The organism is Methanoculleus caldifontis (genome assembly GCF_032842345.1).
GTDB classification, from domain to species: Archaea; Halobacteriota; Methanomicrobia; order Methanomicrobiales; family Methanoculleaceae; genus Methanoculleus; species Methanoculleus caldifontis.
In genome coordinates this window covers 775,322-887,534 of sequence record NZ_WBKO01000001.1, presented here as the reverse complement: position 1 = coordinate 887,534, position 112,213 = coordinate 775,322, and the positions used below count along the sequence as shown (strand labels likewise).

Sequence of the window (112,213 nt, the reverse complement as noted above, 5' to 3'; positions counted from 1 at the left end):
TTACGGAGCTGGGGGACCACCGTGTCGGGGGTGTAGTCAGGCGTCGCGAAGGTCATAGAGAAGAGGTGCGTCCCCCGTGCCGCGAGCAGGCGGGCAAAGACCTCCGCGGTGAGCGCCGGGGAGGCCGGCCGGCAGAAGAACGCTATCGACGGTTCGGCGAGGTAGCCGCGGGCGAGCTCCGAGAACTCGAACATTCGCGAGAGGGAGAGCGCCGCCGCCACGTTCCGCTCCGGGTCGACCGGGTCGATGACGACGAGCGGGTCCGTAAACTCCTTCCTCCCGTGCTGCTCAAGATCGATCGTCTCCCCCGGCCTCCACCGGGCGGCGGCCTCGAGGAGCGCGTGGAACCCTCCGTAATAGATCGTCAGGACCTCGCAGAGGTAGCCGGAGAACCCCTCGGTCATGTGGTCCGACCCGTAGACCCCGCCCGCCTTCGCGAACTGCTTGCAGAGGAGGACGTCGTCGGCGTAGTTGTCGATGTGGGAGAGGATGTAGCGGGTGTGGAACGGGGTCCGGTCCACGGCGCTCTTGATCTCGGTGGCGCTCGGGACAGCGTAGCAGGGGACGAGATCGATGTCGAGCGAGTCGATCGTCGCGTTGAGGTAGGGGTGCTCCGCGTACTTCTCGCGCCAGGTCGCGCCGAACTCCTCCGCGATCCGGCGGGCAAGGGAGAGGCCCTGTTCCTGGAGGTCCTCGCGGGAGAGCGCGGGGTCAAAGAGCATGAAGACGTCGAGGTCCCGGTCGCCCCGGACGAAGGTGTCGCGGGCGACCGACCCCACCATCATCGCCTTTGCCATCCCCGACCGCTCCACCGCCTCGATCAGGCGTTGCCCGATCGCCCGGATATAGGCCCGCTCCTCGGGCGTGGGGCGGATCCGTCCGAGCACGTCGTCCTCGCAGGGGCACCGGGTCAAAGCGGTACCTCCGCAAGGTCCTCGTAGATGGGGCCCCGGGGCGTGAGCGTACTCTTCTTGAGCCTGATAGTCTCCACCCGGCACCGGCCGAGCGGCTCGGGGGGCAGGCATTCGACCTCTCGGCACTGCGAGGGGTGGAACTCCTTGATGCGGGCAAGGGTCACGTGGGGGCGGAAGGGACGGGTCTCGCGGGTAAAGCCGAGCGGAGCAAGGAGATCGTCCACCTGCCGGGCGAGGGCGGCGCTCTCCCCGCCGTCGGCGACGTCGCACCAGACCACCCGCGCCCGCCGCGGCGGGTTGCAGACCGCACGGCCGACCGTCAGGTCGAAGGGTTCGAGTCTCACCGACCGGAGCGCCTCGACGATCGGCTCGATCAGCGCCTGGTCGACCTCCCCGAGAAACTTGAGCGTGATATGGAGGTTTGCGGGGTCGACGATGGCGAGCCTCCCGCCGGACCGTGCCAGGCAGGCCTGAAGATCATGGGCCTTCCCACGGATCTCTTCGGAGAGATCGATTGCAACGAACGTCCTGACCATATTACCGTACTATCGTGCCTCACCCTACAAAATGCTGATTGTCCGGCAGAGGCGCATCCGGCGGAACCGGCACCGCCGGAGCGAATTCGGCGGCCTTCATTTCCCCGATCCGGTGCAGCGTTCCGGGCCCGCGCTCTCCGGGGAACTCCGGTCCGCTCGTTAAAATGATACCTGTTATATCCGACCAGAGCGAAAACATAACGACCGACTCCGGGGGTAATTGTCATTTCCGATACAGCGCAATTCATCGTCTATACACTGGAATTCTGCCCGAACTGCGAGATCCTCAAAGAGTTCCTGGCCTCCAGGGGTGCTCCCTTCGTCGAGAGCGACATGGCGTCCGCCGAGGCGCTGACCGAGCTCCGCATCAACGGCGTCTTCGTCCAGGAAGCGCCGGTACTGCAGAAGGGTGATGCATTCTACACGTCCGGCGACCTCTTTGCCGGCGGTGCGCTCCGGGAAGACCTTGTCGCAGGCCTGATCGCGGAGGCATGAGGTTGACGCGCAAGTCGACGCAGACGACCATATTCGGGGAGTTCGTCCCCACTTTTCCCAAGGTCCGGACATCGCGGGGCTACCTTCTCAACTGGGACAGGAACCGGATCATCCGGCAGATCACCGAGGAGACCAGGCTCGTAGGGGTCTTTTACGGCTACGAGGGCGCCGACGAGGAGACGGCGCAGGATATCGCCCGCCGGGTCGAGAGGAAGATCCAGCTGCTTGGTCTCCAGTCGCTCTCCGGCCCCCTGATCCGCGAGATCGTCAACATGACGCTCCTTGAGCGCGGCCTGATCCCCTACCGCAACGTCTGCACCCGGGTGGGCACCCCGGTCTTCGACGCGCACCTCATCGACGTCGGGCGGGGATTCGAGGCTCACGACAACGCGAACCTCCAGGAGAACGCCGAGACGTCGCACAAGAAGAAGGCGGACAAGATCAGCAAGGAGCAGTACCTCCTGCAGCTCCCGCCCGACCTCGCGGACCACCACCTCCGCGGCGATCTCCATATCCACGACCTGGAATACTTCGGGACCCGCCCGTTCTGCATCGACGGGAGCACGGCCATACCTGTTCGGATGGATAGCCGCATCCGGAGCGTCCGTCCCGACGAACTCCCGATCGAGGGCGACGAGTGGCGCCCTGAAGACCTCTCCGCGCTGACGCCGAAGGGCTGGCGTCGGGTTACGAAGGTGACCCGCCGGCAGGTCGGCACGGGCGAGATGCTCCGGATCCGGACATCCGGGGGACGGTCGCTGATGGTCACCGGCGAGCACCGGATCCCGGTGCGGACCGATGCAGGGATGGCCGTCCGCCGTGCCGACGAGGTACGTGCCGGCGATGCCCTCTACCGGGTCTCGACAACCGACGCTCTCCGCGGGGAGACGATCGGGGCGATCGATCTCGTCAGGGAACTCCCGGCGTCGGTGCCGGCGCCCTTCCTCGAGAACGTCTACGTACGTGGTGCGGAAGGGATCTTTGCCGACGTCGTGCAGAGCGGCCGGGCCGCCTCCTACGCCGGGATCTCGCGGGCGCTCGGCGTCGAGCACAAGAAGCAGTGGTATACGCGCGGGATCATGCCGGTAGCCCTCTTCGCAGCCTTCTGCAGCCGCTACGGCATCGAGGATTATACCGGAGTGACGGTCGGAGTCACCGGAAGCGAACACGAACTTCCGGCCCTCCTCACCCTTACGCCGGAACTCGTCCGGCTCTTCGGGTTCTTCGTCGCCGAGGGCAACTACAACGCCGCACCGGCGGCCGGGCAATACAACCTCGCGATCACCGAGAACCGTCAGGCGCCCGTGATTGGGGCTGCGGCACGCGCCGCCCTGAACACCTATGCGACAGTCGCCGGCGGCACCCCCGATACCACGACCATCTACGGGGTCGAGGTGGAGCGCAACCGGGCCCTGCAGGTCTACTTCGGCGGCAAACTCTCGTACCTGCTCTTCCGCTACGTCTTTGCCATCCCGGAGGGAGCGGCCGGGAAACGCCTCCCCTGGATCGTCTACCACCTTGATGACGTGCTCCTCCACGAGTTCCTCTCCGCTCTCTTCACCGGGGACGGCTCGGCATACTACCGCCCGGAGAAGTCGGACTGCATCGTCAACTACACGACCGCGTCGCCGACTCTCCGGCAGGAACTCTCACTGCTCCTCACCGCGCTCGGCATGAACCCCCACATCGTCGAACTCTACGGGGACGACGAGGAGCGGCGGACGCTTTACCGGATCCAGCTCAACGGCAGGAAGAACATCGAGACGTTTGCCCGGTACGCCACCTTCCTTGACTCGCGGCAGGACCACATCGACAGCTTCCTCTCTGCGGTGAAGGGGGTCCGGACCACCGGGCGGGAGGAGGCCGTCGTCGAGGTCGCTCCGGCGGAACCGACCGGCGCGTACGTCTACGACCTCTTCATCGAGGGCGACGGGAGCGAGGAGAGCCACACGTTCTTCGCCTCCGACGGCCTGCTCGTCCACAACTGTCAGGACTGGGACCTGCGCTACTTCTTCTACTACGGCCTGATGCCCGACGGCAACGGAACGAAGGCCTCGGTCGCCGGCCCGGCGAAGAGAGCCGAGGTGGCGGCCCTCCACGCGGTCAAGGCGCTCGGCTCCGCCCAGACGAACTTCGCCGGCGGCCAGGGCTACTACAACTTCCTGACGTTCATGGCGCCCTTCTTCGAGGGGATGGACTACGAGGAGATCAAGCAGCTGATGCAGATGTTCGTCTACGAGATGACCCAGATGATGGTCGCCCGGGGCGGCCAGGTGGTCTTCTCGTCGGTCCAGCTCTCCCCCGGTGTCCCCGCCCTCTGGCGGGACAAGCCGTGTGTCTACCGCGGGAAGGTCTGGGACGGGGAACAGGCGCCGCTCCGGACCTACGGCGAGTTCGAGCGGGAGGTCCGGCTCCTCTTCAAGGCGCTGATGGAGGTGATGCTCGAGGGGGACTACTGGGGCAAACCCTTCTCCTTCCCGAAGCCCGAGATCAGCATCGAGCCCGACTTCCTCAGCGAGAACGAGGAGTTCAACCGCGAGCACCCGGGTCTCCCCACCTACCACGACCTCTACCTGATGACGTTCGAGCTCGCCTCCAAGTACGGCACCCCCTACTACGACAACCAGATCCCCGCCTACCGGGGCGCCGGCGAGGGAATCTCGTGCTACCAGTGCCTCTCAGGCGACGAACTCGTCCCGGTGGCCGACAACGACGGCTGGATCGCCGTAAGGCCGATCCAGGACCTTTTCAAGGCCGCGGCAAAGAACGGCCGGCGTATCGACCCCTTCGGCACGGAGTTCGCCTACTACGACGGGATGGCGCCGAGCGTCGACTTCGCCACCCTGGACTCGTCCCTCCGCCCCTTCCGCGGCGTGATGCGCCGGCGGTATACGGGGAACCTCCTCCGGATAACCCTGGAGTCGGGCAGGACGATCACCGTCACGCCCGATCACCCCGTCTACCACCTCAACGGTGACGGGTTCGCGCCGGAGACGGCAGGAGACCTCAAGGCAGGCGACTACCTGCCGGTGCTGAAGGCGGGCGGGTTCTGCGAGAGCCCGGTCACGGAGATCGATGTCGCGGAGGTCCTCGCAGGGGCGGGCCACGCGGGCGAGGCCCGCGCCACGGAAGAGACGGTGAAGGTCCCGGGCACGAAACACCCCGGCCTCCCCCGGATCCTCCCGGTCAGCCGCGACCTCGCTGCATTCCTCGGCTACTACCTTGCCGCAGGATCGAACGAGCGGTCCGGGCGGCGCTACACGGTCAGGCTCTCGTTCCCGAAGCGCGACCGGGATCTTGCGGCGGACGCCGCCGGATGCATCCGCGCCGCCCTGGGATTCGAACCGCAGGTCCGCGACTCGGCAGCCGGGACCGAGGTCGTCGTCAACAGCAAGCTCGTCTACCTCCTGGTCGACGCTCTCGGCTGCGGCTCCTTCGACGCAGAGAGGACGGTGCCGGACCTCCTCTTCAACCTCGATGCGACGCTCGTGGGCGACTACCTCGGCGCGGCCTTCAGCGTCGCGGGGAGGGGAGCATCCCTGCGCCGCCCGAGAAGCATCAGGCTGGCGGCGGCCTCCCGCGACGCGGCCCAGAAACTGGTCTGGCTGACGCAGCAGATCGGCGTCCAGATGAACTACGTCGAGCGGGAGACGGGGGTCCAGCGGCACGGCGACAGGACCTACACCTGCAGGATCACGAACCAGGACCAGATCGACCGGTTCGTGAACGAGACCGGGTGCTCTGCGGAGGCCCCGCGGGGCAGGCAGATCGCCTGCCCCTTCGCCCGTCTGCCGGAGAACTGTTTCACCGCCGTCGCCTGCGCGAGCAGGTGCAGTCTCGGCGGCATGGAGGGGATCCAGGTCTCACTGGTCCTCCCGCCCGTCGCCCGTGCGGCCGGGGCGAGCCGGCTCGCCGAAGGAGACGTCCACCCGCTCCGGATCCTCTCGATCGAACCGGTGGAGCACGACGGTTACGTCTACGACCTCGTCGACGTCGCCGGCACCCACACCTTCGCGAACGCGCTCGGCATCGTGACCGGGAACTGCTGCGCCTACCAGTTCTCCTCGCTTGCCGACGAGGACGCCGGATTCGAGGACAAACTCTACTTCCGCGAGGGGAAGCACTTCTCGATGGGCTCCTGGCAGGTGATGTCGATCAACTGCCCGCGGGCGGCATACAAGGCGGAGGGCGACCAGGAACGGCTCTTCGCCGAACTGAAGTCGCTCATGGACATCGCGGTCGACCTCTTCCGGATCAAGCGCCGGTGGATGTCGCTGATCCGGACGAACGGCCGGATGCCGTTTGCGATGCAGCGCCCGAAGGACCCGAATACCGGCGAACGCGGCGCGGTTGCCGTTGATCTCGAAGGCCTCGTCTACACCATCGGCGTCGTCGGCGTCAACGAGATGGTGCAGCACTTCACCGGCCACCAGCTCCACGAGTCGAAGGACGCGTTCCGTCTCGCCGTCCGGGCACTGACGGAACTGGAGATGTACTCCCGCGAACTCTCGAAGAAGCACAACATGACGATCGCCCTCGCCCGCACCCCGGCGGAGACGACCGGCCAGCGGTTCGCGGTCGCGGACCTCCTCGACGAGCGGTTCAGGGACCACACGCTCAAGGTCATCAAGGGCGACGTCGATAAGGCGCTCGATATGCTCGGCACGACGCTCGATCTGCCCATCTACTACACCAACGGAACCCACGTCACTCCGGCGGCCGCGGTCCCGCTCACAAAAAGGATCGAGATCGAGCACGTCTTCTTCCCCGTCGTGGACGGCGGGAACATCTTCCATATATGGCTCGGGGAAGCACGCCCCGACCCCCGCGGGCTGATGGAGATGGCGATGAACCTCTGCCGGACGACCCAGATCGGCTATTTCGCCTTCACCCGGGACCTGACGGTCTCCCTCAAAGAATACCAGGAGTTGAAGCCGGGCCGCCAGGACCGGGGAACCGGGGCCGGCGTCCCGGCCGATCGGGCGGATGCCTGACCGGGATCATACCTTTTTCAGACCCGGACAAAAACTCCCTCCAGAGGCCCCAGAGCCCCCCCTATTCTACCCCCTGCACCATCACCTCACGCGAAGGCGCGAAGAGCGCGAAGGCCCGTAGCCGGTATGCAACATCCCTTCGTATCTACGGTGCGCAAACGACGTTCCTGAGAGGAGCGTCACCGCTCGCACCCTTTGAGTGCTCAGGTTCCGTTTCATTGGAACATTGCACCTCGCACCTGGCGGTGCTCATGCTCCGATCCGTCGCACCTCGCACCTGACGGGGCTCATGCTCGCTTTGCTCGCACCTCGCACCTGGCGGTGCTCAAACTCGCTTATGCTCGCAAGTCGCACCTCCGGTGCTCCAACTCCGCTCCGTAGGAGCGTCGTTCTTCGCACCTGACGGTGCTCACGCTCACTTCGTTCACGCTTCGAAGCCTGAGGGCTTCTCATGCTCGCTTTGCTCGCACTTCGCGTTCTTCGCGGCTTCGCGTGAGAACATGTGAAGCGCCTCCATAGGACACCCTTTTTGACTTCGCCGCGAAACTCGATATGAAACCGCCCGGCCAGCGCCGCGGCGGCGCATGAGGCTTACCCATGATCGATCTCAAAACCCCGCTCCTTGCCATCGACGTCGGGAGGGGCACCCAGGACATCCTGGTCTACGAGCCCGGCCGGTCGATAGAGAACAGCATCAAACTGGTCCTCCCCTCCCCGACCGTGGTCGTGGCGGCGCAGATCCGGGAGGCGACCCGGGCCGGGCTCCCGGTCTATCTCGAGGGGTTCCTGATGGGCGGGGGCGCGAACACCGGCGCGATACGCGAGCATCTGGCGGCAGGGCTCCCGGTCTACGCCACCCCAACGGCCGCGGCGACCCTCCATGACGATCCGGAGCGGGTTCGGGCGATGGGGATCGAGATCCGCACCGCCCCTCCGGGAGAAGACGCGGCGAGGGTCCGCACCACCGACTACATGGAGCCGGAACTCAGGAAAGTCCTCTCCCTCTTTTGCGTTGCCTACCCGGAGAACGTCGCGATAGCGGTCCAGGACCACGGCTACTCCCCGCACCGGAGCAACCGCATCCACCGGTTCGAGCGGATGCGGGAACGGCTGGACGCCGGGGACTGGGACCTCCTCTCGCTCGCCGCCGACCCGGCCCTTCCCGACATGACCAGGATGCAGGCGGCCCTGGAGCAGGCGCCGGGCGCGCTCGTCGCCGATACGGGGCCGGCCGCCCTCATCGGGGCGCTCTGCGACCCACGGGTGCGGCGGATGGCCGGGTCCGGGGTGACCCTCGTCAACGCGGGGAACGGGCACACCCTCTGCTTCACCTTGAAGGGCAGGGAGATCTACGGGCTCTTCGAGCACCACACCGGCGCGCTCGACCCGGCAAAACTGCAATACTACATCCGGCGGCTCGCCGACGGCACCCTGACCTCGGAGGAGGTCTTCGATGACGGCGGTCACGGCGCGGCGGTCAGAAAGCCCCTCCCCGCCGGCGCCGTTGCCGTCACCGGACCGAACCGGCTCAGGCTGCTCCCCGAAGCCTATCAGGCGGCGCCTTTCGGGGACATGATGCTCTCGGGCTGTTTCGGACTCGCGCGCCTCTGGAAGGAGTTCAGAGAGAGTGAAAAGCCCGGGGACTGACAGGCCTGCACGAAAAGGGCGGTGAGGCAGGAGGGGCGGTGTTCGGCGGCCACCCTCGCCTCGTCCGGATCTCCGCCTTCAGAAACCGTTAGCCCGCCTGTCCGAGCAGTCCGCTGAAGAACCCGACGATCATGTCAAAGATCGACGGCTGCGGCCCGGAATGGCTCTCCGTCCCGGCACCCTCCTCACGGGCATGGATGGCCGTCAGCTCCTCAGGAGCAAGGCCCTCCAGGGCCTCAAGGTGCCCCGCCGCCTCCGCGACGATCGTCTCGTAGTCGACACCCCGGTGCCACGCCCCGGTCATCGTCTCCGAGGCGAGGAGTGTCGAGTTCTCGATACCCGCGATCGCGTAGATCTCCGGGAGGGGCCGGTCCTCCGCCGCACCGGCGCTCCCGCCGGACCGGATTGCAAGCACCGGGTCGGAGAGGCCCGTCGAGGGGATCTCCTGGCCGGGGGCAAAGGCATACGCCCGGAAGGCAAAGAGATCCGGGGTCGTCGAGAGGTTGGTGATCTGCCGCTCCTCGGGAAGGGTGAGGTCCGCGAGCGTCAGTCGCCCGGTGCGGGTAGTGGCCGAGAACTTCCAGACGCCGCGTTCGCCGTCCCTGAGGCTCTGCGGTCCGCTGATCCGCGTGATCTCGTAGACCCCGGTCTCGGTCGGCGGCGGCACCAGGACAACGTAGGCCGGGTGCTCCTCCGTGAGCGTCATATTCCTCGCCTCGACCGTCACCGTGACGGTGAACGTCTCTCCTTCAAAGGCCACCCGCGGGTGCCGGCCCCCCAGGATCATGGCCGTGTCGAGCAGCCAGTCGAGGCTCGCGATCTCCACCCCGCTCCGGGTCAGGGTGACGTCCTCCGGGGTCCTGTCGAGGAGCACCCCGACACCCCTGACGAGCAGGCCATCCCGGGCGACGGCGGCTACAGGCTGCGCTACGGACTCGTTCCTGTCGGGGACATATGTCGTTACGGGACTGACGAGCCGGTGGTCGCCCGCGGGCAGCGCACGATCGGAGTACTGGTGCGCCCGGGCCATCGTCGCGCCCGGCCGGGGGGGAGCATCCTTTTCCAGGGTCGGCACCGGGGCGGGCGTCTCCTTCTCCTCCTCCTCCTCCTCTTCTGACGTGGTCGCCGCCAGGGTCGGCTCCAGGGAGGACGTGGCCGTCACCGTCGTATTCTCTTCCACCTCCTCGCCGCCGGCACCGTCCAGGGCCGATGCCGGGGCGGCAACGGCAGGCAGGACCGGGTGGTCGGTCGTCGTGGGAGTCGGCTCCGCCGTCACCAGCCCCGTTACCGGCACCTTCGCGATAGCGGGCTTCTCACTGCTCTCGTTCTCCCCGGATGCCGGGGCGGCCGCCGCGAAAGGGACGGCCAGAGCGATGCAGAGCGCCGCGAGCAGGAAGACAGGAAGAAGACGCCCCGGCGGCACCCTTCTCCGGCATCCCGGGGCGCCGCACACCCTCTTCAACGGTTCTGCTGCGGATAGGGCAGGCCCCGCCGTCCGTCCAGATCCTCGATTCATGGTTGTCCCATGGAGACAACGCAAATATATATAACTTCCTGATCAAGGGCCGCTCGCAACCCCTCGCGCGGATCAACCCCACGGTAACGCTTCCGGGAATCGAAAGACAACGCCCGCAGGCGCAAGGATTCGAAACGATCGCGGATCGCCGTGACGGCTCAGAGCCCGGCACCTGCGCCTGCCGGGGCATCGCGGCCCCTGGCAGGACAACAGGCCCGAACGGGAGGTTATGGTAAAAAGGAGACGAAGTTCAGGCAACTTCGTTCTGCACCAGCTGGACATCGGCGATGTCGTGCTGCCGCTGCGCAAGAACCTTTGCCTTGAAGATGTTCTTTCCTGCCTTGCCTATGGCAAGGCCCCGGTCCTCGTCCCTCACCTCGATGAAGGCGACCTGGAGGTCCTCCTCATTCGTGTCGAAGTCGATACCGGTGACCTGGGCGGGAAGGAAACAGTTCCGGAGGAACTGGGCCGGGTCCGCAGAGTACTCCACGACCTCGATCCTCTTGCCCATGACCTCGGAAGCCTTCTTGATGCTCGACCCGCTCTTGCCGATGGCAAGACCCATGTCGCCGGAGTTGATCACGAAGATGATACGCTCGTTGCGATTGTCAATGATACAATCGCGGCTGCCTGCGCCGGTGAGGCTCTCGAACTGGGAGATGAGGCGCATGCACTCCTCAGTCAGCACGACCTGTGGCATCGTCTACACTCTCGCAGCCGTCAGGATGTCGGATTCACCGGGTTCGACCACAGCAAGCGCACTGACGACGTACGGCATACCGCAGGCTTTCCCGAGCTGGACGCTCGATCCCTCGTAGACATAGACGGGGACATTGATTTCTTTCACGAGATCTTTGACGGATTCGGGGCTGTTTGCGGCAACTACGACCAGTCTGGCCTTGCCTTCCTCGATGCATTCCCGGGTCTTGTTCTGACCGAGGAATACTGTACCAGTCTTCACGGCTTTGCGGAGTGAAGCATTAAAGTCCATAGATAATTCTCCTAGATTTTCAGGTTGATTGCTCTTGCAATGAGTTTTACATCACCGGTGCCGAGCTGGATAGGCTGGCCCACGATAACGTTCTCGGTGACGCCGTTCAATTCGTCCACCTCGTTTGCGATTGCCGCATCCAGCAGGTGGTTGACCGTCACTTCGAACGCAGCCCGGGAGAGGACGCTCTCCTTCTCACCGGCAATACCGTGCCGGCCGATCTGCTTGACCTCGCCTTCCATGCACATCATGTCGGCGACGAGCATGATATGGCGGACATCGACGCCGATACCCTGTTCGTTCAGGGTGCTCAGCGCCTCCTGGATGATCGCGTTCCGGCCTGCCTCGATACCGAGCACATCGGCGATCTCGCTGATGTTGTTGCTCCGGGTGCGGGAGGTATCGACTCCCTCGACTTCGAAGACATCTTTTAGGTTGGAGCCCTCAGTATAAAGGATATACTCTCCGCCCTCTTTTCTGACGACCACACGCTCGATATCGTCGATACCCTGAACGATGACCTCCCTCACGTGCTCCGCGAGCTGGAAGAGGTTCTGGTAGCTCTCCCGGTTCTTCGGCGTAAAGGTTATCGCTGCCCGCTTTGCGTCTCCCTCGACCTCAAAGTCGCGGAAATGACGCTTCTCGCGGATCTTCCTCGGGGCCGTCTCGAAGATCTCTTCCACGCCGATCTTGCGCCGGTCGCAGACCGCCTTATTCAGCAGGACGAGGACCTGCATGTTCTCCATATCGATGGTGATGTCCCCGAACTCGTGGAGCGGCGCGGCCTCGATCTGCCAGCTCACCTCACGGGCGCGGTCGCGGTTGAACGCCCACTCGTCCAGCAGGTGGATCGCCATCGTGGGGGTGCTCGGCTCGCGCCGGGCGTCCATGATCTCGATCAGCCGGGGAAGGCCGAGGGTAACGTTGATCTCGGCCACACCCGCGTAGTGGAACGTACGCATCGTCATCTGGGTGCCGGGCTCGCCGATCGACTGCGCCGCAACGACGCCGACCGCCTCGCAGGGCTCGATCCGGCTCTTCTTATACTCCGAGAAGACCATCGTGAGGATCCGGTCGAACTGCTCGTCGGTAAGGTCGCGCCCCGTAAGGCTCGCCTTCAGGTCTTCGCGGGTCCGGTACGGCAGATCGAGGGCCTCGATCCGCTGCTCCATGTCACTGTTCACTTGATCTCCTCCTTTAAGACGCTCTCTACGATACCTTTCACGTCCACCGGGGCGCCGTAGCTGCTCCTGCCGGGGTCGGTCCCGTCCTCGCCGTAGCGGAACTGGATGATCCGGCCTCCCGTAGTCCGGACGGTGCCGTCGTACGCCACCTTGAGGTCCTGCAGGGCGTTGATCATCCGCCGCTGCAGGTAACCGCTCTGCGACGTACGAACCGCAGTGTCCACGAGACCTTCACGACCACCGATGGCGTGGAAGAAGAACTCAGTGGGGGAGAGGCCGCTCTTGTAACTGTTGCTGATGAACCCGTGCGCCTCCGCACCGAGCTCGTTGCGCCGGAAGTGCGGCAGGGTCCGGTCCTCGTAGCCACGCATGATCCGCTCTCCACGAACGGACTGCTGGCCGAGGCACCCGGCCATCTGGGTCAGGTTCAGCATCGAACCACGGGCACCGGAGACCGCCATCACCACGGCGCTGTTATCCATACCGAGGTGTCGCCCTGCAATCTCACCGGTGCGGTCACGGGCCTTGCCGAGGACCTGCATGATCTGCATCTCGAGCGTCTCCTCAAGCGTCCGGCCCGGCATCGGTTCGAGCTGGCCTTCGTTGAAGATCCGGATCCGGCGGTCGACGTCGGTGACGGCGCCCGAAAGGACCTCGTCGATCTGGCCGTACTCGGTCCGGGTCAGGTCTTCGTCGTCGATGCCGAACGAGAAGCCCTTGAGCATGATCCCCCGGATCGAGAGTTTGGTCACGTCGTCGATGAACCGGGCCGCCCGCTTCATGCCGTGCTGCCGGATGATCCGGTGCAGAATCTGGCCGTCGAACGCGCCGATCGCCTTCTTATCGATGGTTCCGGTGACGAGCTGCCCGCCGGCGACCTGGATGAACGCGTCGTTCTCGCAGATCTCCCGCTTACAGGTCTCGCAGTTCTGGCACGACGAGGCGCGGAAGATCATGTGCAGGTCGTCGGGGAGGATGAGCGAGAAGACCTGCTTGTTGGTCCAGAGCGGGTTGCCGTTCTCATCCCGGCTCTCCGGCTCGGGCAGGTGGTCGATGGGGAGGTGCTGGGTGAGGTAGAGCGTCTCTTCCTTCCCGAAGCGGCGTACCCCGTGTGTCAGGAGGAAGATACCCGAGATGTGGTCGTGGATACCGCCGATGATCGGGCCGCCGGTCCTCGGCGAGAGGATGTTTGCCTGCACCGAGACCAGGATCTCGGCCTCGGCCCGCGCCTCCTCGGTCTGCGGGATGTGCAGGTTCATCTCGTCCCCGTCGAAGTCGGCGTTATAGGGCGGGCAGACGGCCGGGTTCAGCCGGAAGGTCTTCCCGTCCATCACCACGACCCGGTGGGCCATGATGCTCATCCGGTGCAGCGAGGGCTGACGGTTGAAGAGGACGATATCCCCGTTCTTCAGCTGCCGCTCGACGGTCCAGCCGGGCTCGATCATCTCGGTGACCGTCTCGAGGTTCGCGTCCGAGAGACGCATTCTCCGGTTGTCCGGGCGGATGGCGTAGTTTGCACCGCAGGCCGACCGGATGGTGGGGCGCTCGGGACCGTTTAAGACATACTGCTTCACCTCTTCAAGGTTGAACGGCGTCACCCGCACGGGAACGGTCATCTCGTTTGCGATGGCGAGCGGGATCCCGACCTCGCTGATCGAGAGGTTCGGGTCGGGCGAGATCACCGTACGGGCCGAGAAGTTCACACGCTTACCGGAGAGCGAGCCACGGAACCGGCCTTCCTTCCCCTTGAGCCTCTGAGAGAGCGTCTTTAAGGGCCGGCCGCTCCGGTGCCGGGCGGGCGGGCACCCTGCCACCTCGTTGTCGAGGTAGGTGGTGACGTGGTACTGCAGGAGTTCCCAGAGATCCTCGATGATGAGCTGGGGCGCGCCGGCGTCCTGGTTCTCCTTGAACCGCTGGTTGATCCGGATGATGTCCACGAGCTTGTGGGTCAGGTCGTCCTCGGACCGCTGCCCGTTCTCGAGGATGATCGAGGGGCGCATCGTGACCGGCGGGACCGGGAGGACGGTGAGGATCGTCCACTCCGGCCGCGCGACGTCGGGGTTGATCCCCATGACCCGGAGGTCTTCGTCCGGGATCCGCTCGAGGCGCGCCCGGATGTCGGCCGGGGTCAGTTTGTGCTCTACTTTACGCCCTTCCTCAACAAAGACCTCGGAGAAGGTCGTGGGCTTCTCGAAGTTGATCTTGAGCTGCTGCTCCCCGCAGTGGGGGCAGACCCGCTCCTTCTTGATGTCTTTCTCGGAGACGACATCTCCCGAGAGCTCGCTGTCCTCGGGGCCGACGACCTTCTCGACCTCTTCGGCCGTCATCAGCAGACGGGAACAGGACCGGCAGCTCACCCGGAGGAGTTTCCGGATCAGCCGGGTGTAACCGACGTGGATGACGGGCTTCGCGAGCTCGATGTGCCCGAAATGGCCCGGACAGTCGGCGGCCTTCTGGTCGCAGGTCTTGCACCGGAGACCCGGGTCGATGACGCCCAGGTTCAGGTCCATCAGGCCCTGCGGATAGGGAAAGCCGTCGTCGTCATACGTATCCGCCCAGATGATCTTCCGGACGCTCATCTTGCGGATCTCCTTCGGGGAGAAGAGCCCGAACTCGATCCTTCCAACACGTTTTGGACTGGTCATAGTTTGATTGAGCCCCCTCTCTTACACCATATCGTCAAGTCTTAAGCGGGGAGCGATGCCCATGCTCTTCATCTCGTCGAGGAGGAGTTTGAAGGCATAACTCATCTCGACGGGGTAGATATCGGTCTCGCCGCCGCAGGCAAGGCACCGCGTCACCTTCCGCTTCCGGTCCAGCATCGCGACCATGCCGCACTTCGCGCAGACCCACTGGGTCACCTTGTCGGACTCGTCGAGCAGCCGCTCTTTCAAGGCCATGGCGGCGCCGTGGCCGATCATGACATCCCGCTCCATCTCACCGAACCGGAGACCACCCTCACGGGCACGCCCTTCGGTCGGCTGGCGGGTGAGCACCTGCACGGGACCGCGCGACCGCGCGTGCATCTTGCTCGATACCATGTGGTAGAGCTTCTGGTAGTAGATGACCCCGACGTAGATATCGGCGGCAAACTGCCAGCCGGTGATCCCGTCATACATGACCTCGCGGCCGTTGTGCGCAAAGCCGAGCTCCCTGAGCGAGCCACGGAGATCCGTCTCGGGCTCGCCGCGGAACGCGGTCGCGTTGATCCGGCGGCCCTCGAGCGAGCCGACCTTGCCGCCCAGCATCTCGAGCATGTGCCCGATGGTCATACGGCTCGGGACGGCATGGGGGTTGATGATCAGATCGGGCGTCATGCCCGACTCGGTGAACGGCATGTCCGCCGAGGGCTGGATAAGCCCGATAATGCCCTTCTGCCCGTGCCGGGAAGCGAACTTGTCCCCGATCTCCGGGACACGGAGGTCACGGGTCCTGACCTTCACGAGGCGCGAGGAGTTCTCGCCCTCGGTGATGATGACGGTATCCACGATACCGTGCTCGTTGCTCCGCATCGTGACCGAGGTGTCGCGCCGCTTCTCGACGGCGATCAGCTCGCTCGTGGGCTCCTCGAGGAACCTCGGCGGGGAGGTCTTCCCGATCAGCACGTCTTTCTCGCGGACGACCGTCTCGGGGTTGATGACGCCGTCGATATCGAGGTTCGCGTAGTACTCGGCACCGTGCGCGCCGGAGACCTCTTCGTCGGGGATCTCGATCCGGTCGACCTGGCCGCCGGGGTAGCGCCGCTCCTCTCCGTCATAGGTGCGGAAGAAGTGCGAACGGCCGAGGCCGCGGTCGATCGAGGCCTTGTTGATGATGAGCGCGTCCTCAATGTTGAACCCTTCATACGAGATGATGGCGACGACGAAGTTCTGGCCGGCAGGCCGGTCGTCGGAGCCGATCACGTCGGAGGTCTGGGTGAAGGTGAGGGGTTTCTGGACGTAGTGGAGCATGTGCCCACGGGTGTCGGGCCGGAGCTTCATGTTCGCAGCCCCAAAGCCGAGCGCCTGCTTGACCATCCCTGCGCCCATCGTGACACGCGGACTCGCGTTGTGCTCGGGGAAGGGGACGTGCGCCGCACCGATACCGAGAATGAGCGAGGGATCGATCTCAAGATGCGTGTGCTCCGGGGTGAGGTCCGCCTCATCGATGGCGATGAAGAGGTCCTCCTCCTCCTCGGCATCGACGAACTCGAGCGCGCCCTTCCGCACCATGGCCTCAAAGTTGAGCTCGCCGTTCCGAATACGCTCGAGATCGCTCTCGGCGACCTGAGGCTTGCCGTCCTTGACCACGATCAGTGGCCGGCGCGCTCTCCCGCGGTCGGTGTGGATGATGACGTCGTTGTTGAACTCCTTGTAGGAGACGTTGATCTCGCTTGAGACCTCGCCGCGCCGGCGCATCTCGCGCATCCGGGCGACCAGGTCGCGGGGGTCGTCGACGAGCCCGATCAGGGCACCGTCGACGAAGACACGTGACTGTCTCATGCCGTCTCCCTCCGGAGGGCGATGACGCCCATATCGTACAGAATATTCTTCACTTCCTCTTCGTCGATGACGCCCTTGCTGATCTCGACCATCTGGGCGAAGTTCTTCACCAGACCGCAGTTCGGACCCTCAGGAGTCTCGCTCGGGCAGATCCGGCCCCACTGGGTCGGGTGCAGGTCACGGGCCTCGAAGTGCGGCTGCGAGCGGGAGAGCGGGGAGATCACGCGCCGGAGGTGCGAGAGCACCGCCATGTGGTCGACCCGGTCCAGGAGCTGCGAGACACCGGTACGCCCGCCCACCCAGTTGCCGGTGGCGAGCGGGTGGAGCAGCCGCTCGGTCAGGACGTCCGCGCGCACCGCGGTGCCGATCGAGAGGTCGCGGTGGCGCATGCTGGCCCGCTCGAGCTGGTACTTCACGTCGCGCGTCAGACGGTTCAGAGAGATCCGGAAGAGGTCTTCCATCAGGTCGCCGGCAAGTTTCAGGCGCTTGTTCGAGTAGTGGTCCTTGTCGTCGATCCGGCGCCGGTCCAGCACCAGGTCGAAGCAGGCCTCGGCCATGCGGCCGAGGAAATGCGCCTTCGCGAGGCGGACACCCTCGACCGCCGCGCGGTAACCGGGGTCCTCCTCTTTTAAGCCCACCGGCATCAGGTAATTCAGGTGCGGGAGGAGGTAGTTATCGAGGACGAACTCCGCCCGTTTCCGCTGGTAGTCGCGGGTCTGGTTGGGTGCGAGTTTCTTCCCGACGTACATCACGCCCTCGTCGACCGTGTCGCACTCGCCCTCTTCCAGGTTCTGCATCATGAACGTGAGGATCTCCTCGTCGGTCGAGACCGCCTCCACGATGTCGTGGTCGCCCTGGAGCCCCAGCGCGCGCATCAGGTCGACGAAGCGGAGGTGACCGGCGACCGAGGGGAACGAGACCTCGAGCAGGTTCTTCCTGTTCCGCTCCACGATCACGAGCGCGCGGTAGCCCCGGTACTGCGAGAAGACCTTCGCCACGTAGATCCGCTCGTTGTAGCGTTCGGTGAACTCGGTCATGATCTTGTTCGAGGCGAGGTCTTCGAGCGTCATCAGCACCCGCTCGGTGCCGTTGACGATGAAGTAGCCGCCGGGATCGAGGGGGTCCTCCCCGTGCGCGGTCCGCTCGGCATCGGTCATGTTGTAGAGGTTGCAGGCGGCCGAGCCCACCATCACCGGCAGCTGGCCGATGGTGGTGATGATCGGGTCCTGGCGGTCTTCGCCCTGGACAAGCGTCATCTCGAGTTGAATGGGTGCCGCGTAGGTGAGATTGCGGAGGCGCGCCTCGCTCGGGAAGAGCTCGGACTGCGACCCGTCCGCCTCACGGACGAGCGGCTTTTTGACCTCAATCTTGCCCAGTTCAACCCATACGGCCTCTTTGCCCTTACCGCGGGTCTCGATATCGGTCTCGATGACACGCTGTTCATCGACGACCTTCTGAAGGTTATGCAGGAGGAAGTAATTGTAGGAGTCTAACTGGTGACGTGCTACATGCTCCCGCGAAAAGTATGCTCTCGACAAAACACTTCTGTCTAACAGATGGATCAGCTCCCCGGCCATTTGAATTATTTCTTCGGTCTCTTCACGATGAGGCGGTAGGCTTCGGCTCTGCCCGCCGTGCGGCTGTCGCGAACGATCCGGACCACATTCGCGACTTCGCCTCCGATAGCCTTTACTGCAGGGTCGTCGTGGTAAACTTTTGGCAGTTGTTCAAGAGTTATGTTGTACGTCGCAAGAAGAGCCGCGACTTCTTCCTCGCTCATAATCTGATGGTCAGGGACCATCTCATGGTTGAGTACGTCAAGTGAAGTGCCCATCGCCTTACACCTCACCAACGAAAGAGTTGCGTATCAGAATGCATCACCTTGTTAAAATCCATAGACAGCGCCCATGGCAACGGGCCCAAGGGGATTTGAACCCCCGACCACCTGGTTAAAAGCCAGGCGCTCTACCTAACTGAGCTATAGGCCCCGCGCGTACTGCCATCCAGCATTATTACAATGCAAGAATAGTATAAATAACTTACTTGTGGGCGTATCATATTATTCGCAGTCTAACGATATAAACTTTTCAATTCTACACCGGATGCGGACCTACCGGAATGTTTAAGGCCCTCCGCGTGTCCAGTTCATACATATATCCCCGACACAGGATGCCCGCACGATGTCTCATGACCACCAGGCCGATACCGCCATAGCCGCCATATCCTGGGTAACCCGGGCCATTTACCTGCTCATCGCCGCCTCGCTCTCGATCCTCGCGATCTTCTCCTTTTACGACGTCATCCTGCAGGTGATCACGCTCGCCCAGGCAGGGGACATAACACAGGGCATACTCCGGGTGCTGCACGCGCTCCTCGTGACCCTCATCATCGTGGAGATCCTGGAGACGGTGACGGTCTACTTAAAGACGAGCAGGGTCCTGGTGACACCGATCCTGATCGCAGGCATCACCGCGATGGTCCGGCGGGTGCTGACCTTCGGGGTCGAGCATGTCGAGCCGGTCGACATAGTCCTGACGCTCGCCGCAATCGTCGTCCTGACAGCAGCAGTCGTCTATATCGGGCGTCAGGAACGTGAAAACAGTTATTGAGAACGGCCCGCGGAGAGCCCGGAAAGAACCTTCCGGGCAGGGGAGCGGGAGGGTCAGCGCGCCCCGAAGACGTCGGCGAACTGGGCCCGCACCTGGTTCAAGCGTTCTTCCTGGAGTTTGATGCTCGCCGCCATGCTCTTTATGGCACGGGTGATGTCCTCGCCCATCCCCGCCCGGGCATCCTTGATGCTGTAAGTGGTCTCCAGGATCTTCAGGAGGCGCCTGTTGATGTCGACGCTTTTAGAGAGGCGCTCGTACTCGTCGATGATCCGGGGGTCGACGCCGGCCTCGCGTGCCCGCTCGATATCCGCGGTGATGGAGTGCCGGCGCGCCAGCACGTGCTCAATGGCCTCGTAGAGCTGGTGGTGGGTGGTGGGCTTGAGAATATAGTCCTCGATATAGGCGCCGTACTCGTTCGCCTCCTCCGGGGTGAGGGGTTTTGCGGTCAGCATGAGAACAGGGATGCCCCGCGTTGCGGGGTCCGTCTTGATCTTGCCGAGCGTCTCCCACCCATCCATCGGCTCCATCATGATATCCAGAAGGACCAGATCCGGCGGGGTCGCCTTCAGGACTTCAAGACACTCCTCACCGCTGAAGGCGGTGATCGGACGATAACCGCCGCGCTCCAGCATGGTAACGAAGACGTCGACGATCATGGGACTATCGTCTACAACCAGTATCGTATACATCACATCTCCCCTCCGATTCTGACCGCCATAGATGATAACCGTCTCTGTACTGTTGAGAGATCCGCAGACTTATCTATTACCGCCGTGATCAGGGCAGCCTCCCCTACAGTCAGGATGAGGATCGTGGCGTCTGTTGCCGTGATGGCGACCATGGACGGCCGCGGGATACGGACGCTGCCGCAGGCGGCATCTGCCGATGCAAGGACCGTTGCGCACATCGCTGCGAAAAGAGGCGATGACTGGCTACCCTCCCGGAAGTACTTACCCAGAACCGCGCCCTCACAGGATACGAGAGCGCATGCGGCAACCCCGGGGATAGACCGGAGTTCATCGATGCAGCGCAGGGCATTCTCTTCCATGAAGGAATCATGACTCATGTAGTTAACCCCGGTATACTTCATGGACATATATGCGTCACATCATATATGAATATCGAATCGGCACCGACACGGACCGGCCCCCGACTCGTTTTTTTGCCGCGATTCCACGAGAATTGGGCCGTAAAGCGAGGGGAAGTCGCGCTGCACCCGGGGCTGCATCGCCGGGCCGATCCGCGGCAGGATGCCCGGCCTGCGGCGCGGAGCTTTCATGGTGCCCACAACCCCGTTCGCCCGCTCGAGAGGATTATGCCATATTAAACTGGATTTAAGTCCCACAGGAGAGAAAACCAAACGAATAGGGTTAAATATAACTACCACAATCTATCCTTGAGACGGTTTTAGATGATCAGGGCGTACACCATCGCCTCCGGCAAAGGAGGAACCGGGAAGACGACCGTCACTGCAAACCTGGGGACAGCGCTGGCCCAGCTCGGCAGGAAAACCTGCATCGTCGATATGGATCTGGGCATGGCCAACCTGGGACTGGTGCTGGGGCTCGATAAGACACCCGTCACGCTCCACGAGGTCCTGGCGGGGAATGCCCGGATCCAGGACGCGATGTACGAGGGGCCCTACGGCCTCAAGATCGTGCCGAGCGGCCTCTCGCTCCAGGGGTTCCAGAGCGCGGATCCGGAACGGCTCAAAGACGTGATGTGCGACCTCACCGACCGTTGCGACTTCCTGTTTCTCGACGCGCCTGCAGGCATCGGCACCGACGCGGTCATACCGCTCACCGTAGCCGACGAGGTGCTGCTGGTCGTGAACCCCGAGATCTCTTCGCTCATGGATGCCTTGAAGATCAGGATCCTGACGGAGATGATCGGCGGGGCCGTCGGCGGGGCCGTCCTCAACAGGGCAACCCTCGACAGCTCCGACCTGAGCAGGAAGAAGATCGAGAAGGCTCTGGGTGTGCGGATCATCGACACGATCCCTGAAGATGCGAACGTGCGAAGGGCAGCGGCGGCAAGGACGCCGATCGTCGTGAAGTACCCGGGATCCGAATCGTCAAAAGTATTCCGAAGAGTTGCGGCGGAGCTCGCGGGCATCCCCATCGAGGAAGAGCCCGATAAGGTTCAGGAAGGGTTTATCGAGCGGCTCGCCCGTACACTATTCAGGAGAGGACCATAATGGCTGATATCAATGCAATCATGATCGTTCTGCTCTCGGTGATCATCATCTGCCTGCTGTTCATCATGTACGTGATGTACGTGCGCATCCAGCAGCTCCTCACCGAGGTCAACGCACTGACGGGCAGGATGGAGATCACCGGCAGCGAGCTGGAACAGCTGACGCGGAGTGTCGAAGAGTACAAGAGAACGCGGGGATAGGCCTTCTGCCCCCGCCCCCCAAAGCGAAAGTATATGTGTAATTCAAGCATATACGATAGGGAGGGGCCATAGGGTAGCCTGGCCATCCTAGGAGACTGGGGGTCTTCTGACCTGCGTTCAAATCGCAGTGGCCCCATTACACTGTTTTTTCGCTCATCGCATCCAACATTCAGCAGCATGAAGTTCTATCCAGGCTGCACGGAATGCCTGATCTCGCGCGTCGAGTACGAGAGCAGGCTCTGCATCGACGATCCGGCGCGCATCAGCGAGATCGTCGATGCATGCCGCGATCTCCTCCGGCGCATCGCCGCCGATCCCGTGCCCGCCCCGGTCATCGCGAGCCGGGTGCACCGCCTCGCCTACGAGATGATCGGCGATCCCGACCCCTACCGGTCCCTGAAGATGAACAACAACGAGGACGCGGCGGCGGTCTGCCGGAGGGTGCGCGGCGATCTCTCGTCGTTCCGCGACCTGATACTTGCGTCGGTCATCGGCAACACGCTGGACTACGGCTCAAAGGCGCATACCGTCACCGACAACTTCGTCGAGTTCTTCCGCCGTGAGTTCTCCGCGGGGCTGACCGTCGACGACACCGGTGCGATGGAGGCCCTCGCGTCACGGGTGGTCTACCTCGCCGACAACTGCGGCGAGATCGTCTTTGACGCGCTTCTGGTCGACCACCTCCGACAGAACGGGTCGCATGTCACGCTCGCCGTCAGGGGCGCGCCCATCCTGAACGACGCGACGATCGCGGATGCGGTGGCCCTCGGCCTCGACCGCCGGGCGGACGTGCTCACCACCACCTCCGGCGGCATCGCCGAACTCGGCCTCAACCGGGACCTCGCCCCGCCGGTCCTCGCCGACGCTCTCGACCGGGCGACGCTCGTCATCGCCAAAGGGATGGCGAATTACGAGTCGCTCTCCGACGACCGCGACCTCCCGCCGGTAGCCTACCTGATGTCGGTCAAGTGCGGCCCCATCGGCGCGGACATCGGGATCCCCGTCGGCTCCCGCGTCGCCCTCCTCCGGCAGTGACCGGGGGGGGGCGCGGTGCCGGGCTCATCTCCCGCCGCCACCGCCCTGCACCCGGGCAGATATAAAGAATTGCGGTCGGATAACGGAGAGACCAGAGAAACTCCCTGGAAAAAATGGGCCGCTCTGAGCGCCGGATTTTTATTCTGAGAGAAATATTGCCACAAATATTTATGGGCAAATATTATATACTCGACGTTATAGATATTGGATCGGGGTACGACCACACTCAGCAACCATCAGTCGTTCAATTCCATCAGCAATCACCACAACAGCCACACCCACAAGACACCAACCAGGAATTACAGGGGTTCGATGCAGGGGCGGCCCGCGAACCAGACCGCTCCTGCATCAGCGTTCAGCGGCAACAAGCAAATTTACACCGGGCCATAACATGCTTTCCGGGTGTGGTCCCCCTCCTCGGATTTTTACCATCTCTAAAAAAGAGCACCGCAACCGTCTCCCTCCCGGGAGAGGCATCGGCCGACGTGCGGCACGTGCCGTCGCCAGCCCGAATATTCCAAGAAGAGATGATAGTGAGGGCGCAGGCGCCCTTCACCTGAAGATCGACTTAGACATCTCCAGCGCTTCGATGGCGGGCATCTTCTTCCCGGTCAGGAACTCGATCGCCGCGCCTCCGCCTGTCGAGATGTGCGTGAACCGATCCTCGATACCGAGCCGCTCGATGGCTGCGCCGGAGTGCCCGCCGCCCACCACCGAGAACTCGACGTCGGCGGCGGCCTTCATCAACTCGAAGGTGCCGACGGCGAACTGCTCCTCTTCAAAGAGCCCCGCGGGGCCGTTCACCACGACCGTTCCCGAATCCGATATCGCCTTCGTGAGACGATCGATCGACTCGGCCCCGAGGTCGAGCACCTGGGCGTTCTCCGGGACGGCGTCAACCGGGTACTCCACCCGCCCGCCGTCCTCGCGAACGGCGACCGAGTGCGGCAGGGCGATCCGGTCGCGGTAGGTCTCGAGCAGGGCTTTCGCCTTCTCGACCTCGGCGCGGTAGCCGAGCTGGTCGATCAGCTGGGCCGACGGCCGCCCGATATCGCGGCCCGCCGCAAGCAGGAAGACGTTCGCGACCACTCCGACCACGATCACCTTATCGGCCGTCCCCCGCGCCAGAACATTCTCTGCGACCGCGATCGAGTCGTCCACCTTCGTCCCGCCGAGCACGAAGGTGACAGGGCGGGGAGCGCCGGTAAAGACCCGGGAGAGGTTCGCGACCTCCTTCTCCATCAGGAGCCCGCCCACCGACGGGAGGACGAGCGGCAGCCCCACGATCGAGGGCTGCGACCGGTGTGCCGTACCGAAGGCGTCGTTGACGTAGATATCGGCCATCGCGGCAAGCTTCCGGACGAGGAGAGTCTTCTTCGCATCCTCCGGCTTCAGGGTCAGGTTCTCCTCGGCGGCAAACCGGAGGTTCTCGAGCATCAGGACATCCCCGCGCTTTGCGCTCCGGATGGCATCGCGGGCGCACCGCCCGAAGATATCCTCGACGTAGGTGACCGGACGGCCGAGCATCCGCTCCAATTTTGCCGCGTGCGCCTCAAGCGTCGTGTAGTCCTTCTTGCCGGGCCGGCTCTGGTGCGTGAGGATAACGAGCCGCGCATCCTCAAGCGCCTGCACCGTCGGCAGGTGCTCCCTGAACCTCTTGTCATCCAGAATCTGGTTTGACGAGGGATCGATGGGCGAGTTGAAATCAACCCGCAACATCACCGTTCCCGTCAGTTTACCCGCATCTGCAAGCGTACCGATCTCCACCGGGTATCACCCCTACCCTGATCAGGCGCTCCGGGCCTTAATCTTTTTCAGGCGGAAGAGCTCCTCACGTTCCATCTCATCAAGACGCATCTTGATGAAATCTCTGGCCTCGGAGAGCTCCGGGATCACCTTGAACTCGAGCGCGTTCACGCGCCGCTTGGTGCTCTCGATCTCGTCGAGCAGCCGCTTCATGGTCGTCTCGATCTCCGCCGCCTCGATGATCGCCTCAAGCAGGTCCTCGAACGCCTCCGCGGTCTCGTCGATGACGGCAGATGTGCCGAGCATCCCGTAACCGCGGTCAAGCACGCCCTTCCGGACCGAGGATGCCTCGATCTGCGGGACGACGACGCCCATGATGTTCTTGCTCTTTAAGGAGATCGAGGGGACGTCCGCCGTCGAGAAGGCGGCGGCCTTCACCCCGATCGCGCCTTCGACGGTCTCCGCGAGGGCGATCATCTCCATCGCATGCGTATACCGCTCCAGCATCGCGCCGCGGCTGTCTTTGGCCTGCTGCAGCACCTTGAAGAACTCCAGGATCAGCCCATCGCGCTTCATCTTTAAGATGTTGTAGCCGCGCTCCGAGAGCTTGATCCGCCGCTTGACGTTGATCAGCTCAGATCGGGTCGGCTTGATATCTCGCAGCGCCATGGACACTTACCCCTGTGCCTTCTTCCGGTACTTCGGGTGATACTTCTGGATCAGTTCGCGGTCGATACGGACGAGCTGCTCTTCGGGCAGCGTCGAGAGGAGGTCCCAGCCGAGATCGAGAGTTCCCTCGATCGACCGGTCCTCGTAGAGTCCCTGCCGGACGAACCGGTCCTCGAAGAGGTCGGCGAACTCAAGGAACATCCGGTCGCGCTCCGAGAGCGCGTCTTTGCCGACGATGGCGACCAGGCCCCGGAGATCGTTACCCTCGGCATACGCCGCGTAGAGCTGATCGGAGACCTTCTTGTGGTCCTCGCGGGTGTGCCCCTTCCCGATACCGAGGTTCATCAGACGGGAGAGCGAGGGCAGCACGTTGATCGGCGGGTAGATACCCTTCCGGTGCAGCTCACGGTTGACCACGATCTGGCCTTCGGTGATGTAACCGGTCAGGTCCGGGATCGGGTGGGTGATATCGTCGCCGGGCATCGTCAGGATCGGGATCTGGGTCACAGAGCCCTTGACGCCCTTGATGATACCGGCACGCTCGTAGATGTTTGCAAGGTCCGTGTACATGTAACCCGGATAGCCACGCCGGCCGGGCACTTCCTCACGGGCCGCACCGATCTGACGGAGCGCCTCGCAGTAGTTGGTCATGTCCGTCAGGACGACGAGCACGTGGTAGCCGAGTTCGAACGCCAGGTACTCGGCCGTGGTGAGCGCGAGACGCGGCGTGATGATCCGCTCGACGGCCGGGTCGTCGGCAAGGTTTAAGAAGACGACTGCCCGCTCGAGGGCGCCCGTCTTCTCAAAGTCGGCCATGAAGTGGTTGGCCTCTTCACGGGTGATACCCATGGCCGCAAAGACCACGGCGAACTCTTCGGTCGAGCCGGGCACCTTCGCCTGCCGCGCGATCTGCAGCGCCACATCGTTGTGGGGCAGACCGGAGGCGGAGAAGATCGGGAGCTTCTGCCCCCGGACCAGGGTGTTCGTCCCGTCGATCGTCGAGATACCCGTCTGGATGAAGTCCGCAGGGGACGCACGGGCGTAGGGGTTGATGGCCGCGCCGGTGATCTCGAGCCTCTTCTCGGGCACGATCTCCGGGCCGCCGTCGATCGGCTTGCCGCCGCCGGAGAGGATACGTCCGAGCATCTCTCTTCCGACCGGCATCTTGATCGTCTCGCCGGTGAAGCGGATCCCCGAGTCCCTGCCGATACCGGCAGTGGTCTCGAAGACCTGGACGACCACGATCTCGTCGCTCGTGTCCAGCACCTGGCCGCGCTTCTGCGTGCCGTCGGCGGTCACGATGTTGACGAGCTCGTTGTAGCCCACCGGCTCCGTCTTCTCGACGAAGACCAGGGGGCCGGCAATCTGTGCAACCGTTCTGTATTCCTTCATGGTCACGCCGTCCTCATCGCTTCGAATTCAGCATTCATGGCCTTCAGGATCTTCTCAAGCTCAGGCTCGTAGTCCTTGATGAACTTGATCTGCGGGAGCTCGTTCCTGCTCTTGATGCCGATGACCTGTGCCGGGGTCGCTCCGCCCGCCTGGGCGGTCCGGGCAAGGTCGGCGTAGTACTTGATCGCCTTCATCATGTCGTACTGCTTGGCCATCGAGCAGTAGGTGTCCACCGCGTCGTAGGCGTTCTGCTGCAGGAAGATCTCACGGATCATCCTGGCCACCTCGATGGTGACCTGCTCCTCGTCGGGGAGCGCGTCGGAACCGACCAGCTGGACGATCTCCTGGAGTTCGGCTTCCTTCTGGAGGACACCCATCGCCCAGGACCGCAGGGGGTTCCACTCGGGCGAGACCTCGCGGTCGTACCAGTCGCCGAGGGCGTCGAGGTACAGCGAGTAGGAGTTCAGCCAGTTGATCGCCGGGAAGTGCCGGCGCTGGGAGAGCTTCGCGTCCAGTGCCCAGAAGACCTTGACGATACGCAGGGTGTTCTGGGTGACGGGCTCGGAGAAGTCACCACCGGGCGGAGAGACCGCACCGATGACGGAGACCGAACCGCTCGTGCCGTTCCTGTTGATCACGCGGCCTGCACGCTCGTAGAACTCCGAGAGGCGCGCCGCAAGGTATGCGGGGTATCCTTCCTCACCGGGCATCTCTTCAAGACGGCTCGAGATCTCACGCATGGCCTCAGCCCACCGGGAGGTGGAGTCGGCCATCAGGGAGACGTCGTAGCCCATGTCTCTGAAGTACTCGGCGATCGTGATCCCCGTGTAGACGGATGCTTCACGGGCCGCGACCGGCATGTTCGAGGTGTTCGCGATCAGGACCGTCCGCTCCATCAGCGGCTTGCCGGTCTTCGGGTCCTCCAGTTCGGGGAACTCCGTCAGAACCTCGGTCATCTCGTTGCCGCGCTCGCCGCAGCCGATGTAGACGACGATCTCGGCATCGGACCACTTCGCAAGCTGCTGCTGGGTGACCGTCTTGCCGCTCCCGAACGGGCCGGGGATGGCCGCCGTGCCGCCCTTTGCGATGGGGAAGAGACCGTCCAGGATCCGCTGACCGGTGATCAGCGGGATGTCCGGGTTCAGCTTCTCCTTCACGGGGCGGGGCACACGGACCGGCCAGCGCTGGAGCATCGTGATCTCGGTGCCGTCCTCAAGGACACAGATAGTCTCGTCCACCGTGAAGTTGCCGGCCGAGATCTTCTTGATCTTGCCGCCCTTCATGCGGGGAGGAACCATGACCTTGTGAACGATGTTCGTCTCCTGAACCGTGCCGAGGATGTCCCCGGGGCCGACGACGTCGCCCGCCTTCACGGTGGGGACGAACTCCCACTTCGTCTCGTGGGAGAGGCCGGGAGCCGAGACGCCGCGCTCGATGAAGTTGCCCATCTTGTCCATGAGCACCTCGAGCGGCCGCTGGATCCCGTCGTAGATACTGGTCAGCAGGCCGGGCCCGAGTTCGACTGCGAGCGAGAGGCCGGTGTTCGATACCGGCTCACCGGGTCTGATACCGGCGGTGTCTTCATAGACCTGGATGATGATGTTCTCACCCTGGATCTTGATGACCTCCCCCATCAGTTCCTCAGTACCGACCTTCACCACGTCGTACATGTGTGCGTCGAGACCGACAGCAGTGACGACCGGCCCTGAAATCCTCTTCAGGACTCCCTGAGTCCTGTTTTCTTTTCCTTTCTCCATTACTTCCACAGATCAACACCCACCGATCTCTTGATTCTCTCTCTCATCGACAGGCCGCCCTCGTCTCCGCCAATCGCGATCACCGTTGGTTTGACGGAGTTCTCAAGGGTGGTGCGAAGCCGCATGGGGATCCGCTCCATGTCGCTGCCCTTCAGCACGAGGATGCCGACGTCTTTGTCTTCCAGCACCCGGTTGATGTGCTCGACCAGCCGCTCGTCGGTCTCGGCCGCGTAGGTCTTCCTGACCCCCGCAAGCCGGAACCCGAGGATGAATTCACCGGTACCGACAACTGCGATCTCCATTCTACATCACCAGGTAGCCCTGTAACCGCTCACCGGGGAGGCCGGCTTCCTTGCCCCGGGCGAGGGCGCGAAGGTTCGCGACTTCGTACTTCTTCTCTTCCAGGTAAACGATGACCGGAAGGATCGAGAACGGATACCGCTTCGACATCCGCTCCATCTGGTCAAGCTGCACCTTGGTCAGGGCGACCTCGACCTGGTGGAGGGCGGTCCTGCCCCGGATCTCCTCGAGTGCGTTCAGGAGCGGGACCATCCTCACCTGCCGCTTCAGAGCGTCGATGAACTCGTCCCGATCCTCAAGTCCCGAGAGCCGCTGCAGTTCCTCCACCTTGAACGAGCCGCCACTGATCATCAGTTCCCTGACGTCCTCGTGGACGTGGCTCGCCCGCAGGCGGAAGAGGTTCTGAATGTTCCGGATATCGATCTCAAGCTCGATGTACTTCAGGAACACGTCCCCGCCCTTGAGGCCTCCCGTGGCGTCGGCGATCAGCCGCGCGTAGTAGCCTTTGTAGAGCTCGTTCTCGAGATGAGCAAACGATCCGGTCTCCACCGCGCGCGGGAGTTCCCGCTCGAGAGTCGGATAGAACCGCTCGCCCCTGAGGGCTTCGACGACCCGCTCGGGCGAGTCTTCGGCCACCAGACGGTCGAGGACGACCCTGTCAAGCCTGCCGGCCGGGACCAGGACCTCCTTGATCTTGCCCGGCCGCATCCCCTGCATCTTGCCGCGCAAGAGGGTGACGATGTTCTGGATATCCCAGCGGCGCAGGTAACTCGCCGTGAAGTACTTCAGGTCTCCCGGCATGAGCTCCAGGATGCTCTGGTACTCTTTCGCGAGGTTCCAGCTCAGGGCCACCTCAACGAGGTCGATACCGGAGAAGGAGGTGCCGAGTTCATCGATCTCGGACCGGTAGTTGGTCTCGCCGATGAACCGGGTGATCTCAGGCAGGCTCATATTCAGCATGCGGAGATAGTCCTCGCGCGGTATCAGCTGCGATCTCCGCACCCGCATGCGGGTGCAGGCGTAGATATACAGGGCCGATCCGCTACTACTTATCCCTGCCATGTATGAACCCTCCTCATGTAAACAGGATCTCTGACGCGTCCTTCAGGCCGGATTCCCAGATCTCGTCCAGGAACGTGCGGTAACTGTAGTCGATCTGCAGAGCGCCGTCGATGCTCTCGACGATGATACCGCCGGGGATCGCGGCCGGCTTGCCCACGCTGTAGCCCGAGAGGGACTTGGTCTGGCCGAGGATCTTCTCGACGACCGCCGTATCCCGCTCGTTCACATGGACGACACCCTTCTTGATCTCCTTTGCCGCTCTCTTCAACAGCTCTGTGAGCGCCTTTTCGTGGAACTCAGCAGGCAGATCACCGACAGCGGCGAGCGAGGCCGAATAGACCTGATCGAGGAGCGTCTTCTGGGCGTTCAAGACCTGTCGCTTGACGACGAGGTTTGCTGCCGAGGCCTCCTGGTTGATGAGGTAGGCGGCCGTCCGCTCTGCCTCCTCGTTTGCCGAAGACTTGATCCCGGCGGCGCGGGCCTGTGCGTCCTTCAGGATCTCCTCGACGTCGGCCCGGCCCTCTGCCCGGATCGCCTCGACCTCCCTTCGCCCTTTCTCCCGGATCTCGTTGACAACTGCTTCGAGTCCCATGGTTCACTCCATCAGAACAGAAGCAGCAGTGCAACCACAAGACCGAAGATGACGATGGTTTCCGGAATGACCGTGAAGAGCAGTGCGAGACCAAACATGTCCCTGTTCTCTGCGGTTGCACCGACTGCGGCCGCACCGATACCCATCTCAGCAAGGCCGGTGCCGACACCGGTCAGACCTACTGCGAGGCCTGCGCCGACTGCTCTCATTCCCAACTGCGATGCCTGAATCATTTCAAGGGTCAGTTCTGCTGTGCCAAAATCTACCATTTTCTTATTCCTCCGTAAACTTCGATTTCATACCGAATGGATTGTACTTTTTGCCTCCACCTTTGTAGAACTTGGTGAAGAACTCAACATAGTGAAGACGAATCGAGTGCAGACCGCCACCGAGGAGGCCGAGTGCCGTGTTCAGCATGTGCCCCATCAGGAAGACGAGAATGCCGACGATGATGAGGATCACGCCGACCGGGGTGATCGCTTCAAGCTGGGGCTCGATCATCATGCCGATCGCGATGTAGTTGACCACCATCGCGATTGCGACCGAGGATAAGCCCACCGCCACAAGACGGGCGTAGGATAACACGTGGCTGATGATCGTCGGGATCTCGACGATCTCAAGCGCATTCTCCTGAGCGATTCCGATGACGCCTCCAACGAGGAGTACGACGCCCAGCGGAAGGGTAATAGCGGAACCTGTCAGGTCGGGCATCATCGGCAGGGCATAGAACGCCCAGATGATGAGGATGATACCCCACATGGCGCCGAGCCAGCCGGCGTTCGCGATGACCGCCTTTGTTGCGTGTCTCCCGTGATAGAGTCTCCGTGCATTGAGCATCCCGAGGATGCGCCCGAGCGTGATGTGCAGAATACCGATCCAGATCGCGAGGATCATGAGTTCGGCTACCTGCGGGCCGTGCCCTCCCGCGTGGCCTCCTATGTTGAGGTGTCGGGAGAAGATCAGCGGCGCCCACGGGAGCGAGAATCCCAGGAACTCACTGTAGAGTACGCCGAAGATGATACTTGAGATGCTTGCGACACCGAGCACGTTGAGGAGGTTTTTTGCGCCGTCGCCCTTCAGGAATTTCCGCAGCCCAAGGCTCAGTCCAAGCAGGATGGCTCCGTAGCCCACGTCGCCGAGGATCATGCCGAAGAAGATGGGGAACACGATGGCTACCATCAGCGTCGGATCGATCTCGGAGTAGCGGGGCCGCGCATAGACGTCCATGAGCATCTGCGTCGGCGAGGCGAACGACGGGTTCTGGTACTCCACCGGAACCGCGGTGTCGTCCTCGACTTCCATCTTCTCGATGTAGATCCGGCCGTTCGTCGCTCTCTCCAGTGCTTCCTGGATCCTGTCGGCCCGGTCTTCAGGCACCCAGCCTTCGGTGATGAAGGTCTCTTCCGTGGTAGCAAACCGCAACGGGGCTTCCGCCCGCTCTACGTCAGCCGTGAGTAGTTCATCGCATGCTACCAGGAAGTCGGCGTGCCTCTCGCGGATCCCTGCAATCTTTCCGTTGACCGCAGCAATCTCGTCACCGAGCCGCCGGGCCTCTTCTGCATGGGCTTTCCGGCGCTCGTCGGGAGAACCTGTCTCGTCCGGAACCGGGATCGCCTGGAACCCGGCGTCGAGAAGGGTCCGCTCGACCTGCTCGCGGTGCTCGTTTTGCACCATGACGACGATCATGTTGCCGTCCACCTTGTCGGAAAAATATTTCTCGTGGGGGACGTCGATGACGACATCGTGCGTGATATGACCGGTAAAGACGGTAAACCGCAGGTATCCGCGGTAGAGCTCCAGATCCAGGGGAACCGCGGCAAACGGTTCAAGCTCCTTTACGCGCTGCTCGTGCTCCTTCTGCCGCGCCTCCAGTCTCGAGCGCGAAGCGATAAGATCCTCGGCCTCCTTCTGGATGGCGGGAAGATCCGTCCGGATCATCGCCCTGACTTTCGACGCAGGGAGCTTTGTTCTGGTTTCTACGTTCTCCGGGTCTATCCCGCACGCATTCTCGATTACTCTGACCTTAATGAGCGCCGAAGCCGCATCGCTTGCCTCCGGTAACGGGTGGCCGATCGAGAGCGCCTCAGGAGACGAGCTCTCCGGTACAAAGTCCTCGATGTGGTAGACGTTGTGGCGGTAGAGCTCTCTGATGATGGTCTCGATCTCACCCTTCGGGGCCGCGATGAGCAGCCGGCGCATCCGTTCAGGCCTTAACATGCACCTGCTCCTTAAACCGTGCGACGACAGCGTCCACGGCTCGTGCAAGGTTCTTGTTCCCCTGCTGTTTCAGGGTATCTGCGCGCGCTTCACCCTCCTTGACGATCCCTTCGTATCTGCGCCGGGCTTCTGCCCGTGCCTCCACGAGACGCTGATTCCTGTAATCCCCGGCATCACTCTGTGCCTTCAGGACCAGGCTCTCAGCCTCCTGCTCGGCATCCGCAAGGCTCTTCTTCCTCGCGGCCTGCGCATCACGGATCATCGCCTGATACTCTTCTTCAGTTTCCCTGATGCTCTTCAGGACATCGGTCTTCATCAAACCCTCCTTCTCACGGCGTATGAATATTTGATGAAATTGGGCATATATTTATTGTTGTTTGTCCGCTGAGGAGTTCTCCGCATCCAGATACCTGACCATCGCCCCATCGGGGAGGTGTTTTAAGAGAACGCCCCCGGGAATCCCGGCAAGCGAGAGTCCGGTCAATTCCCCCGAAGAGCAGAGGAGGTGCTGCTCGGGGTGGGTCCCCCGCCGGATATCGCAGGAGAGGTGGATCTCCGGGGCGACCGAGACGACCATCGATAACCTTTTCGATCCCGGATGATCTTTAGGGAGGACGACGAGCGGGATATGGTATCGCCGGACCAGCTCAAGCATCATGCGGGCCTGCTCGACCGGGCCGCCCTCGGGCATCGAGACGGCGACCAGATCGTCGGGGTCGACCGCGAGGCAGTACTCGTCGTCGGGGGTCTCGATGCAGAGGGGAAACCGGGAACCGGCTTTCCCGACGAGCAGAAAAGAGCGCTCCCCCCGGATGAGGAGGAGTTCGTCGCCGAGGGGGACAGGCTCCCCCTTTCCTGCGGGAGAGCCCCCGGACGCGCCGCCTTCAGGCTTCCTCGACATCTTCCGACTGGCAGCTCGGGCACATGGGCCGCTTCCCGACGCCCTTGAACTTCTCACCGCACTCCTTGCAGCGGTAGTTCTTGCCTTTCACCCGATCATCATCGAACTCGATATCGACAGGTCCACCGACTGTACACATCTGGCATCACCGCGAGAGAGGTGGGAGGTGAAGGATATAAAATCCTATCGCGGCCGGTCTTACAGGAATATGGTGAAGATCACGAACGCGATGCCGACCATCGCGGCCGCATGTTTGACCCCCGCCCGGAGCGACCCCTCTCCCATCTCCCCGGCGATCAGGCCCGAGAAGAGCGCCTGGATGAGGCAGGCGTGGAAGAGAAGACGCTCGAAGGTCGCGATGGGAGCGTTCCCAAACGTGAAACTGCCGGAGATCCCGGCGGCGGCCGGTGCGTCGACCCCGGCGAGCACGGTGAGGAACTGGGACTGGATGACGGCCACGACGAAGATGAAGACCGTGAAGACCAGGTAGACGATGGCGACGTAGATGAACATCTCCCCCTGCCGCTCGCGCTTGAGGGTCTCCGACATCGCCGCGTCGCGTGCGGCGATGTTGAGGACCTCCCCGATGTTCCCGGTCATCCGGCTCGCCGTCGTGATCAGGGTGACCGCACGCGCGATGGTGGGGGTGCGTATCCGTTCCTCGAACCGCACGAGCGCATCCTGGACGCTCGCGCCCCATTCGATGTCGCGTTTGACTTTCCGGATCTCGTAGGTCAGGATCCCGAGGTCGGCCTTCACCACGATCGTGATCGCCTGCGCGAGCGTCAGGCCCACCTGGTTTATCCCGGAGAGGCGGTTGAGAAATTCGGGGATAGCCGCCTCAAGCCCCATCACCTTCTTCTGCCAGGACCTATGGAAGATGCCGAAGGGGGCGAGGACGATCAGGAGCGCCACGATCAGGTGGTCGTCGAGGACGTCGATCAGCACCTCGATGTCCGTATAGCGCGGGGTTGCGAGGAAGGCGAGGAGAACGTATACGAGCGCGACCGGGACCGTCACGTAGAACGTTCTGTTCGGCTCGACCAGGAACGCCCGGAGGGGATGGCGCAGGAAGGTCCGGAGGCTGCGGATCCGGTCGTAGCGGGCAAGCTGCCGGACGAACGGTTCGTCGCCGGTCCGCTCTTCGACCCGGACGTCGTCGAACTCGCGGAGCCATCGGGCTTCGGTGTACCGCTCGATTCCTTCGCTCTTGATGGAGATCGTGTCGAGGAAGAGGATGAAGAAGAGCGAGCCGACCGGGACCAGGAGGTAGATGACGACCGAGAGCTGCAGGATGGGCGTACTGCTCATGAAGCCCATGACGACCATGACGATGATGATGAAGAGCGGGCCGGCGACGAAGAGCGTCACGTAGGCCTCGGCGACCAGTTGAAGCGTCGAGAGGAAAGTCTTCTGCTCGAACCGGGCCTCCTCCTGGTAGGTGCGCACCCGGGTCTCGAGAAAAGCGAGCATATCCCCCCCGCTCTCGACCACGGAGACGAGGTCCTGGACGAACTCCCGGAGTTTCTCCGACGGAGTCGTCTCCTGCAGGTGCCGGAGGGCCGTGATCACGTCGTAGCCGAAGTAGTCGGCGTCCCGGACGACCCGGCGGAACTCGTGGGAGGCTTCGCCGTAGACCGCCGAGCTCTCGCCGATCGCCCGGAAGACCGCCATCATCTCCGCTCCCCCCTGGCGCATGGCGTACATGTAGGCGACGGCGTGATGGAGCAGCAGGTTGATCCGGGTCTCCCGGTTCTTCTTCACCAGGGACGGGTAGCGCAGGAAGAAGACGCCGGCCGCATAGGCGGCAACCCCGAAGACGGATACGCACATGGCGGCCTGAAGGGCCCCGATCGCGGGCTCCGCCTGGATGAACGCCGGAAGGTGAAGGGAGAAGACGTTGTATACACCGATGTTCACACGCGGGAGAAGCGAGAAGCGCATCGCGAGGAAGGCTGCAAGGGCGCAGAAGAGACCGAAGAGCCCGGAAGTCAGGAACATCCGCAGGAGGTAGCGGTCGAGGGTGACCCCGAGGTTCGCCGCAACGAGGTCTTCGTGGAGGCCCCGGTAGCGGACGGGGTCGCGCTCCGCCAGGCGGTGGACGAGGCGGCGGGCCCGCGCGCGGACGGACAGCGTCACCGGATCAACCCGCGGAGGTTGTCGAGCGAGGCGAGCACCCGGTCGCGGTCGATGGTGAAGGCCTGGATGATCCGGGCGACCACCCGGTAGTCCCTGATCTCCTGCTCGTGCATCGCGAGGAGGACGGAACGCCGTAGTCCCAGTTCCTCATTCAGCCGGGCCCGGCTCCAGCCCCGGTATTCCATGATCTCGGCGTAGATCCGCGACCGCCCGGAGTAGGAGAAGGTGTCGGGGATGGGGTTGTACTCGTAGACCGTGTTCACCTGGAGGTTGCCGGTGATCGGGTCGATCCCGGCGAGTTCGACGATCTCCCGGCACCGCCGGACGCGGTCGCGCCCCCGGTGGGTGAGCGCCTGGACGGATATGACGTCGAGGGCCTGGAGCATGTTTCTCGGCACGTTGAGGGGTGCGTTCTCCAGGCGGTGGATCGCGGCGTCGACGCCGCCGGCGTGCATGGTGGAGAACGTCGTGTGCCCGGTGTTCATCGCCTGGAAGAGGGTCTGGGCCTCGTTCCCCCGGACCTCGCCGACCAGGATGTACTCGGGGCGCTGCCGCATCGCGGCTTTGAGGAGATCGAACATCCCGATGGTGGCGCCGAGACCCTCGGCTACCGCTTCGCGCGTGACGCTCGCGACCCAGTTCTCGTGGTTGAGCGTGATCTCGCGGGTATCCTCGATGGAGACGATCTTTGCGAGCGGGGGGATGAAGAGGGCGACCGCGTTGAGCGACGTGGTCTTCCCCGACGCGGTGCCGCCGATGAAGAGGAGGCTCTTGTTGTTCTCGATCGCCATCCAGAAGTAGACGAGCTGGTCGACGTCGAAGGTCTTCGTCTCCATCAGTTCGACAGGCGTGAACGGGGCTTCACGGAACTTGCGGATCGTGAACGAGGTGCCCCGGGTGGTGACCTCGCTGCCGAAGGTGAGCTGCAGCCGTGAGCCGTCGGGGAGGGTCGCGTCCACGAGCGGGCTCCCTATCGAGACGTGCTTGCCGGAACGCTGGGCGAGCGCGATCGCGAGCGAGTTTAAGGCCGTCTCGTCAAAGAGGATGTTCGTCTTGATGTTCTGGTGCCTCCGGTGGTACAGGAAGAGCGGTATACGGGTACCGTCGCAGGAGATATCCTCGATATTGGGATCCTTCATCAGCGCGTCGATGCGCGACCAGCCGAGGAAGTTGCGTTCGAGGTAGTAGCGGAGTTTGAAGGTCGTGGCGTCGTCGAGGACGAGGCCGTATTCCGTGAGCAGGTCCTGTGTCTTCCTGGAGAGGACCAGCCGGCGGTCGGCGGCCAGGTCCTGATCGTCGAGGATCAGGACGTCGCGGAGGTCGTCAAAGAGCCGCTCCAGGAGTTCGTACTCGAACTCCGAGAGGACCGGTTCGAAGAGGAGGTATTCGGCCTGGTTCGTCTGGATGTTGCGGGCGACGATCGCGAGCGAGAGGCCTTCGCGGATCCAGTAGCGGTCAAGCTCCTCGTACGGCGGCGAGACCGCCGCCTCCACGAGGCTGCCGTGGACCGCGGGGTCGTAGGCGTCCGGAGCCTCGGCGCTCTTCCGGAAGGAGAGGGCCCGCTCCAGGAGGGCGGCAAGAGCGGGAGGGAGCGTTGGCCCTTCCTGCCCTGAAGACGCGCCCGTAGCGTTCCCCCCCGTCGCCGGATCCCCGGCCGTGCCCTGCATCTGCTCCGTGACCCGCATTGTTAACCCCGACCACCTGCCCGGACCCGGACAGGAGAGACCGCGTATGACTATACGTGATGTGAACCGGCATCCATATAAATCTGCGTTTCTGGCAGGATATGCCCCCAATGGCGATAACTTCCAGTGATATCGAGGGAGACCGCAACGCTTTAACCGCTATTCACATATATAACGTATCCATGCAAGACCGCCTCCCGCTACGGATGCCGACAGGGATCACCTCGCTCGACCCCGTCCTCGACGGTGGCGTCCCGCCGGGATCGGCGGTGCTGCTCCTCGGGGAACACGGTGCCGGCAACATCGAGTTCGTCCAGACCTCGATCATGCATCTCTCTACCCTGAGGGAGAGCGTGAAGGCCGATGAGAGCCTCCTGGTCCCGGAGAGGATCTCGTACGTGACGTTCACCCGGATGCGGGAGGATATCCTCAAGGAGATCGCCCTCTCCTTCAGCCCGGGGCTCTACGGCCGGCTCGACGAGGAGATCGCCTTTCACGACCTCTCGGAGCTCTACTTCGATGCGAGCATCGTCCCCCCGGACTGGTACGGCGAGGGGAGCGTCATCGAACGTCTCCAGAAGAAGCAGCGCAAGGAGAACGGGAGCATCCTGGCCGAGGTCGCCCGGGTGCTCGACGGGTGCCCTAAAAACGGCCTGATCGTCCTCGACTCGCTGACCGAGATCGCCCCCCCGCTCACGGACCCCGTCCGGTGGCACGCGTTCATCGCCTTCCTGCGCGGGCTGCAGCGGGCGGCGAAGCGCTGGAACACCACCGTCTACCTCCTGCTCACCTCCGGGATCCTGGCCCGGTCTCAGGAGCTCGAGATCGCCGACTGCGTCGACGCCACGCTCCTCTTCCGCTGGGAGGAGACCGGGGCGCAGCGCCGGCAGCGGGTCATGCACTTCGAGAAGTTCCGGGGCGTGATGCCCCGCCTCGAGGACAAGGATCTCGTGAAGTTCTCGGTGAAGATCTCGGCCGCGGGCGGGTTTGAGGTGCGCAACATCAGGGTGGTGGTCTGATGAAGGGCCGGGTGAAGTTCGGGGTCGAGGGGCTCGACGAGATGCTCCTTGGGGGGCTGCTCGAGCGGAGCATCTGCGCGATCGTCGGCACCTACGGGACCGGGAAGACGACATTTGCCCTCCAGTTCGCCTACGAAGGGATCAAGCGGGGGGAGAAGGTGATCTACATCAGTCTCGAGGAGCGGGAGGAACTCCTCCGCGCCACCATGGCGCAGAAAGGATGGGACACGGAGGGGTTCGGCGACCGGCTCTACCTCCTCCGGCTGGACCCGACCGACTTCAACCTCGCGATCAGCAGCATCAAGAGCGAGCTCCCTGCCCTCATCAGGAGCACCGGGGCATCGCGGGTGATCATCGACCCGATATCGCTCTTTGAGGGGCTCTTCGTGGACGAATCCGTCCGGCGGCAGGAGATGTTCGCGTTCATCGAGATGATGCGGGACGAGGCCTGCACGCTCATCATCACAAGCGAGACCGAGACGGGGAACCCGGACGGGAGCCGGTACGGCCTCGTCGAGTACCTCGCCGATGCGGTGGTCCTCCTCCGCTACATCCGCTCGCCGGGGCTGACGGAGGTGCATCTCGCCCTCGAGGTCGTGAAGATGCGCCGGTCGGCCCACTCCCGCGAGATCAAGCCGTTCGAGATCTTTTCGGACCGGATTATGGTGTACTCGGAGGCGAGTCTCTTCTAAGAGCGACGCTTCGCAGAAGCGGAGCTTGAGAACATTGCGCAGCAATTTTCGAGTGGCGATGCTCTCCCACGCAGTCAGCACTCGTGGTAAGAGGTCTCACGCGGAGGCGCGAAGTGCGACGGGCCGAAGGGCCGGAGCAAGAGCACCGCAAGGTGCGAACGGAGCTGGAGCACCGAAGGCGCGGGTCCAGAGAACGAGCACCTTCAGATGCGAAGAACGCGAGAGGAACCAGCATCTACACCGCCTTCGCGCCTTCACGGCTCGCACCTTCGGTGCTCACGCTCCGGTCCTGACGGACCATCGCGGCTCGAAACCTGATGGCTTCTCACGCTTGCACCTGCCGGTGCTCACGCTCTTGCCATCCCGGCAGTCGCGCTCCACTCCTGATGGAGCGTCGCGGCTCGCACCTGCGACTTTCCGCATGTCCAGACCCAATATTTCGCTAATCAGCCGCACCATCGCCTGCTTCAGCAGTTCTGGATGCTTCAAGACGAACCTCCCGACGATGACCGCGACCTTCGCCGCATCCCCGGAGCCCGGGATCAGCGCGGCAAGGTTCAGCCCCGTTCCGACCAGGTCGCCCCGCGATATCGTCGCGGCGATATCCCGGAGATCGCCGATGACGATGACCCCGCTCGCGACCCAGCCGCCCAGGTAGTAGATGTTGTCGTGGTCGTCGGCGCCCCACTCGCCGCCGACGGCACCGAGCAGGAACTCCCGACCCATCGCGAGCGGGCCATAGCGCTCCTCGAAGACCAGGGGGTCGTAGTCAGGATCGTACCAGTCCCCGGAGTCGGAATGACCGTCCTCGTCAGTATCGGCCGACCAGAGATCGGTGCCGACGGTGTTCCACTCCACCGCGTCCGAGAGCCCGTCCTCCTACCCCAGGAACGCACCATCGAAAAGAAGTTATGAGCCGGTCAACATTGCCTTTTTTCTTCAAGTATTTTCGAGGGATGGCGCCACCAGAACCGGTCGGGGAAATGCAGGGTTTCGGCTTCGGGATAATACTCCAGGATCTTTTTCACTTCCCACGAGTACTTGCACCGGAAAACCTCGTCGAGGACGGCGACTTTCGTCTTCAGGTCAGCGAGATCGAAATCCCTTTCCAGCTCCGTCAACAATATCTCGATAGCGCTGCGGATAGCCAGCTGCTGGGGGATTTCTAGCTCGAAAGGCTCAAGGTAGGTAAAATAACTGATAAATACGGGATAATGATCGATGTCCCGCCGGAGTGCCTCGAACAACCTGGTGCGGTACTCCCGTCCCCGCCTTTCCTCCAGGCCCGTCAGGTTCCGGGTTATCCTCTCGTATTCCGCCCGGAACGCCGTGCAGTCGGCGCCTTCCGCTTCAAGCAGACCGATCCGGAACGAGAGGAGGTGTTTTGGCCCGTAGGGCGCGTCGGGTGGATATCGCCCGTACGGCTCCAATTCATCGTAGTGCTCGTCGGTCTCCTCGACGATTTTTTCGTAGCGGATCAACTCTTTCGCTACCTGTTCTTTGAGTTTGTCATCCATGTTCCGACGTCTCCAAAATCTAGTTCAACCGGACGAGTCTGCCCGCGATTTCATCGTCGACGTAGTGCTCGGGCTGGTTCCTTGGCCTGAAAAACGTCGCGATCAGTCCTGCTTTTGTCCCGCAGGCAACCTCGTTGGCGTTGCGGTCGTAGACGATCAGGGTGTCGTATCCCGTCTGGTAATACAGTTCCACTCCCGGGTCTCTCCGGTTGATCAGGCTTATCGCCTTCTGCTGGAATTCTTCCCGGCCCGGTGCAGGCGACCACTCGTGGCCATGACCGGTGTAGTGGGTAAACCGGGATTCGTCGCCGTACACCTCCCCTGCGAGGGCCTGCTTTTCCCGGAGCATTGTCAGTGGGTGCATCCACCAGAACTCGTCGGGGTAGTGCAAACCCTCGGCTTCGGGGAAATACTTCAGGACGTTCTCGACTTCCCGCAGGTATTTGCATCTGAAGACCTCATCGAGGATGGTGACTTTCGTTTTGATCTCTGCCAAGTCGAAGTATCCTTCTACTTCCATCAATAGTGTCTCAATACTATTGCGGAGGGATATTTCATGCGGGATTTCAAGTTCGAAAGGTTCCAGATCGGCGAATGAGCATACTCTTCTGGGATAGAGGAAATTCACGTCTCGTTGTAACACTCCGAGGAGTTTTTCGCGGTAATCATGTCCCCACTTCTCCTCCAGGGCTGTCAGTTTCCGGGTGACTCTTGCATATTCATCTCGAAACTCCTTGCAATCGATACCTCTTTCTTCAAGTGCACGAATCCAGCAGGGGAGAATTAGTTTCAGCCAAAGGGGTGCATCGGGGGAGTACCTCCCCCCGATTTTCAACTCACCGTAGTGTTCATCAGTCTCCTTGAGACTTTCCTCATAGCGTATCAAGCCGTCCGTTACACGTTTTTTAATTTCTTCGCTCATTTTTCCATCGTCCGTCACCGGTTAGTTCAGTCTCGTGAGTCTGCTAGCGATGCTTGAGATATATGCATCATCCGTTTTATAGAACGTCACAATCAACCCGCCCTTCGTCCCGCTGGCTAACTCCTTGGCAATGCGATCATAGACCACAAGAGTATCGTGTCCCTCCTGGTAATACAACTCCACTCCATTTGGTCCACTATCTCTCCGGTTGATCAAGGCCGTCGCCCTTTGCTTGTACTCCACCTCGGTCAGTATCGGAGGAATAAACTCATGCCCATGTGTTCTGAAGTGTTCGGCGATATAGTCATTCACGTCCATATTCTTCCTCGTCACCCAATTCCCATCAAACGTCGCTTCGAGGAATCCCCTGACATGGACGAGGTCAACATTCTTCTTGGCTAATGCCTCAATCGCTTCTACCGGAACACCATGCGTGTTGCGCAGCGCGCTCCCGGCCCCATCGAAGAGCAGATCCCAGACCTGGATCTTAATCGCGTCCGGCAACGACCCCAGGAGTTCCTTCGAGAGCAATACCCCAAGCTCCCGCGCCTTCCACGGGAACTTCCCGGTGTAGCAGGCGATCGCCCCCGTGATCTTGATCCCGTCCCCGGGCCCGGGGATCGCGCCCGCGGCGTTCATCGCCGCGCCGACGGGATCGCCGTTGAGGATCGCCTGCACCGCGTCGCGAATATCGGCGATCCCACCGACGGCAGGCAGACAGGAGAACCCGATCCAGCCGACCATGTAGTAGGGCGAGGAAGCGGTCTCTTCCCCGACCATCCCGTAGAAGAGCCCACCCGGAAGCCCGGTCTCCCCGAAGACCGCACCGAGGATGATGGCCCGCCCGATCTTGGCGAGATCGACGTCGCCGCCGGCTTGCGGCGTCAGCGGGTCGGGGTCGGCACTGTCACGGAGGCCGTCCCCATCGGTGTCCGGGTTGAAGGGATCGGTACCGTACTCGAACTCCGCAAGATCATTGAGCCCGTCCCCGTCGGTATCCGCCTTCGTCGGGTCGCTCCGCTGCTTGAAGTAGGTCTTGCCGTTCGCGTCGATGACCATCTCCCCGGCCTCAAAGCCGTCCGAGAGCCCGTCCCCGTCGGTGTCGATCAGATACGGGTTGAGGGTCTGCCACCTGCCGAATCCGTCGCGATACCCGTTCTCGAAGCCGTCCGGCAGGCCGTCTCCGTCCAGGTCCTCATCGTTCAGGGTCGCGGTCACCGGTACGGTCTGGCCGTTTGCGACCGTCACCGTCGCGGTGAACGGCCCGTAGCCTTCCTTCAGGACGTCGACCCGGTGCACGCCGACGGGGATGCCCGGAAGGGTCAGCTGCCCGGAGGCCGCCGAGGTGGTACCCTGATACCCGGAATCGAGGTAGACCGCCGCTCCCAGCGGGGAGGATGTCACCGCGATCGTGCCCACCGGGGCGTTCAGGTCGAAGTGGACGTTCGTCTGCTGGTTGGCATTGACGGTGACAGTCCGGGTGGCGGTGGCGTAGCCCTCCTTCCTGACCTCGACGGTGTAGGTGCCGGCAAGGAGATCCGGGACGATCCCGTTCGTGCCGCCGCAGAAGATGTTGTCGACGTAGGTGGCAGCCTGGTTCGGCGTCGACGTGACGTAGAGCGAGCCGACCGGCGCGGACTCGCTGTTGACGGTGATGTACTCCGTATAACTCGTCCCAAACGAACTGCTCTCGACGCGAAGGTAGCCGTCATGGTTGTTGTAGCCGCCCGCCGAAACCCGGGCTCACCCCCGTGCACCGACCCCCCGGCCGGCCCCGCTCTTCTTCTGCATCTTCTGCCACCGCTTGAGGACGAACGCCGCGATAGTGAGGGCGAAGAGCGTGTTGAAGAGGACCCATATGACCGGGTTCTCGAAATCGTGGCCGATCAGGTTCCCGTGCACGATGGCAAAGAGGAGGACGACGTACATCAGCCCGTGCACCCACCGCCAGTACTTCGGGATGTACTTCCGGAGCAGCACGACAGCAAATGCAATATACAGGAGGTAGAGCGCGGGCCGGCCTGCGAGCGCCCAGAACCTTCCCCACGGAGAGAAGACCGGGACGAATATGGCGGGGTTCATCGACGCTATGAAGAGGGTCACGGGGTGCAGCGTCGGGAGGAGGAGGCCGACGGCGGCGAAGATGTGGTGCACCGCGAGGAACGGCCTGCCGAAGACCTTCATGATCTCCCGGAGGAACGGCGTCAGGATGGCCGCGATGGCGAGAGCAAGGAACCCCCAGAGAGCGGTGAGGCGGGCTATGACATGGAGCGGATCATCATAGGGGGCGGCCAGCACCACCGCGGCGGTGATCGCATACAGGGCCAGGATGACGGCGGCAGCGAGCATGCCCGCCCGGGGGAGAGTCATGGTCCCGGAAGGCTCGCGGCGGGGGATAAGGGTTTCGGCCCGGGTGCGTCACGAGGTGTCTCCCGGCTCCGGAGGAAGTGGCCGGCCCGCCGCACGTCGCATCCTGCTCCTGCCTTTCAGCCTGTCTCACTTCGAGGACCCCGGTCTGCGTGAGCTCTCTCCGGATGTTTCACTCGTCGCTCTTCGCGTGAGACCACATTGTTACCCTTACTCCATCAACTCACGCGAAGCCGCGAAGTCTGGGCAGGTGTCAATAGTCCTTTTCGCGTTCCTCGCACCTGAGGGTGCTCGAGCTCCGTTCCTAACGGAACATCGCACTTCGCGGCTTCGCGTGAGATCACAGTGAAGGCCAGGCTGGAAGAAGCCCCGACCATCGAAAAATAAGAAGTGGTTGGGAAACCCTCAGATCGCGATCCCGACGAGGTGCAGCAGCACCAGGACCAGGGCGCCGGGGAGACCGCCGAGGGCGCAGATCAGGATCGTCACCAGGTTGATCTGGATGTCGGGCGCGCCGAACCAGCTCATGACATCGAAGTAGTTCAGGAGCCAGAGCGTAACGAGCCCGGCGACGGCGTTGATGACGAGCGTCATCGCCTTCTTCATGAGGTAATAGAGCGCCGCGGCTATCGCTACGGCAAGAAGGATGGCAAGGATCTCTTCCATCATCTATTTACCAATGATCTGCTGGTTATTTAACCGTATTGATGGAATCGTGAGCCTGCCCAGCCGTCTTGCGTCTTTTCCGAGCCCCCCGATCTCCGCGAGCATCTCAAAGACGTTTCCGGCAAACATCGCCGTCCGGATGGGCTCGACGAGTTCTCCGCCCTCGATCCAGAAGGGGTTTGAGATCTCCACCGAGAAGTCGCCGGAGAACGGGTTTGCCGTATGGGCGCCGACGACATCGTGGATCCAGACCGCCCGCTCGTCGCCGGGCTCGTTTACCCGCGGTCCGTCGACGAAGAGGTTGTGGAACCCGATACCGGGCGGCTCGCCCCCGGAGCGGACGGCGCTTCCCGTGCTCGCCTCGCCGTAGCGGTAGCCGGTCTTGAGGTCGTAGGCGAACTGCCGGAGCACCCCCTGTTCGATGAAGGCCAGGCGGCGGGTGGGAACGCCCTCCGCGTCGAAGGCCGTGCTCCCGAAGCCGGGGGCGAACGGGTCGTCGTAGACGGAGAGGCGCTCATCGAGGACCTGCTCGCCGACCTTCTCCGCGAGGGACGAGCGGCCGGCCTTCACGTTCCGGCCGGAGAGGGCCGGGAGGAGGACCTGGCCGATGAGGCTTGCCGCCGCGATCGGGGAGAGGACGATATCGTAGCGCCCGGTCTCGATGTCCCTGCCGCCGAGAGAGCGGGCGGCAAGGAACGCGGCCTGCTCACCGACCGACCGGGGGTCGAGCTCGGCGCGGAACGGGGAGGCGTCGAACTCGTAGCCCGTCGACTGTTCGCGGATCGTCTCGAGGGAGACCGACGCCGCCGTCCGGTCCATGCCGTAGAGGGTGCCGGTCGAGTTCGCGACCATCAGGTAGGACCGGGAGAGGTTCGCGCCCCCGCCGACGACCTCCACCGGGTGCTCCGCGGCACCGGCAAGGAGGTCCTCGACCATCCCCGCCGCGTCCTCGACCGCGACGACGAGGTCCCGGTCCGCCGCGGAGGCGGCGCTGACCAGGGAGGCGGGTTTCGGGAACCCGCCCCACTGCTGCGGGGTAGCGAGGCGGCCGCTCGCGAGCGCCGCATCCAGGCACTCCTTCCAGCGGTCGGGGTCGCTCGTGGACGAAAAGCCGATCCTTCCGTCGTTGACGGTCCGGATGGCCATGCTCCAGCCCACGGACTCCTCGGCAGTGCCGAGGATCCCCTTCTTGATCTCGGTGGCGATGCTCTCTCCCCGGGCGTAGAAGACCTCTATCTCGTCGGCCCGGCTGTTGCCTTCCCGGAGGATCCTCTCGATCAGGTCTTCGCCGTTCATTCGCCCCGCCCCCCGATGGTTGCATGCTCAAGCAGGAGGTGCGGCGCGCCGTCGCTCACCGGCACGCTCTGTCCGCCCTTCCCGCAGTAGCCCGGGCTCATCTTCCGGTCGTTCCCGATGAGCGCGATGTTATGGAGCGTCGAGAGGATCTCGCCCGAGAGCGAGACGTCCCTGACCATATCGGTCATCTCGCCGCCCTCGATCAGGTAGCCGTACTCCGCGTTGAACTGGAAGACGCCGCGGCCGGGGTCGACCTGGCCGCCCCGCGACCCGATCAGGAGGATGCCGTCCCGGCACTCGCTGATGATCTCATCGTAGGCCGCATCGCCGTTCTCGATGAAGGTGTTGCTCATCCGGACGATCGGCGGCGCCCCGTGCTCGGCGCGGGCGTGGCCGGCGACCCCGTTCCCCACCGCCGCGAGGGTCTCGCGGTTGTGGATGTAGGATCTCAGGATGCCGTCGCGGATGATCTCCGTCCGCTCGACGGCAACGCCCTCGGCATCGACGGGCATGAACCCGAACTCGTGGAGCGTGGGGTCGTCGACGATGACGAGCCCCGGACAGCCGATCGCTTCACCGATCTTCCCGCCGAGGACCGATGCGCCCTCGCGGACGAGGTCGCCTTCGCTCGCGTGGCCGACCGCCTCGTGGGTGAAGACGCCCGCGAGTTCGGGGTCGAGGACGGCCCGCCGCGGACCGCCCTTCGGCAGTTTCGCGTCGAGGAGCGAGACCGCGACCTCCCCCGCCTTCCGGCCGAGGTCCTGCTTCCCGCGGAGGTTGAAGCCGGTGGTGATATGGTCGCGCTCGCTCCCCATCTGCATCACGCCGTTTCTTGACGCGATGGCGAGGACCGAGAAGCCCGACCGGACGGCCTCGTAGGAGTACTCGTTCCCGTTCGAGTCCAGGTACCGGACCGCGTCGATCCCCTCGGTGTAGCGGGCCCGGGTGTTCGCCACCCCATCAACCCGTGCCGCTTCCTCGATCCCGGCAAGCAGGCGGGTCTTCTCCTCGAGGTCGACGTCCCGCGGGTCCTCGGCAAGGGGCGGGACGGAGAGCACGCCGCGGGGGGCGTCGGCAAGGTCGATCTCGTCTGCGGTCACGGCCGCAAGCCGCGCTGCCGCCGCCACCAGGGCGTCGACCTCCCGCTTCGAGTCGATATCGACGTGGTCGCGGGTGAGAAAACCCCAGCCCTTCGGACCGAGCACCCGTATCACAGCTTTATCAAAAAATGAGGTGCCTGCGGACTCGATCACTCCGTTGTCGATATCGACCAGAGTGACCTCGCCTCGCACGCACCTGATGTCGTAGTATCGCACATCAGCAGCCATAAGGCATCAGACTATCGAGCGCCCGACGTTTGCGTTCGGATCGAAGATGGCGGGCGTCGGGCCGACCGCCATCTTCCGGAGCTTCGAGAGGAAGCCTTCGCGGTTCTCCGGCACCAGCGCGTTCTGGAGGACCTCCTCGATGTGGTCGACCGGGACCACCTCGACCATATCGCGGTAGCGGTCCTCGATCAGGACGTCGTCGAGGTTCGACCGCGGGATGATCACCTTCTTGATCCCCGCCTTTGCCGCCGCCTCGATCTTGTAGGTGACCCCGCCGATGGGGAGGACGTCGCCTCTGACCGAGAGGGAGCCGGTCATCGCGACGTCCTGGCGGACCGGGATGTTCTCGATGGCGCTGATCACCGCTGTTGCCACCGTCACGGAGGCGGAGTCGCCCTCGACGCCGCTGTAGGTGCCGATGAACTGGATGTGGATGTCCATGTTCCGGATGTCCTTGCCGGTGAACTTCTTGATCAGGGCGCTGACGTTCTTGATCGATTCCTGGGCGATCTCCTTTAAGAGACCGGTCGCGATGACCGAACCGTTCGCCCCCTGGCTCGGGGTCACCTCGGCCATCACCGGGAGGACGGAGCCCGAGTCGCTCCCCATCACCGCAAGCCCGTTCACCCGGCCGACACGGTTCCCCTCGACGACGGTGATGTCGTAGTCGCGGCTCCGGCGGATGTACTCGTCGGAGATCTGGTCCTCGATCGAGCGGGAGGCCGATTTCGCGGCGAGGACGTGCTTCACCGTGGTGAAATCCGCACTCTCCTGCCGGGCAAGGTCGCCCGCCACGCGGATGAGCCCGCCCATGTCACGGAGCTTCAGGGTCAGGTGGCCCTTCCGGTTCGAGCGGCGCCGGGCCTCGCGGAGGACCTCGAGCATGGCGTCGCGGTCGAAATGGGGGATCTTCCCGTCGTTCTTGACCTCCTGGGCGATGAACCGGAGGAACTTCTTCCGGTTCTCAGGGGTGTCCTCCATCGTCTCGCGCATGTAGACCTCGTAGCCGTAGCCCCGGACACGAGACCGGAGCGCCGGGTGCATCCCCTGGATGGCGTCGAGGTTGCCTGCGGCGATCATCACGAAGCGGCAGGGGACCGGCTCGGTCCGGACCATCGCACCGCTCGACCGCTCGCTCTGGCCGGTGATCGGGAAGGTTCCCTCCTGGAGCGCGGTCAGCAGGTTCTGCTGGGAGTGCGGGGTGAGGGTATTGATCTCGTCGATGAAGAGCACGCCCCCGTGCGCCCGGTGGATCGCTCCGCCCTCGACGCGGTCGTGGGACGGGGTCTCAAGGCCGCCGCTCTGGAAGGGGTCGTGCCGGACGTCGCCGAGCAGGGCCCCCGCGTGCGAGCCGGTCGCGTCGATGAAGGGCGCGATGGTGTTGGGCTCGTGGGAGATGAGGAGCTTCGGGACCATCGCCTCCTCGCGGGGCATCGAGTACTTCAGTGCCATGAAGACGAACGCGGCGGCGATGATGCCCATGAGCCACTGGTAGGTGATGATCGCGTAGCCGATGATACCGATGATGAGGAGCATGATGAGGGTGCTCCGCATCTGGATCTTCTTTCTCGCCTCGACCTTGTGGGCGTTCACGATCTGTTTGCCGCGGCTCGCGGGCACCGTCCTGATGATGGGGTTGTTGTTGTCTTCGGGGTTCGGGTAGACCAGAATATCCTGCAGATCTTCCTTGGGGAGGAGTTCGGCCATCGCCTTCGCCAGCATCGATTTGCCGGTTCCCGGTGTGCCGATCATCATCACGTGCCTGCGCTGGACCGCAGCTTTGCGGATCACCTCGACGGCGTGTTCCTGGCCGATGACCTGGTCGATCAGGTTCGGCGGGACATCGATATCGGACGATGCGCTCAACTCAAGACCGGCAAAGTCATCGATCTCCGCCAGCTCGTCGTAGGTGAGCTCAATCTTCGGAATTTCTGTTGGAGTCGTTGAATCCATCGTCGAGTTTACCTCTTTGCTGCACTGATACTTATATAATTTATTCATGCTCGTTCAAATACTTTCCAGCAAAGGTGTCCTATGAGAATAGTCAGTACCGAACGGTCCCAGGTCCTAGCAGCCCGCATCGCCGAAAAATTGGGAATTCCACTGGTTGAGACGAAATTCACCCGGTTTCCCGACGGGGAGATGTACCTCAGGTGCGGGGAGCTGGACGACGAGACCCTGATCGTCAGCAGCATTGTCGATAACGATATGCTTGTCCAGACCCTTCTTGCGATCGATGCCGCCGACCGGTCACGGATCACCCTCGTGATCCCGTACCTCGGCTACTCCCGGCAGGACAGGCGCATCCACTCCGGCGAGCCGATCAGCGCCCGGGCGGTCGCACGGGCCGTCTCGACCGGCGTCGAGCGGGTTTACATCGTCAACATCCACGACCCGGCCATCCTCGACTTCTTTACGGTTCCTGCAACGAACGTCACCATCGCCCCGGCGATCGGGGGCTACGTCGGCGACCTGCACCTGAAGAACCCCCTGGTCCTCGCCCCGGACGAGGGCGCGGTCGCGTTCGCGACCGATGTCGCCGCGGTCGGCGGGTGGGACTGCGACCATCTCGAGAAGACCCGGCTCTCGGGCGAAGAGGTCCGGATCGCCCCGAAGTCCATCGATGCCGAGGGCCGGGACGTCGTGATCGTCGACGATATCATCTCCACCGGCGGGACCCTCGCGACCGCGGCCTGCATGCTCCGCGAGCAGGGAGCCACGTCCATCCACGCGGCCTGCGTCCACGGGGTGCTCACGAGCGGCGCCTACACGCGCCTGAGGGCGGCGGGGGTCTCCTCGGTCGTCTCCAGCGACACCTACGAGAACGCCTCAAGCTTCATATCCGCCGCGAACGCTATCGTCACCGCGATCAGGGACAATGCTCACCATTGACGGGTCCCGCCTCGAAGGAGGGGGGCAGATCGTCCGGCTGGCCGCCAGCCTCTCGGCGATATCGAATACACCGATCACCGTCACCCGGATCCGGGAGAACCGTGAGAAGCCGGGGCTCGCCCCCCAGCATATCGCCGCGGTCCGGGCAACCGCCGGCACCTGCGGCGCCGAATGCACGGGACTCTCCGTCGGCAGCCGCGAGATCACCTTCACCCCCGGCCCTCTCCGGCGGGCCGACCTCGCGATCGATACCGGGACCGCGGGAAGTATCCCGCTCGTCCTCCAGGCATGGCTCCCGGCAGCCCTCGAGATCGGCGGGAGCATCACGGTCACGGGAGGGACCGAAGTGGCGCGGAGCCCGACGATCGACTACATGGACCATCTCCTCGTCCCGGTCCTCCGCCGGGCCGGCGCCTCGATCGAGGTCACGGTGCTCGAACGGGGCTACTACCCGCGGGGTGGCGGGCGCGTCCGCGTGAGGGTGGAGCGCGGCCTCCCGGGACCGATCGCGGTTCCCGGGGAAGAAGGGGCGTGCGGGCTCGTCTCCTGCTCGGCGAACCTCCCCGGCCACGTCACGGAGCGCCAGGCAGCCGCCGCCCGCGACCTCCTCCGCGACGAGGCAGGGCTCTCCTGCACCGCGACCCTGGATCCCCGCGAGGGCGGGCCGAGCACCGGGAGTTCCGTCACCGTCTGGAGCGGGGCGAAGGGCGCCGTCGCGATCGGCAGGAGGGGGCTGCCCGCCGAGGAGGTCGGGAAGGCTGCCGCCCGGGCCCTTGCGGAGGAGCACCGCAACCCCGGCACGGTCGACGTTCACCTCGCCGACCAGCTCCTGGTCTACCTCGCCCTCTGCGGCGGAGCATACAGCACCCATACCCTCTCGACGCACGCGAAGACCGCCCGCTCGCTCCTCGCGGAGTTCGGCTATCCCGTGGAGTGCCGGGAGAACAGCACCGTGGAGTTCTCCGTATGACGCTCGTCCTCGACGCCTCGTTCTTCTTTGCAGAGATCCCGGTCGAGGGGCCGGCCTGGACCACCCCTTCGGTGGTCGGGGAACTCGCCGACCTCCACGCGAAGTGCCGGTTTGAGGCCCTCGCCGCGACGGGGCTCTCGGTCCGGGAGCCCCGCGACGAGGACCTCCTGCGGGTCGACGCGGCCGCGGTGCGGACCGGGGACGCCGGGGTGCTCTCCGCGACCGATCGCGAGATCCTCGCGCTCGCGCTGGAACTCTCGGCCGTCCTCGTCACCGACGACTTCGCAGTCCAGAACGTGGCGCACCGTCTCGGCATCGAGACCCGGAGCATCCGGCAGCGGCCGGCCCGGGCGATCCGGTGGCGCTACCGGTGCAGCGGGTGCGGCCGGTACTGGCGCGAGCCGGGAGACTGCCGCGTATGCGGCGCAGCAATTAAAAGAAAACTTAAATAATCACCCGGAGATCTCTTCTCCATGTCCGCCCTCGAAGAGTTGATCACGAAGGCAAAGGCGCTTCAGGCAGATGGGCACACCCCCGGCCAGATCTCCGATGAACTGGGCCTCTCGATGGAGACGGTCACCTGGCTGCTCACCCAGCAGAAGGGGATGGAGGCCCCAAAAGACGTCCATATCGACTGGACAGAGGTGGGAAGCCATGGGATGCTCCTCTCCGACATGGCGATGATCATGCTCAAGCGCTTCCTCTACCTCACGGAGGAAGGGGCTATCCGGCCGACCGATGACACGGTCGACACGGTCGTCGGCATCGCATCCTCGGGCGTCCCGCTCGCGACCCTCATCGCCGCCGAGGAAGGGCTGAAACTCGCCGTCTATCTCCCGGCGAAGCACAGCGTAAGCGAGACCCCCACCGGGTCCCTCTCGGGGACTTTCTCGACGGTCGCCGGGCAGCGCTGCCTCATCATCGACGACGTCGTCACGACCGGGACGACGCTTGCGGAGGCGATCCGGTTCCTCAGGCGGCACGGGGCCACGCCGGTGGCGATCTGGTCGCTCTTCGACAAGCAGGGCATCCGGGAGGTCGACGGCGTCCCGATCCGCTCGCTCTTCACGATATCGAGGCTCGGCTGAGAGGCCGGCCGCACCACTTTTTCCGGAACGGGCAGAGACCCGCCCGCCTGACGTATTCCCGTTATCGACGCCCCATTCGGGGATGATGAGCGCGTATAGCCAACCGATCGGGGATCAGGCTCCGCTGATAGGCCCGGACGCCCGGCAGGGACGGGGCCTATCGATCAGTATATATAGAACCTCTGAACAAAACTAACGAACAAAGGAGGATTATACAATGCTTGCTGGACAGCCCATCATTATTTTGCGGGAAAATGTAGAGCGTACGCGCGGATTCGAGGCACAGCGCTCGAATATCATGGCTGCAAAGGCAATTGCGGCGGCCGTTCGGACTACGCTTGGCCCCCGGGGAATGGACAAGATGCTGGTCAGCTCCAGCGGTGACGTGGTGATCACGAACGACGGAGCAACCATCCTGCACGAGATGTCCGTGCAGCACCCCGGCGGCAAGCTGGTCGTCGAGGTCGCCGAGGCCCAGGACGGCGAGGTCGGCGACGGCACCACGACCGCGACCGTACTCGTCGGGTCGATGATGGAAGAGGCGGAGAAACTGCTCGCCCAGGAGGTTCATCCCACGATCATCGCCAACGGCTACCAGCTCGGCATGGAGAAGGCCCTCGCGATCCTCGAGGATCTGGCCATCACGATCGGGTTCGAGGACCGTGAGAACCTCATCAAGATCGCAGACACCGCCATGACCGGCAAGTCCATCGAGGCGGTCAAGGAGAAGATCTCCGGCATCGTCGTGGACGCGGTGCGCCAGGTCGCCACCGAGACGGGCCAGGGCACCTACGCCGTGGACGAGGACGACGTCAAGATCAAGATGCAGGTCGGGGACTCGATGCACGACGCGGAGCTCATCCGTGGCATCGTCATCGACAAGAAGCGGGTCTTTGAGCAGATGCCCGATAAGGTCACCGACGCGAAGGTCGCCCTGCTCGCCCAGCCGCTCGAGGTCACGAAGACCCAGGTGAAATCGAAGATCAAGATCACCTCCTCCGACCAGATGAAGGCGTTCGCCGAGCAGGAGCGCGAGTCTCTCCGGAAGCTCGCCGACCTGATCGTCGCCTCCGGCGCAAACGTCGTCCTCTGCCAGAAGGGGATCGCCGACGCGGTCCAGTACTACCTCGCGAGAAACGGCATCTACGCCATCGAGGACGTCAAGGAAGAGGACATGAAGTTCGCCGCGAAGGCGCTCTGCGGCTCGATCGTCAACAAGCCCGAGGAACTCAGCGAAGCGACGCTCGGCCACGCCGAAGCGGCCGAGGAGATCCCCGACGCCGACCTGACGATCATCTCCGGCTGCGAGAACCCCAAGGCCGTGACGATCCTCCTCCGGGGCACCTCCCAGCTCCTCCTCGACGAACTCGAGCGGGCGGTCTACGACGCGGCCCGGGTCGTCCAGGACGCTGTTGAGGACGGCAAGTTCGTCGTCGGCGGCGGATCGGTGGAGACCGAGCTCCAGATGCGCATCCGCGACTACGCCGCGACCGTCGGCGGCCGGGTCCAGCTCGGCATCGAGGCGTTCGCAAACGCGTTCGAGGTCATCCCGAGAACCCTCGCGGAGAACTCCGGGTTCGACACCATCGACAAGGTCGTCGCCCTGAGGAAAGCCCACGCCGACGGCGCGAGATACGCCGGGCTCAACGTCTACACCGGCGAGGTCGTCGACATGCACGAAGCCGGCGTCATCGAGCCGCAGCGCGTCAAGACCCAGGCGATCAAGAGCGCGACCGAGACGGCCATGCTCCTCGTCCGCGTCGACGACATGATGGTCACCCAGTCCGGAAGACCGGGCGCCTAATAAATCACCCGCGCGAAGAGGTCAGGAATACCTCGACCTCTTCCTCCTCGATTGTTTTATCCTGCGGGAGGCTTCTTCCGCAGAAGAATATCAGTGCAGCATCCGGGTTGATCCCGAAGGAGAGGAGAGCCTTCTCGTAGGTATCGCCCCGCAGGCCCTGGTAGACCAGCACGCCGCCGTCGGGGATGAGGGTGAAGCGACAGAGCATATCTCGATACCATTATAGCCGGAGAAGGTAAATATTCTAGGCAGGTTCCGTGCCGAGGTAGTCTAGTCCGGGAAGGCGGTGGCCTCGAAAGCCACTGGTGTTCGGCACCTCGGGAGTTCAAATCTCCCCCTCGGCGTCCATTCTGACGGGTCAAAGCCTCTTATTGTACGTTTCACGCGCAGGAGCATCGCCCTTCGCGCCTTCGCGCCTTCGCGTGAGATTGTTTACAGGGATCACGACAGGACCTCACGCGAAGTCCAAATGCTTCAACTGCTCCCCGGCGTCTCTCGATCAGGTCGTTCCATGCCGGAATCAGCCGGGCACCGGGCCCCGAACGTGCGCCGCGCAGGGCCTGTTTTGCGGACCGATCTCCAGGAGACGACTGCCGGAGATTCGAGGGCCTGCGAATCCGGCGAGGATATGCACAGGAACCCGATGAGGAAAGGCACCGGCCCCTGGGTATGCACGGGGACGAAGGGGGCCGGGTCTCGCCCGGGAATATTAATCTACCGACCCTGGCGGCTCCTGCACCGGACCTCCACGGAATCCTCCGGCAGAAACCCCTCCTCAGGAGCCGTTACCCGCACCACCGGTGCCGTAGCAAGCCTGGATAACCCCAAAAAGAGATCTTTTATGAGACCGTTACACTAATGTTGACATACGGTACTCGCTGTCCGGGGTCCCCGCACACGCCGGCCGATGGAGAAGACCCGTGTATCACTGCTTTGACGAACTGGACGATGCCGTCATCATCCTGAATCGGGACAGCACCGTCGCCTGGCTGAACAGGTCGTTTGAGGAGACGTTCGGCATCGCGAACGAGGCAGTCCGCGGAGATGATATCGGGGACTTTGTTGCCCGCCTCGCGCCCTCCATCCAGGAGGAAGGCTTCGCCGGCCGGATGGTCGAGGCGCTCCGGTGCTGGCGGCAGGTCTCGCACGCCACCTGCCGGGTGCAGACTCCCGCCGCCGGGATACGCTGGTTCTCGTTCTCCTGCCGGGCGATGACGGGCGAACACTACGCCGGGAAGGTGCTCGCCACCTTCAGGGACGTCACTGCCGAACGCGACGAGGCGGTTCGGAGCGCCCCGGATGCGGCGGCACGGACCAGGGCCGAATCGGTCTATGCCGGCATCGGGGAGACAATCCCTTACGGCATCTGGATCTGCGAACCGGACGGCGCCGCACTCTACATCTCTTCGTCACTCCTCGACCTTGCGGGAGCGACGCTTGAGGAGTGCCGGTCGGCGGGCTGGATCGAGTGCATACCGCTCAAAGACGCCGCCGGGGTGCTCGCCGACTGGAAGCACTGCCTCGAATCCGGGTGCCGGTGGGACCGCGAACTCGAGGTCGGGGGGCCCGGCGGCGGATACCGGACCATCCTCTCCCGCGGGGCCCCTATCCGGGACGATAACGGGCGGATCGTCCTCTGGGCCGGGATAAACCTCGATATCACCGGAAGGAAACAGGCCGAGGGCCTCATCGCCGTCCGGGCGGCGCAGCAGGCGGCGATCGCCGCACTCGGCCGGTTCGCCCTGGCAGGGGCGGAGCCTTCCGACCTGATGGATGCCGCGGTCAGCGCGGTGGCAGAGCATCTCGGCGTCGAGTATGCCAAAGTGCTCCGGTACCTTCCCGACGAGGACGCGTTCCTGCTCGAGGCGGCGGTGGGATTCAACAGGGGTATGATCGGCATGAAGAAGGTCGAGGGAGGGACCGACTCCCAGGCAGGGTACACGCTCCTCTCCCACGAGCCGGTGATCGTCGAGGACCTCAGAACCGAGGCACGGTTCTCCGGCCCGCCCCTCCTCCGGGACGAGGGCATCGTGAGCGGGATCAGCGTCATCATCCAGGGTGACAGAGCGCCCTACGGGGTGCTCGGCGCCCACACCAGGGCGTGCCGCAGGTTCACCCGGGACGACATCAACTTCGTCCAGGCGGCGGCAAACATCCTCGCCCAGGGGATCGAGCGGCGGGCGGCGGAAGAGGCGCTTCTCGCGAGCGAGGAGAAGTTCCGGGCGATCGCGCAGCGGAGCTTCGATATGATCTACACCTGCTACCACGACGGCGGGATCACCTACATGTCTCCTGCCGTGACCCGCATCCTCGGTTACACCCCCGAGGAACTGAACGGCCGCAGGTGCCGCGAGTATCTCAGCCCCGTATCGCTCTCCGCGTGGGGGGAGGCGCAGAAGAAGTTAGCCCGGGGCGAGTCCGTCGAGGGGCTCGAGGTCGAGTTCCGCAGGAAAGACGGATCCGTGGTGTTCGTCGAACTGAACGAGTCCCCTATCCTGGAGCACGGGAAGGTCGTCGGCGTCCAGGCGGTGGGAAGGGACATCACCGAGAGGAAGCAGAACGAACAACTGCGCCGGCAGGCATTCTGGCAGATCGAGCGGAACATCGAGCAGTTCGCCGTCCTCGGAGACCACATTCGCCAGCCGCTCCAGGTGACGCTGGGAAGAGCGGAGTTGCTGGACGACGCGGAGACGGCGGCGGTCATCCGCGAGCAGGTCGAGCGGATCAACGATTACATCCGGCAGCTGGACCGCGGGTGGGTGGAGTCCCGGAAAGTCCGCGAGTTTCTCCGGCGGCACGATACGAGTTGAACCCCGGCGGACCGTTCCGTTACACGCTCAACCCCCACCCTCCCGGCCCGGCGGCCGGTCAGGCACCCTTGCCGCCAACCCATGTTAAATAAGGGTACGGACACAGGGTAGAATAGAGGGCTGAGTGATGGCATTTGATCTATCGAAATGCGACTTCTCGCGTTGCAGAGGGGAGTGCCTCGTCCGCTGCCCATATGTATCGTATGACGAAGATGACGCAAAGAGCGCCGTGCAGGCCCTGATAAAGGGGGAACGCCACCCGATCCTGAAGGAGTGCATCACCTGCGCAGCCTGTAACGACTTCTGCCCCCGGGGCGCCGATCCCTGGGACCTCATCGCGCAGCGGCAGGAGGAGACGGGCGTTCTCGGCATCCCTCCCGACGCAAAGCCGTCGAGCGACTGGCTGACGAAACCGGCGACGGTCGTCCGGAGAGGGAAATCGGGCGGCCCGCTCATCTCCGCCGGCGGGATCTACGAGGTGGTGCCCCAGGCAGAGTTCCTGACGGGGCAGATGTTTGAGGATGCGACCATCATCGGGGGAGGGCCCTACGCGTGCGGGTTCACCGAGACCCATCTCGGCCGGGCGTCACGGCCGGTGAAGTTCCTCCCGCAGTTCATCGAGAACCTCGCTAAAGCCGCCGCAGAGTTCGGGGTCGACGAGATCGTCTTCACCCACGACGCCTGCTACAACGTGGCGACGACCCTCGCGATGCAGCGGGGCGTGGAGGTGCCCTTCCGGCCGGTCCACATCCTCGAGTACATCAGGAACTGGCTCCGCGACCACCCGGACCGGATCGCAAAGCCGCTCGGCATCAGGATCGCGGTCCAGGGCGGCTGTACGACACGCCTCGCCCCGAAGGGCGGGGACCGCGAGATCTGGTCGGACTGGCTCGCCGATATCTTCGAGATGATCGGTGTGGAGTCCGTCGAGGAGAAGCGGGTTTATACGGGAGAAGATCGGCTCTGCTGCGGGTGCGGGATCTTCCACGCCAATCACGAGCGGGCGGTCGAGATCCAGCGCAAGAACGTCCAGGACGCCGCCGACGCCGGCGCCGAAGAGCTCCTCTTCATCTGCCCGGCCTGCATCACGGTGATGCGCGGGACCTGCCGGAAGATGGAGCTTGAACCGATCTACATCACCCAGATGGTGAAACGCGCTCTGGGTGAGGAACTCGGTCCCGCCGGAGCCGCCGCGTTCGGGTATCCGGTGAAGTAACTGTGAGGTGAGAAGAATGGTGAAGTTTACTCAGGAGATGAAAGAGGCCCTGCGGGTTCCCGGCAAGGGAGGGAGCCTGGTCTATCTCTGCACGTCGAGCAGGGACGGCAACCCCAACATCGCTGCGATGCGGTTCGTCGCCACGCACATGGACGACAAGATCCTGATCGCGGATATGTTCCTCTTGAAGACGAAGGCGAACATCAAGGAGAACCCCGACGTCGCGGTCACGATCTGCCACCCGCTCGACGAGGGGCGGTGGTGGGTCTTCAAGGGCAAGGCCGTCGACATCGAGTACGGGTTCCCCCGCGAATTCGACTGGTACGGCGCAAACGCGACGGATATCTTAAACGAGTGGGGGAACTGGAACAAGGCCGAACCGCCGGACGAGGTCCCGCCCGACATCGTCTTCCCGAAGGCGGTCCAGCGCGGGGTCGTGGTCGTGCATGTCGAGGAGGCCTACTCGATCGAGCCCGGACACGCGGGGGAGAAGGTCCTGTAGGGGTGATCTGGATGACGGTAACACTTACAGAGAGGATGAAGGGATGGATCGAGGCGATGGGCTGCCACCTCTGCGTCGCGACGCCGGAAGGCGTCCCGTTTGTGGTGCTGGGGCGCTATGCCCAAGTGAGAGGCGACGGCGAGGTGGCGTTCGCCCTCGCGGAGGATGAGGCTGCGGTCATCGCCCCCGTGCTCGCGAAGAACCCGCGGGTCGCGTTCGGCGTCTCGCGGCAGGGCGGCATCCGCGCCGCGTACCAGTTCAAGGGGACCGGGGAGCTCCTCCGGTCGGGAGAGGTCTTCGATGCGGTTGCAGCAGGGGCAAAGGCGGAGAAGGAGATCGCGGCCGGGGCCGTCCTCCTCGTGCGCCTGACCGAACTCTACTGCACGAAGCCCGGCTACGAGGCCGGGCAGAGGCTCGACGGCATGGCGCCGGAGGACCTCGATGCGTGGGAGCGGCAGCGCTGGAAGGACGTGCCGCGGAAGAGGAACTGAGAGGCGATGAGCGAAGACCGGAGAGAGGCGGGCGGGAAGAAGACGCCCGACCGGTTCCCCTGGATCATCCCCTTCTCGTGCGAGGGGTGCGGGGACTGCATCGAGGTCTGTCCGACCGGCTCGATCGTCCTCGTGGACCTGGGAAAGAAGATCGATAAGGCCTGGATCACGGGCCCCGATACCTGTATCGGCTGCGGGAAGTGCGCACAGGCCTGCGTGGTGGGCGCCGTGCAGATGACGTCCTACGTCGAGAAGGCGCTTCAGCGCTACCGCGAGAAGACGACCCCGGAGTGAGTCCGGGGGTCCGAACCCTTCTTTTAACTCGTTTATCTACAGGGCCTCCCGCGAGTAAAGAGCAGATGGGGGCGGCGGGGTCTCACGCGAAGCCGCGAAGGCCGCGAAAGGTGCTTTCCCTCTCTTCGCGGCTTCGCGTGAGCTAACAGACAAAGAACTCCTGGAAGGAATCTTCTACAGGACCCCGAACGATTCGAGCAGCACGTCGCGGTTCAGGCCGCCGAAATGGTAGACCTCGCCGGAGGTGCTGTCGTTGACCGTCACCTCCGCCGGCGAGAACGCGAGCAGGGAGTCCACCTTGAGGAAGTCGTAGCCGGCATCCTTGAGCACCCGGCCGAACGGCCGCCCGTAGTCGGGGGACGTCCGGGAGGGAAGGGTCGCAAAGACCGGGTCGTAGCCCTCCGCGACGAGGGAGACCGAGCCGTAATAGATGTTGCAGTCGTTGGTTGTTCCCATCGCGTCGATACCGCTCCTCTTTACGGGCGCGACCGGCGACCGTCCCGCCGCGTGGCGGATCAGGCGGACATCGTAACCCTTCTCCTCGAGCTTGTGGAGGGTCGCCGTGACGACCCGCCCGGAGATCTGGACCGAGCCGACCAGGCTCCGGGTCGGGGCGACGAGGACGTAGAGGTCTTCCGGACCGATGCCGCACTTCTCCGCGATGAATTCCGTGACCTTCTCGTCCGGGAGGGTATCGGCTTCGAGCGCGAGGATGCCGGTCCGGGAGGTGTCGCGGTAGCCGATCCTGTTGTAGGTCTCTTTCGGCTTCAGCGCAAGCGCCCGCGCCGGGCCCGAGGCCATAGCGGAGTAGTCTCCAGCCTTCAGCACCCATCCCGCCTTCTGCGAGCCGAGACAGGCAAGGGCGGGGTGCTCGATAGCGAGGTGCAGGAACGGGACGGGGATGTCCCCCACCCGCCCCATGGTTATCGCCGCCGTCGCGAGCCCCGCAAGGCAGACCTCGACAAAGAGTGTCCCCGCCCGGTAACTCCCGGGGACGTTCACGCCGCAGTCGATGCACGTCGCGCCGTTCTCCTGCTCCGCGACCGCGATGCCGAGCTCGTCCCGGCGGTCGATCATCTCTCTCACGGCGGGAATCGCCGTGCTGTTGATGCTCAGCATCGTCCCTCACCCCTCTAACGGTGGATAGGCTGCGGAACACTTTAGTGGTTCCCTTCCGGGCACGTGGGGAGGGTTCTCACGGTCACCCGGGAGCCGCGTTTCTCCGACGACTTCGGGCGGGGATCGTGTACATCGGTGAGAACCTCAGACGCCCGGCGACCGGTTTTATGCGATTGCCCGCCAGAGATCTAGGGTAGTTATGCCGGGCAACACGACAGAAGGCTCATCGGCACACATGATGGACGGCGCGATCCCCGCCGGCCTCCTTGCCGCCGTGCGGTCGAAGCGGCCGCTCATCCACCACATCACGAACAGCGTCACGATCAACGACTGCGCGAACATCACGATCTCTGCCGGGGCCGCTCCGGTGATGGCCGAGGCGCCCGAAGAGGTCGCCGATATGGTCGCCGCCGCCGGCGCCCTCGTCCTGAACATCGGGACGCTCTCCGCCACGCAGGTCGAGGCGATGCTCGCCGCCGGCCGGAGGGCGAACGATCTCGGCATCCCGGTAATCCTCGACCCGGTCGGTGCGGGGGCGACGCCGTTTCGGACCGCGGCGGTCCTGCGGCTCCTCGACGCCCTCGAAGTCGCCGTCCTGAAGGGGAACGCCGGGGAGATCGGCGTCCTCGCCGGGACCGGCGGGAGCGTCCGCGGGGTCGACTCAGGCGGGGTCACGGGCGATCCCGTCGAGACGGCACTGGCGTGCGCCCGTGCCATGGGGACCGTCGTCTCGATGACGGGAGCAGTCGACGTCGTCACCGACGGCAGCAGGGTCTACCTGGTCAAAAACGGCGTCCCGGCGATGGACCGCCTCTCGGGAACCGGGTGCATGGCCGCCTCGGTCACGGCGGCGTTCGTCGCGGTCGCGGACGATCGTGCGGTCGCTTCGGCCGCGGCGCTCGCGGCCTTCGGCCGGGCAGGGGAGCGGGCGGCGGCAGGCGCTCGCGGCCCTTACTCGTTCCGGACGGGGCTCTTCGACGAACTCGCCGGGCTCACGCCCGACGACCTCGGCCAGCACGCGCGGATCGAGGAGCGGTGATGGGGTACGACCTCTACGTAGTCACCGACGAAGAGATCGGTCGCGGCCTCTCCCACGCGGAGCTGGCCCGCCGCGCCGTGGCCGGGGGCGCGGACGCGGTCCAGCTCCGCGACAAACGGCTCTCCGGGAGGGGCCTCCTTGAAGCGGCCCTCGCCGTCCGCGAGGTCACTCTGGATGCCGGAGCGCTCTTCATCGTGAACGACCGCCTGGACGTGGCCCTCGCGGCCGGCGCCGACGGGGTCCACCTCGGCGCAGGCGACCTCCCCGTCAGGGAGGCGCGGCGGATCGCCCCGCCGGGGTTCGTCATCGGCGCCTCGGTCGGGTCCGTCGATGCGGCGGTCCGGGCCGCGGCGGAGGGGGCCGATTACGTGGCGCTCAGCCCGACGTTTCCGACCGGGTCGAAGAACGACGCCGGACCGGGCCATGGGCTCGCCGTGCTCTCGGAGATCAGGGGCGCGGTCTCTCTCCCGCTCGTCGCGATCGGGGGGATCACCGCAACGAACGTCGGCGACGTCATCGCCGCGGGGGCGGACGGCATCGCGGTGATCTCAGCGGTCGTCGGACAGGAGGACGTCACCGGCGCCGCACGGGACCTCCGGGCCCGGATCGCCGCGGCGAAGGCGAGAGGGTGTTAATCCATCCCTCCAACCTCCTGGACAGCAGGCGTCCGCTGGTGAAAGGCCGCCCGCCACCGGCCCTTGTTCCGGGCATACACCGTCGAGACGTAGAGCGTATGCCCGCCGAGGGAGACGGTGTAGACGAGGACGGCGTTCTCCTCCCCGAGGGGCACGACCCTCTCGTCCGAGAGCGCATACGCCGGCAGTTCGAGCGGGTTCTCCGCGATCTCGCGGATGATCTCCTCGCGGTTCAGGACCCCAAACGGCGTGACGATCAGCGCCTCCGGCGCGAGGTACTCCCGGTAGAACCCGGCGTCCCGGGTATCCGCGGCCTTCCAGGCCCGGTTCTCGATATCGCAGAGAACCGCCAAGAGGTCTTCCATGAGGGCAGGTAGACGCACGGGCCGTTGATAACCTTTCCCGTAGAAGCCTGCCCGGACACAAACCCTCTTTGTCCCGCCGGGTGATCGGTACCGCATGACCGGAATCACCTTCACCCCCATCGGGGTTGTCCACTCCCCCTTCCGCGACCCCCGCAACATGCCCATCCAGCCCGTCGGCGCCCGGGGCGTCCGGGGCACGGTCGAACTCGACCCCGTCTATGCTGCCGGCGTAAAAGACCTCGCGGGGTTCTCCCGGATCATCCTCCTCTACCACCTCCACCGCTCGGAGGGCTACACGCTCGAGGTGGTCCCGTTCCTCGATACGGCGCCCCACGGTGTCTTTGCGACCCGGGCGCCCCGCCGCCCCAACGCCATCGGGCTCTCGATCCTCAGACTGGTCGCCGTCGACGGCACGACGCTCCACGTCGAGGACGTGGATATCCTGGACGGGACGCCGGTCCTCGATATCAAGCCCTACGTCCCGGCCTTCGACGCTTACCCCGACGAACGGGCCGGATGGCTCGCCGCGGGTGCGGAGGACCCCCGCACCGTGCGGTCGGACGGCCGGTTCTGCTGACCGCCGGAGGTTATGACCGTCCACCGCTTGAGCGGACGATCCGGGCAGAAGACTTCGGCACTGCGGAGATGGCGTTTGCGGGCTCGGCCGCCTACGGGATCGACCGCGAGATGGAGCACCTCGCCGGGCAGGAGATCCACGAGGAGGGGCTCCGGGTCTTCCGGTTCGGGTGAGGCAGGGTGCCTGCTCCGGGCTTCATACACCCTCTCGATACGCCCGGTCACCAGAGAGTTGTATATGGCCTCACGCTGGCCTCACGCGAAGCCGCGAAGAACGCGAAGTGCGACGGTTCGTAGAACAGAAGTTTGAGAAGCCATCAGGCTTCGAAGGACTACGGCCCTAAGGGCCGGAGTTCGAGCACCGCCAGGTGTGAGATGCGAGCATAGCGAGCATGAGCACTGCCAGGTGCGAAGGAAGCTGTCAGTACCCATGCAGGCTTCGCGTCTTCGCGCCTTCGCGTGAGCCGATGATGCCGGGATAATTTTGCAGGCTATTTGATCTCGGTGAGCGGGATTCAACAAAGCCAAAAATTGGTGGTCAAAATTTCTTTCAGGGATCAGAACGGGTCTGCCGCCTTCAGAGCTTCGTAAACCGGCTCTTCGGCGCACCGCACCGGGGGCACCGCCAGGTGTCCGGGAGGTCTTCGAAGGCCGTGTTCGCCGCGACGCCGTGGGCGGAGTCGCCGATCGCGGGATTATAGACGTAGCCGCAGAGATTGCACCGGTATGAATCCATCAGTCATTCACCTTCTTCCCCTCCCGGCCCGCGGCCGGCGGGGGCGTAGACTGATCGTTGACTTCGGATAGGATAAGCGCTCCGGTCAGGGAATCGGGAAACGGAGCTCCTTTCCCGTGCAGCCGTCGAGGACGAGCGAGCGGCTCCCACGCTCCGACGCGAACCGGACCAGGTAGACCGGGTAGTAAAACGTCCGAAAACCGACGATCTCCGCCGTCGGCTCAAGCCCCTTCAGGACGGTCCGGAGCGAGGCCTCCGTGACCCTCGGCGCCGGGGGGTTCTCCCGGAGCGGCTCCATCGGGAGATCCGCCCCCGGTCGGAGGGCGGAGAGCGCCGGGGCCTCCGCCGAGAGGAGGGGGACGTAGACCAGTGTTTCGCCCACCGTCTTCATCTCCGTGACGAGCTTCGCCATCTTGAGGCTTTTCACCGCCTTCTTCACCACACCGGGGGGGAGGCGGGTTCCGGCCTCGATCTCGGTCAGCGTCGAGCCGCCGTTCGCAAGCCCCGATACGATCCTCACCGCGGCCTCATCGAGCCCCAGGAGTTCCGAGAACCCCGGCCGGACCTTCAGCCCCCGGTCAACCTCGACGATGCAGCCCGTCTCGCCGTCGACGACGAACGATGCCGTCCGGGTCGTCTTCCGGATGAGCCCGCCGACATAGCGGACCTCCAGGCGGTGGAGAGGCCGGTAGGCCCGGTCGGCCGAGACGATCCGCTCTTCAGGTTCGAGGACCAGGAACCGGCGTTTCCGTTTCCCCATCGCAATATCGAGCGCCTCTTCCCTGATGAGGACCGGGACCACGGCATCCCCGCACGGGGCATCTACCGGGACAGAACCCATGGAGGAGGGAGGCTTCCGGGAGCCGGCGCACGGTCCGGGCACGGCCGGCTCCCCGGCATCAAGGCGGGGGGTCAGTCCCCGGTGCTCGCAGAGCCGGGCGCCAAAGCGCATCCTCACCTGCTCCCGGGCAAGCCCGCCCATCACGAAGAACTCGCCGGGCTCGAGCTCCGCGAGTTCGGCGGCTTCTTTTCTGGACGCAAAGAAGAGGGCGACGGCCCTCAAGTCGTTCTCGATCGAGAGTCTCCCGAGGATCTGGTTGTTGCACTGTGACAGAATATTCTTTGTCACGAGCGACGGCCGCTGGGTCGCGACCAGGAGGCCGAGCCCGCGTTTGCGCCCCCGGCGGGAGATCTCCTCGATCTCTGCGACGGACTCCCCCGACTGCGGGATGAACTTGTCCGCCTCCTCGACGATCAGGAGATACGGCTGCTTCAGACGGCTCTCAAGGTCGTAGAGGATCCCGGCAAGCCGTGCCGCCTCTCCCCGCATATCCGCGGCCTCCGAGACGTCGAAGAGCACCGCCGTCCGCGAGCAGATCGCGTCCTGCATCAGGTCTATGAGGTTCGTCTGCCGGATATCCGCGTCGCACCCCGCGCCGGTGCCGATCCAGAGAAGGGAGAACCGGTCTTTGAGCGAGAAGTACTCTCCCTCCGTGTCGATGAGACAGAACCCCACCCCAGCCTCGAGGAGCCGCTCGCAGAGGACCGCAATGCCCCAGCTCTTCCCGGCACCCGACTGCGCGATGATGCAGGTCCGTCCCGTGACCAGCTCCTGGGCATCGACGGCGATCTCCCGGTCGCCGGCCCTCCCGATGACGAGGTCCATCCGATAATGAGATCACAGGATGCCCGGCGCTTTAACGCTTAGCTTCCGATCCAGGGAGCCCGGTTTCACGATTCAAGCAGAACCGAGCGGCATCTGTTCCTTCTGAGCGAGAGGACGACCCCGAAGACCGAGAGGATCCCGAAGGCGAGGAAGAGCAGCCGCACGCTCAGGAGAAATTCCGGGAATATCGCCGGCGTCACGGTGGTCGAGCCCATGATGACCGCAAAGACGACGAGGACCGCCCCCATGCTGAGCATCATCCCCATCGACCGCATCATCGCCGTCATCGCCGATGCGCTCCCGTAGAACCTCTTCTCGACGCAGCCCATGATGGCCGTGGTGTTCGGGGACGAGAAGAGGCCGAGCCCCACGCCCAGGAGGACCAGGAGAGCGAGGATCGCGGCGACCGGCGTCGTCTCCGAGAGAAGGGCGAGGCCGAAGAGCCCGACGGCCGAGATCCCCATCCCCACCGAGGCGACGTGGCCGGGCTGGACGCGGTCGGCCAGGCGGCCCGCCACCGGGGCGACGAAGACCTGGACGATCGGCTGGACCAGGAGGAGAGTGCCGGCAGCGACCGGCTCGTAGCCCCGGATGTACTGGAGGTAGAGGGAGAGGAGGAACCCGATCGCGAACGTGGCGCTGTAGTTGATCAGGGCGGCGGCGTTCGAGGCGGCAAAGACCCGGTTCGAGGTGATGAGCGAGACCGGGAGGAGGGGGCAGGACTGCCGCCGCTCTACCCGGAAGAAGGCCGCGCCGAGGACGATCGCCGCCGCGAGAAGCGTCACCCCGACAGGCGTTGCCGCCGAGGCCAGGCCCAGGAAGAGGCAGAGGATCAGCGCCGAGGAGAGGACCAGGCCGGGGATGTCGAACCGCTCGCGCTGCCGCTCGTTCAAGAACGCCGGGAATCTCTTCGCGTAGAAGAGCGCCGGGACGGCGAGGAGCGCGGTCACGATGAAGATGCTCCGCCAGCCGAGGAACTGGGTCAGGGCGCCGCCGAGGAACGGGCCGAGCGAGAGCCCGGCGTAGACCGCCGTCGTATTCAGCCCGATCGCGTAGCCCCGCTCGCCCGGCGGGTAGAGGTTGGTGATCAGGGCCACGCTGTTTGCGTAGATCATGGCCCCGCCGGTGCCCTGGATGAAGCGGAAGACGAGGAGCATCTCGATCGAGGGCGTGAAGATGGACAGAAGGGACCCGACGGTGTAGACCACGACACCGGCGAGGAAGACGGTGACCCTCCCCCGGGAGTCGCCGAGCCGCCCTGCCGGGAGGAGGAAGATGACCGAGGCGAGGAGGTAGGCGCTCGAGACCCAGGCGAGCGCGGCGGCGTCCGCGAAGAACTCGGTCCCGATGGCGGGGAGCGCCAGGTTGATCGCCGAGCCCGTGAACGGGTTCAAGAACGTCACGATCGTGACCAGTATCAGGATGAACCGCCGCGAGTAGGATTGAGCCCCGTCCTGTTCCGCTGTCGTCCCTTCACGCCTCCCGTAGAGTCCGATCCCCGCCCCGGAGATATGGAGTATGGGCGGCAGAGAGAGATAAGGGCACTGCTGCCGTGCGTGGAGCACCTTTTATACGAGGCACCCCACTAGACCGGAGGAAGCATGCCCGACGATCTCCCGGACGACCCGGAGGAGGTCCGCGACCTCTCGGTCCGGCTCATCCTCCTCCTCGGCGCGGTAAGCCTTCTCGGGAGCCTGGTCTCGAACGGCGCCCGGAGCGTCACCGGCCCCTACATCCTCCTCCTCGGGGGGGGCGCAGCCGTGGTCGGGCTGGTCGCCGGGTTCGGCGAGTTCATCGGGTATGCACTGCGATCCGCTACCGGCGTCTACGTCGACCAGAGCCGCAGTTACTGGAAGGTGGCGATGGCCGGCTACGGCCTGCTCGTCACGATCCCGGTCCTCGCCGTCGCCGGGCGCTGGGAGTCCGCAGCCCTGCTCATCATCGCCGAACGGGTAGGAAAGGCCATCCGGACACCGGCACGGGACACGATCCTCTCCCACGCGACGACGTCCGTGGGGAGAGGGTGGGGGTTCGGGATCCACAAGGCGCTCGACCAGATCGGCGCGGTCATCGGGCCGCTGGTCATGGTCGCCGCCCTCGCCCTCACCGGCGGCTACGCTCCGGGGTTTCTTCTGCTCGGGATCCCGCTCGTCGGTCTTGCGATGATGCTTCTCTTTGCCCGCTCCGTCGTGCCGAAGCCGGGGCACCTGGAGGCGGACGGGGGAGACCGGGAGACCGGCAGCGATCTGCCCGGGATCATGCCGTATGCCACGTTCATCTTCCTCGGCATGGCCGGGTTCGCGAACTTTCCGCTCATCTCCTTCCACTTAAAGGCCCAATCGATCATTCCCGATGCCGCCATCCCCCTCTTCTACGCCGCGGCGATGGTGGTCTCGGTCGTCGTGGCGCTCCTCGTCGGGCGGATCTTCGATCGCGTCGGCACTCACACGCTCCTTGCCATCCCGGTTCTCAGCACCGTGACGGTCCTGCTCGCCTTCTCGCTCACTCCGGGTCTCGCGCTTGCCGGGTCGCTCATCTGGGGGGCCGGGATCGGGATCTTCGAGACAGTTCTCCGGGCATCGATAGCGGAGTCCACGGCGGCGAACCTGAGGGGACAGGTCTACGGTACCGTGAGCGCGGTCTTCGGGACGGCGTGGTTCGTGGGGAGCGCCGTGATGGGAGTCCTCTATGACGTATCGCTGGGCCATATCGTCGCGTATGTCGTCATCATCGAGACCGCGGCGGTCGCCGCCTACCTCTGGATGTACCGCTGCCGGATCGCGATGCGCCTCCAGGAAGGTATCGGCAACCTCATCCCCTGATCCGCCGGCGCCCGGTCGTCCACGCCTTGAGCGCCCCGCCGACGGCGCCGCCGATTGCACCGAGGATCCCGAAGTAGAGGGCGAGGGCAAAGAGGAGAACAGAGACTCCGAGGCCGAGCAGGGTGCCGAGCGGGCCGAGGAGCGCCGTCCCGCCGACGACGGCGACGACCGAGAAGATCGCGGCGACGACGAGGCCGTCGAGAAGCCCGGCGAGCGCGCCCCTGACCGCACCGGGAGGGCCGAGGTAGCCGCCGACGATCCCCCCGAGGATCGGGCCGGCTACGGGAAAGAACGGGCTCACGAAGAGCATGAAGAAGAACCCCACGAGCGCCGAGACCCAGTATGAACCCCCGCCTTCTGCCAATTCCTGCCTCCGTCTTCGGGGAGGGGAGTCCTCCCCGTGGTCAGCCTGCTGATTACCGCCGGATCGCGCCGGCGATGACGCCGCCGATCAGGGAGAGAAGCCCCTGGTAGACGAACGCCGCCACGATGATGACGAGCGACGTGCCGAGGCCGGCGATGAATCCGAACGCCCCGAGAAGCACCGTGCCGCCGATGAGGAGGAGCGCCGCGATGACGATGGCACCGAGGATGCCGGCAAACAGCCCGGCCTTTGCACCGTTCGCGATCCCGCGCCCCGACATCCATCCTGCGACGAACCCGCCGACCAGCGGCCCGATCACCGGCAGGAGGAAACCGAGAATGAGTCCCACGAGCCACCCGACGAGGACGCCCGTCCAGAAGTTATCCGCCATATCTTCCTTCACCGCCGGGAATTCGGGGATACACTATATAATGCTTGGGGTGGGGAGGCGGTCATAAGCGGATCCGGGTCCCCGCCCGTCCGGCGAGGGCTCCGGCGGCCGAATCGAGCGATGCGATGGTTGCCCGCTCTCCGCCGGCCTCGAGAAACCCGACGGCCGCTTCAACCTTCGGCCCCATGCTCCCGGCCGGGAACTGCCCCGCCGCGAGGTGGCGCCTCGCCTCTGCAACCGTCATCTCACGGATCTCCTGCTGGTCCGGCCGCCCGTAATTCAGGGCGACGCGCTCGACGTCGGTCAGGAGGAGGAGGTCTCCGGCACCGATGAGCCGGGCGAGGAGCGCTGCGGTGTAGTCCTTGTCCACCACCGCCTCGACCCCGCACAGAGCGCCGCCGCTCTCCCTGACCACCGGAACGCCCCCGCCGCCCGCGGCGATCACGACCACGCCCGCGGCAAAGAGCCGGGCGATCGCCTCCCCCTCGACGAGGGCGAGGGGGCGGGGCGAGGGGACCACCCGCCGGCAGCCCTGCCCCGGCACCTGCGCCATCCGCCAGCCCTTCTCGCGCTCTATCCCCCGCGCCTGCATCGCCGTGCAGGTCGGGCCGATGGGCTTCTCCGGGTTCTCGAACGCCGGGTCGCCGCCGTCGACAAGGGTCCGGGTGAGGACCGTCGCGACCGGCATATCGAGCCCGGTCTCGATGAGCGCCTCGCCGAGCGCCTGCTGGAGCAGGTAGCCGATCATCCCCTGGCTCTCCGCTCCGCAGACATCGAGCGGCATCGGCGGGAGGACATCCTTCGCGATCTCGTTCCGGAGAAGGATATCCCCCACCTGGGGCCCGTTCCCGTGGGTGACGGCGACCGCGTAGCCGTCACGGGCGATCTCAGCGATCCGCCGGGAGGCACGGCGGAGGTTTGCAAGCTGCTCTTCTGCCGTCCCGGCCTCCCGGTGCTGCAGGATGGCGTTGCCGCCGAGCGCGATCACCACGGCCTTCTCCGGCATCCCGCTACCCCCGCTCCAGCGTGCAGGTCATGCAGTGCGGGCCGCCGTACCCGCCCGTCAGGTGCTCGAGACGGAGCGGCACGACCTCGATACCGTGATTGTAGAACGCCTTCCGGTGCGGGAAGAACTGTCCCTCGCCCCGGATCCGGCGATAGTCCTCCTCCGCGTGCCGGAGGAGCCGCCCGTACCGCTGCGGGTCGCGGGCGGCTTTCCGCTCCAGGTTTTCGAGGACCGTCCGCATCACCCGCTCCCCCTCCACCGCAAGGATGCTCCCGTCGCGGACGCAGAGGATGTTCGCGGCGTAGGAGAGCTGTTCGAGGATCGAGAGGTCGATCACGGCAAACCCTTTCGACCGGACGTAGTCGTAGAGGTTCGCGGTCCCGCCCGCGGGCTCGTACTCCCCGCCCGCCCGGCGGTAGACGTCGACCTGCGCCCGCCGCAGGAGGACCTCCGAGCCGATCACCACCCCGCTCCCCGCGACGTTGAAGTAGGTGTCCAGGTGCATATCGACCATCGGGTCTGGCCGGTCGCTCGGTATGAGCGGGTGGCCAGGCTGGCGGACGACGCCGATTTCGTCGAATACGGGGTCGAAGCCGAGGAACTGGCGCACCCCTTCGGCGTTCGTCCGGTCCCCGGTCCCGACGAGGGCGAACTCCCCCATCGGCATGAAATCGCCGCCCTCGAACGTGCCGGGCTCCCGGATTGTCCCCGCGAGGGGGATGCCGAGGGTCTCCCAGAGGAACCCCGTGATCTCGGGCTCGCGCAGGCGCTGCTGCTTTGCCGGCCGCCCGACGACGAGGCCCCGGCCGGTCATCGCCTGCTGGTCGCGCATGAAGTAGAGGTTCGCGAGCGGCTGGTGCTCCAGGATATGGACGTCCGCCCCGCCGCCGGCCCGTCCCAACCCCACGTCCATGACCGGGTTGACGAGGAGGAGGGTGAAGAAGTGCTGCGCATCGAGCGCCGCGGCGTTCTGCTCCATGCGCCGGCGGGCCTCCGCCACCTCGCCCGCCCCGCCCCGGAGGGTGACGGTCCCGTGCGCCCGCTCGACGAGTTGCCGGCGGACCTCCGGGTCGCGGTCCGCGGATTCAAGGATCGTCTCCTCAAGATGCAGGACCCGGACCCCGAACTCCTCGCGGAGGGTGCGAACGAGGGCATCGTGCTCCCGCCGGGCCCCGGAGCGGCTGAACGCCCGCTCGTAGAGAGCCCCGTAGGGATCCAGCAGCCCGAAGAACATCTCGATCCCCGGCCGGTGGACGGCCGCCTTCCGGAGCGGCTCCCACTCCGCCCGCACGCCCGTCGCCATCCCCTCACCGCCTCCGGCGTGGAGCGATGAAGAAGACCGCGAGCATCACCCCGGCGGCCGTCGCTGCCGCGAGGAGCCAGTTCACCCGACCGCCGAGGGTGAAGCTGATCCCGGCATAGACCGCAAACGCCAGCGCGCCGTAGAGGAGGGTCCGTAGATATCGATGCATCTCTGGAAGGCTCCTCCCGGAGAGGGGATAAACCTGTCGCGGCGCAGGCCCATGCCACCCCGGGGCTCCCGCATTCGTCCTCAGGGCTCGGGGGACCATAAGAATTAATATTCACGGAAACAATCAAAACACAAAACGATCTTAACAAGAAGAGGTATGAGGAGGTGCTCACATGAAGATCAGGCGCTATAAGCCCATCATTTCCGCGACCGTAAAGCCGTTCAGGGCAGTGCGGCGGCTGCAGCGCAACCCGACCTATACTCCGCTCAGGATCGGCGCGACGGTGAACGCCGCCGTCCTCGCAGCCCTCTCGGCGACATCGGCCATGTCGGGGCTGACGCTCGGGTGCTGCATGCGCCTCGTGGGGCTCTGAGACCCCGCATTACAGAGGCGGGAAGACCGGTGAAGTAAGCGTAGATTCGGGTATGTCTGTCGTCCGGATATGCCGATCCACGCGAAGGCGGCCGGTTATCGATACCCTTTTTTTCAGGTCACAGCCCGAGGAGATCCATCACCCGGAGCCCGAACCCGACCATTCCCGCCCGCAGCGTCCCGATCAAGGTATTCCCCTCGATCGTGACCGTCCCGTGCTTCATAGCCGACCGGAAGACGGCGAAGGGGCGGTCGGAGGTCATGACCTCCCTGACCGTCGCGTTGTCGGCCGTCACCGTGACCATCGGGTCGGGACACCCTTTTGCATCGAACTGGACGATCTTGCGGTCCTGGAAGGTGACCCCGATGACCAGCACGCCGTCGGGGGAGGTGATGTGGAGGTTGACCTTCTCGTCCTCGAACGGCCCCGTCACCCATCCCGGCAGCCGGTCGGCATACTCGTTGTAGGTCAGGGTGTACTCCCGCATCGCGAAGAGGAGGTTCACCTCCGCCGGCGTCAGGTCGGCGTTCGCGACGACGAGCCCGCCCGCCGACGCCACGAGCGCCGCCGCCGCGAGGAGGGCGAGGGCGGCGGGGAGGGGACGGGTCACCGGGCCCCTCCCGCCCGCTCTCCATGCTCTGGCACGCCGGGCCGGAAAGCGATGCTCTGCCGGGCGTGGGGGCCGGAATCGCCGGCGCCGGTGAAGAGGATGCAGCCGTGCACGCCAGTCTCTGAGGATGGATTGGGGGCGTTCCGGTATTTCTGGCTTTCTATAATCCGCGGCTGCATCAGGGGAGACCGGGGGCGATTCCACCCCGGCATGGAGAGCGGGCGCCCGGCAGGGAGGGAGGGGGCGGACCGTGCGGCCCGGCGCATCCGGGGAGGGAAAGGGAGATATGGCAGCACCATGCATGTGGGTGCAGAGCGCGGACGGTCCCCGCACCGGTGCGGGACCGGAAGGTGGCCATGGGAGAGGGTGATATCATCGAGGTGCACGACCTCGAGCATACGTTCGACGGCGTGGAAGCGGTGCGCGGCATCAGTTTCACCGTCCGGAGAGGCGAGATCTTCTCCTTCCTCGGCCCGAACGGCGCCGGCAAGAGCACCACGATCAACATCTTAACGACGCTCCTCCCCCTCCAGAAGGGCACGGTCCGGGTCGCCGGCTACGACGTCGCACGGGAGGCTCCGGAAGTCCGGAAGGCCATCGGGATCGTCTTTCAGGAGGACGTGCTCGACCGCGACCTCACGGTCTGGGAGACGATGGAGTTCCACGGCCGGCTCTACGCCATCCCCCGCGAGGAGCGGCGGCGGGGGATCGAGGACCTGCTCAGGATCGTCGAGCTCGACGCCAAACGGGACGAGCGGACGAAGAACCTCTCCGGCGGGATGAAACGGCGGCTCCAGATCGCCAGGGGGCTGATGACCCGGCCGGAGGTCCTCTTCCTCGACGAGCCGACGCAGGGGCTCGATCCCCAGACGAGGATGCGGATCTGGGAGTACATCAGGGAGGTGAACCGGGCGGGGACGACGATCTTTCTGACGACGCATTACATGGAGGAGGCCGACATGCTCTCGGACCGGATCAGCATCATCGACTACGGGAAGATCGTCGTCTCCGGCACCCCGGAGACGCTCAAGAACGCTCTCGGCGAGGACGTCGTCTACCTGGAGACCGCCGACGACAGGAGAGCGCGGGAGAGCCTCCGGGACATCCGCGAGATCCGGTCGATCTCGGAGTCGCCGCGAGGCCTCTCGATCACGATATCGGCCGACGGGAGCCACTGCCTCCCGCGGATCGTCGATAAGGTCCGCGGCGCCGGGGTCGGGATCTCGAGCGTGAACTTGAAAAAACCGACGATGGACGACGTCTTCGTCCATTACACCGGCAGGGAACTGCGCGATACGGGGGCCTGACGACAGGTGGCCTGGGAGTTCCTCACCGTCTACTGGCGGGAGATGATCCGGTTCGTCCGGTTCAGGGCGCAACTCTTCTCGTCGCTCCTGCAGCCAGCGCTCTGGATGGCCTTCTTCGGGGTCGCGATGTCCTCGAACCTCGACCGGTTCACCGCGGCCGTCCCGGTCCCGGCGGGCGTCATGCCGGTCGACTACCTCACTTTCATGGCCGCAGGGGTGATCGCGATGACGACCCTCTTCACGAGCCTCTTTGGAGGGATGAGCCTCCTCTTCGATAAGAACTGGGGGCTGATGCGGGAGATGCTCGCGAGCCCCATGCCCCGGACCCACATCATGATAGGGGTCGGCCTCTCGGGGATGACGCGATCGTTCATCCAGGTCGCGATCATCATGGCGTTCGGGCTCCTCCTCGGCGTACAGTTCTTCCCCGGCTTCCCGATCACCCGGATAGCCCTCTCGATCCTCGGGATCTTCGCCTTCGTCGCCGCCTTCTCGTTCGGGTTCCTCCTCTTCTCCTCGACCATCTCGATGCGCCTTGAGAGCCCCGAAGGGCTGCAGGGGATCATGACGCTCCTCACCCTGCCGCTCTTCTTCGTCTCGAACGCCCTCTACCCGATCCAGGCCTTCCCGCCGATCCTGCAGGTCCTCTCGATCTACAATCCACTGACCCACCTCGTCAACGGGGTCCGCTACTTCGCCCTCGGCAGCGATTTCTTCGCCGTCGGCGCCCGCTACACCTACACCACGGCCGACGTCCTCGCATCGTTCGCCTACCTCCTGGTCTTCGCGACGGTGATGTATCTCCTCGCCCGCCGGACGTTCCAGCGAGCGGTAGTGACATAAAGAAAGACAGAGAGAGAGGAGACTATGCAGAAGACGGGTTACGCAGCGCTGGCGCTGCTGGTCCTCGCCGCCGCCCTCTCCTCCGGCTGTACCGGGGTGCCGGGCCTCGAGGCGACGGAAGAGTTCAACCGGACGGTAGCGGTGGAGCCGGGGAGCGGGATCACCGTTATCAACCACAACGGCGGCGTGAACGTAGACGTCCGGGAGGGGGAGGCCGTCAGCATCAGGGCGGTCAAGCGGAGCGCCTACGGCGAGAGCGAGCTCGACAAAGTCCGGATCGAGGTGACGGAGGGCGACCCCCTCCGGGTTGAGACGGTCCGGACCGGGTTAAACCCGCAGGTGAGCGTGGAGTATACGATATCCCTCCCGCCCACGGTCGTCCTCCGGCAGGTCGAGAGTTCGAACGGCCCGATCACCCTGTCGGGCGTGCGGGTGAACGAGACGGACCTCCTGACGTCGAACGGTCCCGTCCTCGTCGACGGCGCTCCCGGCGGCGATCTCGCGGCGGTCTCCTCGAACGGGAGGATCGAGGTGCGGGGCGCCGAAGGATACGTCGCCGCAACGACCAGCAACGCCCCCATCACGGTGGAGAGGTCGGGAGGCGTCACGAGTCTCGAGACCTCGAACGGCCGGATCTCGGCGGAGATCCCCGCCCTCCGGGGCGACGTGGATATCAGGACCTCGAACGGCGCCGTCGCCCTCCGGCTCGCGGAGGACCTCGACGCCCGGCTCGTCGCCGTCACCTCGAACGGCCGGATCGCAGCAGACAACCTCTCGCTCCGGCTCGACGAGTCTTCGGGAACCCGGCTCGTCGGCACGCTCGGCAGCGGGGGGCCGACGATCGCCGTCACCACCTCGAACGGCGGGATCGACCTCTCGGCACTCTGACGGGGGCCGGACTCCCGTAACCATTTATATCCGTCCAGGACCCACCCTCAATCAGCCATGAGCCGCCCCGACCTCCTCTCCTTCACCGTCGCGGGAGTGACCTGCGCCCTCCCCCTCGCCGCCGTCCGGCAGGTCACGAGCATGGTGGCGCTCTCCCCGGCCGGCACCATGAACCTGCACGGCAGGGCCGTGCCGGTCTACTCCGCCCGGACGCTTCTCGGCCTCCCGGAGAAGCCTCCCCATCCCTCGGAAGTCCTGATCGTCGTCAGACCCGGCCCCGACTGCGCCGCCGTCCGGGTGGACGGGGTTCGGGGGGTGCGGGAGAACACGGCGCCGCCCGGCGAGAGCGGCGTCCTCCTCGGCGAAGACGGAACGGTCCTCATCCGCGACCTCCCCCTCTTCCTTGAGGGGGGCGCGGCCGGACGGCTCCCCCTCACCCCGACCGGTGAGGAGGCCCTCCCGGAGACCGGGAGAGCGGCCTCGATCCTCGCGGAGCGGGCAGAGGCGCTCGCGCAGCCGGAGGAGGAGCCGCACCAGACCGCGCTCTCCGAGATCCTCACCTTCAGAATCGCCGACCGGGAGTACGCCGTCGAGACCCGGTACGTCCGGGAGGTCTTCATCGTCCGCGAGATCACCCCGGTGCCCGGCGTGCCCGATTTCATCGTCGGGATCTCCGCCGAGAGAGGCGAGATCGTCTCCATCGTCGACCTCGCGCGGCTCTTCTCGCTCCCGGGACGGGGACTGACCGAACTCAACAGGGTGATCGTCCTCTCCGACGGGGCGATGACGTTCGGGATCCTCGCCGACTACATCACGGATATCGGCACCACGCCGACCGGCGATCTTGCGCCCGTAAAACCCGGCGCGACGCCGATCGCAGGACGGTACCTCCTCGGCGCCGCGGACGGCTCGCGGATCGTCCTCGACGCCGCGGCGATCCTCGCCGATCCCGCGATGGTGATCTGCCAGACATCCCGATAATAAGGTCATATTCCGGATCAGACAGCGCAGGCAGCCCGGCCCATCAACGGATCATTATATAATCCTCCGTGCGGATCAATCTAGTAGTCATACGGAGCGAGTGGAACGGATACACGATGTTCGCGTTTTTTTCAGACATGAAAGTCGGGACGAAGATCCTGGTCATCTGCCTCTTCCTTGCGATCATCCCCGCGCTCATGCTCGGCCTGGTAGCGTATACCAGTTCGAGCGGGGTGATCAACGACCAGATCGAGACGCTGCTTGAGACGCAGGTCCACGACGCGAAGGGATGGACCAACGACGTCTACAAGCTGACGCGCAACAAGGTGAACAGCGACCTCAACGTCCTCCGGGAGAACTTCTACGCCCGGGGCACGCCCGAGGTGAACGGCGAGCAGCTGGTGCTGGTGAACAGCAACGGCGAGCGCTACGTCATCAACGACAACTTCGAGATCGTCGACCAGGTCCAGTCCCTGGTCGGCGGGGCGGCGACGGTCTTCCAGGTCTACGACGACCACGCCGTCCGCATCTCCACGAACGTCATCGGGACCGATGGCACGCGGGCGGTCGGGACCGAGCTGACCCAGAACGTCTACGACGTCGTGGTGAACCAGGGCGAGACCTACTACGGGAGCCGCGACCTCTTCGGCAAACGCTACGTCACGGCCTACGAGCCGATCAAGGACGGCAGCGGCAGGGTCGTCGGGGTGCTCTTCGTCGGGACGGAGGAGGAGGAGACGCTCGACGTCGTCAAGGCGAGCCTGCGGGATACGATCATCGGCAGGAACGGCTACATGTTCGTCGCCGACAGCACCGGCCAGGTCCTCGTCCACCCCTCCCTCGAGGGCGAGAACTGGGCGAGGGAGGACTTCTTCCAGGAGATGCTCGTAAACAAGGTCGGGGTCATCCGCCACGAGATCGACGGCACCGATATCATCGACGCCTACACCTACTACGAGCCGCTCGACTGGTACATCGTCTCGCGGGCCGAGCTCTCCGACTTCACCGGACCGATCGACACGATCCGGAACACGATCATCGTCGTCCTCCTCGCATCCGTCGCGATCGGCGTCGTGATCGCCATCCTCTTCGGCCGCTCGATCTCCGACCCGCTCCAGCAGGTGGTGCTGATGCTCAAGGAACTCAGGAACGGCCACCTCTCCGCCCGGCTCAACATCCGCCGGCAGGACGAGATCGGGGTGATGGCCGCGACCATGGACGAGTTCGCCGGCGACCTCCAGACGAACGTCGTCGGGAACCTCCAGAAGATCGCTCTCGGCGAGTACGTCAAGGAGTTCCCGGTCACCGACGAGGGCGACGAGATCCGGCCCGCGCTCACGATGATGGTCCAGTCGCTCGACCACCTCCACAAGGAGACGATCAAACTCACGGACGCAGCCCGCGCCGGCGACCTCTCCATCCGCGGCGACGAGACGGCGTTCCGCGGCGGCTACCGGATGATCATCGCCGGGTTCAACAAGACCCTCGAGTCGATCACGGAGCCGGTGGACGAGGCGATGCGGCTTGCCCGGTTCTACGCCTCCGGCGACTTCACCGCCCGGTTCAACGAGGAGATCCCGGTCGCCGGCGAGTTCGTCGCCTACCGCGACGCCCTCAACACCATCGGGATCGAGCTCTCGCGGCTGATGAAGCTGATCAGCGAGGAGCTCTACGAAGGGGTCTCGGTCCTCTCCCTCGCCTCGAACGAGATCCTGGCGGTCACGAACGAACTCTCGACGGCGAGTTCGCAGACGGCCGCGACGGTGAACGATACCTCCGACTCCGTCGAGAGCGTCAGGAAGAAGACCGAACTCGTGAGCCAGAAGACGAAAGACGTCTCGGAGAAGGCGATGCGGGCGCTCGACGTCTCCAAAGGCGGCGAGAAGTCCGTCCACGAGATCCTCGAGGGTATGAACCAGATCCAGCAGCAGATGGACATGATCCGGATGAACGTCATCCGGCTCTCGGAGCAGAGCCAGGCCGTCGGCGAGATCATCGCGACGGTGACCGATATCTCCGAACAGTCCAACCTCCTCGCGGTGAACGCCTCGATCGAGGCCGCAAAGGCCGGCGAGTTCGGGAAAGGGTTCGCGGTCGTGGCGACCGAGATCCACAACCTCGCCGAGCAGTCGAAGAAGGCGACCGCAAACATCCGCGTCATCCTCACCGATATCCAGCGGGGTATCTCCTCGACCGCGGTCTCGACCGAGCAGGGAATCCGGTCCGTCGCGGACGCGGCCCGGCTGACGAGCAACGCTCAGGAGGCGATAGAGGTGCTCGCCCGGTCGATCGCGGAGACTTCGCGCGAAGTCATCGAGATCGCGACATCGATCCAGACGCAGGCTGCCGGGGTCGACCAGATCTCCCGCGCGATGGAGAACATCCGCGACGCGGCCCAGAAGAACCTCGAGACCACCCACAAGGCGGAGAAGACCGCCGAGGACCTGCACGAACTCGGCGACCGCTTGAAGAGGATCACCCAGCAGTACCGGGTCTAGCGCGACCATGGCCGGATCGGACGAAGAATTCCGCGCCCGCCTCCTCGAGACCTTCCGCGAGGAGGCGGAGGAGTACCTGGAGTCGATCACCGCGGGCCTGATCGACCTCGAGAAGTCGGGGCCCGATCCCGCGACGGTCGAGTCGGTCTACCGGAGGATCCACAGCCTGAAGGGGGCCGCACGGGCGGTCAACCTCCGCGAGATCGAGTCCGTCTGCCAGACGCTCGAGACGGTCTTTTCCCTGGTGAAGAAGGGCGAGTACGTTCCCGGCGTCGAGGACTTCGACCTCTTCTTCCGGACAGTCGCGGTCGCGAGAGCCCTCCTCCGGAACGAACGGCCGCCGGAGGCGGCGGGCGAGATCATCGCCGCGCTCCGGGCCATCCCGGGCCACGAGAAGCCTGCCGCCGCCCTGCGGCCCCGGGAGGCCTGCCCTTCCCCCGCGGCGGTGGAGCGGGCAGGCGGCACGGTCAGGATCGCGGCCCAGAAACTCGACCGGCTCACGACGGGAGCGGACGGCCTTCTCTCGACCCGGCTCTCCATCGCACAGCGGGTGCGCGAGCTCGAGGAGATGACCGCCCGCTTCGCCTTCTGGCAGTGGAACCACTCCCAGGCCTTCAACGACCTCAACCTCATCCGCAGGAGGGCGTTCGGCGACGGGAAGGCGGCGCTCCCTCCCGACCTGGTCCTCCCGCTCCAGCGGGCGGTCGAGTTCCAGGAGTACAACCGCGAGTTCGTCACCTCCCTGCAGCACGACCTCGCCGCCTACGCCCGGGCCATGGAGATCGACCGCGCGGCGCTCGAGGCGGGGACCTCCGTCATCGCCGACCTGGTCCACGACGCGGCGCTCCTCCCGGCATCGAGCATACTCGCGCCGTTCTCCGCGTTCGTGCGGGAGTTCTCCCGGACCTCGGGCAAGTCGGTCGACCTCGCGATCGAGGGGGGCGAGCTCGAGGTGGACCGGCGGATCCTCGACGCCCTGCGGGAACCGATCATGCACCTCATCCGCAACAGCATCGACCACGGGATCGAGGAGCCGGAGACCCGGCTCGCAGGGAAGAAGCCTGCCGGCGGCACCGTGCGGATCCGGGTCTTCCCCCGCTCGGGGAGCCGGGTCGGGATCGAGGTGGCCGACGACGGCGCCGGGATCGACGGCAACGCCATCCGGCGGACCGCCGTCGAGACCGGGGTCCTCTCGGCGAGCGAGAACGCGGCCCTGACGGACAGCGAGGCGATCTGGCTCATCTTCCGCTCAGGGCTGACGACGAGCCGGGTCGTCACCGACCTCTCCGGGAGGGGGCTTGGCCTTGCCATCGTCGAGGACAGCGTCTCCCGTCTCGGCGGGGAGGTGACGGTCTCCTCGGCGGTCGGGAGAGGCACCGCGATCACCCTCTCCGTCCCGGTGCGGATGGCCACTCTCCGCGGGCTGCTGGTCCGTGCAGAACGGCAGGTCTATGTCCTCCCGATGCAGCAGGTGAGACAGGTCCTCCGGGTCCGGCCGGACTTCCTGGATCTCGAGCGGGGCCGGCCGGCGATCCGGATAGCGGGAGAGACGATCGAGGTCATCCGGCTCACCGACGCTCTGGGGATCCCCCCGTCCGGCTCCGATGACCCCTCGCGCGCAACGCCGCTCGTCATCATCGCCTACGGGGCGGGGCAGATCGCCTGCATGGTCGACGAGGTGATCCGGGTGCAGGAGATCGTCGTCCGGCCGCTCGGTGCGCAGCTCCGCTCTGTTCGCCGGGTCGACGGGGCCGTGATCCTCGGCGACGGGCGGGTGGCGCTCGTCCTCGACCCGCTCGAACTGATCCAGGACGCCATGCAGACGGAGCGGCCGGCAGCCTTCCCGGCGGCCCCGGAGGAGGGTGCTAAAAGGATCCTCGTCGTGGAGGACTCGGTCACGTCGAGGGTCCTGCTCAGGGAGATCCTGGAGAAGGCCGGATATCAGGTAGAGACCGCCGTCGACGGCATCGACGCACTCGGAAGGCTTAAGGAGCATGAGTTTGATATGGTCGTTTCAGACGTTGATATGCCCCGGATGAACGGCTTCGTGCTCGTCGAGAAGATACGCGCCCGCGACCGCCGGATCCCGGTGGCGCTGGTCACCTCGCTCGACTCGCCCGAGGACCGGGAGCAGGGGAGAGCGGTCGGTGCGGACGCGTATATCGTCAAGAGCAGTTTCGAGACGGGGGGGTTCCTCGATATGATCCGCCGTCTGGAGCGCCGCTGACGGATAGGAGGGAGGGAGAGATGCAGAAAGGACCCATCAGCATTCTGGTAGTGGAGGACAGCCGGACACAGGCCGAGCTCCTCCGGCATATGCTCGAACAGGAGGGATACGACGTCACCCTGGCGGCGGACGGCGAGACCGCGCTCCGGAAGATGGAAGCGATCCGGCCCGCGATCGTCCTGACCGACGTCGTGATGCCGGGGATGGACGGCTACGACCTCTGCCGCCGGATCAAGCAGGACCTCCCGGGAATCCCGGTCATCCTGGTCACCAACCTCTTCGACCCCGCCGACGTGCTGCGGGGCCTCGCCGCCGGGGCCGACAGTTTCATCGTCAAGCCGGTCGAGCCCGGGCTTGTCCGCTCCCAGCTCGAGGCAGTCCTCCGGACGGCTGAGCGGGCCGACCCGGACAGCACCCCGCTCGAGGTCTCGTTTGCCGGCAGCACCTACATCGTCGCCGCCGGGAGACTCCGGATCTTAAACACGCTCCTGTCGACGTATACCGTCGCGGTGGCAAAGAACGCCGAGCTCCAGGAGGCCCAGGAGCAGCTGCACACCTTAAACGAGCAGCTCACGGACACCGTCGAGGAGCTCTCGTGCAGCAACGAGAGCCTCGCAGCCGAGAACCAGGAACGCAGGCGCGTGGAGAAGGCGCTCGCGGATGCGAACAAGAAACTCCAGCTCATGGCGAGCATCACCCGCCACGACCTCTTGAACCAGCTCTCGGCGCTCTGGGGATACCTCGACCTTGCCCTGATGCTGCGCGAGAAGGACCCGGCCGGCGCGTGGCAGCATATCGAGAGCGCCGCCGGGATGGTGAACCGTATCGACAACACCGTCAAGTTCACCGCCGAGTACCAGAAGGTGGGCGCCGCGGCCCCCGTCTGGCAGGAGATCCGGGCGGTCGCGGACCGGTCGGTCCGGCACGTCGCGCCGGGCGCGGTGACCGTCAGGAACGACGTCCCCCCCGGGGTGGAGGTCTGTGCCGACCCGCTCATCGAGAAGGTCTTTGCGAACCTGATCGAGAACGCGCTCCGGTATGGAAAGACCCTCACGACGATCACCTTCAGCCTCCGGCGGGAGGCCGACGGGACCTCGACGATCCTCTGCGAGGACGACGGCGTCGGGGTCGCTCCCGGCGAGAAGGAGAAGATCTTCTCCTACGCCTACGGCATGAACACCGGCCTCGGCCTCTTCCTGGCCCGGGAGATCCTCGCCATCACCGGGATCACTATCCAGGAGACGGGGACCCCCGGCAACGGAGCGCGGTTCGAGCTCCGCTGTCCGGCGGAGGTGATCCGTGCACCCGGCGAGTAGGACCGGCGGGACGGGGCGGCCATGAGCCCCGGCAACCTCTTTTCCGGCACGAAGAACCGCGTCGCGATCATCGCCGGCCTCTCGGCGCTCACCCTCGGAGGAAACCTCCTCGGCCTGCTCCTCGACGTCCCGGAGGGGATCCTCCCCCTCCCGGCCCTCCCGCTCAGCATCCCGATCATCCTCGCGAGTTACTGGTATCCCCGCCGCGGCCTCGTCTTCTCCGCCGGCCTTGCCGCCGCCTACGCAGTCTCGGTCTTCCTCCTCTCCCCGCCCGATCCGCTCCTCGCGCTCGCCATCGTCCCCCGGGCGATCTTCCTCGTCCTCGTCGGGGGGGTGGTCGCGCTCCTCGCGCTCCGGCTCCGCGAGTCCGAGCAGCAGATGAACGAGATCATCGAGTTCCTGCCCGATGCGACGTTTGCCATCGACCGCGAGGGGAAGGTCATCGCCTGGAACCGCGCGATGGAGGAGATGACCGGGGTCGAGAAGGAGGCGATGCTCGGCCGGGGCGACCACGAGTACGCCGTCCCCTTCTACGGGGAGCGGCGGCCGCTCCTCGTCGACCGGGTCCTCCAGGGCGAGGGGGCGGGCCGCCCCCTCGTCACGGAGGCCGCCGCCACCCGCCTCCAGGGCAGGAAAGGGGCGCATCTCCGGTTCACGGCGACCGCGCTCCTCGACCGGGAAGGGAACGTCACGGGGGCCATCGAGTCCATCCGGGACGTGAGCGACCAGGTGATGATGGAGACCGCCCTCCAGAACGCCGGCCGCCAGCTCAACACCCTGACGGGCATCCTGCGCACGGACCTCGCGAACCGGCTTACGGTCCTCTACGGTCACCTCTCGGTCGGGGTGATGAAGTTCGACGATCCCGCGGTCCTCTCGTTCATCGACGACCTGAACGATGCCGCGAACGGTATCCGGCGGCAGCTTGAGATCTCCCGCGCCTTCCCCGACATCGGGACGTCGCCGCCGGCATGGATGCCCGTGCAGGAGACGGTCCTCGCGGCCGCCGCCACCCTCCCCTTCGAGAACGTCGCCCTCGAGGCGTGGACAGAGCGGCTCGAGGTCTTCGCCGACCCCCACCTCGGGACGGTCTTCACCCATCTCTTCGAGAACGCCCTCGACCCGCGGACGGGCGTGAGGAGGGTCGTCGTCACCTACCATCTCCGCCCGGAAGGCTGCGCGATCGTCGTCGAGGACGACGGGACCGGGATACCCGAAGCGGAGAAGCCGGCCCTCTTCGCCCAGAGGCCGGAGGGCTACGGGCACGGGCTCGTCCTCGCCCGCGAGATCCTCAGCATAACCGGGATCGCCATCCGCGAGACCGGGACGCCGGGCGACGGGGCGCGGTTCGAACTCCTGGTGCCGCCGGAGGGATATCGTGTCGTCTGAGCTGGTCCGGGAGCTCCGGAGCGAGGAGTTCCCTCTCGCGGATGAGGTCTGGCGCGATTACCACGGGATGACCGCCGACCCGGCTCATGACAGGGTCTTCGCGGTCTTTGCCGGGGGCCGGATCGTCTCCCTCGCCCGGTGCCGGCGGCACCCCGACGGGAGCATGGAGGTCGACGGGGTCTTCACGCCCGAGATCTATCGGGGCAGGGGGTATGCCCGCAAGGTGGTCCGGGCGCTCGTCGTCGCCTGCCACAACGACGACCTCTACATGTACGCGGTCGAGAGCCTCACGGCCCTCTACGCGGAGTTCGGGTTCGTCTCGATCCCGGAACGCGACCTCCCTCCCCCCATCCGGGAGCGCTACACCTGGGCGGCGGGGAACATGGAGGGCGCGGAGGTCCGGCCGATGCGCAGGCGGGCCGGGTTGTGAGCGGCCCGGCACAACCTTTTATCTGCTCCTGACCGGAAAGTACCCGCAAGGGAGCCGAGAGAATGGCAGACGTTTATTTTGCCAATCTGCGGGCGCGGGGTCCGCACGAGAGCAAGGCCGCAAAGATCCGGCGCCTCTTTGATGCCGCCGGGTTCGACCGGGTGGTCCGGAGCGGGGACCTCACGGCCGTCAAGGCCCACGTCGGGGAGCGGGGGTGCGACACCTACGTCAACCCGGTCTTCGTCCGGCAGGTGGTCGAGAGGGTGAAGGGGCAGGGAGCCCACCCGTTCATCACGGATACCGCCACTCTCTATGCCGGGAGCCGGGCGGACGCGGTCCGGCACACGGTCACGGCCATCGAGCACGGCTTTGCTTACGCGGTCGTCGGGGCCCCGGTGATCGTGGCGGACGGCCTTACCGGCGGCTACTGGGAGGAGGTCGCGGTCGAGGGGAAGCACTTCGGCCGCGTCCGGATAGCAGGGGGTATCCGGACGGCCGGGAGCATGATCGTCCTCTCGCACGTCAAGGCCCATGACACCGCCGGGTTCGGCGGGGCGATCAAGAACCTGGCGATGGGCTGCGCCCCGCCGTCGGGGAAGGCGGAGCAGCACGCCGGCCGGCCGTATATGGAGGTCGAGCGGTGCGGGGGGTGCGGGAAGTGCACCCTGGTCTGCCCGCAGGCGGCGATGACCCTCGAGGACGGGCGGGCGGCGATCAACCCGGAGCACTGCGTCGGGTGCGGCGACTGCATGCGCGCCTGCCCCTCGGGAGCGATCGAGTTCGACTGGACGACGGAGATCAGGCCGTTCCTTGAACGGCTCTGCGAGTACGCCCTCGGTGCCGTCCGCGAGAAGCCCGGCCGGGTCGGCTACGTCAACTTCCTCCTCAACATCACCCCCGACTGCGACTGCGTCCCCTGGAGCGACGCGCCGATCGTCCCCGACATCGGGATCCTGGCCTCGACCGACCCGGTCGCGATCGACCGGGCGAGCTTCGATCTCGTCAACAGCGAGCAGGGGTTCTCCCGGACACACCTCGCGGGGAACTTTGCTCCCGGTGAGGACAAGTTTAAGGGGGTCTGGGATTACACGGACGGCGAGTACCAGATCGCGTACGCGGCGGAGATCGGGCTCGGCGAGACCGATTACCGGCTGATCGAGGTGTGAGATGGCGAACGGAAACGTACTGCTCCTCTGCGGGAGCCCCCGGCTCGAGGGGAACACCGCACAGGTGCTCAGGGAATGCGCAAAGGTCCTCGAGAGCGAGGGGCTCAAGACCGAGACAGTCCTGCTTGCGGAGACGCGCATCCTCTCCTGCACGGCCTGCGGGCTCTGCAAAAGCGGGGAGTGCGCTCTCGACGACGGCTTGAACGAGATCATCGCAAAGATCCGGGAGGCGGACGGGTTCATCGTCGGCACCCCGGTCTACTTCGGGACGGCGCGGGGGGACGTCATGGCGGCGTTACAACGGATCGGGATGGTCTCGATGGCGTCGGATAATTTCCTCTCGCGCAAAGTGGGCGGCCCGATCGCCGTGGCGCGCCGGGGCGGGCATACCGCGACGATCCAGGAACTGCTGATGTTCTACCTCATCAACGACATGATCGTGCCGGGCTCGACGTACTGGAACATGGTCTTTGGGCACGCGCCGGGCGAGGCCTTGAACGATGAAGAGGGGATGCGGACGGTCCGCCGGTTCGCCGGGAACGTGGCGTTCCTGATAAAAAGACTGCGCTAGTACATCAGGGCATCAGCTTTTCCCCGTATCCTTCGCGCTTTTCGCGGCTTCGCGCGAGACTAATCCCGGTTTCCACAGTGGATTACCTCACGCGAAGAGCGACGGTCTACAGGAGCGGGGTTGGAGCACCGCAGGTGCGACTCCCCATAGTTGTTCACAACTCATAACCTTCCCTTCGCGTTCTTCGCGGCTTCGCGTGAGCTAACCCGCGAGGATGTTATACGGCCTCACGCGAAGCCGCGAAGCCGCGAAGCCGCGAAGCCGCGAAGTGCGAGCAGAGCGAGCTTGAGCACCGTCAGGTGCGAATCCGAGGAGCAGGGCCGGAGAAGAACCTTTTTCATCCGCCGGAGAGAGGGATCACTATGGACCTTCCCTCCGAGCCGATCGATCCGGGCATCGCGGATACGGCACCCCTGACCCGGCGGGAGATCGCCGACCTCCTGCCGGAGGTCCCGGACTGGTTACTCGTTGACGGCCGTCTCTCGGCCCGGTTCGCCTGCAGGGACTTCTCCGGCGCCCTCGATCTTCTCTGCGAGATCGCCCGGTTCGCCGCGCAGGAGGGCCACCTCCCCGATGTCGGGATCCGCGAGGGCCGGATGGTGGACGTGGCCTGGTACTCCTACGCCATCGGCGGCCTCTCCCAAAACGACTTCATCATGGCCGCGCGGCTCTCCGACCGGCTCAGGTCCCGGCGGGGCGGGCCCCTCTAGCCGAACGCCCGCATGACCCGGGCCTTGATCGCCTCTCTCGGGAGCGCGCCGACCACCCGGTCGACGAGCGCCCCGTTCGAGAAGAAGAGGAGCGTCGGTATCGCGGTTATGCTGAACTGTGCCGCAAGCCGCGGGCTCTGGTCGACGTTGCACTTGGAAAAGGCCACCCTGCCGGCAAAGTCGCGCGCGAGGTCCTCGATCACCGGGGCCACCATCCGGCAGGGACCGCACCATTCCGCCCAGACGTCGACGACCAGGGCGGTGTGCGCCCGCACGGCCTCCTGAAACGTATCGTCGGCGAGTTCGAAGACACTACCCCGACCGCCCATGAGCCGGGCCTCCATCTCGCGGAGGCGCTCTTCACGGAGGCGCTGCAGGTCGTCGTCTACCGGTCGATTCTCATCCATGCTGCGAGGTATGGTGCAGGTTCCTATAAAAGGTTGGGTGGCGACGGCCGGCGGAACGGGGGGGTTCGGGCACCGCAGGTGCGAGTGCGGGCGCCGGATGGGCAGGAAGGTATATATCCCTGGAAGTACAATGTTATATACCTCACAGATGTGAAGCGAGGTGGGGTAGTCAGGAAATCCCGGCGGGCTCATAACCCGTAGACCGATGGTTCAAATCCATCCCTCGCTATGTTCGATTCTTCAGCGTTTCTTCGCATTCTTCGCATTCTTCATTCATCAAGTGTCTCCTTTGTTCAACAGCACCCAGCCCCTGCGTCTCTCAAGACCGTCTTCCCGGCGAGCCCGGCCGCTCGCGCGGGATAAGCGGGTTCGGGCCCTGATCTCGCAGGTCGCCTCAAAGGACAGAGGCGATCCCGACAGACCGGACCGCGAGGATATCGCGCCTTCCCCCGCGGCAGAAAGTCGCAGGCAGACACCCGTCAAACGGGTATGCACCAGGTGCCAGGAGCGACTTCACCGGCGAGGGAAGCGTCCAGGACACTTCCCGGCCAAAAAAAGAAAAACCTCCCCGGGGCCCACAGCCACCGGAGACGGTGAACTTACGCTGTCCGTTCCTTCTCGCCCCTGAAGGCCGAGAGGTCGGACTGGTGGGTGCCGGCCACGTAGTCGACGACGCAGTGGCAGCTCTTCTCCCCGTTGATCTCCACCGGGTAGCACCCGGTCAGGCACCCGGTGCAGAGGTTCCGCTCGTCGCACCCGATCGCCTCCACCAGGTCCTCGAGCGGGATGTAGGCAAGCGAGGTCGCCCCGACGCTCCCGCAGACCGCCTCGACATCCTGCCCGCTCGCGATCAACTCCGTGCGGGTGGGCATGTCCACGCCGAGGTAACAGGGGGCGATGATCGGCGGCGAGCCGACCCGGAGGTGGATCTCGCTCGCGCCCGCGTCGCGGATCATGTTCACGATCCGGCGGGAGGTCGTTCCCCGGACGATGCTGTCGTCGATGAGGACCACCCGTTTGTCCTTGAGGTTCCCGCGGACGGTGTTGAGCTTGATCCGGACCGCCCGCTCCCGCTGCTGCTGGGTCGGCATGATGAACGTCCGGCCCATGTAGCGGTTCTTCATCAGCCCCTCCACGAACGGGGTCCCCGACCGCTCGGCGTAGCCGGCGGCGTAGGCGATCCCGGAGTCCGGGACCGGGCAGGCGATGTCCGCCTCGATCGGGCTCGCGTCGTAGAGGTCCTGCCCGATCTTCCGCCGGACGTCGTAGACCAGCGTCCCGTCGATGATCGAGTCGGCGCGGGCGAAGTAGATGTACTCGAAGATGCAGTGCGCCGTCCGGTTCGCGGTCGCAACCTGGACCGAGGAGAGCCCGTCCTTATCGATGCAGACGAGCTCGCCCGGCCGGACGTCGCGGACGAACGTGCCGTCCAGCGCATCGATCCCCACGCTCTCCGAGGCGACGATGTAGCCGTGGTCGATCCGGCCGATGCAGAGCGGTTTGATCCCGAGCGGGTCGCGGAAGGCGTAGACGACGCCGTTCACCAGCGCGACGACCGCATAGGAGCCGCGCAGGCGGCGCATGCAGAGCCGCACGGCATCCTCCATGCTCTTTGAGGTCCGGAGCGCGTCGGCGATGACGCTCGCGATGATCTCGGTGTCGGTCGTGGTGCAGAAGATCTGCCCCCGGCGCTCGTACTCCTCGCGGAGCTCGGCCGTGTTCACCAGGTTGCCGTTATGGGCGATCGCCAGGTCAAGCCCCTGATAGTGGAACTTGAACGGCTGAACATTCTCCGGGATCTTTGATCCGGTCGTCGGGTAGCGCACGTGTCCAATTCCGGCGGTCCCCGGCAATCCTTGCAGGATATGTTTGTTGAAGACCTCGGCAACGAGACCCTGACCTTTGTGCGTGTACAGGGTCGTGCCTTCAAAAGTAGAGATCCCCGCGCTCTCCTGCCCCCGGTGCTGGAGAGCGTACAGGGCATAGTACAACGGAAAAGAGACACCGCCAGCATCGACGATGCCAACGATACCACACATGATACAGCTCTAGTGAGTCGGTACCTTTGCCTTCTTCTCCGTCCACCGGTAGCTGCGGAGCCTGCTGCTTCTTCCGAAACCACAGGCCGCACAGACCTTGTGCTGTGCGTGGAACGAGATCTTGCCGCACCGCCTGCAGGCGATGTGGGTGCGCTTCTGCCGCTTGCCCATTGAGGGTGTGCCTTTTGACATGCTCTCTCACCTACTTATTCGATTGAAGGGGTAATGTAAATTACGTTGTCACCGCGGACGATCAGCGTGCCCAGTCTCTGAACCGTGCCGTCCATTTCTTCCTCTGCCTTATCCAGTACCAAATTCATGTGAACGTCGTATCCCTGCAGGATACCCCGGATCTCCCTTCCACCTTTGAGGCTGATGATGACGGGCTGACGATTCAGTACCTGATCTAAAATATCCAACGGTCTTGGCGTCATATGATTACCCTATGCCGTCCTTTCTGGAGTAATATATTTGAGTGAGGAAGCTACTTAAATATAACCGCGGTGCTCTGCGCCGCACGATATCCCCCCGAGGTCCCGATTCCATGCCGAAGATCACCGTAAAGAAGCGCCACGTCATCCGGAAATCGCAGATCACCGAGCTCCTGGACCGCCTCGCCGACGAGATCGGCCCGTCCGCAGACCTCTTCCGGTCGGACCGGATCGAGCGGGCCGAGACGGACGCTTCCGTCGAACTCTACCTCGTCGATAAAAAGCCGTTCCTGATGGCCTCCGAGACCTGGGCGTTTCCCACCCTCCGCGGCCTCGTCGAGCACCCGATCCCCGAGCGCCGGGTGGTCGTGGATGCCGGCGCGGTCAGGTTCGTCGCGAACGGCGCGGATGCCATGCGTCCGGGCATCGTCTCGATCTCACCGGATATCCGACAAGGGCACCCGGTGCAGGTCGTCGAGGAGCGCTACGGCAAACCGCTCGCCGTCGGGGTCGCTCTGCTCGACGCCGCCGACATGGAGCGGCAGGAGAAGGGCAAATCCGTCAAGAGCATCCATTACGTCGGCGACGATATCTGGAATCTTGAGATCTGACGGGGAAATTAAAGGATACTATTAAATAAAATTCATTCCTCAATTTTGTTATGGTTAAAAAGCTCTTTGACAGCATCCTCGGTAAAACCCCCACAAAAAGCGAAGAAGACTATATGGAGCTTGACCTCGCCTCCTACGAGGGAAAATCCGAAGAAGAGCCGGCCTCCATGTACATCAAGATCGCCACCATCGCCGACCTCAAGGATACCCCCCGCGTCAAAGACGAGGTCTATAACGGCAACATCGTCATCGTCGATATCGGGCGGCTGAAGATGGACAAGGTGACGTTCGAGCGGGTCTTAAAGGACCTCCGCGACGTGGCAAAGGACGTGAACGGCGACATCGTCGGCCTCGGCGAGCAGAAGTACGTCGTCATCACCCCGATGTCCGTCAAGGTCTCCCGCGACAAGATCGGCGGTGGCGTCTAGTGCGGGATGCGTACCAGGGGACCTGTCCGGCGTGCGGGTGCGATATCGAGATCGTCCACCACCGCCTGGACATCCCCCACTTCCCCGACCTGCTGCTCGTCGCGATCGCCTGCGAGGGATGCGGCTACCGGCACACCGACACCATCATCCTCGGGGAGGGCGACCCGGTGCGATGGACGGTGCGCGTGGAGGAGCCCGAGGACCTCGCCATCCGGGTGGTGCGGAGCACGACGGGGACGATCACGATCCCGGAGTTCGGCCTCTCGGTCGAGCCCGGGACCGCCTGCGAGGGGTTCGTCACCAACATCGAGGGGGTCATCTCCCGGTTCGAGCGGGCGGTGGGGACGGTCCTCGCCGACCCGGAGAGCGAGGAGGAGCGGGCGGCCGCACTCAGGATGCTCGAGACCCTCGGCACCGCGCGGGAAGTGGCCGTTCCCTTCACGGTCATCCTCGAGGACCCTTCCGGAAACAGCATGCTCGTCAGTGAGAAAGCCGAAAAGATGCTCCTCGATCAGAGCGAGGCCTGATATCTCTCTTTTTTCCCGCCGCCGGGTTAACCTCAAATAGGACCACCTCCCATACGCGACGCCCTGAGGTGAAGAGAATGGCACGAACCATATCGGTGCTGAAGTGGGAGAGCGAAGCGGAGGTCGAGGACGCCGTCCACGAGATCAAGACGGAGATGGACCAAACGGGCGGGCTCTCGAAGAGTACGGAGCGGGCGATGCAGCACTCGCTCATGGTGGCCGACGCCGGTCTTGCGGACCATTTCCTGAGACGGGTCAGGGAGTACGTCCCCGAGGCGATGCACTACTTCGAGGAGCAGGGCGGCGGGACGTAATTTCGGATACGCCAGAGCATAGAAGACCGGGGTGTTAGGAGCAAAGGACGGCACATCCGGAACCCGAACACCAGAAGGCCCAAAGTGCAAACGCAACGAGCGTGAGGATGTGAAGAGGGATTGCTCTGCCCACATACAACTTCGCGTCCTTCGCGGCTTCGCGTGAGGCTACATCGATATCCACCCAAATTTACTCACGCGAAGCCGCGAGTATGGGCTGCAAATGGGTCTCGTAAACCTGCGAATAGCGCAACAGGGATACCCTGGAATAAAAACGGAGGTTAAGGGGATCCTTCACTTAATCTCGATACCCTTCAACCGCACGCCGGGTTCCGCCGTCACCGTGCCGACCACCCGGGCGTCGGGGAGGATCTTCTGGATCGCGGCGACGCTCTCTCTTGGGGCGACGAAGGCGTAGCCCATGCCCATGTTGAAGGTCCGGTACATCTCGACCGTCCCGATGTTCCCGTTCTCCTGCAGCCACCTGAAGATCTCGGGGACCTCGAGGGGTTCGGTGAAGGAGAACCCGTAGCCGGTGAGCCGCTCGAAGTTCAGGAGCCCGCCGCCGGTGACGTGACACATCCCGTGGATTTCGCAGGCCTCCGTCACCCGGAGGACCTCGGCGTAGATCCGGGTCGGGGTCAGGAGTTCCTGCCCCAGGGTCTTGCCGCTCGAGAGCCGGGTCTCGTAGGAGGCGCAGTCCTCGACGACCCTCCGCGCAAGGGTTAAGCCGTTGCTGTGGATGCCGCTTGAGGGGACGCCGACGATGACGTCGCCGGGGACGATCGCTTCGCCGGTGACGACCTTCTCCTTCTTCTGGACCCCAAGGCAGGTCCCGGCAAGGTCGAGGCCGTTCACGAGCCCCTTGAGGGTCGCGGTCTCCCCGCCGACGATGTTCATGTTCGCGAGCCTCGCGCCCTCGTTCAAGCCCAGGCCGATCTGGGCCATCTTCTCCGGCGAGAGGGCGTCGGTCGCGACGTAGTCGACGAACGCCACGGGCTCGAGGTTCATCACGTAGAGGTCGTTGACGTTCATCGCGATGCAGTCGATCCCGACGGTGCTCCAGTCGCGAAGCTCGTCCGCGACGAGCATCTTCGTGCCGACGCCGTCGACGGCGAGCGCGAGGACGAACGGGCCGCAGTCGATCAGGCCGGCGAAGTGGCCGACCTTCCCGAGCATCGAAAAGTCGCCGGTCCTCCGGTAGGTGAGGTTCTCGATCAGCGCCCGGACCGCCCGGGCCTCGAGGTCGATATCGACCCCGGCTTCGCGGTAAGTATGTTCAGTCATCTGAGTTCTCCGAGAGACGGAATTCGTCGTGCAGCACCTGCAGGGCACGCTTGCCGTCGCCGCCCGTCACGACGAAGGAGACGTTCACCTCGCTTGAGCCCTGCGAGATCATCATGACGTTGATCCCGGCACGGCCGAGCGCGGAGAAGATCCGGCCCCCGGTGCCGGGGGAGCCGGCCATCCCGGCCCCCACAACGGCGACCGCCGCGACGTCGCGGTCGTAGGTAGCCTCGCGCACGACGCCCTGCTGCACGATCGGGTCGAGGGCGGCCTTCGCGGCCTCGAGGTGGGTCTCGTCGATGATGAGGGAGATGTTGGCTTCAGAGGAGCCCTGCGAGATCATCATGACGTTCACCTCGCGCTCCGCGAGCGCCTGAAAGATCGTCCGTGCGACGCCGGGGCGGCCGATCATCTGGGCGCCGTTGACGTTGACGAGCGCCACCTTCTCGATCAGGGCGACGGCCTTGACCACCCGCTTCTCCTGGTGCTTGTCGCGGAGGACGAGGGTGCCGGGGACTTCGGGCCGGAAGGAGTTCTTGACCCGGATCGGGATATCCTTCTGCATCGCGGGCTCGATCGAGCGCGGGTGGAGGACCTTCGCGCCGAAGTAGGAGAGTTCCATCACCTCGAGGTAGGAGATGTCGTCGAGGACCCGGGCATCCTTGATGATCCGGGGGTCAGACGTCATCACGCCGTCGACGTCGGTCCAGATCCAGATCTCGTCGGCATCGATCCCGGCGCCGACGACGGCCGCCGAGTAGTCGGAGCCGCTCCGGCCGAGGGTGGTGATGACGCCCTGCTCGGTCGCTCCCATGAACCCCATGATCACCGGGGTGGAATCCGCGAGGAGCGGGGTGACCCGGCTCCGGATCCTCCCCTCGCTCGCCGGGAGGGCACGGGCGTCCCCGTAGTTCGCGGTCGTGACGATCCCGGCCTCGGCGCCGTCGAGGACGGAGGAAGGGATACCGCGCTGCCGGAGGGCGGCCGAGACGATCGGGGCGGAGAGCCGCTCCCCGAAGGAGATGATGTAGTCGCGGGACCGTGGAGTCAGCTCTTTCAAGGTGTGGACCGCGGAGAGGATGTTCTGCAGCCGGGTGAGCCGGTCGTCGATGACCGCGGTCACCTCGTCGACGTAGTCGGGAGCGGTCTCCGCGAGGAGCCGGGTGTGCCGGGTCCGCATGGCGTCAAGAAGCGTCCCGAGCTCGGGCTGCTCCTTGCTCGCGATGACCTCGTCGGCCACCGCGATGATCTGGTCGGTGACCTTCGAGCATGCCGATACGACCACGGCAAGCTCGTCGCCTGCCGCACGATGCGATTCCACGATGTCTGCGACCCGTCGGATACAATCTGCTTCCCCGACGGAGGTGCCGCCGAATTTCATTAAAAGCCTCATTCTGGCTCACTAGTCCCCTGCAATTGCTTTATGGTATTATACAACGCACAGACTAATAAGATGCTTGTTGACGAGATTGTGGACGCGCACGTGCTGGTTATCGGAAGCGGCGGCGCCGGGGTGCGAGCCGCGATCGAGGCCTCCCGGCACGGCGGCGTGGTCCTGGTCTCCAAGACCATTGCCGGCAAGGGCGGGTGCACGACGATGGCGGAAGGCGGGTTCAACGCAGTGCTGCGGGACGCGGACTCCGTCGACGTCCACCGCGAGGACACGCTGAAGGGCGGGGCGTACCTCAACGACCCCGCGCTCGTGGACGCGCTGGTCCGCGAGGCGCCGGAGCGGATGGGCGACCTCGTCCGGTGGGGTGCGGTCTTCGACGTGACCGATGATTGCCAGGTCGCGCAGCGGCCGTTCGGGGGGCAGCGGTTCCCCCGGACCTGCTATGCCGGCGACCGGACGGGCCACGAGCTGATCATGACGCTCCTCGACCGGCTCGACGCGACGGACACGCAGCTCTACCAGGAGGTCTCGGTCGTCGACCTCGTCAAAGACGAGAACGGGGCGGTCGCGGGCGCGATCGCTCTCGACCGGGACGGGAGCCCCGTCCTCTTTTCGGCCGACGCGACGGTGCTCGCGACCGGCGGGGGGACGCAGGTCTACGACGTCTCGACGAACTCCGCCGCCGGGACCGGGGACGGGTTCGCGATGGCTTACCGGGCAGGGGCGGAGCTGATCGATATGGAGATGGTCCAGTTCCACCCCACCGGTGCGATCTACCCCTACGACGCCCGCGGCCGGCTGGTGACGGAGGCGGTCCGGGGCGAGGGGGGCGTACTCCTGAACGCCCGGCGCGAGCGGTTCATGGAGCGTTACGACCCGGCCCGGATGGAGCTCTCGACCCGCGACGTTGTCGCCCGGGCGATCGCGACCGAGGTGCTGGAGGGCCGCGGGACGGCCCGCGGCGGGGTCTACCTGGACGTGACCCACCTCCCCGCGGAGACGATCGAGAGCAGGCTCCCCGTGATGCTCGAGCAGTTCCTCGCCTACGGCGTGGATATCCGGCGGGAGCCGATGGAGGTCGCTCCCACCGCCCACCATATCATGGGCGGGCTCCGGATCACCCCGGAGTGCCGGACGACCATCCCGGGCCTCTTCGCCTGCGGTGAGGTGACCGGCGCGGTCCACGGGGCAAACCGCCTCGGCGGGAACGCGCTTGCCGACACCCAGGTCTTCGGGAAGCGGGCCGGGGAGTTCGCCGGGAAGGCGCCGGCCCGGAGCGGCCGCATCGACTCCGCCGGAGTCGACGGGGTGCTCGGGGTCCTCGACGGCTTCTCCGACGGGGATACGAGCCCCGCCGCCGTCCGGAAGGATTTGAAACTCACGATGTGGAACCGGGCCGGGATCTTCCGGAACGCCGCCGACCTGCAGACGGCGCTCGACGAGATCCGGGGGCTTGCCGCCCGACGGGTCCGCGCCGCCTCGACGGCGAACCTTACCGAATGTTGTACGGTCCGGAACATGTGCACCACGGCCTCCCTGGTCGTCCGGTGCGCCCTTCTCCGGCCGGAGAACCGGGGCGCCCACGTCCGTCGGGACGCGACGGTTATCACGGAGCCGGCGACGTCGCCCTTCTCCCACACCTACGTCTCGCTCGCGCGCGTTGGGATCGAGCGGCGGGAGGTGCCGGCATGAAGACGATCACCCTCGCGGTCTCCCGGTTCGACCCGGCCGAGGACATGGAGCCGCACATCGAGGAGTACACGGTCCGGGTCAACGAGGGCGCCCGGGTCCTCCACGCCCTCCACGCGATCCGCGACGAGCACGATGCGACGCTCTCCTACCGCTACTGCTGCGGGTCCGGGCAGTGCGGGAGCTGCGCCGTCAAGGTGGACGGGAAGCCCGCCCTCGCCTGCATGGCGGAGGCCCGCGACGGGATGACGGTCGAGCCGCTCGACCTCCCGGTCGTCAAAGACCTCACGGTCGACATGGAGCCGGTGATCGCGAAGATCGCCCGGATCTGCCCGGCGCACGATGCAGGCCTCCCGTCACAGGAGGAGATCGCGACGATCAAGCCGCTCCGGGACTGCATCGAGTGCCTCTGCTGCGTCTCGGCCTGCCCGGCGCTCCAGGTGACGGAGTTCGCCGGTCCGACGGTGCTCCGGCAGGAGATGCGCCTCGCCCTCGATCCCCGGGATTCCGGGGACCGGATCACGGATTCGATCGCAAAAGGCCTCTTCTACTGCACGACCTGCAAGCGCTGTACGGAGGTCTGCCCGAAGGCGATCGACATCCCGGGCAAAGCCATCGAGAAGCTCCGCGAGGTCGCGAACCGCCAGGGGCTGACCCTCCCCCGCCACCAGGAGGTGGCGCGGCTGGTCAGGGAGACAGGAAGGAGTGTCGAGCGGACGAAAGAGACGTTCCTCGAGCAGGTGCCGGAGGTGATCGAGCCCGACGGCCCCGTCCGCGGTGAGGTGGGCTTCTTCGTCGGGTGCATGTTCAACGGCCGGGTGCCGCAGACGGCGCTCGATGCGATGGAGGTCATGAAGCGCAACGGCATCCGGGTGATCGTCCCCCACGACCAGGTCTGCTGCGGCTCGCCGCTGATCCGGACGGGGCAGACGGCGGACGTCGACGACCTGAAGAGGAGGAACATCGAGGCCTTCGCCCGCCGGGGCATCAAGACCGTGATGACGATCTGCGCCGGGTGCGGGGCGACGCTGAAGAACGATTACGATACGCCGTTCACCGTCAAAGACGTCACCGAGGTCCTGACGGAGTACGGGATCGAGCCGCCGGCGAAGCTGGATATCACGGCGACCTACCACGACCCCTGCCACCTCCTCCGCGGCCAGGGGATCAGCGAGCAGCCGCGGGAACTGCTCCGCGGAGCCGTGCGGGAGTTCGTCGAGATGCCGACGCAGTGCTGCGGCGCCGGCGGCGGCGTCCGGTCGGGGGTGCCGGAGGAGGCGAAAGCCCTCGGTGCAAAACGCGACGAATGCGTGAAGGCGACCGGCGCCGACGTCGTGGTGACGGTCTGCCCGTTCTGCGAGTTCCATATCGCGGACTGCACGGACGTGCCGGTGAAGAACCTGGTGACGGTGCTGCTCGAGGGCTACCGGAAGAAGGACGCGGAGCGGAAAGGCTCTGCGTGAGTTTTCTCTTTTAGTTCCGATAATCGCCGGCAAGACACTGCACCACTCCCATGCCACGGACCCCAGAACGTGCGAATGCGAGTGCTTCAGACTGATTGAATTTCGACGCTCATCTTCGGAGGATAGCATCCTGATCGGGGAGCCATCTTCATAGTTAGTCCGTCCGGGAGCCCCCGGAGATCTCCTCTGCGAGGCGCAGGTACGCCGCCTCAAGCGCCTCGATATCCTCCCGGGTTGGGTCTTTGGAGGCGTAGGCGAGGCGATTCGCATCCTCGAAGAACCGGGCAAGGTCCTGCCGCTGCTCCGGGCAGGCGTTCAGGGCGTCAACGATGTAGATGACGCGGACTCCGGCACGCTGCCCGATCAGGACGGTCATCTCCCGCGAGAGGATTCGCGCCGCCTCCCTTGTCCTCCCCTGCTCCAAGGAAACCCGCCAGGGGGCCGGCGGCGCCTCCTTGACTTCAGGGGGGGCCGGCTCCGGAACATGCAAGGGCGCAGAGGGGCCCTCCGGCACCGCCGCCTCCGGGGTCAGGGGTGGCTCCTGGTGCTGCCGGTATAGGTACCCGGCCCCGATGGCCGCGCTACAGGCAAGGAGGCCGGCGATAGGGAGGAAGGGGAAGCCGGAGTCCCCCTCGGGGGCCGGAGTGGGGGTCACGGCCTCCTGGACGGGGACTGCGGGAGCGGTCGTTACCGGGACAGGGGTCGCGGCGGAGGTCGCAGTTGACGGGGGAGGGGGCGTGGTGCCTGCGGCGGTGGGCGTCGCAGTCGCCGCCGCAGTCGAGATGCCGATCACCTTGCGGAAAGAAGCCACGACGCCCGCAGTGCCGTCCGCGGTGAGGGCGACGTGCTCTATCCCGCCGTCGAGAGAATAGGTGTCGAGCAGGTGCCCGGCTCCGTCGAAGAGATAGGCCTGCCGGTCCAAAGAACCGGCAAGGACGCGGGAGCCGTTCTTGGAAACGGCGACATCCCGTATCCAGGCGCCGGCGGTGAAACTCCAGATCCGCTCGCCCTCCCGGTCAAAGCAGACGAGGCTGTTGTCCTGCAGCCCGGCCAGGACACGGGAGCCGTCCTCCGAGATCGCGAGGGCAGTGACCGGGCGGGGGCACCGGTAAGTCCAGAGCAGACTGCCCGTGCGGTTCAGGAGACGGACGCTGGCATCGGAGGCAACGGCAACCTCGTTGCCCGTCCCTGAGACCGCGGCGGCAGTGCCTCCCTCAAGGCTGCCCTCGCGCACCCAGACCTTTCTCCCGGCACCCGTATAATAGAATAAGCCGCAACTGGAGACGACTGCGGCATACTCACCCCCTCTGGAGAGGGCAACGTCGCGGATCTCGGAGATCACGGCCTTACTCTTGTCTTTGGGCCGGGTGTCGACCGTGGCACGGAGGGTGCCGTCGGCATCGTAGAAGTACACCTTCCCGACGAAGTCCGCCATCGCAATACGCTTTCCGTTCGGGGAAAGGGCGAGGGCCACCCCGGTAGATGGAACTTCCTCCTGCCAGATCACGGTGGCGTTCCGGTCCATGAGGGTGAGCGACGGGCCGCTCGCCGCCGCGATCAGACTTCCATCGGCAGAGCAGGCGGCCAGTTTCGCCGTCCGCTCCTGCCAGAGGGGGGTGCCGTTGCCGGCAAGGAAACAGAGTCGTCCCTCGCCGATCAGGACGTACGAGCCGTCCGGAGTCAGCGAAAGGCTGGTGATCTCGGACGGTGCGGAGTAGGTCCAGAGCGCCGCTCCTGCCAGGGCGCCGGCCGGCAGGCCGGCAAGGAGGAGACAGACACCGAGGAGGACCGCAACACGCCGCATTCTCCCAGATTGTTTCAGGAGTTAGGGTATAAGCGTTCCGTTCCGGGACGAGCGGTTTCGACGGACTAAAGCGAGAACCTATACCGGTACCAGACGCCGGTGTTCATAAACCTGCTGTAGACGCTGGTGATCGCAGGCGGTCCCGACAAACGGACAGGAGAACTCCCTGGCGGCGGGGAAGGCGGTATTCCGACCACCACAGGATCTCCTCCACCCGGGCCGAGGGAACCGGCTGAATGCCTTCCCCGCCGCGAGCCCACAGGGAAACGTATCAGAAGACAGATGCCACTTATGGACGAGAGAAGTTCGCGATGAGAGCAACGGAGCAGGACCTCTTGCATGCGCTCGATCGCATGAGGAACCTCGGTTCGCTCAGGTCCGCTTCATCCTCCTCTACGGCTCGGTCACCGAAGGCCGAGCGAGAGCGGGGTCCGACATCGACCTCGCTGTCTACTACGACGGGGGCCCGGAGGCCGTCCGGTTCCGGTTTGCGGCGCTCTCCGAAATCGCTGATGACGCTACGAGATCCGATCTTCTCCCTTCTGCCGCTTTATATCCGGGCGGAAGTCCTCCGCGGAGAGGCAATTTACTGCCCTGACGAACGGTTCCTCTACGACGTCACCTACCGGACGATCGGGAGTTCGACGACTTTAAACATGGACTGTACGACTACATCGGAAAGGAGACGATAACGTGACGGAGGGGTCCGGGACACGGTCATTTGGATCAAACTCCGCGAGATGACGGAGAGCGTCGATCTGCTCACGGGGTACTTCCCCGATTCGGCCGAGTCGTTCGGGCGGCTCGGAATCGCAAAGAACGGCATCTACAAACGCATCGAAAACGCCATCGAGAACGTCTTTTGCGTTATCCTGAGCGCGGACCTTCATCTCGGCGCCCCCGGCACCGATGAGGATATCCTCGAGAACCTCATGCAGCACGGGGCGTTCGACCGGGAGATGCGGCAGAGTCTGAAAGCGAAGGGCTCCGGAACACCGTCATCCACCGCTACGAAGCGATCGACGACGCGCTCGCCTTCTCGATACTGGCGGAGCACATCAGGATTTCGCCCTCTTTCAGCAGGAAGTCGAGAGGTTCCTGCGGTCGGCGGAAGCGCAGGGTTCCGCATGAAGCAGGAACCGGGAAGGGATGGCGAGATCCGGCGCGACCGGGATTGGAGGATGAGCGCCGGGATCGAGAGTGATGGCAAGTTTGTAACCTTCGACCCGGACGGGATTTTGCAGGATGAATGATATGCCAGGGAGGCCAGTATGGAATTGAGGTTTGATCGTGAGAGAATCCGGCAGGAGCGGCTGGCCTTTGTCCGGAGACATGCTGGGTCAGGGAAGTCCCGAACGAGGCTTAGAGCCGCGAGCAGGCCGACCGGATCGACGCGTTCTTTGAGAATGCCCGGAACTCCGCTCTTTCCCGGTTCGAGTATCTCCGGACGCACCGGGCCCGGCGGGACCGTCCTGAACCGGCGCATGGCGACGGGTAGCTTCAGACGGAGTAATAAAGGCCGGCTGCACGGTGAGTGTATCCGTTCCGGATCGGAGTATGCGCTCGCGAGCGTACCACGGCACGCCGAGAGGATGCCTGCTCCAAAAGCGGCATATCCGGGAGGGAGGGGCAGAACCGTTTCCAGCCATTGGTTCGGATATGTTCCACGGAACAGAACGCATCCATGCAGATCGCTGCTCTCCGGATCAGGGTGACCTGTACCTCCGAGGACCGGCAAGCGGGCGTTCGGCCTGAAATTGGCGCGACGCCTGTTTTTCCAGCCCGGGTGGGTTAGCGTCAGGGTGGCGACGGCGATTCTGCGGGCGCCGGGCGGAGGTGATACGAGATTGGGCCGTTGAACGGCTGCGTGGACAGTTTCCCGGTCGACATCACTCCAGGGGATATTAGCGATTCTTCGCTGAATTTTCAATCAAAAAAGCAAACCCGTATATTAAACCACGCGAAAGAAACATGACACCAGCTTCCGGAGATAGATAATCCATGCATATACCCATCGCCCAGCCTTCCCTCGGAAACGAAGAAAACGAAGCCGTTCTCGCCGTCCTCGCCTCCGGCATGATCGCCCAGGGTCCGGTCACCGCCGCCTTTGAGAAAGAGTTCGCCATATACTGCGGTGTTCCCCACGCTGTCGCCGTTTCGAACGGGACCACCGCCCTCCACGCGGCGCTGCTCGCCGCCGGCGTCGGACCTGCGGACGAGGTGATCGTCCCGGCCTTCACGTTCTTTGCGACCGCCTCCTCGGTCTCGATGTGCGGTGCCCGCCCCGTCTTTGCCGACGTCGATGCCGCGACCGCCACGATCGACCCGGCCGACATCCTCGCCAAGGTCACCCCGAAGACGAAGGCCGTGATCGGCGTCCACCTCTACGGCCAGCCCTGCGACGCCGGGGCAATCCAGGAGATCTGCAGCGATAAGGGTCTCGTCTTCATCGAGGACGCCGCCCAGGCTCACGGGGCCATCTACCGGGGGAAGAAGACCGGCAGCCTCGGCGACCTCGCCTGCTTCTCGTTCTACGCCACAAAGAACCTGGCGACCGGGGAAGGGGGGATGGTGACGACGGCATCGGGCGAGTATGACGCCCGTCTCCGCCGGATCATCAACCACGGCCAGAGCGAGAAGTACCTCCATACCGAGCTCGGCTACAACTACCGCATGACTGATATCAACGCCGCGCTCGGGAGGGTGCAACTCGCAAAACTCAACGGCTTCAACCGCCGCCGGCAGGAGAACGCCGCCTACTACGGTGCTCACATCACGGCGCCGGGGCTCGTGCTGCCGTCGGTCGCCGCCGGCCGGACCCACGTCTGGCACCAGTACTCCCTCCGGCTCACCGAGCAGTTCCCCCTCTCGCGGGACGAGTTCATGGCCCACCTCCGCGAGCGCGGGATCGGCTGCGCTGTCCACTATCCCGTAGCCCTCTCCCGGCAGCCCTACTACGCCGGGGCCGCGGCTTGCCCGGTCGCGGAATCACTCGCGGCCTCGGTCCTCTCGATCCCGGTCCACCCGAACGTCACCGACGAGGCCCGGGCCTACATTTGCGAGACGATCAACGAGGTGATCTAGATGGACGCGGGCGTCATCGGCACCGGCGTCATGGGCAGGAACCACGTCCGGGTCTACTCCGAGCTCAAGGAGGTCGGGACGACCTACGTCTACGACCTGAACACGAAGGCGGCCGAAGAGGTCGCCGCCGCCACGGGGGCGGAGGTCTGCCGCTCGATGGAGGAGCTCCTCCGGAAGGCCGAGTGCGTCTCGGTCGTGGTCCCGACCCCCTACCACCTCCGGACAGCGGGAGAGGTCATCGCCGCCGGGGTGCACGCCCTCATCGAGAAGCCCCTCTGCCTCACCGTGCGCGAGTGCGAGCAGCTGATCGGGCAGATCCCCGACGGGCTGACGGTCGGCGTCGGCCACATCGAGCGGTTCAACCCGGTCGTCACCGAGGTTGCGCGGGTCGTGCAAAACCCCCTCTACGTCTCCTTCCACCGGCACAACCCGGCCTCGGCCAGGGTGAGCGGGAGTTCCGTCGTCGAGGACCTGATGATCCACGACATCGACGTCGCCTTCAACGTCCTCTTCCCCGGGCGGGAGTATACCGTCCACGCGAGCGGGACCGGGGACGTCGCCGCGGCGCTCGCGGCTTTCGGGCGGACGCCGGTCTACCTCTCGGCCTCCCGCAAGTCCTCGAAGAAGGTCCGATCGATCTACATCGAGGAGGAGGACCGGACGATCGAGGGCGACTTCATGACCCAGGAGGTCTATGTCTACCGGAAACCTGAGGCCTACGGGCAGGAGAACGGACTCTACCGCCAGGAGAACATCATCGAGAAGCTCCTGGTGAACAAGGTCGAGCCCCTGAAGATCGAACTCTCGACGTTCATCCGCGCCGCCCGCGACGGCAAGCCCTTCACGGTCACGCCGGAGCAGGGGCTCTCGAACGTCCGGGTCTGCGAGGAGATCTCCCGGAGCCTTGCGGCATGAAGATCGTATCGATCGTCGGGGCCCGGCCCCAGTTCGTCAAGTGCGCCCCGGTCTCGCGGGAGGTCCGGAAGGTGCACGAGGAGGTCCTCGTCCACACCGGCCAGCACTATGACTACCTCCTCTCGGAGGTCTTCTTCCGGGACCTCGGGATCCCGGCACCGGACTACCACCTCGAGATCGGGTCGGGGAGCCACGGCGTCCAGACCGGCCGGATGCTCGCCGCGATCGAGGAGGTGATCGCGAAGGAGGAGCCGGAGATTGTTCTGGTCTACGGGGACACGAACTCGACCCTCGCGGGGGCGCTCGCCGCGGCGAAGATGCATGTGCCGGTGGCGCACGTCGAAGCGGGGCTCCGGAGTTTTGACCGCCGGATGCCCGAGGAGGTGAACCGGGTCCTGACGGATCACTGCTCGGACCTCCTCTTCTGCCCGACGGGGACCGCCGTCGCGAACCTCGCAGCCGAGGGAGTCACCGCGGGCGTCCACCTCACCGGGGACGTGATGGTCGACGCGCTCCGGGAGAACCTCCCTCTTGCAAAAGAGCGCTCCACGGCTCTCGCCGATCTCGGCCTCTCGCCGAAGGCGTACTTTCTCGCCACGGTCCACCGGGCGAGCAACACCGACGATCCCGCCGCGCTTCGGGCGATCATGGAGGCGTTCTCCCGTCTCGATATACCGGTGATCTTCCCGGTCCATCCCCGGACGCAGAAGAAGCTCGCCGGGTACGGGATCACACCGGCGGCAAACGTCCGGGTAGTCGAACCGCTCCCCTACTTCGATATGCTCACCCTTCTCTCCGGCGCCCGGGCGGTCCTGACCGACTCCGGCGGCGTCCAGAAGGAGGCCTACATCCTTGAGGTGCCCTGCGTCACCCTCCGCGAGAACACCGAGTGGGTCGAGACCCTGGAGGACGGCTGGAACGTCCTCGTCGGCGCGGATGCCGACCGGATCGTCGCGGAGGCTGATGCGGCCGGCGGTGCGCGCCGGGGGCACTCTGCCCGGTTCGGCGACGGCCATGCAGCCGCGCGGATCGCCGCGATCATCACCGAATATGAACCCTGAATACAAAACAGAGATGCATACAATGACCGAGAACCTCGCAACACTCATCGGGAAACGCGGCCCGATCCGGACGATCGGCGTCATCGGGATGGGCTACGTCGGCATCCCGGCGGCGGCGCTCTTTGCGGACGTCCCGCACTTCGAACACGTCTACGGTTTCCAGCGGGACTCCGCTTCTTCCGGATACAAGATCAATATGCTCAACCGCGGCGAGTCGCCGCTCAAGGGCGAGGAGCCCGGGCTTGAAGAACTGCTCGGAAAGGTCGTCGGCGCCGGGAAGTTCTCCTGCACCGCCGATTTCTCGAAGATCGCCGAGTGCGACGCGGTGACCCTCGCGATCCAGACGCCGTTTAAGGACAAGAAGGACCTTCTCCCTGACTTCACTCCCCTCATCGAAGGGCTCCGGAACGTCGGGCGGCACCTCACGCCCGGGATGCTCGTCGTCCTCGAGTCGACGATCACCCCCGGCACGACCGCCGGGATGGCCCGCGAGATCCTCGAGGGCGAGTCCGGGCTCGTCGCCGGGAAGGACTTCGCGCTGGCCCACGCGCCCGAGCGGGTGATGGTCGGCCGGCTGCTCCGGAACATCCGCGAGCACGACCGGATCGTCGGCGGGATCGACGAGGTCTCGACGGCGCGGGCCGTGGAGCTCTACTCGCCGGTCCTCACGGCCGGCACGGTCATCCCGATGACCGCGACCGCGGCCGAGGTGACGAAGACCGCCGAGAACACCTTCCGCGACCTCCAGATCGCGGCCGTCAACCAGCTCGCCCTCTACTGCGAGGCGATGGGGATCAACGTCTACGACGTCCGGGCCGGGGTGGCGTCGCTGAAGGGCGAGGGGATCACCCGCGCCATCCTCTGGCCCGGCGCCGGGGTCGGCGGCCACTGCCTGACGAAGGACACCTACCACCTGGAGCGGGGGGTGCAGGTGCTCGGTGGGGAGCTCGACTTTCCGGCCGGCCGGGAATCCCTCTACACCCTCGCCCGCGGGATCAACGACTTCATGCCCGAGCACATGCTCCGGCTGACGGAGTCGGGGCTCGCGCAGGTCGGGAAGACTTTGAAAGGCTCGAAGATCGCCCTGCTCGGCTGGGCGTTCATCAACGACTCCGACGACGCCCGGAACACGCCGGCGGAGCCGTTCCGCGATGCGGCGCTTGCTGCGGGGGCGGAGGTTCGCGTCCACGATCCCTGGGTCGACCCGGCGACGTCGCCGGATGCGCCGCCGGGGTTATCGCGGGACCTTGCGGGGGTGCTATCGGGTGCGGACGCGGTGGTGGTCTTTGCCGGGCATAAGGAGTACCGGGGGCTTGTGCCCGCCGAGGTCCGGCGGTTGTGCGGGTATGAGCGACCGGTGATTGTTGATGGGCGGAATATTGTTGACCCCGACGCCTTCGTTGCCGCCGGATTCATCTACAAGGGAATTGGCCGTGGTGACAAGAATACCTATTCGGTTACGTAATGAAACTTGTGACTATCACTGTTACAAAACTGATCCCCGTCAAGGAGGCGATCAACGCCGTCGCGGAGGTGAGCCGCTCAGACATGCTCACCCTCAGCCTGAAGCTCGCGAAGGTCGGGCGCTGGTATGCTGATTTCTGCGGCTTTGAGCGTTTAATCGCAACCAGCAACAGCACGATCCCCCAGTATGCAGGAATGCTTGCGGCCGCCATCGGGCCCGTGCCGGTCAGAAAACTGCCAGATTTCAACGAGCAGAGGGTCGCAAACATCCGCAATTACAAAGAGCATTGTGCAGTGCCGGATGTTGTTACACCCTATGTTGCACCTAGAGCTTGGCGCATCTACCACCATTGCATTGTACGAATGATAGAGGATAGGTCTTTTTCACGCAATGTGTCTACAGCTTGCCTCCATGAGGTTGGTGTCGGGAACACCGTGCATGATCCAATCACGTTGCCAGAGCGGGTACATGCTGATGATGGTATTGTGTCGGAGCGCTACCCTGTTGTACCGAGGCATGCAAGTAACCGTGCTGAGCCTGTGATGTATCCCCTTCTGTGCGGAAACGATTCATCACAGGTTGTCACATGCTGAATGAAAAGGAGTAACTAAATGGATTTTCTCTCAACTTCCTGCATTTGGTCCAGGCTTCTTACGATGAAAGCGGTTCTTGAAGCAAGGGTCTTCCCTCCCGTTATGCATGGGAAGTTATGGATATGGAGTTGGATCGAGTGCCAATACTGAAGCCCATGAAAGGGGGTGTCTCGAAGCAGCAACTTCCCCGCAACCTAGTCGGAAATCTAGCCTATTTTATTGTAAATCTTATGATCGGTCTGCTTTTGGTCCCTTATTTTGTATCCACGCTTGGTGTTGCAGCCTACGGAATTATTCCGCTTGCAACGTCATTAAACGGTTATGTTGGCCTCTTTACGCAATCGCTCAACACTGCAGTAGCTCGTTTTCTCACAGTGGATCTCCAGCAGGAAAATTATGATTCTGCGAATAAGACATTTAATACGGCTTTTTTTGGGGTTTCCGGCATTATCCTTGCCATGGTGCCAGTAGTTCTACTGATCTCCGTGTTTGCGCCCACCATCTTCGATGTCCCTTCGGGGCAGGAATCAGGAGCCATTTTTCTCTTTCTAGGTGTGAATGGTGCGTTCCTGCTCCGTTCATGGAGTGGTAACTTCACGGTATCGCTCTTTGCATACAATCGTCTCGATCTTCTGAACCTCGTTAATATCGTCAATGTTGTAATACAGGTTCTTTTAATCATTCTATTTTTTTCAATCGCACAGCCTTCACTTACTTTGATAGGTCTGGCATACCTGATCGGAGGTGTCACGGCATCAATTCTGGCAATTGTGCTCTCCCGCCGGATCAACCCTCACCTGAAAGTACGTTTAAGCGACTTTACTCCATCCCGGTTACGAGAACTCACCGGGATGGGAGGTTGGGTAGTAGTTAACCAGATTGGGTCTCTTCTCTATCGTAACATCGATCTTATAGTGGTGAATATGTTCTTCGGAGCCCTCGCCGGAGGTGAGTACGCCATAGCGCTGCAGTGGGTCATTCTTCTCCGTGCTATTGCGCATACCCTTGCTGCGGTGAATACGCCAATAATCTTATCATACTATGCAAGAGACAAAATCAAGCCCCTTATCAAGGTTTCAAAGAGCGCTGTCAAACTGATGGGACTATTAATGGCTCTTCCGATTGGTCTTGTGTGTGGATTTGCTCCAAGTCTGCTTGGGATCTGGATTGGAGAAGAGTATTCCTTCCTTGCTCTCTTGATGGTAGTGTTAACCGGACATCTCACCGTAAATCTTGCTGTGTTACCGCTCTTCTCGATTAATGTCGCCTATAACCGAGTGAAAATTCCCGGAATATTAACACTGATCATGGGAGCTGGGAATCTTCTCCTTGCAATTGCGCTTTCCGTGTACACAGGCTGGGGATACTTTGGAGTTGCCGTAGCAGCTGCAATTACCCTCACGCTCAAGAACGCACTTTTTACGCCGTGGTACGCAACCCGCATCCTCAAGATTCCGGCAAATACTTTTACAAACTCCATGCTTCCAGGGATTATAGCAACGGTTGCAATCGCAGGGATCGCTGCTGTTTTGAACATGACTTTCCAAGTGACGACCTTACCAGGGCTCATAATTGCTGGCGGTATGATTGGTATCGCTTATCTGGCTGCATTATGGCCGTTCAGCCTTGATGAATTTGAGCGTGCTCTGTTCTTATCGTATTTACCAAAGAAGATCAGGAGAAATGTGAAATGAAGCCTATAGTTATCGAATATGTGGTTGAACGCAATCTCTGTATTGGTTGTGGGGCATGCACAGCCCTATGTCCTGAAAACGCCCTTACAATGGGATTTAACATGTTTGGTGAGTACAATCCCGCTAGCATTGAGGGCTGTACGAAGGGGTGCGGAATATGCCTAAAAATTTGTCCGTTTGGGGATGGAAACCCTGATGAGGACACTATTGCGAAGAAACTTTATGGAGATGTCCCAAGCATTCAGCACAGGTCTGAGGTAGGATATTTTTCGGGTTTATATGCAGGCTATTCTAAAGTTGGAAGGCATCGGGAGCAGGGAGCCTCGGGTGGCATGGCGACATGGCTTCTTGAGACTTTGCTTCAGGAAGGTTATGTTGATGCTGCCATCTGTGTGAAGCAGAATTCCGATCCCGAGCAACTATTCTCGTTTACTGTAGTGACCACAGTGGAAGGAGTTCAGGAGTCATCTGGTTCCGCGTATTATCCGGTTGAACTTTCCGGAGTAATCCGACATGTTTTGAGTAAACCCGGGAGGTATGCTATCATCGGTCTGCCGTGCTTCGTGAAAGCGATTCGTCTTGCACAGCAAAAGAACAAGATCTTAAGAGAGCGAATTGTTGTAGTTCTTGGTCTCACCTGTGGGCAGTCGAAGAGCAAGCACTACACATCTTATCTTTCAGCACTCGCGGGTCTGGAGGGAAAACCTACTAAGGTTCACTATAGGAGCAAGGACCTCAAACAACCTGCAGCCAATTACTACTTCTCGTGTAACAACGAATCTAATGCAGAGCATCGTGTCTCTCGGAAAAACGGCTTTTCAGAGGTCTGGGGGAATCGCTGGTTTACACCGAACGCGTGCAATTACTGCGATGATATCTTCGCAGAGTGCGCGGATGCGACGTTCATGGATGCGTGGCTTCCAGAATATTCGAGCGACCCTTATGGCACCAGTTTAATACTCGTCCGGTCTCCAGAATTGATGAACCTAATACAACAGGGCTGCGATTCTCACAGATTGGACGCAGATGTGGTGGATGTTTCGCGAATTATCCGAAGTCAGAGGGGCGTGATCTCAACCAAGAGGAGGGATCTCGCACACCGCCTGCATGAAGCTGAGCTTCGTCGGGATTTTTGCCCAAAAAAACGGGTTCAACCTGAAAAATGTAGTCCCCTAGAGAGGTGGAGGCTCCGGGTTATTGGTGCAATGCAGACACGAAGCAGACAATTTACTCCAAATCAATACTATTCAGCAGCAGATATCCTCACGTTGAGGAGAGTCATGCAGTTAGATGTTATACAATTGCGTCTGATTCGGCTGTCGAATTATCCGCGACGTGTCGTTCGCTATGTAAATGAGATGTTATTGCGGAAAATAAAACATATTTAATTTGATTCAATGAATTTAGAAAAATAATATCCATTTTTGAATGCTTTTTCTATTACTTCCGGCATTACTGCTTTAAGGTGTTCCCTTATGGCGGTTCTGTCCGACCAGACAGCGTCGATGGTTGTCTTTAAAATGCTTTCATCCAATTTATCAATATCTATAATATATTGCTCCAGACCAAGTGTTTTCCCGATAATTCCATGCATTTTGTGACTGTATGCTATGCCTACCGTTGGGATGCAAAGTGATGTTGCCGCAATTGTCGCATGCATTCTGGCTCCGACGAAGATCTCGCATAATCCGATAATGCCCTTCAACTCGCTGGCAGAATATTCTCCGCATATCTGGAAAACGCTATTTCGATTTGAGACAGCTTTCAAAATTTTGTCCGCCGCCATCCTGTCGTCGTTCTTAGTAGAATAGACATGTGGAATCAAAATGACGCTGACACCCTTGGTTTCGACGAGGTGGTCGATAGTATGTGCCATTGACCGAATATAATGCTCTTCAGATTTTGTGGGGTCGTTCAGGTACTTGCTGATTAGACCACTGGGATTGATCCCGACAATCGGGGTTGGAATATCTGAAATATTCTCCATCCGTAGTATTTCCTCAGTTCTTGATTTTCCTGCGGGCGGCAAGATGAACGCAGGATCGGCAGTAACGTGTATTTTCGTCTCGTCGACACCGTTTCCCAGCAGATATTGTTTGGAGAGCTCCTCTCTGACCAGAATCAGTTTCACCCTCTGGAATACGTATCGGCTGACGATTCGATTTATCGGGCTTTTATAGTAACCAAGGCTCTCTGCAAATAATACCACCGGTTTATCCAGTAATAGTGCATAAATAATGTTTAAGAAACTACTTCCCGGCGTTTTTTCTCCGCTTAATTGATCTCCTCCGCTATTAATGACAACATCTATTTCATCCAATACACGAAGTTTCGATTTCTTTGGAACCCCAATTTGCAGACCGCATCGGCGGAGTGTCTTTATTATCAGGCACTCGAACAGGTACAGCCAGGGGTATGGCGACCGCATGGGATTTCGTGCAGGTTGAAGAATGATCTGGTTGTCGGGGTCCTTTGCTGCACCCATATTCAGGAATTCGACGTTCTTTATATAACGCCATATGATGTCTTTTGTTGAAGCAATCAGGGCCTCGTTGCCTTTATTTTTGAAGCCAACATTTAATATTAATGCTCTTAACATAGATTGTAAATAATGTGCATCGGATGTTAAATACTTTGTTTTTTTGAAATTTTCACGGATTGGCAATGTAATAATTATATTTACAGTGGAATATATTATGTAATACATATATCCACTTGCTTTTTGCGTCTCCAGGTTCTCATCCTGCGTGACCTCGCCTATAGGTGACTTCATTTTCCGTATTTCTCACCGTGCAAGCCCCAATAACCGCCGCCGGTACAGGTTTTGTCTCTACGTTCAACGCTTGCTCCACATTATAAGAATATCTGATAAGCGACTACGTAAACGAGATTACGTTCACTCCAGTCAGTTTGATACGACTCGGAGATATCCAGAGATGTGCGCAGAGGCGTCCCTCAGACGATTGAATGACCCGTTAAGGTTCTTGAAAATGTAAAGTAACACGCGATGTTTTCAGAGGACTACGGTCCCCTCACCGTTACAATCCCCATTGGCAATGGATTCCAGAAAAGGAGTTAATTGCTCCTTTTCCAGAAGTATCACTGAGGGTAATTTTACCCGTCCAACTATGTATTGGATATGAAGAAGGAATGACCAAGCAAGGAAACAGAACTCAAAATAAATCATAGAAAATCTGAGGCATTCCCTGTGGCAGATTATAAATAGAAACCCGTAATATCCGCGTTTTGGTAGACCTTTGACTTGACTTCCAAATTATTTAGCATTTCCAAGCCTACGATTTGACTTATCCCAATTCTCTTATAATAACCTTCAAGTTCAATTTCCTGCCGTATTGGTCTATCGTACATATAATTTCTCCATACAAATATTCGATCGGCGTCGGAGAATAGTTTTTTCGATGTAAATTCCCTTACATGGTTCCCAGGATCCATGCTCAACAGGCACATATAGTTGGAGTCTGCCATGAACTTGTCTGATAGGAAGGATAATTTTTGTGCGCCGTAGACCTCCTGAAACGTGTATCTTGTAGAAATGGTTGATTCTTTCAACCAGAGTGGGCTATCTTGGTTCGCTGTGGTGCAAGCGGACATGAAGAAAGCCATTATAAAAACAGATGCAAACACAAAAGCAATAGCCATATGCCTTTTGGGGAGAGCGTATTGAAGTTTCACAATCGCACATGCGGCCATAATGGCAATAAACAAATATAAAAATACAAACCAGCGCGTGGGTAGAATGTTGCGGATTCCGAATAACGGGAAACCGAATGTAATGGACATGAGAATAATTACGCAGACCACTATCGAGACCGTATATCCATTTCGGTAACGGCGCGAAACCCACAAGTATCCTGCAATGGCTGTAAAGAACAGTAGAAGCGCCAACCCTGCCGTATCTGCAGCTTGCTCAAAAATAGAGGGCATCATTACGACATATTTGGCAGAGGTTTCCGGTCTGTTGAGGAAACCTGCGTATTCGGAAACAGAATTTTCAAAAGTCACTATAATCATGTCAAAGAAGGAATTTTCTCTACCATAGACAGCAACAACCCAGTGCTGGATAAGCACAACAACATACAGGAGGAATAGATATGGACAGAATGAAAAGATCTGCTTCTCTCTGAATACAGTATTATAGAGATAGGATCCTATATATAAAGCGATCAAGGTTGTTAGCATGATAAATGAAGAGACTGCATGACCTAGAATAAGTGTTAAAATCAAGATGACTGACAGAAATATCCACTTAGGGCGGTCGTTTCCGTTCGTTGCTTCAAAAACTATCAGTATAAGAAAGTAGAATAACGTCACTCCGTATGTTGTTGTCTGAGGAGCGATCCCCCAGAGAAAATGA

108 protein-coding genes, 4 tRNA genes and 1 pseudogene (2 of these 113 cut by a window edge) are annotated in these 112,213 nt (G+C 63.7%); 55 read left to right on the top strand and 58 right to left on the bottom strand.

Features of this window, described 5'->3' with window-relative positions; all coding sequences use genetic code 11:
* Both cca and thpR read right to left on the bottom strand, forming a co-directional pair.
* Nucleotides 1-914 carry the 5' portion of a CCA tRNA nucleotidyltransferase gene (cca, locus tag F8E02_RS04635; protein ID WP_317064303.1) on the bottom strand. Its footprint begins 460 nt before the window's first position, so the window shows 914 of its 1,374 coding nt (coding positions 1-914); it begins with the start codon at nt 912-914; its stop codon lies beyond the left edge, outside the window.
* Entirely contained in the window at nt 911-1,450 is a 540-nt protein-coding gene (thpR, locus tag F8E02_RS04630; RefSeq protein ID WP_317064302.1) for an RNA 2',3'-cyclic phosphodiesterase, read from the bottom strand. Before thpR ends, cca begins: the two co-directional genes overlap by 4 nt.
* A gap of 333 nt (nt 1,451-1,783) precedes the next feature.
* Here thpR and F8E02_RS04625 point away from each other — a divergent pair, with 333 nt between their 5' ends.
* The 3 genes from F8E02_RS04625 (at nt 1,784) to F8E02_RS04615 (ending at nt 8,586) form a co-directional block, all read left to right on the top strand.
* Complete coding sequence (locus F8E02_RS04625) at nt 1,784-1,945, top strand: hypothetical protein (protein WP_317064300.1); 162 nt, start codon at nt 1,784-1,786, stop codon at nt 1,943-1,945.
* Entirely contained in the window at nt 1,942-6,939 is a 4,998-nt protein-coding gene (nrdD, locus tag F8E02_RS04620) for an anaerobic ribonucleoside-triphosphate reductase (RefSeq protein WP_317064299.1), read from the top strand. The genes F8E02_RS04625 and nrdD overlap by 4 nt, the downstream gene beginning before the upstream one ends.
* 597 nt (nt 6,940-7,536) lie before the next feature.
* Entirely contained in the window at nt 7,537-8,586 is a 1,050-nt protein-coding gene (locus tag F8E02_RS04615) for a DUF1786 domain-containing protein (RefSeq protein WP_317064298.1), read from the top strand.
* Nucleotides 8,587-8,674: 88 nt separating this feature from the next.
* On the opposite strand, the gene F8E02_RS04610 is transcribed toward F8E02_RS04615, so the two are convergent.
* The 9 genes from F8E02_RS04610 to F8E02_RS04570 form a co-directional block, all read right to left on the bottom strand.
* On the bottom strand, nt 8,675-10,009 hold the full coding sequence (locus F8E02_RS04610; RefSeq protein ID WP_317064297.1) for a hypothetical protein: 1,335 nt from the start codon (nt 10,007-10,009) through the stop codon (nt 8,675-8,677).
* 343 nt (nt 10,010-10,352) lie between these two features.
* Nucleotides 10,353-10,802 (bottom strand): NusA-like transcription termination signal-binding factor, encoded by a 450-nt coding sequence (locus F8E02_RS04605; protein ID WP_317064295.1) that lies wholly within the window; start codon nt 10,800-10,802, stop codon nt 10,353-10,355.
* Nucleotides 10,803-10,805: 3 nt separating this feature from the next.
* Nucleotides 10,806-11,093 (bottom strand): 50S ribosomal protein L30e, encoded by a 288-nt coding sequence (locus F8E02_RS04600; protein WP_317064294.1) that lies wholly within the window; start codon nt 11,091-11,093, stop codon nt 10,806-10,808.
* 11 nt (nt 11,094-11,104) lie between these two features.
* Nucleotides 11,105-12,265: a DNA-directed RNA polymerase subunit A'' gene (gene rpoA2, locus F8E02_RS04595; protein ID WP_394357923.1), complete on the bottom strand. Its 1,161-nt coding sequence runs from the start codon at nt 12,263-12,265 to the stop codon at nt 11,105-11,107.
* An 8-nt stretch (nt 12,266-12,273) separates the two neighbouring features.
* Nucleotides 12,274-14,922 carry a DNA-directed RNA polymerase subunit A' gene (locus tag F8E02_RS04590; protein WP_317064291.1) on the bottom strand — a complete coding sequence of 883 codons (2,649 nt, stop codon included), beginning with the start codon at nt 14,920-14,922 and terminating at the stop codon, nt 12,274-12,276.
* Between the two features lie 21 nt (nt 14,923-14,943).
* Nucleotides 14,944-16,758, bottom strand: coding sequence for a DNA-directed RNA polymerase subunit B (gene rpoB / locus F8E02_RS04585; protein ID WP_317064290.1), 1,815 nt, complete (start codon nt 16,756-16,758; stop codon nt 14,944-14,946).
* Nucleotides 16,755-18,335 carry a DNA-directed RNA polymerase subunit B'' gene (locus F8E02_RS04580; protein ID WP_317064289.1) on the bottom strand — a complete coding sequence of 527 codons (1,581 nt, stop codon included), beginning with the start codon at nt 18,333-18,335 and terminating at the stop codon, nt 16,755-16,757. The genes rpoB and F8E02_RS04580 overlap by 4 nt, the downstream gene beginning before the upstream one ends.
* Nucleotides 18,336-18,340: 5 nt before the next feature.
* On the bottom strand, nt 18,341-18,592 hold the full coding sequence (locus tag F8E02_RS04575; RefSeq protein ID WP_317064288.1) for a DNA-directed RNA polymerase subunit H: 252 nt from the start codon (nt 18,590-18,592) through the stop codon (nt 18,341-18,343).
* A gap of 80 nt (nt 18,593-18,672) precedes the next feature.
* Nucleotides 18,673-18,746 (bottom strand) — tRNA-Lys (locus tag F8E02_RS04570).
* Nucleotides 18,747-18,938: 192 nt separating this feature from the next.
* Between F8E02_RS04570 and F8E02_RS04565 the strand changes: the two genes are divergently transcribed.
* Entirely contained in the window at nt 18,939-19,367 is a 429-nt protein-coding gene (locus F8E02_RS04565) for a phosphate-starvation-inducible PsiE family protein (RefSeq protein WP_317064287.1), read from the top strand.
* Nucleotides 19,368-19,420: 53 nt separating this feature from the next.
* On the opposite strand, the gene F8E02_RS04560 is transcribed toward F8E02_RS04565, so the two are convergent.
* Both F8E02_RS04560 and F8E02_RS04555 read right to left on the bottom strand, forming a co-directional pair.
* Nucleotides 19,421-20,056, bottom strand: a complete 636-nt coding sequence (locus tag F8E02_RS04560; RefSeq protein ID WP_317064286.1) for a response regulator — start codon at nt 20,054-20,056, stop codon at nt 19,421-19,423.
* The gene (locus F8E02_RS04555; RefSeq protein WP_317064285.1) at nt 20,056-20,457 is read right to left on the bottom strand and encodes a roadblock/LC7 domain-containing protein; all 402 of its coding nucleotides are present in this window, start codon (nt 20,455-20,457) and stop codon (nt 20,056-20,058) included. Before F8E02_RS04555 ends, F8E02_RS04560 begins: the two co-directional genes overlap by 1 nt.
* Nucleotides 20,458-20,778: 321 nt before the next feature.
* On the opposite strand from F8E02_RS04555, the gene minD reads away from it, so the two are divergent.
* From minD to F8E02_RS04535, 4 genes are all read left to right on the top strand, one after another.
* A complete protein-coding gene (gene minD, locus F8E02_RS04550; protein ID WP_317064284.1) occupies nt 20,779-21,564 on the top strand; it encodes a cell division ATPase MinD in 786 nt (261 codons plus the stop codon).
* Complete coding sequence (locus F8E02_RS04545) at nt 21,564-21,764, top strand: hypothetical protein (RefSeq protein WP_317064283.1); 201 nt, start codon at nt 21,564-21,566, stop codon at nt 21,762-21,764. The genes minD and F8E02_RS04545 overlap by 1 nt, the downstream gene beginning before the upstream one ends.
* A 62-nt stretch (nt 21,765-21,826) precedes the next feature.
* Nucleotides 21,827-21,900: transfer RNA gene (locus F8E02_RS04540), tRNA-Pro, on the top strand.
* 41 nt (nt 21,901-21,941) lie between these two features.
* Nucleotides 21,942-22,799 (top strand): damage-control phosphatase ARMT1 family protein, encoded by an 858-nt coding sequence (locus tag F8E02_RS04535; RefSeq protein ID WP_317064282.1) that lies wholly within the window; start codon nt 21,942-21,944, stop codon nt 22,797-22,799.
* A gap of 552 nt (nt 22,800-23,351) precedes the next feature.
* Here the strand turns inward: F8E02_RS04535 and F8E02_RS04530 are convergent.
* The 14 genes from F8E02_RS04530 to F8E02_RS04465 are packed head-to-tail and all read right to left on the bottom strand — an operon-like array spanning nt 23,352 to nt 37,259.
* A complete protein-coding gene (locus F8E02_RS04530; protein ID WP_394357910.1) occupies nt 23,352-24,566 on the bottom strand; it encodes a phosphoglycerate kinase in 1,215 nt (404 codons plus the stop codon).
* Nucleotides 24,567-24,587: 21 nt separating this feature from the next.
* Complete coding sequence (locus tag F8E02_RS04525; RefSeq protein WP_317064281.1) at nt 24,588-25,214, bottom strand: V-type ATP synthase subunit D; 627 nt, start codon at nt 25,212-25,214, stop codon at nt 24,588-24,590.
* 6 nt (nt 25,215-25,220) lie between these two features.
* Nucleotides 25,221-26,606, bottom strand: coding sequence for an ATP synthase subunit B (locus F8E02_RS04520; protein ID WP_317064280.1), 1,386 nt, complete (start codon nt 26,604-26,606; stop codon nt 25,221-25,223).
* A gap of 2 nt (nt 26,607-26,608) precedes the next feature.
* A complete protein-coding gene (locus tag F8E02_RS04515; protein WP_317064279.1) occupies nt 26,609-28,363 on the bottom strand; it encodes an ATP synthase subunit A in 1,755 nt (584 codons plus the stop codon).
* Nucleotides 28,363-28,665 carry a V-type ATP synthase subunit F gene (locus tag F8E02_RS04510; RefSeq protein WP_317064278.1) on the bottom strand — a complete coding sequence of 101 codons (303 nt, stop codon included), beginning with the start codon at nt 28,663-28,665 and terminating at the stop codon, nt 28,363-28,365. Before F8E02_RS04510 ends, F8E02_RS04515 begins: the two co-directional genes overlap by 1 nt.
* A gap of 1 nt (nt 28,666) precedes the next feature.
* Complete coding sequence (locus F8E02_RS04505; protein WP_317064277.1) at nt 28,667-29,725, bottom strand: V-type ATP synthase subunit C; 1,059 nt, start codon at nt 29,723-29,725, stop codon at nt 28,667-28,669.
* Nucleotides 29,726-29,738: 13 nt separating this feature from the next.
* A complete protein-coding gene (locus tag F8E02_RS04500; protein WP_317064276.1) occupies nt 29,739-30,317 on the bottom strand; it encodes a V-type ATP synthase subunit E family protein in 579 nt (192 codons plus the stop codon).
* 11 nt (nt 30,318-30,328) lie between these two features.
* A complete protein-coding gene (locus F8E02_RS04495) occupies nt 30,329-30,586 on the bottom strand; it encodes an ATPase (protein WP_317064275.1) in 258 nt (85 codons plus the stop codon).
* Nucleotides 30,587-30,590: 4 nt separating this feature from the next.
* Nucleotides 30,591-32,534: a V-type ATP synthase subunit I gene (locus F8E02_RS04490; RefSeq protein ID WP_317064274.1), complete on the bottom strand. Its 1,944-nt coding sequence runs from the start codon at nt 32,532-32,534 to the stop codon at nt 30,591-30,593.
* Nucleotides 32,521-32,850, bottom strand: a complete 330-nt coding sequence (locus F8E02_RS04485) for a V-type ATPase subunit subunit G family protein (protein ID WP_317064273.1) — start codon at nt 32,848-32,850, stop codon at nt 32,521-32,523. The genes F8E02_RS04490 and F8E02_RS04485 overlap by 14 nt, the downstream gene beginning before the upstream one ends.
* Nucleotides 32,851-32,901: 51 nt before the next feature.
* On the bottom strand, nt 32,902-33,435 hold the full coding sequence (locus F8E02_RS04480) for an alpha/beta hydrolase (RefSeq protein ID WP_317064272.1): 534 nt from the start codon (nt 33,433-33,435) through the stop codon (nt 32,902-32,904).
* Nucleotides 33,419-33,574 carry a hypothetical protein gene (locus F8E02_RS04475; protein WP_317064271.1) on the bottom strand — a complete coding sequence of 52 codons (156 nt, stop codon included), beginning with the start codon at nt 33,572-33,574 and terminating at the stop codon, nt 33,419-33,421. The genes F8E02_RS04480 and F8E02_RS04475 overlap by 17 nt, the downstream gene beginning before the upstream one ends.
* A gap of 59 nt (nt 33,575-33,633) precedes the next feature.
* Entirely contained in the window at nt 33,634-35,574 is a 1,941-nt protein-coding gene (locus tag F8E02_RS04470) for a type II secretion system F family protein (RefSeq protein WP_317064270.1), read from the bottom strand.
* A complete protein-coding gene (locus F8E02_RS04465; RefSeq protein WP_317064269.1) occupies nt 35,571-37,259 on the bottom strand; it encodes a type II/IV secretion system ATPase subunit in 1,689 nt (562 codons plus the stop codon). The genes F8E02_RS04470 and F8E02_RS04465 overlap by 4 nt, the downstream gene beginning before the upstream one ends.
* A gap of 182 nt (nt 37,260-37,441) precedes the next feature.
* Here F8E02_RS04465 and F8E02_RS04460 point away from each other — a divergent pair, with 182 nt between their 5' ends.
* Both F8E02_RS04460 and F8E02_RS04455 read left to right on the top strand, forming a co-directional pair.
* A complete protein-coding gene (locus tag F8E02_RS04460; protein ID WP_317064268.1) occupies nt 37,442-38,278 on the top strand; it encodes an RAD55 family ATPase in 837 nt (278 codons plus the stop codon).
* Entirely contained in the window at nt 38,278-38,970 is a 693-nt protein-coding gene (locus F8E02_RS04455; RefSeq protein ID WP_317064267.1) for a KaiC domain-containing protein, read from the top strand. The genes F8E02_RS04460 and F8E02_RS04455 overlap by 1 nt, the downstream gene beginning before the upstream one ends.
* A 276-nt stretch (nt 38,971-39,246) precedes the next feature.
* On the opposite strand, the gene F8E02_RS04450 is transcribed toward F8E02_RS04455, so the two are convergent.
* The 10 genes and pseudogenes from F8E02_RS04450 to lonB form a co-directional block, all read right to left on the bottom strand.
* A complete protein-coding gene (locus F8E02_RS04450; RefSeq protein WP_317064266.1) occupies nt 39,247-39,828 on the bottom strand; it encodes a hypothetical protein in 582 nt (193 codons plus the stop codon).
* Nucleotides 39,829-39,890: 62 nt separating this feature from the next.
* Nucleotides 39,891-40,487 carry a hypothetical protein gene (locus F8E02_RS04445; RefSeq protein WP_317064264.1) on the bottom strand — a complete coding sequence of 199 codons (597 nt, stop codon included), beginning with the start codon at nt 40,485-40,487 and terminating at the stop codon, nt 39,891-39,893.
* Nucleotides 40,488-40,506: 19 nt separating this feature from the next.
* Nucleotides 40,507-41,409 (bottom strand): hypothetical protein, encoded by a 903-nt coding sequence (locus tag F8E02_RS04440; RefSeq protein WP_317064263.1) that lies wholly within the window; start codon nt 41,407-41,409, stop codon nt 40,507-40,509.
* A 21-nt stretch (nt 41,410-41,430) separates the two neighbouring features.
* Complete coding sequence (locus tag F8E02_RS04435; RefSeq protein ID WP_317064261.1) at nt 41,431-42,828, bottom strand: PEGA domain-containing protein; 1,398 nt, start codon at nt 42,826-42,828, stop codon at nt 41,431-41,433.
* Nucleotides 42,829-42,849: 21 nt separating this feature from the next.
* Nucleotides 42,850-43,065, bottom strand: a pseudogene (locus F8E02_RS13075) (PEGA domain-containing protein); the annotation flags it as partial.
* An 87-nt stretch (nt 43,066-43,152) separates the two neighbouring features.
* Nucleotides 43,153-43,779, bottom strand: a complete 627-nt coding sequence (locus F8E02_RS04430) for a hypothetical protein (RefSeq protein ID WP_317064260.1) — start codon at nt 43,777-43,779, stop codon at nt 43,153-43,155.
* A gap of 402 nt (nt 43,780-44,181) precedes the next feature.
* Nucleotides 44,182-44,445, bottom strand: coding sequence for a pro-sigmaK processing inhibitor BofA family protein (locus tag F8E02_RS04425; RefSeq protein WP_317064259.1), 264 nt, complete (start codon nt 44,443-44,445; stop codon nt 44,182-44,184).
* Nucleotides 44,446-45,738, bottom strand: a complete 1,293-nt coding sequence (locus tag F8E02_RS04420; RefSeq protein ID WP_317064258.1) for a TldD/PmbA family protein — start codon at nt 45,736-45,738, stop codon at nt 44,446-44,448.
* Nucleotides 45,735-47,066, bottom strand: coding sequence for a TldD/PmbA family protein (locus tag F8E02_RS04415; protein ID WP_317064257.1), 1,332 nt, complete (start codon nt 47,064-47,066; stop codon nt 45,735-45,737). Before F8E02_RS04415 ends, F8E02_RS04420 begins: the two co-directional genes overlap by 4 nt.
* 6 nt (nt 47,067-47,072) lie before the next feature.
* The gene (gene lonB / locus F8E02_RS04410) at nt 47,073-49,019 is read right to left on the bottom strand and encodes an ATP-dependent protease LonB (protein WP_317064256.1); all 1,947 of its coding nucleotides are present in this window, start codon (nt 49,017-49,019) and stop codon (nt 47,073-47,075) included.
* An 81-nt stretch (nt 49,020-49,100) separates the two neighbouring features.
* Here lonB and F8E02_RS04405 point away from each other — a divergent pair, with 81 nt between their 5' ends.
* The 5 genes from F8E02_RS04405 to thsA all read left to right on the top strand — a co-directional run bounded on the left by F8E02_RS04405 (nt 49,101) and on the right by thsA (nt 53,820).
* Complete coding sequence (locus tag F8E02_RS04405) at nt 49,101-49,958, top strand: ribose-phosphate diphosphokinase (protein ID WP_317064255.1); 858 nt, start codon at nt 49,101-49,103, stop codon at nt 49,956-49,958.
* The gene (gene rtcA, locus F8E02_RS04400; RefSeq protein WP_317064254.1) at nt 49,945-50,928 is read left to right on the top strand and encodes an RNA 3'-terminal phosphate cyclase; all 984 of its coding nucleotides are present in this window, start codon (nt 49,945-49,947) and stop codon (nt 50,926-50,928) included. The genes F8E02_RS04405 and rtcA overlap by 14 nt, the downstream gene beginning before the upstream one ends.
* Nucleotides 50,925-51,380, top strand: coding sequence for an NOB1 family endonuclease (locus tag F8E02_RS04395; protein WP_317064253.1), 456 nt, complete (start codon nt 50,925-50,927; stop codon nt 51,378-51,380). Before rtcA ends, F8E02_RS04395 begins: the two co-directional genes overlap by 4 nt.
* A 21-nt stretch (nt 51,381-51,401) precedes the next feature.
* The gene (locus F8E02_RS04390; protein ID WP_317064252.1) at nt 51,402-52,016 is read left to right on the top strand and encodes an orotate phosphoribosyltransferase-like protein; all 615 of its coding nucleotides are present in this window, start codon (nt 51,402-51,404) and stop codon (nt 52,014-52,016) included.
* Between the two features lie 217 nt (nt 52,017-52,233).
* A complete protein-coding gene (gene thsA, locus F8E02_RS04385) occupies nt 52,234-53,820 on the top strand; it encodes a thermosome subunit alpha (protein ID WP_317064251.1) in 1,587 nt (528 codons plus the stop codon).
* Between the two features lie 4 nt (nt 53,821-53,824).
* Here thsA and F8E02_RS04380 read toward each other — a convergent pair whose 3' ends face one another.
* Nucleotides 53,825-54,028, bottom strand: a complete 204-nt coding sequence (locus F8E02_RS04380; RefSeq protein WP_317064250.1) for a thiamine S protein — start codon at nt 54,026-54,028, stop codon at nt 53,825-53,827.
* Between the two features lie 51 nt (nt 54,029-54,079).
* On the opposite strand from F8E02_RS04380, the gene F8E02_RS04375 reads away from it, so the two are divergent.
* The 6 genes from F8E02_RS04375 (at nt 54,080) to F8E02_RS04350 (ending at nt 59,133) form a co-directional block, all read left to right on the top strand.
* A tRNA-Ser gene (locus tag F8E02_RS04375) sits at nt 54,080-54,164 on the top strand.
* A 576-nt stretch (nt 54,165-54,740) separates the two neighbouring features.
* Nucleotides 54,741-56,630 carry a PAS domain S-box protein gene (locus F8E02_RS04370; protein ID WP_317064249.1) on the top strand — a complete coding sequence of 630 codons (1,890 nt, stop codon included), beginning with the start codon at nt 54,741-54,743 and terminating at the stop codon, nt 56,628-56,630.
* A 127-nt stretch (nt 56,631-56,757) separates the two neighbouring features.
* Nucleotides 56,758-57,846, top strand: a complete 1,089-nt coding sequence (locus tag F8E02_RS04365; protein WP_317064248.1) for a (Fe-S)-binding protein — start codon at nt 56,758-56,760, stop codon at nt 57,844-57,846.
* Between the two features lie 16 nt (nt 57,847-57,862).
* Nucleotides 57,863-58,348: a pyridoxamine 5'-phosphate oxidase family protein gene (locus tag F8E02_RS04360; RefSeq protein ID WP_317064247.1), complete on the top strand. Its 486-nt coding sequence runs from the start codon at nt 57,863-57,865 to the stop codon at nt 58,346-58,348.
* An 11-nt stretch (nt 58,349-58,359) separates the two neighbouring features.
* Nucleotides 58,360-58,839, top strand: coding sequence for a hypothetical protein (locus F8E02_RS04355; RefSeq protein WP_317064246.1), 480 nt, complete (start codon nt 58,360-58,362; stop codon nt 58,837-58,839).
* A 6-nt stretch (nt 58,840-58,845) separates the two neighbouring features.
* Nucleotides 58,846-59,133, top strand: a complete 288-nt coding sequence (locus F8E02_RS04350) for a DUF362 domain-containing protein (protein ID WP_317064245.1) — start codon at nt 58,846-58,848, stop codon at nt 59,131-59,133.
* Nucleotides 59,134-59,307: 174 nt separating this feature from the next.
* Here F8E02_RS04350 and mch read toward each other — a convergent pair whose 3' ends face one another.
* Nucleotides 59,308-60,252, bottom strand: coding sequence for a methenyltetrahydromethanopterin cyclohydrolase (gene mch / locus F8E02_RS04345; protein ID WP_317064244.1), 945 nt, complete (start codon nt 60,250-60,252; stop codon nt 59,308-59,310).
* Nucleotides 60,253-60,490: 238 nt separating this feature from the next.
* On the opposite strand from mch, the gene thiM reads away from it, so the two are divergent.
* Entirely contained in the window at nt 60,491-61,291 is an 801-nt protein-coding gene (gene thiM / locus F8E02_RS04340; protein WP_317065148.1) for a hydroxyethylthiazole kinase, read from the top strand.
* Nucleotides 61,291-61,926, top strand: a complete 636-nt coding sequence (gene thiE, locus F8E02_RS04335; protein ID WP_317064243.1) for a thiamine phosphate synthase — start codon at nt 61,291-61,293, stop codon at nt 61,924-61,926. Before thiM ends, thiE begins: the two co-directional genes overlap by 1 nt.
* Here thiE and F8E02_RS04330 read toward each other — a convergent pair.
* Nucleotides 61,923-62,291, bottom strand: a complete 369-nt coding sequence (locus F8E02_RS04330; RefSeq protein WP_317064242.1) for a nuclear transport factor 2 family protein — start codon at nt 62,289-62,291, stop codon at nt 61,923-61,925. The two genes, thiE and F8E02_RS04330, sit on opposite strands and share 4 nt — an antisense overlap.
* A gap of 94 nt (nt 62,292-62,385) precedes the next feature.
* On the opposite strand from F8E02_RS04330, the gene tsaA reads away from it, so the two are divergent.
* Nucleotides 62,386-62,868, top strand: coding sequence for a tRNA (N6-threonylcarbamoyladenosine(37)-N6)-methyltransferase TrmO (gene tsaA / locus F8E02_RS04325; RefSeq protein ID WP_317064241.1), 483 nt, complete (start codon nt 62,386-62,388; stop codon nt 62,866-62,868).
* A gap of 576 nt (nt 62,869-63,444) precedes the next feature.
* On the opposite strand, the gene F8E02_RS04320 is transcribed toward tsaA, so the two are convergent.
* The 3 genes from F8E02_RS04320 to F8E02_RS04310 all read right to left on the bottom strand — a co-directional run bounded on the left by F8E02_RS04320 (nt 63,445) and on the right by F8E02_RS04310 (nt 66,834).
* A complete protein-coding gene (locus tag F8E02_RS04320; protein ID WP_317064240.1) occupies nt 63,445-63,603 on the bottom strand; it encodes a rubredoxin in 159 nt (52 codons plus the stop codon).
* 85 nt (nt 63,604-63,688) lie between these two features.
* Nucleotides 63,689-65,269: an ATP-binding protein gene (locus F8E02_RS04315; RefSeq protein WP_317064239.1), complete on the bottom strand. Its 1,581-nt coding sequence runs from the start codon at nt 65,267-65,269 to the stop codon at nt 63,689-63,691.
* A 65-nt stretch (nt 65,270-65,334) separates the two neighbouring features.
* Nucleotides 65,335-66,834 carry an MFS transporter gene (locus F8E02_RS04310; protein ID WP_317064238.1) on the bottom strand — a complete coding sequence of 500 codons (1,500 nt, stop codon included), beginning with the start codon at nt 66,832-66,834 and terminating at the stop codon, nt 65,335-65,337.
* A 36-nt stretch (nt 66,835-66,870) separates the two neighbouring features.
* Between F8E02_RS04310 and F8E02_RS04305 the strand changes: the two genes are divergently transcribed.
* A complete protein-coding gene (locus F8E02_RS04305) occupies nt 66,871-68,091 on the top strand; it encodes an MFS transporter (protein WP_317064237.1) in 1,221 nt (406 codons plus the stop codon).
* On the opposite strand, the gene F8E02_RS04300 is transcribed toward F8E02_RS04305, so the two are convergent.
* The 5 genes from F8E02_RS04300 to F8E02_RS04280 form a co-directional block, all read right to left on the bottom strand.
* Nucleotides 68,081-68,455, bottom strand: a complete 375-nt coding sequence (locus F8E02_RS04300; protein WP_317064236.1) for a DUF5518 domain-containing protein — start codon at nt 68,453-68,455, stop codon at nt 68,081-68,083. The genes F8E02_RS04305 and F8E02_RS04300 overlap by 11 nt on opposite strands.
* Nucleotides 68,456-68,507: 52 nt before the next feature.
* Nucleotides 68,508-68,846, bottom strand: coding sequence for a DUF5518 domain-containing protein (locus tag F8E02_RS04295; RefSeq protein WP_317064234.1), 339 nt, complete (start codon nt 68,844-68,846; stop codon nt 68,508-68,510).
* A 61-nt stretch (nt 68,847-68,907) separates the two neighbouring features.
* Nucleotides 68,908-69,852: a carbamate kinase gene (gene arcC / locus F8E02_RS04290; RefSeq protein WP_317064233.1), complete on the bottom strand. Its 945-nt coding sequence runs from the start codon at nt 69,850-69,852 to the stop codon at nt 68,908-68,910.
* A 4-nt stretch (nt 69,853-69,856) separates the two neighbouring features.
* A complete protein-coding gene (locus tag F8E02_RS04285; protein ID WP_317064232.1) occupies nt 69,857-71,155 on the bottom strand; it encodes an arginine deiminase family protein in 1,299 nt (432 codons plus the stop codon).
* A gap of 4 nt (nt 71,156-71,159) precedes the next feature.
* A complete protein-coding gene (locus tag F8E02_RS04280; RefSeq protein WP_317064231.1) occupies nt 71,160-71,324 on the bottom strand; it encodes a hypothetical protein in 165 nt (54 codons plus the stop codon).
* 172 nt (nt 71,325-71,496) lie between these two features.
* On the opposite strand from F8E02_RS04280, the gene F8E02_RS04275 reads away from it, so the two are divergent.
* On the top strand, nt 71,497-71,697 hold the full coding sequence (locus F8E02_RS04275) for a hypothetical protein (RefSeq protein WP_317064230.1): 201 nt from the start codon (nt 71,497-71,499) through the stop codon (nt 71,695-71,697).
* Between the two features lie 118 nt (nt 71,698-71,815).
* Here F8E02_RS04275 and F8E02_RS04270 read toward each other — a convergent pair whose 3' ends face one another.
* Nucleotides 71,816-72,307: a hypothetical protein gene (locus F8E02_RS04270; protein WP_317064228.1), complete on the bottom strand. Its 492-nt coding sequence runs from the start codon at nt 72,305-72,307 to the stop codon at nt 71,816-71,818.
* 356 nt (nt 72,308-72,663) lie between these two features.
* Here F8E02_RS04270 and F8E02_RS04265 point away from each other — a divergent pair, with 356 nt between their 5' ends.
* From F8E02_RS04265 to F8E02_RS04210, 12 genes are all read left to right on the top strand, one after another.
* Nucleotides 72,664-73,614, top strand: a complete 951-nt coding sequence (locus tag F8E02_RS04265) for an ATP-binding cassette domain-containing protein (protein WP_317064227.1) — start codon at nt 72,664-72,666, stop codon at nt 73,612-73,614.
* Nucleotides 73,615-73,620: 6 nt separating this feature from the next.
* Nucleotides 73,621-74,457, top strand: a complete 837-nt coding sequence (locus tag F8E02_RS04260) for an ABC transporter permease (protein ID WP_317064226.1) — start codon at nt 73,621-73,623, stop codon at nt 74,455-74,457.
* 24 nt (nt 74,458-74,481) lie between these two features.
* Nucleotides 74,482-75,345 (top strand): DUF4097 family beta strand repeat-containing protein, encoded by an 864-nt coding sequence (locus tag F8E02_RS04255; protein WP_317064225.1) that lies wholly within the window; start codon nt 74,482-74,484, stop codon nt 75,343-75,345.
* A 57-nt stretch (nt 75,346-75,402) separates the two neighbouring features.
* Nucleotides 75,403-76,326, top strand: coding sequence for a chemotaxis protein CheW (locus F8E02_RS04250; RefSeq protein ID WP_317064224.1), 924 nt, complete (start codon nt 75,403-75,405; stop codon nt 76,324-76,326).
* Nucleotides 76,327-76,442: 116 nt separating this feature from the next.
* Nucleotides 76,443-78,824, top strand: a complete 2,382-nt coding sequence (locus F8E02_RS04245; RefSeq protein WP_317064223.1) for a methyl-accepting chemotaxis protein — start codon at nt 76,443-76,445, stop codon at nt 78,822-78,824.
* 7 nt (nt 78,825-78,831) lie between these two features.
* The gene (locus tag F8E02_RS04240; protein ID WP_317064222.1) at nt 78,832-81,051 is read left to right on the top strand and encodes a hybrid sensor histidine kinase/response regulator; all 2,220 of its coding nucleotides are present in this window, start codon (nt 78,832-78,834) and stop codon (nt 81,049-81,051) included.
* Nucleotides 81,052-81,071: 20 nt separating this feature from the next.
* Entirely contained in the window at nt 81,072-82,367 is a 1,296-nt protein-coding gene (locus tag F8E02_RS04235) for a hybrid sensor histidine kinase/response regulator (protein ID WP_317064220.1), read from the top strand.
* Nucleotides 82,368-82,388: 21 nt separating this feature from the next.
* On the top strand, nt 82,389-83,756 hold the full coding sequence (locus F8E02_RS04230; protein WP_317064219.1) for a PAS domain-containing protein: 1,368 nt from the start codon (nt 82,389-82,391) through the stop codon (nt 83,754-83,756).
* Nucleotides 83,746-84,186, top strand: a complete 441-nt coding sequence (locus F8E02_RS04225) for a GNAT family N-acetyltransferase (protein WP_317064218.1) — start codon at nt 83,746-83,748, stop codon at nt 84,184-84,186. The genes F8E02_RS04230 and F8E02_RS04225 overlap by 11 nt, the downstream gene beginning before the upstream one ends.
* 62 nt (nt 84,187-84,248) lie before the next feature.
* Nucleotides 84,249-85,352, top strand: a complete 1,104-nt coding sequence (locus tag F8E02_RS04220; RefSeq protein ID WP_317064217.1) for a DUF362 domain-containing protein — start codon at nt 84,249-84,251, stop codon at nt 85,350-85,352.
* A gap of 1 nt (nt 85,353) precedes the next feature.
* The gene (locus F8E02_RS04215) at nt 85,354-85,923 is read left to right on the top strand and encodes a flavodoxin family protein (protein WP_317064216.1); all 570 of its coding nucleotides are present in this window, start codon (nt 85,354-85,356) and stop codon (nt 85,921-85,923) included.
* 362 nt (nt 85,924-86,285) lie between these two features.
* Nucleotides 86,286-86,633: a 4a-hydroxytetrahydrobiopterin dehydratase gene (locus F8E02_RS04210; RefSeq protein ID WP_317064215.1), complete on the top strand. Its 348-nt coding sequence runs from the start codon at nt 86,286-86,288 to the stop codon at nt 86,631-86,633.
* Here the strand turns inward: F8E02_RS04210 and trxA are convergent.
* Nucleotides 86,630-87,040 (bottom strand): thioredoxin, encoded by a 411-nt coding sequence (gene trxA, locus F8E02_RS04205; RefSeq protein ID WP_317064213.1) that lies wholly within the window; start codon nt 87,038-87,040, stop codon nt 86,630-86,632. The two genes, F8E02_RS04210 and trxA, sit on opposite strands and share 4 nt — an antisense overlap.
* Nucleotides 87,041-87,194: 154 nt before the next feature.
* Here trxA and F8E02_RS04200 point away from each other — a divergent pair.
* Nucleotides 87,195-87,269 (top strand) — tRNA-Met (locus tag F8E02_RS04200).
* A gap of 370 nt (nt 87,270-87,639) precedes the next feature.
* On the opposite strand, the gene purF is transcribed toward F8E02_RS04200, so the two are convergent.
* From purF to F8E02_RS04185, 3 genes are read right to left on the bottom strand one after another with little or no spacing between them, the layout of a single operon-like run.
* Nucleotides 87,640-89,079, bottom strand: coding sequence for an amidophosphoribosyltransferase (purF, locus tag F8E02_RS04195; RefSeq protein WP_317064212.1), 1,440 nt, complete (start codon nt 89,077-89,079; stop codon nt 87,640-87,642).
* Nucleotides 89,080-89,088: 9 nt separating this feature from the next.
* On the bottom strand, nt 89,089-89,271 hold the full coding sequence (locus F8E02_RS04190; protein ID WP_317064211.1) for a 50S ribosomal protein L37e: 183 nt from the start codon (nt 89,269-89,271) through the stop codon (nt 89,089-89,091).
* Nucleotides 89,272-89,285: 14 nt separating this feature from the next.
* A complete protein-coding gene (locus F8E02_RS04185) occupies nt 89,286-89,513 on the bottom strand; it encodes an LSM domain-containing protein (protein ID WP_317064210.1) in 228 nt (75 codons plus the stop codon).
* A gap of 110 nt (nt 89,514-89,623) precedes the next feature.
* Between F8E02_RS04185 and F8E02_RS04180 the strand changes: the two genes are divergently transcribed.
* From F8E02_RS04180 to F8E02_RS04165, 4 genes are all read left to right on the top strand, one after another.
* Nucleotides 89,624-90,121, top strand: a complete 498-nt coding sequence (locus F8E02_RS04180; RefSeq protein ID WP_317064209.1) for an RNA-binding protein — start codon at nt 89,624-89,626, stop codon at nt 90,119-90,121.
* Nucleotides 90,122-90,171: 50 nt separating this feature from the next.
* On the top strand, nt 90,172-90,549 hold the full coding sequence (locus F8E02_RS04175) for a cell division protein SepF (RefSeq protein WP_317064208.1): 378 nt from the start codon (nt 90,172-90,174) through the stop codon (nt 90,547-90,549).
* Complete coding sequence (locus tag F8E02_RS04170) at nt 90,549-91,076, top strand: ZPR1 zinc finger domain-containing protein (protein ID WP_317064207.1); 528 nt, start codon at nt 90,549-90,551, stop codon at nt 91,074-91,076. Before F8E02_RS04175 ends, F8E02_RS04170 begins: the two co-directional genes overlap by 1 nt.
* Nucleotides 91,077-91,153: 77 nt before the next feature.
* Entirely contained in the window at nt 91,154-91,390 is a 237-nt protein-coding gene (locus F8E02_RS04165; RefSeq protein ID WP_317064206.1) for a hypothetical protein, read from the top strand.
* Nucleotides 91,391-91,684: 294 nt separating this feature from the next.
* On the opposite strand, the gene purM is transcribed toward F8E02_RS04165, so the two are convergent.
* On the bottom strand, nt 91,685-92,677 hold the full coding sequence (purM, locus tag F8E02_RS04160; protein WP_317064205.1) for a phosphoribosylformylglycinamidine cyclo-ligase: 993 nt from the start codon (nt 92,675-92,677) through the stop codon (nt 91,685-91,687).
* Nucleotides 92,670-94,058: an aspartate kinase gene (locus tag F8E02_RS04155; RefSeq protein ID WP_317064204.1), complete on the bottom strand. Its 1,389-nt coding sequence runs from the start codon at nt 94,056-94,058 to the stop codon at nt 92,670-92,672. The genes purM and F8E02_RS04155 overlap by 8 nt, the downstream gene beginning before the upstream one ends.
* Nucleotides 94,059-94,130: 72 nt before the next feature.
* On the opposite strand from F8E02_RS04155, the gene tfrA reads away from it, so the two are divergent.
* Nucleotides 94,131-95,762, top strand: coding sequence for a fumarate reductase (CoM/CoB) subunit TfrA (gene tfrA / locus F8E02_RS04150; protein ID WP_317064203.1), 1,632 nt, complete (start codon nt 94,131-94,133; stop codon nt 95,760-95,762).
* The gene (gene tfrB, locus F8E02_RS04145) at nt 95,759-97,222 is read left to right on the top strand and encodes a fumarate reductase (CoM/CoB) subunit TfrB (protein ID WP_317064202.1); all 1,464 of its coding nucleotides are present in this window, start codon (nt 95,759-95,761) and stop codon (nt 97,220-97,222) included. Before tfrA ends, tfrB begins: the two co-directional genes overlap by 4 nt.
* Nucleotides 97,223-97,376: 154 nt before the next feature.
* Here the strand turns inward: tfrB and F8E02_RS04140 are convergent, their stop codons facing one another.
* Nucleotides 97,377-99,026, bottom strand: a complete 1,650-nt coding sequence (locus F8E02_RS04140; protein WP_317064201.1) for a WD40 repeat domain-containing protein — start codon at nt 99,024-99,026, stop codon at nt 97,377-97,379.
* Between the two features lie 166 nt (nt 99,027-99,192).
* On the opposite strand from F8E02_RS04140, the gene F8E02_RS04135 reads away from it, so the two are divergent.
* The 10 genes from F8E02_RS04135 (at nt 99,193) to F8E02_RS04090 (ending at nt 109,226) form a co-directional block, all read left to right on the top strand.
* The gene (locus F8E02_RS04135; protein WP_317065147.1) at nt 99,193-99,624 is read left to right on the top strand and encodes a nucleotidyltransferase domain-containing protein; all 432 of its coding nucleotides are present in this window, start codon (nt 99,193-99,195) and stop codon (nt 99,622-99,624) included.
* Nucleotides 99,539-99,718, top strand: a complete 180-nt coding sequence (locus F8E02_RS04130) for a hypothetical protein (RefSeq protein WP_317064200.1) — start codon at nt 99,539-99,541, stop codon at nt 99,716-99,718. The genes F8E02_RS04135 and F8E02_RS04130 overlap by 86 nt, the downstream gene beginning before the upstream one ends.
* Nucleotides 99,719-99,766: 48 nt before the next feature.
* The gene (locus F8E02_RS13135) at nt 99,767-100,279 is read left to right on the top strand and encodes a hypothetical protein (RefSeq protein ID WP_449405569.1); all 513 of its coding nucleotides are present in this window, start codon (nt 99,767-99,769) and stop codon (nt 100,277-100,279) included.
* A 748-nt stretch (nt 100,280-101,027) separates the two neighbouring features.
* Entirely contained in the window at nt 101,028-102,110 is a 1,083-nt protein-coding gene (locus F8E02_RS04120) for a DegT/DnrJ/EryC1/StrS family aminotransferase (RefSeq protein WP_317064199.1), read from the top strand.
* Complete coding sequence (locus tag F8E02_RS04115; protein WP_317064198.1) at nt 102,111-103,025, top strand: Gfo/Idh/MocA family oxidoreductase; 915 nt, start codon at nt 102,111-102,113, stop codon at nt 103,023-103,025.
* Nucleotides 103,022-104,086 carry a non-hydrolyzing UDP-N-acetylglucosamine 2-epimerase gene (gene wecB / locus F8E02_RS04110; RefSeq protein ID WP_317064196.1) on the top strand — a complete coding sequence of 355 codons (1,065 nt, stop codon included), beginning with the start codon at nt 103,022-103,024 and terminating at the stop codon, nt 104,084-104,086. The genes F8E02_RS04115 and wecB overlap by 4 nt, the downstream gene beginning before the upstream one ends.
* 22 nt (nt 104,087-104,108) lie before the next feature.
* Nucleotides 104,109-105,551: a nucleotide sugar dehydrogenase gene (locus F8E02_RS04105; protein WP_317064195.1), complete on the top strand. Its 1,443-nt coding sequence runs from the start codon at nt 104,109-104,111 to the stop codon at nt 105,549-105,551.
* On the top strand, nt 105,551-106,144 hold the full coding sequence (locus F8E02_RS04100) for an aspartate aminotransferase family protein (protein ID WP_317064194.1): 594 nt from the start codon (nt 105,551-105,553) through the stop codon (nt 106,142-106,144). Before F8E02_RS04105 ends, F8E02_RS04100 begins: the two co-directional genes overlap by 1 nt.
* A gap of 137 nt (nt 106,145-106,281) precedes the next feature.
* A complete protein-coding gene (locus F8E02_RS04095) occupies nt 106,282-107,838 on the top strand; it encodes an oligosaccharide flippase family protein (protein ID WP_317064193.1) in 1,557 nt (518 codons plus the stop codon).
* Complete coding sequence (locus F8E02_RS04090) at nt 107,835-109,226, top strand: Coenzyme F420 hydrogenase/dehydrogenase, beta subunit C-terminal domain (RefSeq protein ID WP_317064192.1); 1,392 nt, start codon at nt 107,835-107,837, stop codon at nt 109,224-109,226. The genes F8E02_RS04095 and F8E02_RS04090 overlap by 4 nt, the downstream gene beginning before the upstream one ends.
* Here the strand turns inward: F8E02_RS04090 and F8E02_RS04085 are convergent.
* Complete coding sequence (locus F8E02_RS04085) at nt 109,223-110,611, bottom strand: polysaccharide pyruvyl transferase family protein (protein ID WP_317064191.1); 1,389 nt, start codon at nt 110,609-110,611, stop codon at nt 109,223-109,225. The genes F8E02_RS04090 and F8E02_RS04085 overlap by 4 nt on opposite strands.
* 443 nt (nt 110,612-111,054) lie before the next feature.
* Nucleotides 111,055-112,213, bottom strand: the 3' portion of a protein-coding gene (locus F8E02_RS04080; protein WP_317064190.1) for a hypothetical protein. 758 nt of this gene lie beyond the right edge of the window; the window shows 1,159 of its 1,917 coding nt (coding positions 759-1,917); the start codon falls outside the window, past its right edge; the stop codon is at nt 111,055-111,057.

What these genes read in the sequence shown, in the direction of transcription:
- thpR (WP_317064302.1), bottom strand. Translation starts at nt 1,450, where the DNA reads ATGGTCAGGACGTTCGTTGCAATCGATCTCTCCGAAGAGATCCGTGGG.
- F8E02_RS04625 (WP_317064300.1), top strand. Translation starts at nt 1,784, where the DNA reads ATGGCGTCCGCCGAGGCGCTGACCGAGCTCCGCATCAACGGCGTCTTC.
- nrdD (WP_317064299.1), top strand. Translation starts at nt 1,942, where the DNA reads ATGAGGTTGACGCGCAAGTCGACGCAGACGACCATATTCGGGGAGTTC.
- F8E02_RS04615 (WP_317064298.1), top strand. Translation starts at nt 7,537, where the DNA reads ATGATCGATCTCAAAACCCCGCTCCTTGCCATCGACGTCGGGAGGGGC.
- F8E02_RS04605 (WP_317064295.1), bottom strand. Translation starts at nt 10,802, where the DNA reads ATGCCACAGGTCGTGCTGACTGAGGAGTGCATGCGCCTCATCTCCCAG.
- F8E02_RS04600 (WP_317064294.1), bottom strand. Translation starts at nt 11,093, where the DNA reads ATGGACTTTAATGCTTCACTCCGCAAAGCCGTGAAGACTGGTACAGTA.
- rpoA2 (WP_394357923.1), bottom strand. Translation starts at nt 12,265, where the DNA reads ATGGAGCAGCGGATCGAGGCCCTCGATCTGCCGTACCGGACCCGCGAA.
- F8E02_RS04590 (WP_317064291.1), bottom strand. Translation starts at nt 14,922, where the DNA reads ATGACCAGTCCAAAACGTGTTGGAAGGATCGAGTTCGGGCTCTTCTCC.
- rpoB (WP_317064290.1), bottom strand. Translation starts at nt 16,758, where the DNA reads ATGAGACAGTCACGTGTCTTCGTCGACGGTGCCCTGATCGGGCTCGTC.
- F8E02_RS04580 (WP_317064289.1), bottom strand. Translation starts at nt 18,335, where the DNA reads ATGGCCGGGGAGCTGATCCATCTGTTAGACAGAAGTGTTTTGTCGAGA.
- F8E02_RS04575 (WP_317064288.1), bottom strand. Translation starts at nt 18,592, where the DNA reads ATGGGCACTTCACTTGACGTACTCAACCATGAGATGGTCCCTGACCAT.
- F8E02_RS04565 (WP_317064287.1), top strand. Translation starts at nt 18,939, where the DNA reads ATGTCTCATGACCACCAGGCCGATACCGCCATAGCCGCCATATCCTGG.
- F8E02_RS04560 (WP_317064286.1), bottom strand. Translation starts at nt 20,056, where the DNA reads ATGTATACGATACTGGTTGTAGACGATAGTCCCATGATCGTCGACGTC.
- F8E02_RS04555 (WP_317064285.1), bottom strand. Translation starts at nt 20,457, where the DNA reads ATGAAGTATACCGGGGTTAACTACATGAGTCATGATTCCTTCATGGAA.
- minD (WP_317064284.1), top strand. Translation starts at nt 20,779, where the DNA reads ATGATCAGGGCGTACACCATCGCCTCCGGCAAAGGAGGAACCGGGAAG.
- F8E02_RS04545 (WP_317064283.1), top strand. Translation starts at nt 21,564, where the DNA reads ATGGCTGATATCAATGCAATCATGATCGTTCTGCTCTCGGTGATCATC.
- F8E02_RS04535 (WP_317064282.1), top strand. Translation starts at nt 21,942, where the DNA reads ATGAAGTTCTATCCAGGCTGCACGGAATGCCTGATCTCGCGCGTCGAG.
- F8E02_RS04525 (WP_317064281.1), bottom strand. Translation starts at nt 25,214, where the DNA reads ATGGCGCTGCGAGATATCAAGCCGACCCGATCTGAGCTGATCAACGTC.
- F8E02_RS04520 (WP_317064280.1), bottom strand. Translation starts at nt 26,606, where the DNA reads ATGAAGGAATACAGAACGGTTGCACAGATTGCCGGCCCCCTGGTCTTC.
- F8E02_RS04515 (WP_317064279.1), bottom strand. Translation starts at nt 28,363, where the DNA reads ATGGAGAAAGGAAAAGAAAACAGGACTCAGGGAGTCCTGAAGAGGATT.
- F8E02_RS04510 (WP_317064278.1), bottom strand. Translation starts at nt 28,665, where the DNA reads ATGGAGATCGCAGTTGTCGGTACCGGTGAATTCATCCTCGGGTTCCGG.
- F8E02_RS04505 (WP_317064277.1), bottom strand. Translation starts at nt 29,725, where the DNA reads ATGGCAGGGATAAGTAGTAGCGGATCGGCCCTGTATATCTACGCCTGC.
- F8E02_RS04500 (WP_317064276.1), bottom strand. Translation starts at nt 30,317, where the DNA reads ATGGGACTCGAAGCAGTTGTCAACGAGATCCGGGAGAAAGGGCGAAGG.
- F8E02_RS04495 (WP_317064275.1), bottom strand. Translation starts at nt 30,586, where the DNA reads ATGGTAGATTTTGGCACAGCAGAACTGACCCTTGAAATGATTCAGGCA.
- F8E02_RS04490 (WP_317064274.1), bottom strand. Translation starts at nt 32,534, where the DNA reads ATGTTAAGGCCTGAACGGATGCGCCGGCTGCTCATCGCGGCCCCGAAG.
- F8E02_RS04485 (WP_317064273.1), bottom strand. Translation starts at nt 32,850, where the DNA reads ATGAAGACCGATGTCCTGAAGAGCATCAGGGAAACTGAAGAAGAGTAT.
- F8E02_RS04480 (WP_317064272.1), bottom strand. Translation starts at nt 33,435, where the DNA reads ATGTCGAGGAAGCCTGAAGGCGGCGCGTCCGGGGGCTCTCCCGCAGGA.
- F8E02_RS04475 (WP_317064271.1), bottom strand. Translation starts at nt 33,574, where the DNA reads ATGTGTACAGTCGGTGGACCTGTCGATATCGAGTTCGATGATGATCGG.
- F8E02_RS04465 (WP_317064269.1), bottom strand. Translation starts at nt 37,259, where the DNA reads ATGCGGGTCACGGAGCAGATGCAGGGCACGGCCGGGGATCCGGCGACG.
- F8E02_RS04460 (WP_317064268.1), top strand. Translation starts at nt 37,442, where the DNA reads ATGCAAGACCGCCTCCCGCTACGGATGCCGACAGGGATCACCTCGCTC.
- F8E02_RS04455 (WP_317064267.1), top strand. Translation starts at nt 38,278, where the DNA reads ATGAAGGGCCGGGTGAAGTTCGGGGTCGAGGGGCTCGACGAGATGCTC.
- F8E02_RS04445 (WP_317064264.1), bottom strand. Translation starts at nt 40,487, where the DNA reads ATGGATGACAAACTCAAAGAACAGGTAGCGAAAGAGTTGATCCGCTAC.
- F8E02_RS04440 (WP_317064263.1), bottom strand. Translation starts at nt 41,409, where the DNA reads ATGAGCGAAGAAATTAAAAAACGTGTAACGGACGGCTTGATACGCTAT.
- F8E02_RS04430 (WP_317064260.1), bottom strand. Translation starts at nt 43,779, where the DNA reads ATGACTCTCCCCCGGGCGGGCATGCTCGCTGCCGCCGTCATCCTGGCC.
- F8E02_RS04425 (WP_317064259.1), bottom strand. Translation starts at nt 44,445, where the DNA reads ATGATGGAAGAGATCCTTGCCATCCTTCTTGCCGTAGCGATAGCCGCG.
- F8E02_RS04420 (WP_317064258.1), bottom strand. Translation starts at nt 45,738, where the DNA reads ATGAACGGCGAAGACCTGATCGAGAGGATCCTCCGGGAAGGCAACAGC.
- F8E02_RS04415 (WP_317064257.1), bottom strand. Translation starts at nt 47,066, where the DNA reads ATGGCTGCTGATGTGCGATACTACGACATCAGGTGCGTGCGAGGCGAG.
- lonB (WP_317064256.1), bottom strand. Translation starts at nt 49,019, where the DNA reads ATGGATTCAACGACTCCAACAGAAATTCCGAAGATTGAGCTCACCTAC.
- F8E02_RS04405 (WP_317064255.1), top strand. Translation starts at nt 49,101, where the DNA reads ATGAGAATAGTCAGTACCGAACGGTCCCAGGTCCTAGCAGCCCGCATC.
- rtcA (WP_317064254.1), top strand. Translation starts at nt 49,945, where the DNA reads ATGCTCACCATTGACGGGTCCCGCCTCGAAGGAGGGGGGCAGATCGTC.
- F8E02_RS04395 (WP_317064253.1), top strand. Translation starts at nt 50,925, where the DNA reads ATGACGCTCGTCCTCGACGCCTCGTTCTTCTTTGCAGAGATCCCGGTC.
- F8E02_RS04390 (WP_317064252.1), top strand. Translation starts at nt 51,402, where the DNA reads ATGTCCGCCCTCGAAGAGTTGATCACGAAGGCAAAGGCGCTTCAGGCA.
- thsA (WP_317064251.1), top strand. Translation starts at nt 52,234, where the DNA reads ATGCTTGCTGGACAGCCCATCATTATTTTGCGGGAAAATGTAGAGCGT.
- F8E02_RS04380 (WP_317064250.1), bottom strand. Translation starts at nt 54,028, where the DNA reads ATGCTCTGTCGCTTCACCCTCATCCCCGACGGCGGCGTGCTGGTCTAC.
- F8E02_RS04365 (WP_317064248.1), top strand. Translation starts at nt 56,758, where the DNA reads ATGGCATTTGATCTATCGAAATGCGACTTCTCGCGTTGCAGAGGGGAG.
- F8E02_RS04360 (WP_317064247.1), top strand. Translation starts at nt 57,863, where the DNA reads ATGGTGAAGTTTACTCAGGAGATGAAAGAGGCCCTGCGGGTTCCCGGC.
- F8E02_RS04355 (WP_317064246.1), top strand. Translation starts at nt 58,360, where the DNA reads ATGACGGTAACACTTACAGAGAGGATGAAGGGATGGATCGAGGCGATG.
- F8E02_RS04350 (WP_317064245.1), top strand. Translation starts at nt 58,846, where the DNA reads ATGAGCGAAGACCGGAGAGAGGCGGGCGGGAAGAAGACGCCCGACCGG.
- mch (WP_317064244.1), bottom strand. Translation starts at nt 60,252, where the DNA reads ATGCTGAGCATCAACAGCACGGCGATTCCCGCCGTGAGAGAGATGATC.
- thiM (WP_317065148.1), top strand. Translation starts at nt 60,491, where the DNA reads ATGGACGGCGCGATCCCCGCCGGCCTCCTTGCCGCCGTGCGGTCGAAG.
- thiE (WP_317064243.1), top strand. Translation starts at nt 61,291, where the DNA reads ATGGGGTACGACCTCTACGTAGTCACCGACGAAGAGATCGGTCGCGGC.
- F8E02_RS04330 (WP_317064242.1), bottom strand. Translation starts at nt 62,291, where the DNA reads ATGGAAGACCTCTTGGCGGTTCTCTGCGATATCGAGAACCGGGCCTGG.
- tsaA (WP_317064241.1), top strand. Translation starts at nt 62,386, where the DNA reads ATGACCGGAATCACCTTCACCCCCATCGGGGTTGTCCACTCCCCCTTC.
- F8E02_RS04320 (WP_317064240.1), bottom strand. Translation starts at nt 63,603, where the DNA reads ATGGATTCATACCGGTGCAATCTCTGCGGCTACGTCTATAATCCCGCG.
- F8E02_RS04315 (WP_317064239.1), bottom strand. Translation starts at nt 65,269, where the DNA reads ATGGACCTCGTCATCGGGAGGGCCGGCGACCGGGAGATCGCCGTCGAT.
- F8E02_RS04305 (WP_317064237.1), top strand. Translation starts at nt 66,871, where the DNA reads ATGCCCGACGATCTCCCGGACGACCCGGAGGAGGTCCGCGACCTCTCG.
- F8E02_RS04295 (WP_317064234.1), bottom strand. Translation starts at nt 68,846, where the DNA reads ATGGCGGATAACTTCTGGACGGGCGTCCTCGTCGGGTGGCTCGTGGGA.
- arcC (WP_317064233.1), bottom strand. Translation starts at nt 69,852, where the DNA reads ATGCCGGAGAAGGCCGTGGTGATCGCGCTCGGCGGCAACGCCATCCTG.
- F8E02_RS04285 (WP_317064232.1), bottom strand. Translation starts at nt 71,155, where the DNA reads ATGGCGACGGGCGTGCGGGCGGAGTGGGAGCCGCTCCGGAAGGCGGCC.
- F8E02_RS04280 (WP_317064231.1), bottom strand. Translation starts at nt 71,324, where the DNA reads ATGCATCGATATCTACGGACCCTCCTCTACGGCGCGCTGGCGTTTGCG.
- F8E02_RS04275 (WP_317064230.1), top strand. Translation starts at nt 71,497, where the DNA reads ATGAAGATCAGGCGCTATAAGCCCATCATTTCCGCGACCGTAAAGCCG.
- F8E02_RS04265 (WP_317064227.1), top strand. Translation starts at nt 72,664, where the DNA reads ATGGGAGAGGGTGATATCATCGAGGTGCACGACCTCGAGCATACGTTC.
- F8E02_RS04255 (WP_317064225.1), top strand. Translation starts at nt 74,482, where the DNA reads ATGCAGAAGACGGGTTACGCAGCGCTGGCGCTGCTGGTCCTCGCCGCC.
- F8E02_RS04250 (WP_317064224.1), top strand. Translation starts at nt 75,403, where the DNA reads ATGAGCCGCCCCGACCTCCTCTCCTTCACCGTCGCGGGAGTGACCTGC.
- F8E02_RS04245 (WP_317064223.1), top strand. Translation starts at nt 76,443, where the DNA reads ATGTTCGCGTTTTTTTCAGACATGAAAGTCGGGACGAAGATCCTGGTC.
- F8E02_RS04240 (WP_317064222.1), top strand. Translation starts at nt 78,832, where the DNA reads ATGGCCGGATCGGACGAAGAATTCCGCGCCCGCCTCCTCGAGACCTTC.
- F8E02_RS04235 (WP_317064220.1), top strand. Translation starts at nt 81,072, where the DNA reads ATGCAGAAAGGACCCATCAGCATTCTGGTAGTGGAGGACAGCCGGACA.
- F8E02_RS04230 (WP_317064219.1), top strand. Translation starts at nt 82,389, where the DNA reads ATGAGCCCCGGCAACCTCTTTTCCGGCACGAAGAACCGCGTCGCGATC.
- F8E02_RS04220 (WP_317064217.1), top strand. Translation starts at nt 84,249, where the DNA reads ATGGCAGACGTTTATTTTGCCAATCTGCGGGCGCGGGGTCCGCACGAG.
- F8E02_RS04215 (WP_317064216.1), top strand. Translation starts at nt 85,354, where the DNA reads ATGGCGAACGGAAACGTACTGCTCCTCTGCGGGAGCCCCCGGCTCGAG.
- F8E02_RS04210 (WP_317064215.1), top strand. Translation starts at nt 86,286, where the DNA reads ATGGACCTTCCCTCCGAGCCGATCGATCCGGGCATCGCGGATACGGCA.
- trxA (WP_317064213.1), bottom strand. Translation starts at nt 87,040, where the DNA reads ATGGATGAGAATCGACCGGTAGACGACGACCTGCAGCGCCTCCGTGAA.
- purF (WP_317064212.1), bottom strand. Translation starts at nt 89,079, where the DNA reads ATGTGTGGTATCGTTGGCATCGTCGATGCTGGCGGTGTCTCTTTTCCG.
- F8E02_RS04190 (WP_317064211.1), bottom strand. Translation starts at nt 89,271, where the DNA reads ATGTCAAAAGGCACACCCTCAATGGGCAAGCGGCAGAAGCGCACCCAC.
- F8E02_RS04185 (WP_317064210.1), bottom strand. Translation starts at nt 89,513, where the DNA reads ATGACGCCAAGACCGTTGGATATTTTAGATCAGGTACTGAATCGTCAG.
- F8E02_RS04180 (WP_317064209.1), top strand. Translation starts at nt 89,624, where the DNA reads ATGCCGAAGATCACCGTAAAGAAGCGCCACGTCATCCGGAAATCGCAG.
- F8E02_RS04175 (WP_317064208.1), top strand. Translation starts at nt 90,172, where the DNA reads ATGGTTAAAAAGCTCTTTGACAGCATCCTCGGTAAAACCCCCACAAAA.
- F8E02_RS04165 (WP_317064206.1), top strand. Translation starts at nt 91,154, where the DNA reads ATGGCACGAACCATATCGGTGCTGAAGTGGGAGAGCGAAGCGGAGGTC.
- purM (WP_317064205.1), bottom strand. Translation starts at nt 92,677, where the DNA reads ATGACTGAACATACTTACCGCGAAGCCGGGGTCGATATCGACCTCGAG.
- F8E02_RS04155 (WP_317064204.1), bottom strand. Translation starts at nt 94,058, where the DNA reads ATGAAATTCGGCGGCACCTCCGTCGGGGAAGCAGATTGTATCCGACGG.
- tfrA (WP_317064203.1), top strand. Translation starts at nt 94,131, where the DNA reads ATGCTTGTTGACGAGATTGTGGACGCGCACGTGCTGGTTATCGGAAGC.
- tfrB (WP_317064202.1), top strand. Translation starts at nt 95,759, where the DNA reads ATGAAGACGATCACCCTCGCGGTCTCCCGGTTCGACCCGGCCGAGGAC.
- F8E02_RS04140 (WP_317064201.1), bottom strand. Translation starts at nt 99,026, where the DNA reads ATGCGGCGTGTTGCGGTCCTCCTCGGTGTCTGTCTCCTCCTTGCCGGC.
- F8E02_RS04130 (WP_317064200.1), top strand. Translation starts at nt 99,539, where the DNA reads ATGACGCTACGAGATCCGATCTTCTCCCTTCTGCCGCTTTATATCCGG.
- F8E02_RS13135 (WP_449405569.1), top strand. Translation starts at nt 99,767, where the DNA reads ATGACGGAGAGCGTCGATCTGCTCACGGGGTACTTCCCCGATTCGGCC.
- F8E02_RS04120 (WP_317064199.1), top strand. Translation starts at nt 101,028, where the DNA reads ATGCATATACCCATCGCCCAGCCTTCCCTCGGAAACGAAGAAAACGAA.
- F8E02_RS04115 (WP_317064198.1), top strand. Translation starts at nt 102,111, where the DNA reads ATGGACGCGGGCGTCATCGGCACCGGCGTCATGGGCAGGAACCACGTC.
- wecB (WP_317064196.1), top strand. Translation starts at nt 103,022, where the DNA reads ATGAAGATCGTATCGATCGTCGGGGCCCGGCCCCAGTTCGTCAAGTGC.
- F8E02_RS04105 (WP_317064195.1), top strand. Translation starts at nt 104,109, where the DNA reads ATGACCGAGAACCTCGCAACACTCATCGGGAAACGCGGCCCGATCCGG.
- F8E02_RS04100 (WP_317064194.1), top strand. Translation starts at nt 105,551, where the DNA reads ATGAAACTTGTGACTATCACTGTTACAAAACTGATCCCCGTCAAGGAG.
- F8E02_RS04090 (WP_317064192.1), top strand. Translation starts at nt 107,835, where the DNA reads ATGAAGCCTATAGTTATCGAATATGTGGTTGAACGCAATCTCTGTATT.
- F8E02_RS04085 (WP_317064191.1), bottom strand. Translation starts at nt 110,611, where the DNA reads ATGAAGTCACCTATAGGCGAGGTCACGCAGGATGAGAACCTGGAGACG.